The 113537-nt window shown below is 60.5% G+C and carries 107 protein-coding genes and 1 tRNA gene (1 of these 108 only partly in view); 70 read left to right on the forward strand and 38 right to left on the reverse strand.

What is annotated here, in order from left to right:
• Positions 1 to 252, reverse strand: the start of a protein-coding gene (locus tag AB4P94_RS13775) for an AraC family transcriptional regulator (protein ID WP_395610973.1). It extends 747 nt beyond the left edge of the window; only the first 252 of its 999 coding nucleotides appear in the window; its start codon is at positions 250 to 252; its stop codon lies beyond the left edge, outside the window.
• Between the two features lie 339 nt (positions 253 to 591).
• Between AB4P94_RS13775 and AB4P94_RS13780 the strand changes: the two genes are divergently transcribed.
• From AB4P94_RS13780 to AB4P94_RS13790, 3 genes are all read left to right on the forward strand, one after another.
• Positions 592 to 1923: a dicarboxylate/amino acid:cation symporter gene (locus AB4P94_RS13780; protein ID WP_395610974.1), complete on the forward strand. Its 1332-nt coding sequence runs from the start codon at positions 592 to 594 to the stop codon at positions 1921 to 1923.
• Positions 1924 to 2052: 129 nt separating this feature from the next.
• Positions 2053 to 3039 carry an XdhC family protein gene (locus tag AB4P94_RS13785; protein WP_395610975.1) on the forward strand — a complete coding sequence of 329 codons (987 nt, stop codon included), beginning with the start codon at positions 2053 to 2055 and terminating at the stop codon, positions 3037 to 3039.
• Positions 3036 to 3626: an NTP transferase domain-containing protein gene (locus AB4P94_RS13790; RefSeq protein WP_395610976.1), complete on the forward strand. Its 591-nt coding sequence runs from the start codon at positions 3036 to 3038 to the stop codon at positions 3624 to 3626. Before AB4P94_RS13785 ends, AB4P94_RS13790 begins: the two co-directional genes overlap by 4 nt.
• 112 nt (positions 3627 to 3738) lie before the next feature.
• Here the strand turns inward: AB4P94_RS13790 and rne are convergent, their stop codons facing one another.
• Positions 3739 to 6894 (reverse strand): ribonuclease E, encoded by a 3156-nt coding sequence (rne, locus tag AB4P94_RS13795; protein ID WP_395610977.1) that lies wholly within the window; start codon positions 6892 to 6894, stop codon positions 3739 to 3741.
• 759 nt (positions 6895 to 7653) lie between these two features.
• Here rne and rluC point away from each other — a divergent pair.
• Genes rluC through AB4P94_RS13810 form a run of 3 tightly spaced genes read left to right on the forward strand, consistent with a single transcriptional unit; the run spans position 7654 to position 10267 of the window.
• Complete coding sequence (gene rluC / locus AB4P94_RS13800) at positions 7654 to 8613, forward strand: 23S rRNA pseudouridine(955/2504/2580) synthase RluC (RefSeq protein WP_395610978.1); 960 nt, start codon at positions 7654 to 7656, stop codon at positions 8611 to 8613.
• A complete protein-coding gene (locus tag AB4P94_RS13805) occupies positions 8600 to 9262 on the forward strand; it encodes an HAD-IA family hydrolase (protein ID WP_395610979.1) in 663 nt (220 codons plus the stop codon). The genes rluC and AB4P94_RS13805 overlap by 14 nt, the downstream gene beginning before the upstream one ends.
• Positions 9263 to 9283: 21 nt before the next feature.
• The gene (locus AB4P94_RS13810; RefSeq protein ID WP_395610980.1) at positions 9284 to 10267 is read left to right on the forward strand and encodes a S49 family peptidase; all 984 of its coding nucleotides are present in this window, start codon (positions 9284 to 9286) and stop codon (positions 10265 to 10267) included.
• Positions 10268 to 10399: 132 nt separating this feature from the next.
• On the opposite strand, the gene AB4P94_RS13815 is transcribed toward AB4P94_RS13810, so the two are convergent.
• Positions 10400 to 10978, reverse strand: coding sequence for a Maf family protein (locus AB4P94_RS13815; RefSeq protein WP_395610981.1), 579 nt, complete (start codon positions 10976 to 10978; stop codon positions 10400 to 10402).
• A 105-nt stretch (positions 10979 to 11083) separates the two neighbouring features.
• Between AB4P94_RS13815 and AB4P94_RS13820 the strand changes: the two genes are divergently transcribed.
• From AB4P94_RS13820 to AB4P94_RS13920, 21 genes are all read left to right on the forward strand, one after another.
• Positions 11084 to 11614 carry a YceD family protein gene (locus AB4P94_RS13820; RefSeq protein WP_017737760.1) on the forward strand — a complete coding sequence of 177 codons (531 nt, stop codon included), beginning with the start codon at positions 11084 to 11086 and terminating at the stop codon, positions 11612 to 11614.
• 13 nt (positions 11615 to 11627) lie between these two features.
• Positions 11628 to 11810 (forward strand): 50S ribosomal protein L32, encoded by a 183-nt coding sequence (rpmF, locus tag AB4P94_RS13825; RefSeq protein ID WP_008152339.1) that lies wholly within the window; start codon positions 11628 to 11630, stop codon positions 11808 to 11810.
• A gap of 4 nt (positions 11811 to 11814) precedes the next feature.
• Positions 11815 to 12825: a phosphate acyltransferase PlsX gene (gene plsX, locus AB4P94_RS13830; protein ID WP_395610982.1), complete on the forward strand. Its 1011-nt coding sequence runs from the start codon at positions 11815 to 11817 to the stop codon at positions 12823 to 12825.
• A gap of 126 nt (positions 12826 to 12951) precedes the next feature.
• The gene (gene fabD / locus AB4P94_RS13835; RefSeq protein ID WP_395610983.1) at positions 12952 to 13890 is read left to right on the forward strand and encodes an ACP S-malonyltransferase; all 939 of its coding nucleotides are present in this window, start codon (positions 12952 to 12954) and stop codon (positions 13888 to 13890) included.
• Positions 13891 to 13915: 25 nt separating this feature from the next.
• A complete protein-coding gene (gene fabG, locus AB4P94_RS13840; RefSeq protein ID WP_005790544.1) occupies positions 13916 to 14659 on the forward strand; it encodes a 3-oxoacyl-ACP reductase FabG in 744 nt (247 codons plus the stop codon).
• Between the two features lie 192 nt (positions 14660 to 14851).
• A complete protein-coding gene (gene acpP / locus AB4P94_RS13845; RefSeq protein WP_016973676.1) occupies positions 14852 to 15088 on the forward strand; it encodes an acyl carrier protein in 237 nt (78 codons plus the stop codon).
• A 126-nt stretch (positions 15089 to 15214) separates the two neighbouring features.
• A complete protein-coding gene (fabF, locus tag AB4P94_RS13850) occupies positions 15215 to 16459 on the forward strand; it encodes a beta-ketoacyl-ACP synthase II (RefSeq protein WP_078738660.1) in 1245 nt (414 codons plus the stop codon).
• Positions 16459 to 17274, forward strand: a complete 816-nt coding sequence (gene pabC, locus AB4P94_RS13855) for an aminodeoxychorismate lyase (RefSeq protein ID WP_395610984.1) — start codon at positions 16459 to 16461, stop codon at positions 17272 to 17274. Before fabF ends, pabC begins: the two co-directional genes overlap by 1 nt.
• A gap of 1 nt (position 17275) precedes the next feature.
• Entirely contained in the window at positions 17276 to 18412 is a 1137-nt protein-coding gene (mltG, locus tag AB4P94_RS13860; protein WP_395610985.1) for an endolytic transglycosylase MltG, read from the forward strand.
• A 19-nt stretch (positions 18413 to 18431) separates the two neighbouring features.
• Entirely contained in the window at positions 18432 to 19064 is a 633-nt protein-coding gene (tmk, locus tag AB4P94_RS13865; protein ID WP_395610986.1) for a dTMP kinase, read from the forward strand.
• Positions 19057 to 20046 carry a DNA polymerase III subunit delta' gene (locus AB4P94_RS13870; protein WP_395610987.1) on the forward strand — a complete coding sequence of 330 codons (990 nt, stop codon included), beginning with the start codon at positions 19057 to 19059 and terminating at the stop codon, positions 20044 to 20046. The genes tmk and AB4P94_RS13870 overlap by 8 nt, the downstream gene beginning before the upstream one ends.
• 62 nt (positions 20047 to 20108) lie before the next feature.
• Positions 20109 to 20894: a TatD family hydrolase gene (locus AB4P94_RS13875; RefSeq protein WP_395610988.1), complete on the forward strand. Its 786-nt coding sequence runs from the start codon at positions 20109 to 20111 to the stop codon at positions 20892 to 20894.
• A 445-nt stretch (positions 20895 to 21339) separates the two neighbouring features.
• Positions 21340 to 22008 carry a TetR/AcrR family transcriptional regulator gene (locus AB4P94_RS13880; protein WP_395610989.1) on the forward strand — a complete coding sequence of 223 codons (669 nt, stop codon included), beginning with the start codon at positions 21340 to 21342 and terminating at the stop codon, positions 22006 to 22008.
• Positions 22009 to 22147: 139 nt separating this feature from the next.
• Complete coding sequence (locus AB4P94_RS13885; protein ID WP_177037535.1) at positions 22148 to 23116, forward strand: GTP 3',8-cyclase MoaA; 969 nt, start codon at positions 22148 to 22150, stop codon at positions 23114 to 23116.
• Positions 23117 to 23326: 210 nt separating this feature from the next.
• Complete coding sequence (locus AB4P94_RS13890; protein WP_083357207.1) at positions 23327 to 23932, forward strand: DUF4823 domain-containing protein; 606 nt, start codon at positions 23327 to 23329, stop codon at positions 23930 to 23932.
• A 15-nt stretch (positions 23933 to 23947) separates the two neighbouring features.
• Positions 23948 to 24499, forward strand: a complete 552-nt coding sequence (locus AB4P94_RS13895; protein ID WP_395610990.1) for a DUF1285 domain-containing protein — start codon at positions 23948 to 23950, stop codon at positions 24497 to 24499.
• A gap of 70 nt (positions 24500 to 24569) precedes the next feature.
• Entirely contained in the window at positions 24570 to 25283 is a 714-nt protein-coding gene (locus AB4P94_RS13900; protein ID WP_395610991.1) for a GntR family transcriptional regulator, read from the forward strand.
• Positions 25280 to 26281, forward strand: coding sequence for an ADP-ribosylglycohydrolase family protein (locus AB4P94_RS13905; protein WP_395610992.1), 1002 nt, complete (start codon positions 25280 to 25282; stop codon positions 26279 to 26281). The genes AB4P94_RS13900 and AB4P94_RS13905 overlap by 4 nt, the downstream gene beginning before the upstream one ends.
• A gap of 190 nt (positions 26282 to 26471) precedes the next feature.
• Complete coding sequence (locus AB4P94_RS13910) at positions 26472 to 27938, forward strand: purine-cytosine permease family protein (protein ID WP_395610993.1); 1467 nt, start codon at positions 26472 to 26474, stop codon at positions 27936 to 27938.
• Positions 27931 to 28848 (forward strand): PfkB family carbohydrate kinase, encoded by a 918-nt coding sequence (locus AB4P94_RS13915; protein ID WP_395610994.1) that lies wholly within the window; start codon positions 27931 to 27933, stop codon positions 28846 to 28848. Before AB4P94_RS13910 ends, AB4P94_RS13915 begins: the two co-directional genes overlap by 8 nt.
• A 26-nt stretch (positions 28849 to 28874) precedes the next feature.
• Positions 28875 to 29603 (forward strand): class I SAM-dependent methyltransferase, encoded by a 729-nt coding sequence (locus tag AB4P94_RS13920; RefSeq protein WP_395610995.1) that lies wholly within the window; start codon positions 28875 to 28877, stop codon positions 29601 to 29603.
• Between the two features lie 142 nt (positions 29604 to 29745).
• Here the strand turns inward: AB4P94_RS13920 and AB4P94_RS13925 are convergent, their stop codons facing one another.
• The 3 genes from AB4P94_RS13925 to AB4P94_RS13935 all read right to left on the reverse strand — a co-directional run bounded on the left by AB4P94_RS13925 (position 29746) and on the right by AB4P94_RS13935 (position 31678).
• A complete protein-coding gene (locus tag AB4P94_RS13925) occupies positions 29746 to 30009 on the reverse strand; it encodes a hypothetical protein (protein WP_395610996.1) in 264 nt (87 codons plus the stop codon).
• A gap of 51 nt (positions 30010 to 30060) precedes the next feature.
• Positions 30061 to 30396 (reverse strand): hypothetical protein, encoded by a 336-nt coding sequence (locus AB4P94_RS13930; RefSeq protein WP_395610997.1) that lies wholly within the window; start codon positions 30394 to 30396, stop codon positions 30061 to 30063.
• 85 nt (positions 30397 to 30481) lie between these two features.
• Positions 30482 to 31678 carry an MFS transporter gene (locus AB4P94_RS13935; protein WP_395610998.1) on the reverse strand — a complete coding sequence of 399 codons (1197 nt, stop codon included), beginning with the start codon at positions 31676 to 31678 and terminating at the stop codon, positions 30482 to 30484.
• Positions 31679 to 32026: 348 nt separating this feature from the next.
• Between AB4P94_RS13935 and AB4P94_RS13940 the strand changes: the two genes are divergently transcribed.
• The 8 genes from AB4P94_RS13940 to AB4P94_RS13975 all read left to right on the forward strand — a co-directional run bounded on the left by AB4P94_RS13940 (position 32027) and on the right by AB4P94_RS13975 (position 42750).
• Positions 32027 to 36064, forward strand: coding sequence for a Pls/PosA family non-ribosomal peptide synthetase (locus AB4P94_RS13940; protein ID WP_395610999.1), 4038 nt, complete (start codon positions 32027 to 32029; stop codon positions 36062 to 36064).
• Positions 36065 to 36069: 5 nt separating this feature from the next.
• Complete coding sequence (locus AB4P94_RS13945) at positions 36070 to 36630, forward strand: 4'-phosphopantetheinyl transferase family protein (RefSeq protein ID WP_395611000.1); 561 nt, start codon at positions 36070 to 36072, stop codon at positions 36628 to 36630.
• A gap of 66 nt (positions 36631 to 36696) precedes the next feature.
• Complete coding sequence (locus AB4P94_RS13950) at positions 36697 to 37176, forward strand: GNAT family N-acetyltransferase (protein ID WP_395611001.1); 480 nt, start codon at positions 36697 to 36699, stop codon at positions 37174 to 37176.
• A gap of 268 nt (positions 37177 to 37444) precedes the next feature.
• Entirely contained in the window at positions 37445 to 38266 is an 822-nt protein-coding gene (locus AB4P94_RS13955) for an SDR family oxidoreductase (protein ID WP_395611002.1), read from the forward strand.
• A gap of 20 nt (positions 38267 to 38286) precedes the next feature.
• Complete coding sequence (locus AB4P94_RS13960) at positions 38287 to 39282, forward strand: substrate-binding domain-containing protein (protein WP_395611003.1); 996 nt, start codon at positions 38287 to 38289, stop codon at positions 39280 to 39282.
• Positions 39279 to 40778: an L-arabinose ABC transporter ATP-binding protein AraG gene (araG, locus tag AB4P94_RS13965; RefSeq protein WP_395611004.1), complete on the forward strand. Its 1500-nt coding sequence runs from the start codon at positions 39279 to 39281 to the stop codon at positions 40776 to 40778. The genes AB4P94_RS13960 and araG overlap by 4 nt, the downstream gene beginning before the upstream one ends.
• A gap of 19 nt (positions 40779 to 40797) precedes the next feature.
• Positions 40798 to 41763, forward strand: coding sequence for an L-arabinose ABC transporter permease AraH (gene araH, locus AB4P94_RS13970; RefSeq protein ID WP_176997903.1), 966 nt, complete (start codon positions 40798 to 40800; stop codon positions 41761 to 41763).
• 183 nt (positions 41764 to 41946) lie between these two features.
• Positions 41947 to 42750 (forward strand): IclR family transcriptional regulator, encoded by an 804-nt coding sequence (locus AB4P94_RS13975; protein ID WP_395611005.1) that lies wholly within the window; start codon positions 41947 to 41949, stop codon positions 42748 to 42750.
• Here the strand turns inward: AB4P94_RS13975 and AB4P94_RS13980 are convergent, their stop codons facing one another.
• The gene (locus AB4P94_RS13980; RefSeq protein ID WP_395611006.1) at positions 42751 to 43803 is read right to left on the reverse strand and encodes an NAD(P)-dependent alcohol dehydrogenase; all 1053 of its coding nucleotides are present in this window, start codon (positions 43801 to 43803) and stop codon (positions 42751 to 42753) included.
• A 182-nt stretch (positions 43804 to 43985) separates the two neighbouring features.
• On the opposite strand from AB4P94_RS13980, the gene AB4P94_RS13985 reads away from it, so the two are divergent.
• On the forward strand, positions 43986 to 44879 hold the full coding sequence (locus tag AB4P94_RS13985; protein WP_395611007.1) for an AraC family transcriptional regulator N-terminal domain-containing protein: 894 nt from the start codon (positions 43986 to 43988) through the stop codon (positions 44877 to 44879).
• Positions 44880 to 45057: 178 nt separating this feature from the next.
• On the opposite strand, the gene AB4P94_RS13990 is transcribed toward AB4P94_RS13985, so the two are convergent.
• A complete protein-coding gene (locus AB4P94_RS13990) occupies positions 45058 to 46722 on the reverse strand; it encodes an electron transfer flavoprotein-ubiquinone oxidoreductase (RefSeq protein WP_395611008.1) in 1665 nt (554 codons plus the stop codon).
• Positions 46723 to 47229: 507 nt separating this feature from the next.
• Here AB4P94_RS13990 and AB4P94_RS13995 point away from each other — a divergent pair.
• The 14 genes from AB4P94_RS13995 (at position 47230) to AB4P94_RS14060 (ending at position 58770) form a co-directional block, all read left to right on the forward strand.
• Positions 47230 to 47979, forward strand: a complete 750-nt coding sequence (locus AB4P94_RS13995; RefSeq protein WP_016973648.1) for an electron transfer flavoprotein subunit beta/FixA family protein — start codon at positions 47230 to 47232, stop codon at positions 47977 to 47979.
• A 2-nt stretch (positions 47980 to 47981) separates the two neighbouring features.
• Positions 47982 to 48911 carry an electron transfer flavoprotein subunit alpha/FixB family protein gene (locus tag AB4P94_RS14000; protein ID WP_395611009.1) on the forward strand — a complete coding sequence of 310 codons (930 nt, stop codon included), beginning with the start codon at positions 47982 to 47984 and terminating at the stop codon, positions 48909 to 48911.
• 83 nt (positions 48912 to 48994) lie between these two features.
• On the forward strand, positions 48995 to 49810 hold the full coding sequence (locus AB4P94_RS14005; RefSeq protein ID WP_395611010.1) for a substrate-binding periplasmic protein: 816 nt from the start codon (positions 48995 to 48997) through the stop codon (positions 49808 to 49810).
• A 9-nt stretch (positions 49811 to 49819) separates the two neighbouring features.
• Entirely contained in the window at positions 49820 to 50182 is a 363-nt protein-coding gene (locus AB4P94_RS14010; RefSeq protein ID WP_395611011.1) for a DUF4398 domain-containing protein, read from the forward strand.
• On the forward strand, positions 50179 to 50994 hold the full coding sequence (locus AB4P94_RS14015; protein WP_395611012.1) for an OmpA family protein: 816 nt from the start codon (positions 50179 to 50181) through the stop codon (positions 50992 to 50994). The genes AB4P94_RS14010 and AB4P94_RS14015 overlap by 4 nt, the downstream gene beginning before the upstream one ends.
• 189 nt (positions 50995 to 51183) lie before the next feature.
• Positions 51184 to 52626 carry a PLP-dependent aminotransferase family protein gene (locus tag AB4P94_RS14020; RefSeq protein ID WP_395611013.1) on the forward strand — a complete coding sequence of 481 codons (1443 nt, stop codon included), beginning with the start codon at positions 51184 to 51186 and terminating at the stop codon, positions 52624 to 52626.
• A 115-nt stretch (positions 52627 to 52741) separates the two neighbouring features.
• Positions 52742 to 53233 carry a translation initiation factor 2 gene (locus AB4P94_RS14025; protein WP_395611014.1) on the forward strand — a complete coding sequence of 164 codons (492 nt, stop codon included), beginning with the start codon at positions 52742 to 52744 and terminating at the stop codon, positions 53231 to 53233.
• A 161-nt stretch (positions 53234 to 53394) separates the two neighbouring features.
• A complete protein-coding gene (locus AB4P94_RS14030; RefSeq protein WP_395611015.1) occupies positions 53395 to 53649 on the forward strand; it encodes a YkgJ family cysteine cluster protein in 255 nt (84 codons plus the stop codon).
• A gap of 41 nt (positions 53650 to 53690) precedes the next feature.
• Positions 53691 to 54296 carry an START domain-containing protein gene (locus AB4P94_RS14035; RefSeq protein WP_395611016.1) on the forward strand — a complete coding sequence of 202 codons (606 nt, stop codon included), beginning with the start codon at positions 53691 to 53693 and terminating at the stop codon, positions 54294 to 54296.
• Between the two features lie 103 nt (positions 54297 to 54399).
• Complete coding sequence (locus AB4P94_RS14040; protein WP_016973639.1) at positions 54400 to 54636, forward strand: hypothetical protein; 237 nt, start codon at positions 54400 to 54402, stop codon at positions 54634 to 54636.
• Positions 54637 to 54849: 213 nt separating this feature from the next.
• On the forward strand, positions 54850 to 55191 hold the full coding sequence (locus AB4P94_RS14045) for a ribonuclease E inhibitor RraB (RefSeq protein ID WP_016973638.1): 342 nt from the start codon (positions 54850 to 54852) through the stop codon (positions 55189 to 55191).
• 414 nt (positions 55192 to 55605) lie between these two features.
• Positions 55606 to 57015, forward strand: coding sequence for a circularly permuted type 2 ATP-grasp protein (locus tag AB4P94_RS14050; RefSeq protein ID WP_395611017.1), 1410 nt, complete (start codon positions 55606 to 55608; stop codon positions 57013 to 57015).
• A gap of 4 nt (positions 57016 to 57019) precedes the next feature.
• Complete coding sequence (locus AB4P94_RS14055; protein WP_395611018.1) at positions 57020 to 57970, forward strand: alpha-E domain-containing protein; 951 nt, start codon at positions 57020 to 57022, stop codon at positions 57968 to 57970.
• Positions 57967 to 58770 (forward strand): transglutaminase N-terminal domain-containing protein, encoded by an 804-nt coding sequence (locus AB4P94_RS14060; RefSeq protein ID WP_395611019.1) that lies wholly within the window; start codon positions 57967 to 57969, stop codon positions 58768 to 58770. The genes AB4P94_RS14055 and AB4P94_RS14060 overlap by 4 nt, the downstream gene beginning before the upstream one ends.
• 71 nt (positions 58771 to 58841) lie before the next feature.
• Here AB4P94_RS14060 and AB4P94_RS14065 read toward each other — a convergent pair whose 3' ends face one another.
• On the reverse strand, positions 58842 to 59648 hold the full coding sequence (locus AB4P94_RS14065; RefSeq protein WP_395611020.1) for a c-type cytochrome: 807 nt from the start codon (positions 59646 to 59648) through the stop codon (positions 58842 to 58844).
• Positions 59649 to 60294: 646 nt separating this feature from the next.
• On the opposite strand from AB4P94_RS14065, the gene AB4P94_RS14070 reads away from it, so the two are divergent.
• The 3 genes from AB4P94_RS14070 to AB4P94_RS14080 all read left to right on the forward strand — a co-directional run bounded on the left by AB4P94_RS14070 (position 60295) and on the right by AB4P94_RS14080 (position 64614).
• A complete protein-coding gene (locus tag AB4P94_RS14070) occupies positions 60295 to 61500 on the forward strand; it encodes an acetyl-CoA C-acetyltransferase (RefSeq protein WP_395611021.1) in 1206 nt (401 codons plus the stop codon).
• Between the two features lie 16 nt (positions 61501 to 61516).
• Positions 61517 to 63664 carry a 3-hydroxyacyl-CoA dehydrogenase NAD-binding domain-containing protein gene (locus tag AB4P94_RS14075; RefSeq protein WP_395611022.1) on the forward strand — a complete coding sequence of 716 codons (2148 nt, stop codon included), beginning with the start codon at positions 61517 to 61519 and terminating at the stop codon, positions 63662 to 63664.
• Between the two features lie 224 nt (positions 63665 to 63888).
• On the forward strand, positions 63889 to 64614 hold the full coding sequence (locus tag AB4P94_RS14080) for an amidotransferase (protein ID WP_395611023.1): 726 nt from the start codon (positions 63889 to 63891) through the stop codon (positions 64612 to 64614).
• Here the strand turns inward: AB4P94_RS14080 and AB4P94_RS14085 are convergent.
• From AB4P94_RS14085 to AB4P94_RS14095, 3 genes are all read right to left on the reverse strand, one after another.
• Positions 64611 to 65582, reverse strand: coding sequence for a magnesium and cobalt transport protein CorA (locus AB4P94_RS14085; RefSeq protein WP_395611024.1), 972 nt, complete (start codon positions 65580 to 65582; stop codon positions 64611 to 64613). The genes AB4P94_RS14080 and AB4P94_RS14085 overlap by 4 nt on opposite strands.
• A gap of 137 nt (positions 65583 to 65719) precedes the next feature.
• Positions 65720 to 66460, reverse strand: coding sequence for a lysophospholipid acyltransferase family protein (locus tag AB4P94_RS14090; RefSeq protein WP_395611025.1), 741 nt, complete (start codon positions 66458 to 66460; stop codon positions 65720 to 65722).
• 212 nt (positions 66461 to 66672) lie between these two features.
• Complete coding sequence (locus AB4P94_RS14095; RefSeq protein ID WP_395611026.1) at positions 66673 to 67365, reverse strand: crotonase/enoyl-CoA hydratase family protein; 693 nt, start codon at positions 67363 to 67365, stop codon at positions 66673 to 66675.
• A 336-nt stretch (positions 67366 to 67701) separates the two neighbouring features.
• Here AB4P94_RS14095 and AB4P94_RS14100 point away from each other — a divergent pair.
• The 3 genes from AB4P94_RS14100 (at position 67702) to AB4P94_RS14110 (ending at position 69050) form a co-directional block, all read left to right on the forward strand.
• A tRNA-Ser gene (locus AB4P94_RS14100) sits at positions 67702 to 67791 on the forward strand.
• Between the two features lie 126 nt (positions 67792 to 67917).
• The gene (locus AB4P94_RS14105) at positions 67918 to 68556 is read left to right on the forward strand and encodes a hypothetical protein (RefSeq protein ID WP_395611027.1); all 639 of its coding nucleotides are present in this window, start codon (positions 67918 to 67920) and stop codon (positions 68554 to 68556) included.
• A gap of 125 nt (positions 68557 to 68681) precedes the next feature.
• The gene (locus AB4P94_RS14110) at positions 68682 to 69050 is read left to right on the forward strand and encodes a DUF6232 family protein (RefSeq protein WP_395611028.1); all 369 of its coding nucleotides are present in this window, start codon (positions 68682 to 68684) and stop codon (positions 69048 to 69050) included.
• Between the two features lie 173 nt (positions 69051 to 69223).
• Here AB4P94_RS14110 and AB4P94_RS14115 read toward each other — a convergent pair whose 3' ends face one another.
• The 6 genes from AB4P94_RS14115 to AB4P94_RS14140 all read right to left on the reverse strand — a co-directional run bounded on the left by AB4P94_RS14115 (position 69224) and on the right by AB4P94_RS14140 (position 73533).
• Positions 69224 to 70264 (reverse strand): EamA family transporter, encoded by a 1041-nt coding sequence (locus AB4P94_RS14115; RefSeq protein ID WP_395611029.1) that lies wholly within the window; start codon positions 70262 to 70264, stop codon positions 69224 to 69226.
• 81 nt (positions 70265 to 70345) lie between these two features.
• A complete protein-coding gene (locus tag AB4P94_RS14120) occupies positions 70346 to 70681 on the reverse strand; it encodes a hypothetical protein (RefSeq protein ID WP_395611030.1) in 336 nt (111 codons plus the stop codon).
• Positions 70682 to 70782: 101 nt separating this feature from the next.
• Positions 70783 to 71136, reverse strand: a complete 354-nt coding sequence (locus tag AB4P94_RS14125) for a gamma-glutamylcyclotransferase family protein (RefSeq protein ID WP_094950323.1) — start codon at positions 71134 to 71136, stop codon at positions 70783 to 70785.
• A gap of 9 nt (positions 71137 to 71145) precedes the next feature.
• Positions 71146 to 71805, reverse strand: a complete 660-nt coding sequence (locus AB4P94_RS14130; protein ID WP_395611031.1) for a M24 family metallopeptidase — start codon at positions 71803 to 71805, stop codon at positions 71146 to 71148.
• Between the two features lie 210 nt (positions 71806 to 72015).
• The gene (locus AB4P94_RS14135; RefSeq protein ID WP_395611032.1) at positions 72016 to 72594 is read right to left on the reverse strand and encodes a DUF4337 domain-containing protein; all 579 of its coding nucleotides are present in this window, start codon (positions 72592 to 72594) and stop codon (positions 72016 to 72018) included.
• Positions 72595 to 72648: 54 nt separating this feature from the next.
• On the reverse strand, positions 72649 to 73533 hold the full coding sequence (locus AB4P94_RS14140) for a LysR family transcriptional regulator (RefSeq protein WP_395611033.1): 885 nt from the start codon (positions 73531 to 73533) through the stop codon (positions 72649 to 72651).
• A 99-nt stretch (positions 73534 to 73632) separates the two neighbouring features.
• On the opposite strand from AB4P94_RS14140, the gene AB4P94_RS14145 reads away from it, so the two are divergent.
• Positions 73633 to 74601, forward strand: coding sequence for an SDR family oxidoreductase (locus tag AB4P94_RS14145; protein WP_395611034.1), 969 nt, complete (start codon positions 73633 to 73635; stop codon positions 74599 to 74601).
• Here the strand turns inward: AB4P94_RS14145 and AB4P94_RS14150 are convergent.
• Entirely contained in the window at positions 74588 to 74944 is a 357-nt protein-coding gene (locus AB4P94_RS14150; protein ID WP_395611035.1) for a DUF2784 domain-containing protein, read from the reverse strand. The two genes, AB4P94_RS14145 and AB4P94_RS14150, sit on opposite strands and share 14 nt — an antisense overlap.
• A gap of 30 nt (positions 74945 to 74974) precedes the next feature.
• Entirely contained in the window at positions 74975 to 75871 is an 897-nt protein-coding gene (locus AB4P94_RS14155) for a LysR family transcriptional regulator (RefSeq protein WP_395611036.1), read from the reverse strand.
• A gap of 96 nt (positions 75872 to 75967) precedes the next feature.
• On the opposite strand from AB4P94_RS14155, the gene AB4P94_RS14160 reads away from it, so the two are divergent.
• Together AB4P94_RS14160 and AB4P94_RS14165 are read left to right on the forward strand one after the other, a co-directional pair.
• On the forward strand, positions 75968 to 76816 hold the full coding sequence (locus AB4P94_RS14160; protein ID WP_395611037.1) for an oxidoreductase: 849 nt from the start codon (positions 75968 to 75970) through the stop codon (positions 76814 to 76816).
• Positions 76817 to 76920: 104 nt separating this feature from the next.
• Positions 76921 to 77610, forward strand: coding sequence for an HAD-IA family hydrolase (locus AB4P94_RS14165; protein WP_395611038.1), 690 nt, complete (start codon positions 76921 to 76923; stop codon positions 77608 to 77610).
• Positions 77611 to 77737: 127 nt separating this feature from the next.
• On the opposite strand, the gene AB4P94_RS14170 is transcribed toward AB4P94_RS14165, so the two are convergent.
• Positions 77738 to 78484 carry a 3-oxoacyl-ACP reductase family protein gene (locus tag AB4P94_RS14170; protein ID WP_395611039.1) on the reverse strand — a complete coding sequence of 249 codons (747 nt, stop codon included), beginning with the start codon at positions 78482 to 78484 and terminating at the stop codon, positions 77738 to 77740.
• Positions 78485 to 78611: 127 nt separating this feature from the next.
• On the opposite strand from AB4P94_RS14170, the gene AB4P94_RS14175 reads away from it, so the two are divergent.
• Positions 78612 to 79535 (forward strand): LysR substrate-binding domain-containing protein, encoded by a 924-nt coding sequence (locus tag AB4P94_RS14175; protein WP_395611040.1) that lies wholly within the window; start codon positions 78612 to 78614, stop codon positions 79533 to 79535.
• Positions 79536 to 79658: 123 nt separating this feature from the next.
• On the opposite strand, the gene AB4P94_RS14180 is transcribed toward AB4P94_RS14175, so the two are convergent.
• From AB4P94_RS14180 to AB4P94_RS14190, 3 genes are all read right to left on the reverse strand, one after another.
• Positions 79659 to 80387 (reverse strand): aspartate/glutamate racemase family protein, encoded by a 729-nt coding sequence (locus AB4P94_RS14180; protein WP_395611041.1) that lies wholly within the window; start codon positions 80385 to 80387, stop codon positions 79659 to 79661.
• Positions 80388 to 80400: 13 nt separating this feature from the next.
• Entirely contained in the window at positions 80401 to 81930 is a 1530-nt protein-coding gene (locus AB4P94_RS14185; protein WP_395611042.1) for an NCS1 family nucleobase:cation symporter-1, read from the reverse strand.
• 482 nt (positions 81931 to 82412) lie between these two features.
• Complete coding sequence (locus AB4P94_RS14190) at positions 82413 to 83147, reverse strand: phosphoadenylyl-sulfate reductase (protein ID WP_395611043.1); 735 nt, start codon at positions 83145 to 83147, stop codon at positions 82413 to 82415.
• A gap of 153 nt (positions 83148 to 83300) precedes the next feature.
• Between AB4P94_RS14190 and thrH the strand changes: the two genes are divergently transcribed.
• Complete coding sequence (thrH, locus tag AB4P94_RS14195) at positions 83301 to 83918, forward strand: bifunctional phosphoserine phosphatase/homoserine phosphotransferase ThrH (protein WP_395611044.1); 618 nt, start codon at positions 83301 to 83303, stop codon at positions 83916 to 83918.
• A 127-nt stretch (positions 83919 to 84045) separates the two neighbouring features.
• On the opposite strand, the gene AB4P94_RS14200 is transcribed toward thrH, so the two are convergent.
• From AB4P94_RS14200 to AB4P94_RS14225, 6 genes are all read right to left on the reverse strand, one after another.
• Positions 84046 to 84402: a type II toxin-antitoxin system HigA family antitoxin gene (locus AB4P94_RS14200; RefSeq protein WP_395611045.1), complete on the reverse strand. Its 357-nt coding sequence runs from the start codon at positions 84400 to 84402 to the stop codon at positions 84046 to 84048.
• Positions 84402 to 84704 (reverse strand): type II toxin-antitoxin system HigB family toxin, encoded by a 303-nt coding sequence (locus AB4P94_RS14205; RefSeq protein WP_395611046.1) that lies wholly within the window; start codon positions 84702 to 84704, stop codon positions 84402 to 84404. Before AB4P94_RS14205 ends, AB4P94_RS14200 begins: the two co-directional genes overlap by 1 nt.
• A 229-nt stretch (positions 84705 to 84933) precedes the next feature.
• Positions 84934 to 86277: an aminodeoxychorismate synthase component I gene (gene pabB, locus AB4P94_RS14210; protein WP_395611047.1), complete on the reverse strand. Its 1344-nt coding sequence runs from the start codon at positions 86275 to 86277 to the stop codon at positions 84934 to 84936.
• A 200-nt stretch (positions 86278 to 86477) separates the two neighbouring features.
• Positions 86478 to 87464: an alpha-L-glutamate ligase-like protein gene (locus tag AB4P94_RS14215; RefSeq protein WP_395611048.1), complete on the reverse strand. Its 987-nt coding sequence runs from the start codon at positions 87462 to 87464 to the stop codon at positions 86478 to 86480.
• The gene (locus AB4P94_RS14220) at positions 87464 to 88996 is read right to left on the reverse strand and encodes an inactive transglutaminase family protein (protein WP_395611049.1); all 1533 of its coding nucleotides are present in this window, start codon (positions 88994 to 88996) and stop codon (positions 87464 to 87466) included. The genes AB4P94_RS14215 and AB4P94_RS14220 overlap by 1 nt, the downstream gene beginning before the upstream one ends.
• A gap of 5 nt (positions 88997 to 89001) precedes the next feature.
• Positions 89002 to 89538: an ATP-dependent zinc protease gene (locus AB4P94_RS14225; protein WP_395611050.1), complete on the reverse strand. Its 537-nt coding sequence runs from the start codon at positions 89536 to 89538 to the stop codon at positions 89002 to 89004.
• Between the two features lie 270 nt (positions 89539 to 89808).
• On the opposite strand from AB4P94_RS14225, the gene AB4P94_RS14230 reads away from it, so the two are divergent.
• From AB4P94_RS14230 to prpD, 6 genes are all read left to right on the forward strand, one after another.
• On the forward strand, positions 89809 to 90519 hold the full coding sequence (locus AB4P94_RS14230; protein WP_395611051.1) for a GntR family transcriptional regulator: 711 nt from the start codon (positions 89809 to 89811) through the stop codon (positions 90517 to 90519).
• Positions 90516 to 91409, forward strand: coding sequence for a methylisocitrate lyase (prpB, locus tag AB4P94_RS14235; protein ID WP_017256118.1), 894 nt, complete (start codon positions 90516 to 90518; stop codon positions 91407 to 91409). Before AB4P94_RS14230 ends, prpB begins: the two co-directional genes overlap by 4 nt.
• Positions 91410 to 91443: 34 nt before the next feature.
• Positions 91444 to 92571 carry a 2-methylcitrate synthase gene (gene prpC / locus AB4P94_RS14240; RefSeq protein ID WP_395611052.1) on the forward strand — a complete coding sequence of 376 codons (1128 nt, stop codon included), beginning with the start codon at positions 91444 to 91446 and terminating at the stop codon, positions 92569 to 92571.
• A gap of 200 nt (positions 92572 to 92771) precedes the next feature.
• Entirely contained in the window at positions 92772 to 95366 is a 2595-nt protein-coding gene (gene acnD, locus AB4P94_RS14245) for a Fe/S-dependent 2-methylisocitrate dehydratase AcnD (protein WP_395611053.1), read from the forward strand.
• A gap of 10 nt (positions 95367 to 95376) precedes the next feature.
• Positions 95377 to 96567, forward strand: a complete 1191-nt coding sequence (gene prpF, locus AB4P94_RS14250; protein WP_395611054.1) for a 2-methylaconitate cis-trans isomerase PrpF — start codon at positions 95377 to 95379, stop codon at positions 96565 to 96567.
• 218 nt (positions 96568 to 96785) lie between these two features.
• Positions 96786 to 98270, forward strand: coding sequence for a 2-methylcitrate dehydratase (gene prpD / locus AB4P94_RS14255; protein ID WP_395611055.1), 1485 nt, complete (start codon positions 96786 to 96788; stop codon positions 98268 to 98270).
• A gap of 146 nt (positions 98271 to 98416) precedes the next feature.
• Here prpD and AB4P94_RS14260 read toward each other — a convergent pair whose 3' ends face one another.
• Complete coding sequence (locus AB4P94_RS14260) at positions 98417 to 99739, reverse strand: AAA-associated domain-containing protein (protein WP_395611056.1); 1323 nt, start codon at positions 99737 to 99739, stop codon at positions 98417 to 98419.
• A gap of 14 nt (positions 99740 to 99753) precedes the next feature.
• Positions 99754 to 101499: an ABC transporter permease gene (locus AB4P94_RS14265; RefSeq protein WP_395611057.1), complete on the reverse strand. Its 1746-nt coding sequence runs from the start codon at positions 101497 to 101499 to the stop codon at positions 99754 to 99756.
• A gap of 418 nt (positions 101500 to 101917) precedes the next feature.
• Here AB4P94_RS14265 and AB4P94_RS14270 point away from each other — a divergent pair, with 418 nt between their 5' ends.
• Positions 101918 to 102835 (forward strand): hypothetical protein, encoded by a 918-nt coding sequence (locus AB4P94_RS14270; RefSeq protein WP_395611058.1) that lies wholly within the window; start codon positions 101918 to 101920, stop codon positions 102833 to 102835.
• A gap of 64 nt (positions 102836 to 102899) precedes the next feature.
• Here the strand turns inward: AB4P94_RS14270 and AB4P94_RS14275 are convergent, their stop codons facing one another.
• The 5 genes from AB4P94_RS14275 to AB4P94_RS14295 are packed head-to-tail and all read right to left on the reverse strand — an operon-like array spanning position 102900 to position 108385.
• Entirely contained in the window at positions 102900 to 103628 is a 729-nt protein-coding gene (locus AB4P94_RS14275) for an alanyl-tRNA editing protein (protein ID WP_395611059.1), read from the reverse strand.
• Between the two features lie 2 nt (positions 103629 to 103630).
• On the reverse strand, positions 103631 to 104623 hold the full coding sequence (locus tag AB4P94_RS14280; protein ID WP_395611060.1) for a serine O-acetyltransferase: 993 nt from the start codon (positions 104621 to 104623) through the stop codon (positions 103631 to 103633).
• Positions 104624 to 104660: 37 nt separating this feature from the next.
• A complete protein-coding gene (locus tag AB4P94_RS14285; RefSeq protein WP_395611061.1) occupies positions 104661 to 105575 on the reverse strand; it encodes a PLP-dependent cysteine synthase family protein in 915 nt (304 codons plus the stop codon).
• Between the two features lie 15 nt (positions 105576 to 105590).
• A complete protein-coding gene (gene moeB, locus AB4P94_RS14290; RefSeq protein WP_395611062.1) occupies positions 105591 to 107453 on the reverse strand; it encodes a molybdopterin-synthase adenylyltransferase MoeB in 1863 nt (620 codons plus the stop codon).
• Between the two features lie 38 nt (positions 107454 to 107491).
• Positions 107492 to 108385, reverse strand: a complete 894-nt coding sequence (locus tag AB4P94_RS14295; RefSeq protein ID WP_395611331.1) for a DMT family transporter — start codon at positions 108383 to 108385, stop codon at positions 107492 to 107494.
• A gap of 160 nt (positions 108386 to 108545) precedes the next feature.
• Between AB4P94_RS14295 and AB4P94_RS14300 the strand changes: the two genes are divergently transcribed.
• Entirely contained in the window at positions 108546 to 109970 is a 1425-nt protein-coding gene (locus AB4P94_RS14300) for a PLP-dependent aminotransferase family protein (RefSeq protein ID WP_395611063.1), read from the forward strand.
• Positions 109971 to 110088: 118 nt separating this feature from the next.
• Here AB4P94_RS14300 and AB4P94_RS14305 read toward each other — a convergent pair whose 3' ends face one another.
• Positions 110089 to 110907: a pyruvate, water dikinase regulatory protein gene (locus AB4P94_RS14305; RefSeq protein ID WP_078738561.1), complete on the reverse strand. Its 819-nt coding sequence runs from the start codon at positions 110905 to 110907 to the stop codon at positions 110089 to 110091.
• Between the two features lie 178 nt (positions 110908 to 111085).
• Here AB4P94_RS14305 and ppsA point away from each other — a divergent pair, with 178 nt between their 5' ends.
• Positions 111086 to 113461, forward strand: a complete 2376-nt coding sequence (gene ppsA, locus AB4P94_RS14310) for a phosphoenolpyruvate synthase (protein WP_395611064.1) — start codon at positions 111086 to 111088, stop codon at positions 113459 to 113461.
• Positions 113462 to 113537 lie beyond the last annotated feature (76 nt).

A 113537-nucleotide genomic window follows, 5' to 3' on the forward strand; every position in this document is an offset into this window, starting at 1 on the left:
GTGGCACATCATGGCGAAAGTGCCGCGTTTGCTCGGGCCTTGCGCAAAGCCCAGATACTCGTCGTCCAGCGCCAGCCAAAGCATTTGCAACAACCGGGTGAATTGCTCGGGGGCGATGCGGGCGCGGGGCTCGGTCAACAGATCGGGCGTGATGCCGACTTGATGCAACAGGGCCGAGTAGTCGTAACCCGACCGGCGTGCACCGCCGAGGGCGGCCCGGGCGTAGTGGCTGGCGATGGTACGTTCACGCATGTGAGGGCCTCGTCCATGGAAGGACGGATGGTAGTCATCACCCGATCGAGCGACAAGGCGGATATCCGCCAAATTGCAGGACGGGATTCGGTGAGTGGGCGGAAATCCGCCACCTTGTTCGATGCTTCGAAGGGTGATTGAAATCCCCCAAGGCTGATGTCTAAAGGCCTTCAGGGTTATTTCAGAGAAGTGGCACGGCGTTTGCGATAAGGATTACAGCGCAGGCCTGCTTCAAGGATCTCGCAAACAACAAATCCCTCCAGTGCAGGAGGGTTCGCAATTCAAGTGTCGTGGGCAATGGCGGATCTTTGCCACACGGGACGATTGAGGAACTTTGCAATGACGACTCGTCAGCCACTGTACAAATCCCTGTATTTCCAGGTGATCGTTGCAATCGTTATCGGTATTTTGCTCGGTCACTTCTACCCGCAGACCGGCGTGGCCCTCAAGCCACTGGGTGACGGCTTTATCAAGCTGATCAAAATGGTCATCGCCCCGATCATCTTCTGCACCGTTGTCAGCGGCATCGCTGGCATGCAAAGCATGAAATCGGTTGGCAAAACCGGCGGCTACGCGCTGCTGTACTTCGAAATCGTTTCCACCATCGCCCTGCTGATCGGCCTGGTCGTGGTCAACGTAGTGCAGCCGGGCGCCGGCATGCACATCGACGTCGCTACCCTGGATGCTTCTAAAGTCGCTGCCTACGTGACTGCCGGTGCAGACCAGAGCATCGTTGGCTTCCTGCTGAACGTGATCCCGAACACCATCGTTGGCGCGTTCGCCACCGGCGATATCCTGCAAGTGCTGATGTTCTCGGTGATCTTCGGTTTCGCCCTGCATCGCCTGGGTGCCTACGGCAAGCCGGTACTCGACTTCATCGATCGCTTCGCCCACGTGATGTTCAACATCATCAACATGATCATGAAGCTCGCGCCAATCGGTGCCCTGGGCGCCATGGCGTTCACCATCGGCGCCTACGGTGTAGGTTCCCTGGTGCAACTGGGCCAACTGATGATCTGCTTCTACATCACCTGCATCCTGTTTGTGCTGGTGGTGCTGGGCGCCATCTGCCGCGCACACGGTTTCAGCGTGTTGAAGCTGGTTCGTTACATTCGTGAAGAGCTGTTGATCGTACTGGGTACTTCCTCCTCCGAATCCGCACTGCCACGCATGCTGATCAAGATGGAGCGTCTGGGCGCGAAGAAATCCGTAGTAGGCCTGGTAATCCCGACCGGCTACTCCTTCAACCTCGACGGTACTTCGATCTACCTGACCATGGCGGCCGTGTTCATCGCTCAAGCGACTGACACTCACATGGACATCACCCACCAGATCACCCTGCTGCTGGTGCTGCTGCTGTCCTCCAAAGGCGCAGCGGGCGTGACCGGTTCGGGCTTCATCGTGCTGGCTGCAACCCTGTCGGCCGTTGGCCACCTGCCGGTTGCCGGCCTGGCGCTGATCCTGGGTATCGACCGCTTCATGTCCGAAGCCCGCGCACTGACCAACCTGGTCGGTAACGCCGTTGCCACCATCGTTGTGGCCAAGTGGGTCAACGAACTGGACACCGACAAGCTGCAAAGCGAGCTGGCGTCTGGCGGTACCGGTATCTCCGACACCCGCCAGGAAGATGACCTGGGCGTGGCTGAAGGCCCTGCTCCTGCCGTCAAGTAAAATGCCTGAGGTGTAGATAACACCGAAAGCCTTGCAAACGCCCCGACTTGTTCGGGGCGTTTGCGTTTCTGGAGGGGCACTTTTTGCATTACAGTAACGTTTTGCATTGAAACGCTTTCGGGAGGCCTGATGGACAGTGTGGATCTAAACGTCCTGCGCAGCGTGCTCGAATGGCGCCGCGCCGGGCAACGTGTGGTGTTGTACAGCGTGGTGCAGACCTGGGGCAGTGCGCCGCGTCCGCCGGGTGCAATGTTGGCACTGCGTGGCGATGGGGTGGTGATCGGTTCGGTATCCGGTGGCTGCATCGAGGATGACTTGATCGCTCGTCTGCAAGATGGTCGTCTCCCGGAGGATGGCCCTGCGGTGCAACTGGTGACCTACGGCGTCACGCGTGACGAAGCGGCGCGTTTTGGCCTGCCGTGCGGTGGCACCTTACGCCTGACCGAAGAGCGCGTGGGCGACTGGGAGTGGGTCGCGCAGTTGCTGGCCCGCTGTGAGGACCACCAGATTGTCGCGCGCGAACTGAACCTTGCCACGGGTGAGGTGACCCTCACCAGCGCGAGTAAAACGGACGTGGTGACGTTCGATGGCGAACGCCTGCGAGCCATCTATGGCCCACGCTGGCGCTTGCTGTTGATCGGCGCCGGGCAGCTGTCGCGCTATGTGGCGGAAATGGCGCGCCTGCTGGATTTCGAAGTGTTGATCTGCGACCCGCGCGAAGAGTTCGTCTACGGCTGGGAAGATCAGCACGGCCGCTTTGTGCCGGGAATGCCGGACGAGGCGGTGCTGAATATCCAGACCGATGAGCGCACGGCCATCGTGTGCCTGACCCATGATCCACGCCTGGATGATATGGCGCTGCTCACGGCCTTGAATTCCCCTGCGTTCTACATTGGTGCCCTCGGCTCGCGAGTCAACAGTCACAAACGTCGGGAAACCCTGGCGGCATTGGGCTTGTCGGCGCAGGCCATTGCGCGCCTGCACGGGCCAATCGGCTTGCATATCGGCAGCCATACGCCTGCGGAAATTGCCTTGTCGTTGTTGGCGGAAATTGTCGCAATCAAGAACGGCGTGGCACCTATGCAGAAGAAACCGTTGCCGGCGGTGGCTGAGTGACGGTCACCGCGATTGTGTTGGCGGCGGGGCAGGGCAGCCGTTTTCGGGCTGTGGCAGGGGCTGATCAGGATAAGTTGCTGGCTGAGTGCACAGGCCTGGATGGCGTGGTGCGGCCGGTGATCGAGCAGGTGCTGATAAACCTGCCTGAGCGCGTCGTGAAGCGTTGGGTGGTGACGTCACCTGATCGTGCGCAGGTCATTCGGTTGGCCGAAGCCTATGGTTGTGACGTCCTGCTGCTGCGTTCGGCTGGCATGGGCGACAGTATTGCTGCGGCGGTTGCGGCCAGTGGCCCGGCAGATGGCTGGTTGGTGGTGTTGGGGGATATGCCGTTTATTCGATCGTCGAGCATTGAGCGAGTGATCGATGGATTGGAAGAGGGTGGTATCCGTGTGCCGATGCAGGACGGGTGCTATGGGCATCCTGTGGCGTTTGGCCAGGCATTGGGGCCTGGGTTGATGGCCTTGACCGGTGATCGTGGCGCCAAGCCGTTGTTTGCTCAGGCGACAGTGCATGAAGTGTTGCTAAAGGATCCTGGTGTTCTCTGGGACGTCGACCTGCCGCACTCCCTCAACTTCACCCCGATCTAGGTGTGGGAGCAGGCAAGCCAGCTCCCATAGTCGAGTGCATTTCAAATAATCCAAATGGCATAAAAAAGCCCCGCCTGATCACTCAGGCGGGGCTTTTCAGTCACTGATGGAATCAGACCAGAGGTTTGCTCTCGTGCTCTGCTTCCAGTGCTGCTGCAGCGGCGGCTGCTTCAGCTTCCTTGCGACGACGACGCACTTCGCGTGGGTCATTCGGTGCACGGCCATTTTCAGTCAGGGCGCTGGCGGGGGCGGCTTCAACCACTGGAGCTGCCACTTCAGCAACTACCGGTGCTTCAACCACTGCTTCAGGCTCGGCGACCGGAGCTGGCTCGACCACTGGGGCTGGCTCGGCAACCACGACCTCGGCAACCGGCGCTGGCGCTTCTTCTACCACAGGGGCAGGCACTGGCGCTTCAACCGGGGCGGCGGGCTCGGCAGTCCACTGGAAGGCGGTTTGTTCTTCGCGAACTTCACGCACTTCCGGGGCGGCTTCTACGACCGGTGCTTCCACAACCGCCTCAACCACTGGCTGGGCTTCAACCACCGGAGCGGGTTCAGCAGCAACCACTTCAGCTTCCGGCTGGGCTTCGTGTACCGGAGCAAGTTCCACTTCAGGCACTACCGGCGCTTCGACCGGGGTAGTCGCTTCAACAACCGGAGCTTCAACCACTGGCGTTTCAACGACAGGCGCTTCAGTGGATGGAGTTTCAGCGACTGGCGCTTCAACAATGACTGCCTCAACAACGGCGGTCTCTTCGACAGCGGCGGTAGCGCGTTCAGCCTGCTCTTGAGCCTGGGCTTCAGCAGGTGCGCTGATAACCGAGCTGGCAACCGCGGCGGTAACGGCCAGGCCGGCAGCCAGTTCGGCGCCAGTCGGTTCACGGGTTTCGCCTTCTGCGTTCTCGCCGGCTTCTTCCGAGCCTTCGATCACGTTGCCGTTGGCATCACGTTGACGCTCACGACGGTTGCTGCGACGGCGCTGGCCACGGGAGCGGCGGCGTGGACGATCGCCTTCGGCGTTGTCCTGGCCATCTTCCTGTTGCTCTTCACCGGTCAGCACTTCTTCTTCGCTGGCGGCAGCGGCTTGCTCGGCGCGTGGTTGACGCTCTTCACGCGGTGGGCGCGGCTGGCGCTCTTCACGTGGGGCGCGCTCTTCACGCGGCTGGCGGGCCGGGCGTTCTTCGGTAGAGGCTTCGGCTGCTACGGCTGGTACCGCGTCCAGCGGCTCGCGCAGTTCGCGCACACGCTCTTCGCGTTCGCCACGTGGCTTGCGATCTTCGCGCGGAGCACGTGGGGTGCGTGGTGCGCGTTCTTCGCGCGGTGCACGTTCCTCGCGGGCTACGGCTGGGGTTTCTTCGCGGGCTTCGCGAGGCGCACGCTCTTCACGTGGAGCGCGCTCTTCACGCGGTGCGCGTTCTTCGCGAGGCTTGCGCTCTTCGTCACGACGACCGTTGCGGTTACGGCTCTGCTGGCGACCGTTGCGGCGCTCTTCGTTGCGTGCAGGGCGTTCGGTGGCAGGTTTTTCAACCACAACCGGAGCAACGGGCTCTTCCTTGGAAGCGAACAGGCTGACCAGCGACTTCACCAGGCCTTTGAACAGGCTTGGTTCAGGCAGGGCGGCCGGCGCGGCAACCGGAGCAGCGGCTTCGGTCGGAACCGGTGCGTTGGCACGGGCTGGCGCGGTTTTAACGGCGGCTTCCTGGCGAACCAGGGTGCGGGTCGCGGCGGCAGGCTGCACTTCTTCCACTTCAGCGGCGGCAGCGGCGATTTCGTAGCTGGATTGGCCGCTGTGGGCTTCCGGGCTGTCGTCACGCAGGCGCTGCACTTCAAAGTGCGGCGTTTCGAGGTGATCGTTCGGCAGAATGACGATACGGGCACGGGTGCGCAGTTCGATCTTGGTGATCGAGTTGCGTTTTTCGTTGAGCAAGAAGGCGGCAACCGGAATCGGCACTTGCGCGCGGACTTCGGCGGTGCGGTCTTTCAGGGCTTCTTCTTCGATCAGGCGCAGGATCGCCAGGGACAGCGATTCAACGTCACGGATGATGCCGGTGCCGTTGCAACGCGGGCAGACGATGCCGCTGCTCTCGCCCAGGGATGGGCGCAGGCGCTGACGGGACATTTCCAGCAGGCCGAAGCGCGAGATACGGCCGACTTGCACGCGGGCACGGTCAGCTTCCAGGCATTCGCGGACTTTCTCTTCCACGGCGCGCTGGTTCTTGGCGGGGGTCATGTCGATGAAGTCGATCACGATCAGGCCGCCGATGTCACGCAGGCGCAGCTGGCGGGCGATTTCTTCAGCCGCTTCCAGGTTGGTCTGCAGGGCGGTTTCTTCGATGTCGCTGCCTTTGGTCGCACGCGCCGAGTTGATGTCGATGGACACCAGGGCTTCGGTCGGGTCGATCACGATGGAGCCGCCGGAAGGCAGTTCTACAACGCGCTGGAAGGCGGTCTCGATCTGGCTTTCGATCTGGAAACGGTTGAACAGCGGAACGCTGTCTTCGTACAGCTTGATCTTGCTGGCGTACTGCGGCATCACCTGGCGGATGAAGGTCAGGGCTTCGTCCTGGGCTTCAACGCTGTCGATCAGCACTTCGCCGATGTCCTGGCGCAGGTAATCGCGGATGGCACGGATGATCACGTTGCTTTCCTGATAGATCAGGAATGGCGCGGAGCGATCCAGGGAGGCTTCCTTGATGGCGGTCCACAGTTGCAGCAGGTAGTCGAGGTCCCACTGCATTTCTTCGCTGCTGCGGCCCAGGCCGGCAGTACGAACGATCAGGCCCATGTCGGCCGGTGCGATCAAGCCGTTCAGCGCTTCACGCAGTTCGTTTCGCTCTTCGCCTTCGATGCGACGGGAAATGCCGCCGGCACGCGGGTTGTTCGGCATCAGGACCAGGTAACGGCCAGCCAGGCTGATGAAGGTGGTCAGGGCTGCGCCCTTGTTGCCACGTTCTTCTTTTTCCACCTGAACAATGACTTCCTGGCCTTCGCTCAGGACGTCCTTGATGTTCACGCGGCCTTCGGGGGCTTTCTTGAAGTATTCGCGGGAGATTTCTTTGAGGGGCAGGAAGCCGTGGCGCTCGGAGCCGAAATCGACAAAGGCAGCCTCAAGGCTTGGTTCGATGCGAGTGATCTTGCCTTTATAGATATTGGCTTTTTTCTGCTCGCGCGCACCGGATTCGATGTCCAGGTCATAGAGGCGTTGGCCATCTACCAGTGCAACACGCAACTCTTCGGGTTGAGTTGCGTTAATCAGCATTCTTTTCATGTTGTACCGTCGGTTTCCGGGCTGCCGGAAACGGCGTTCGGCACACACGACTTCTCACGGTCGGTGTCAGGTGCGTCAAGAGTGGTTGGCCACTCCAGTGTCCAGCAAACACCGGCCAATTGGGCCGGTATCGCGACGGACGCGTCCTGCTTGTTAGCGGTGGTGACAGAGGCACCACTTCAACAAAAGCTAAGGTCAGGAGGAGGAATCAACCGGCGACTGTGGACGAGATGAAGCGTCTAAATATAAGCCTAGTGCTACACGGTCCGACGGTTGTGCATCTCCACCCTACACGTATCCCTGATAATTCGGGTGCTGCCGCGCGCAGAATCCGCAGCGGGTTGGCATTTACCGTGTTCTCCAATGGGGAGTCCACGCTCATGGCTAAACAAGACTGGGTGGGGGCGACTGCGCTCTCACTCAGCTCTTAACAGGCGTTGTTTCCGAAGTATTCGCCGTGGTCCGGTTCAAGACTGACTGCACTTTGTGAACTGGCCGTAAATATCGGCGCAGAACGCGAGTATTCACTCTGCTTTCTGCACTCGCTTCAGGCCTCATGTCACCTGCGCTTGTTACAATCTTGAGCCTTCCAGGGTGGCGAAAGCCCCGTAGGACGGCCTCGCGTCCTGATGAATTGCGATGGTCAGGGCCGGCAGTTTGCCGCAAGTCCTCTGTCCAGGCCGCTTTTGGCGGCGTTCGCGACTATAGCAGCAATGATTAAGTGCTTCAATTCCATAAAAAATTGTTATCATCGCCGCCATGACGACTCCCGACCCCCAGACCCCCAGCGTCCAGCTGCTTGAGGTCTCGCCGGAATATGCCGGCCAACGCATCGACAATTTTCTCCTGGCCAGGCTCAAAGGCGTGCCCAAGACCTTGATTTACCGCATCTTGCGTAAAGGCGAAGTGCGCGTGAACAAGGGGCGGATCAAGCCCGAGTACAAGCTGCAGGCGGGCGATATCGTCCGTGTGCCGCCGGTTCGCGTGCCTGAGCGTGACGAGCCGGTTCCGCTGGCTCAGGGCCTGCTGCAGCGCCTTGAAGCCTCGATTGTCTTTGAAGACAACAAGCTGATTGTGATCAACAAGCCTTGTGGCATCGCGGTTCACGGCGGCAGCGGCCTGACGTTCGGCGTCATTGAAGCCTTTCGTCAGTTGCGCCCGGATGCCAAGGAGCTGGAGCTGGTTCACCGCCTGGACCGCGACACCTCAGGCCTGCTGATGATTGCCAAGAAACGCAGCATGTTGCGTCACCTGCACACCGCCCTGCGTGGCGATGGTGTGGACAAGCGCTACATGGCGCTGGTGCGTGGCAACTGGGCCAGTTCGATCAAGAGTGTTCGTGCGCCGTTGCAGAAGAGCAACCTGCGCTCCGGCGAGCGCATGGTCGAGGTGGACGAGGAGGGCAAAGAGGCGCTGACCCTGTTCAAGGTGCTGCGCCGTTTTGGCGACTTCGCCACCCTGGTCGAGGCCAAGCCGGTCACTGGGCGTACCCACCAGATTCGCGTGCACACCCTGCACGCAGGCCACTGCATTGCCGGCGATACCAAATACGGCGACGAGGATTTCTCCAAAGAGATTCGCGACCTGGGCGGCAAGCGCCTGTTCCTGCATGCCTACATGCTGACAGTACCGTTGCCCGATGGCGGTGAACTGAAGTTGCAGGCACCGGTCGATGAGATGTGGGCCAAGACCGTGGAGCGTTTGAGTGTCGCACCTTGATTACAAGCTGCTGATTTTTGATTGGGACGGGACGCTGTGCAATTCCATTGGTCGCATCGTGGAGTCCATGCACGCCGCCTCGACCCGCTCGGGCTATGAGTTGTGCACTGATCTGGCGGTAAAGGGGATTATCGGCCTGGGTTTGCCCGAGGCGATCCGTACCCTGTACCCACAGATCAGCGACGCTGAACTGGTCGCTTTTCGCGACCATTACGCAGACCACTATATTGCGCTGGAGGCTACACCTTCGCCGTTGTTTGACGGTGTGCTGCAGTCGCTGGAAGCCTTTCGCAGCGAGGGTTACCACCTGGCGGTAGCGACCGGCAAGGCGCGTCGCGGCCTGGATCGTGTGCTCAAGGCGCACGGTTTTGAAGATTTTTTCGATATCACCCGCGCAGCGGATGAAACCGCCAGCAAGCCGCACCCTCTGATGCTTGAGCAGATTCTGGCTCACTGCGGCGTAGCGCCGCGCCAGGCGTTGATGGTGGGCGATGCCTCCTTCGACCTGATGATGGCGCGCAACGCGGGCATGGACAGCGTTGCGGTCAGCTACGGGGCCCAGGCCGCCGAGGCTTTGCAGCAATACGAGCCGCGCCTGACGATTGATCATTTTTCCGAATTGCAGGCCTGGCTGAGCCGGGCCCAATAAGTCTTTGCTGGGGTTGATGGCATGAGTGACGAGTGGAAAGCGCCTGAAAAGGCCGATAGCAATGACGACAAAAGCTGGAAGTTGCTGGAGAAGACGTTGCTGGCCAGCGTGCAGGAGCAGCGTCGTTCACGGCGTTGGGGAATCTTCTTCAAGTTGCTGACCTTTGTTTACCTGCTCGGCATGCTCGCGCTGTTCAGCCCGCTGATGGACATGGAAAAAAGCGCCACGCGTGGCAATAACTACACCGCCTTGATCGAAGTGCGCGGGGTGATCGCCGACAAGGAGTCCGCCAGCGCCGACAACATCGTCAGCAGCCTGCGCACAGCGTTTGAAGATCCCAAGGTCAAAGGCATCATCCTGCGCATCAACAGCCCGGGTGGCAGCCCTGTGCAGTCGGGTTACGTGTATGACGAGATTCGGCGCCTGCGCGCGTTGCATCCGGACATCAAGCTGTATGCAGTGATTTCCGACTTGGGCGCTTCGGGCGCCTATTACATTGCCAGCGCCGCAGACCAGATCTATGCCGACAAGGCTAGCCTGGTGGGCTCCATTGGCGTGACAGCGGCCGGTTACGGGTTTGTCGGCACCATGGAGAAGCTGGGTGTGGAGCGCCGCACCTACACGTCGGGCGAGCACAAGTCGTTCCTCGACCCGTTCCAGCCGCAAAAGGCCGATGAAACCCAGTTCTGGCAAGGCGTGCTCGACACGACCCATCGCCAGTTCATTGCCAGCGTGAAGCAGGGGCGCGGGGATCGTCTGAAGGACAAAGACCATCCGGAGTTGTTCTCCGGGTTGGTGTGGTCGGGTGAGCAGGCATTGCCGCTGGGCTTGATCGACGGCCTGGGCAGTGCCAGTTCGGTGGCGCGGGATGTGATTGGCGAGAAAGAACTGGTGGATTTCACGGTTCAGGAATCGCCGTTTGATCGTTTCTCCAAGAAGCTCGGTGCCAGCGTGGCGGAGAAGCTGGCACTGTACATGGGCTTCCAGGGGCCGACCCTGCGCTGATATTTCAGCTCTGAAGACGATCAAAATGTGGGAGCGGGCTTGCTCGCGAATGCGGCGTATCAGTCAATATATTTGTAGCTGAGAGACCGCATTCGCGAGCAAGCCCGCTCCCACATTGGTTTTGTGGTGGGCTTAAGGGATTTGTACGCCTTCGGCCAGCAACATATCCACTAAACGAATCAGTGGAAGCCCTATCAAGCTGGTCGCATCCGGCCCCTCTGTACTCTGGAACAAGCTCACACCCAGCCCCTCTGCCTTGAAACTGCCCGCACAGTCATACGGCTGCTCGATCCGCAGGTAGCGTTCGATGCGTTCAGCGTCCAGTTCGCGCATATGCACGGTAAACGGCACGCAATCGACCTGACAGTGCCCTGTCTCAGTGTTCAACAGTGCCAGCCCGGTCAGAAAGCTGACCCGTTTACCGCTGGCGGCCATGAGTTGTTCGCGAGCGTTTTCAAAGGTGTGGGGTTTGCCGATAATGCGGTCTTCCAGTGCGGCCACTTGATCGGAACCGATGATCAGATGGCCTGGATGGCTGGCGGCAAGCGTGCGAGCTTTCTGTTCGGCCAGGCGCTTGACCAGTTCAATTGCGGGCTCATTTGCACGATGGCTTTCGTCGATATCCGGCGAGCTGCAGATGAACGGCAGGTGCAGGCGGCTCAGCAATTCCCGCCGATAAACCGAGCTGGATGCGAGTAATAAAGGCAGCATGGGCGTCTCCTCAAGGCAGCGGGGGATTCTAGCGAAGCGACCGGCTGACGCACAGGGCTGAATTTCCTTTGACATGGCTGGGTGCATCCCTATAATGCTGCGCCTATGTTGAATGACCCGATTCCACCTCACGTTGACCCGCGCAAATTGGCTGATCGTGGCACTTCCCTTCAAGGTGAACTGCTGCTGGCCGATTTGGAGAGACTCTGCGACCCGCTTTCCGACACTGTCGGTACGGTGCAGGCCAAATTCGTTTTTGAACGAGATGAACGTAAGTCTGTGGTAATCCACAGTTTTATCGACACCGAAGTCAAAATGGTTTGCCAGCGTTGTCTTGAGCTGGTCACCCTGCCGATTCACAGCGAATGCAGTTACGCTGTGGTGAAGGAGGGTGCGAATACCCAGTCGTTGCCGAAAGGTTATGACGTGCTGGAACTGGGCGAAGATCCTTTGGATCTGCATGCACTGATCGAGGAAGAGCTTCTGCTCGCCTTGCCCATTGTGCCTGCTCATCATCCGGAAGAATGCCAGCAGCCGGAGGGGCTTGATGACGAGCCCGAGCCGAGCGAGGACGAGGTAACGCGGTCCAACCCGTTCAGTGTATTGGCGCAGTTAAAGCGTGACCCAAACGTTTAGGAGTTAATCAATTATGGCTGTTCAGCAGAACAAAAAATCCCGCTCTGCCCGTGACATGCGTCGTTCGCACGATGCCCTGACGGCGAGCACTCTGTCTGTAGAAAAAACCACCGGTGAAATTCACCTGCGTCACCACGTATCGCCAGAAGGCGTATACCGTGGCCGTAAAGTGATCGACAAGGGCGCTGACGAGTAATCACTTGTCTGCTCTAGTCATCGCGATAGACGCAATGGGCGGGGACTTCGGTCCCCGCAGCATTGTTCAGGCCTGCATTGCCAGCCTGTCTGCAACACCCTCGCTGCACCTGACCCTTGTCGGTCAACCCTCACTCCTTGAAGAACTGATTGCCAGCCATCCGGCGGTGGATCGCGCGCGCCTGACGATTACGCCAGCCAGCGAAACCATTGGCATGGACGAAAAGCCGGCGGCGGCCCTGCGTGGCAAGCCTGACTCGTCAATGCGGGTGGCCCTTGAGTTGTTGCGCGACGCCAAGGTGCAAGCCTGCGTCAGTGCCGGCAATACAGGCGCTTTAATGGCGTTGTCGCGGCATGTGCTCAAGACCCTGCCGGGCATTGACCGGCCGGCGATGGTGGCGGCGATTCCGACGCAGAAAGGCTACTGCCAGCTGTTGGACCTGGGCGCGAACGTCGATTGCAGCGCCGAGCACCTGCTTCAGTTTGCGGTGATGGGGTCGGTGGCTGCCGAGGCACTGGGTGTGGTCCGGCCTCGTGTGGCCCTGCTGAATATCGGTACCGAGGACATCAAGGGCAACCAGCAGGTCAAGCTCGCCGCCACCTTGTTGCAAGGGGCGCGAGGCTTGAACTACATCGGTTTTGTCGAAGGTGACGGTTTGTATCGCGGCGAAGCGGATGTGGTGGTGTGCGACGGGTTTGTCGGCAATATCCTGCTCAAGTCCAGCGAAGGCCTGGCGACCATGATTGCCACGCGTATCGAAGCGCTGTTCAAGCAGAACCTGGCTTCGCGTATGGTCGGCGCCCTGGCGCTGCCTTTGATGAAGCGCCTGCAGGCTGACCTGGCGCCGGCGCGGCATAACGGCGCGAGCTTTCTGGGCTTGCAGGGCATCGTGATAAAAAGCCACGGCTCGGCAGGTGTGCAAGGCTTTCAGAGTGCGATTGCGCGGGCCTTGATCGAGATTCAGGAAAACCTGCCGCAGCGCTTGCATGGCCGTCTTGAGGATCTGTTGCCTTAGGCGAATCGGCCCGGAAATGCTTAAATGTGACCGGCCAGTTCAATTGACCATCCAATCTGTCAGTTTCGTGCGCTCCCACCGTAGGCGTGCACATTTTTGACGACCAGATCATTAGGGGCTTGTTACATGTCTACATCCCTCGCATTCGTCTTTCCAGGGCAGGGTTCGCAGTCCCTCGGCATGTTGGCCGAGCTGGGCGCGCAATACCCGCTGATCCTGGAAACCTTCAAGGAAGCTTCCGATGCACTGGGTTACGACCTGTGGGCACTGACCCAGCAAGGGCCGGAAGAGCAACTCAATCAAACCGATAAAACCCAACCGGCCATCCTGACCGCTTCGATCGCCCTGTGGCGTTTGTGGCTGGCCGAAGGGGGTGCGCGCCCGGCATTCGTTGCCGGTCACAGCCTGGGTGAATACAGCGCCCTGGTGGCGGCGGGCAGCCTGACCCTCGGTGAAGCGGCCAAGCTGGTCGAGCGTCGCGGTCAACTGATGCAAGAAGCCGTTCCGGCCGGGCAGGGCGGCATGGCCGCTATCCTGGGCTTGGACGATGCTGTGGTCATCGAAGCCTGTGCCGAAGCCGCGCAAGGTGAAGTGGTCAGTGCGGTGAACTTCAACTCCCCTGGCCAGGTGGTGATCGCCGGTGCCAAGGCGGCCGTTGAGCGCGCCATCGATATTTGCAAGGCGCGTGGTGCCAAGCGTGCGTTGCCGTTGCCGGTGAGCGTGCCGTCGCATTGCGAGCTGATGCGCCCGGCTGCCGAGCGTTTTGCCGAGTCCATCGCCGCCATCAACTGGCAGGCGCCGCAGATCCCGCTGGTGCAGAACGTCAGCGCGGCCGTTGCCGCCGACCTCGACACCCTCAAGCGCGACCTGCTGGAGCAACTCTACAAGCCTGTGCGCTGGGTTGAGTCGGTCCAGACCCTGGCCGCCAACGGTGCCACCGAGCTGGTCGAGTGCGGCCCGGGCAAAGTCCTGGCTGGCCTGAACAAACGCTGCGCCGACGGCGTATCGACTGCCAACCTGAATACCCCTGACGCCTTCGCTGCCGCTCGCGCGGCGCTGGCCTGAACCCCTGAACGAAGGAGAAGCCTGCATGAGTCTGCAAGGTAAAGTTGCACTGGTTACCGGCGCCAGCCGTGGCATTGGCCAGGCGATCGCCCTGGAGCTGGGCCGTCAGGGTGCCGTTGTGATCGGTACCGCCACCTCGGCTTCGGGCGCTGAGCGTATCGCCGCGACCCTGAAGGAAAACGGCGTGCAAGGCACCGGCCTTGAGCTGAACGTGACCAGCGACGAGTCGGTCGCCGCTGTGCTGGCCGAGATCACCGCGCAGTTCGGCGCGCCGGCGATTCTGGTGAACAACGCCGGTATCACCCGCGATAACCTGATGATGCGTATGAAAGACGACGAGTGGTACGACGTGGTCGATACCAACCTGAACAGTCTGTTTCGCCTGTCCAAGGGCGTTTTGCGCGGCATGACCAAGGCGCGTTGGGGCCGAATTATCAATATTGGCTCCGTAGTGGGTGCCATGGGCAACGCAGGCCAAGTAAACTATGCGTCCGCCAAGGCCGGTCTGGAAGGTTTCAGCCGTGCACTGGCACGTGAAGTCGGTTCGCGCTCGATTACGGTCAACTCGGTGGCCCCAGGGTTCATCGATACCGATATGACCCGCGAACTGCCCGAAGCACAGCGTGAAGCCTTGCTGACCCAGATTCCGCTGGGCCGTCTGGGCCAGGCTCAAGAGATCGCGAACGTGGTCACTTTCCTGGCATCTGACGGTGCGGCATACGTGACTGGGGCTACAATCCCGGTGAACGGCGGGATGTACATGAGTTAAATTGTGACGGATCGCTTCAAAAAAATGTCATACGAGCTGTCTAAAATCCGTTATAAAGCTGCAACTTAATTTATAGGCAGGTGGTCTGCCGGGTACAAGGGTGAAGCTTTCAGTTGAAAAGCTGAAAAGCCTTTCTATACACTTACCCACTGGCCAGCTGCCTGAATTTGTCCATTAGGAGTTAAACAAGGTATGAGCACCATCGAAGAGCGCGTCAAGAAAATCGTTGCCGAGCAACTGGGCGTTAAAGAAGAAGAAGTGACCAACTCCGCTTCCTTCGTAGAAGACCTGGGTGCCGATTCCCTTGACACCGTTGAGCTGGTGATGGCTCTGGAAGAGGAATTCGAGACCGAAATCCCGGACGAAGAAGCTGAAAAAATCACTACTGTTCAAGCTGCTATCGACTACGTTACTGCCCACCAGGCGTAATAGTTTGTAGTCGTCGCTTGCTGTTGGGAAAAACCGCACTGCTGTAACGGCGTGCGGTTTTTTCTTTAGCGGCGATCAAAAGTGAGCTCTGAAGCAAAGTGTCGTCATTAGAAAAAGGAGAGTGCTGTGTCGCGTAGACGCGTCGTAGTCACCGGTATGGGTATGTTGTCGCCACTGGGTACGGATGTGCCGAGCAGTTGGCAGGGCATTCTGGCTGGCCACAGTGGTATTGGTCTGATTGAACACACGGACCTTTCTGCCTATTCCACCCGTTTTGGCGGCTCGGTAAAGGGCTTCAATGTCGAGGAATATCTCTCGGTCAAAGAGTCCCGCAAACTCGACCTGTTCATTCAATACGGCCTGGCAGCCGGTTTTCAGGCAGTGCGTAACGCCGGCCTGGAAGTCACCGACGCCAACCGTGAGCGCATCGGCGTGGCCATGGGGTCGGGTATTGGCGGTTTGACCAATATCGAAGAAACCAGCCGCACGCTGCACGATTCCGGCCCCCGTCGAATTTCACCGTTCTTCGTGCCGGGCTCGATCATCAATATGATTTCCGGTTTCCTGTCCATCCACTTGGGTGCACAGGGGCCTAACTACGCCATTGCTACGGCGTGCACCACGGGCACTCACTGCATCGGCATGGCGGCGCGCAATATCGCCTATGACGAAGCGGACGTGATGATTGCCGGCGGTGCCGAAATGGCCGCCTGTGGCCTCGGTATGGGCGGCTTCGGCGCGTCCCGTGCACTGTCGACCCGCAACGACGAACCGACCCGTGCCAGCCGTCCGTGGGACAAAGGCCGTGACGGTTTCGTGCTGTCCGACGGTGCCGGTGCCCTGGTCCTCGAAGAACTGGAGCACGCCAAGGCGCGTGGTGCCACCATCTACGCCGAGCTGATCGGTTTTGGCATGAGCGGCGACGCTTACCACATGACCTCGCCACCGTCCGACGGTGCCGGTGCCGCGCGTTGCATCACCAACGCCTTGCGCGATGCAAAGGTCAACGCCAATCAGGTGCAGTACATCAACGCCCACGGCACGTCGACGCCGACTGGCGATTTGGCGGAAGCCGAAGCCATCAAGTCGGTGTTCGGCGAGCACGCCTACAAGCTGGCGGTCAGCTCAACCAAGTCCATGACCGGCCACCTGTTGGGTGCAGCGGGCGCGGTCGAGGCGATCTTCAGTGTCATGGCCATCAAGGATCAGGTCGCTCCGCCGACCATCAACCTCGATGAGCCGGACGAAGGCTGCGACCTGAACTTCGTGCCTCACGAAGCGCAGCCGATGCCGATCGACGTGGTGATTTCCAACTCGTTCGGTTTTGGCGGTACCAACGGTTCCCTGGTGTTCCGCCGGTTCGCCGAGTGATGGACAGCTGGGTCGACGGTCAGCCAGCGGGCAGCGTGCCCCTGAAAGACCGTGGCCTGGCGTATGGCGACGGGCTGTTTGAAACAGTCGCCGTCAAGGCCGGGCAGCCTGTACTGCTCGACCGCCACCTGCAACGCCTCGCCGAGGGTTGCAGGCGCCTGGCCTTTGTTGCGGATCACGCGCTGATCCGCAGCGAGGTGCTGGCCTATGCCGCTGCCCTGGGCGACGGTGTACTCAAGTTGATCCTCACCCGTGGCGACAGCCTGCGCGGTTACGGCATCAACGCTGGCGCACCTGTACGTCGTATCCTGCAGGGCAATCCGCCTACCTCTTATCCCGACGCTCATGGAACCCACGGCATCCGCCTGTTTCCGTGCGCGACTCGCTTGGCCGAGCAGCCGTTGCTCGCCGGTCTCAAGCACCTTAACCGTCTCGAACAAGTGATCGCACGCGCCGAGTGGCAAGACGCCGAGTATGCCGAAGGCCTGATGCTGGATGTGTCTGGCCGCGTGATCGAAGGCGTGTTCAGCAACCTGTTTCTGGTGCGCAATGGCGTATTGCTGACCGCTGATCTGAATCGCTGCGGCGTTGCCGGCGTCATGCGCGCCGAGATCCTGGCTCAGGCGCACACCCTGAGCCTGCCGGTGGCCGTGGCCGACATCAGCCTGGAGCAGTTGCGCCAGGCTGATGAAGTGTTTGTGTGCAACAGCGTGTATGGCATTTGGCCGGTGCGTAGCTGTGCTGCGATGAGCTGGCCGGTTGGGCCGCTCACCCGTAAACTGCAGGGCATTGTTCGCGCGCTATTGGATATTTGAGTTGATACGAAAACTGGTTTTACTGCTGCAGATCGGTCTGGTCTCGGCAGGCTTGCTGCTGGGCTTCTCGGCCTGGAAGCTCGACTCTGCCTTGAAGCAGCCCTTGAATCTGGCTCAGGAACAATTACTCGACGTGCCTGCCGGGGCCACACCGACGGGCACCTTCAACCGCCTTGAAAGTGAAGGCGTACTCGATGATGCCTTTTGGTTGCGCCTGTACTGGCGCTTCAACCTCGATGGCCAGCCGCTGCACAGCGGCGAATACCGCATGACCCCGGGCCTGACCGCTGAAGGCCTGATCGGCCTGTGGCAGCGCGGTGAAGTGGTGCAATACAGCCTGACCCTGGTGGAAGGCTGGAATTTCCGCCAGGTGCGTTCGGCCTTGGCCAAGCACGAGAAGATCGTGCAGACCCTGTCCGGCCTCAGCGACAGCGACGTGATGGATAAGCTGGGCCACCCCGGCGTGTTTCCCGAGGGGCGCTTCTTCCCCGACACGTACCGCTTCGTGCGAGGCATGACCGACGTCGATTTCCTGAAAAAAGCCTACAACCGCCTCGATGATGTACTCGCTCAGGAGTGGAGCAAACGCGCCGCCGATGCGCCGTACACCGACCCTTATCAAGCGCTGATCATGGCTTCGCTGGTCGAGAAGGAAACCGGTGTACCCGAAGAGCGTGGGCAGATTGCCGGCGTGTTCGTGCGCCGCATGAAAATCGGCATGCTGCTGCAAACGGACCCGACCGTCATCTATGGCCTGGGTGAGCGCTATAACGGCAAGTTGACCCGCGCGCACCTCAAGGAAGCCAACCCTTACAACACCTACATGGTCGCCGGCTTGCCGCCCACGCCCATTGCGATGGTTGGCCGCGAAGCCATCCATGCCGCGCTGAACCCGGTGCCGGGCAGCAGCCTGTATTTCGTCGCCCGTGGCGACGGCAGCCATATTTTCTCCGATGACCTGGATGCACATAATGCCGCCGTGCGTGAGTTCCAGCTCAAGCGCCGTGCCGATTACCGTTCCAGCCCGGCGCCGGTGGTAAAACCGCCGCAAGACGCTGCGCCACCGGCTGATGCACCTGTTGAAAAGCCTGCAATCGAGCCCGCGCCGGACACCGCCGCGCCGCAAAGCCCGCAATGACTCTGACTAAGGACTGCCTGTGACTGGCTTGTTTATCACCCTGGAAGGCCCGGAAGGTGCCGGCAAAAGCACCAACCGCGATTACCTGGCCGAGCGCCTGCGTGCCGAAGGTATCGAAGTGGTGTTGACCCGTGAACCTGGCGGCACGCCGCTGGCCGAGCGTATTCGTGAAGTGCTGTTGGCGCCGGGCGAAGAGCAGATGAACCCGGATACCGAACTCCTGCTGGTGTTCGCCGCCCGTGCCCAACACCTGGCCGAAGTCATCCGCCCGGCCCTGGCGCGCGGTGCCGTGGTGATTTGCGACCGTTTTACGGATTCAACCTACGCCTATCAGGGTGGGGGCCGTGGGTTGTCCGTGGAGCGCATTGCCACGCTGGAAACCTTCGTACAGGGTGACCTGCGCCCCGATTTGACCCTGTTGTTCGATCTGCCAGTGGAAGTCGGCATGGCCCGCGCCAGTGCCCGTGGCCGCCTGGATCGCTTCGAACTGGAAGGCGACGGCTTCTTCAACGCGGTACGCAGTGCATTCCTCGCACTCGCCCAGGCCGAGCCCGGGCGTTACTCCCTGCTGGATGCCGCCCAGCCGTTGGCCCAGGTGCAACAGGCCATCGATGCGCTGCTGCCCACACTTCTGGAGCGCGCCCGTGGCTGAAGCCTATCCGTGGCAGGACGGTCTCTGGCAGCAATTGGCCGGCCGTGCCCAGCACGCCCACGCCTATTTGCTGCACGGGCCGATCGGTATCGGCAAACGTGCGTTGGCCGAACGCCTCATGGCGAGCCTGCTGTGCCAGCGGCCGGTCAACCTGCAAGCCTGCGGCGAGTGCAAATCCTGCCTGCTGCTCAAGGCCGGCAGCCACCCGGATAACTACCTGCTGGAGCCCGAGGAAGCCGACAAGGCGATCAAGGTCGACCAGGTGCGTGACCTCGTCAGCTTCGTGGTGCAGACCGCGCAGATGGGCGGGCGCAAAGTGGTGTTGATCGAGCCGGTGGAGGCGATGAACATCAACGCCGCCAACGCCTTGCTCAAGAGTCTGGAAGAACCGTCGGGCGATACGGTGCTGTTGCTGGTCAGCCACCAGTCCAGCCGCTTGTTGCCGACCATTCGCAGCCGCTGCGTGCAGCAGGCCTGCCCATTGCCGAGTGAGGAAGCGAGCCTGCAATGGCTGGCGCAGGCGCTGCCCGAGTGCTCCGCCGATGAACGGGTCGAGTTGCTGACCCTGGCCGCAGGCTCTCCACTGGCGGCTGTGAAGCTGCAAGCCCAAGGCGTGCGTGAACAGCGTGCGCTGGTAGTCGATGGCGTGAAGAAGCTGCTCAAGCAGGAACAGTCCGCTACGCAGCTGGCTGAAAGCGCCTGGAAGGATATTCCCTTGCTGCTGCTGTTCGACTGGTTCTGTGACTGGTCGAGCCTGATCCTGCGCTACCAGTTGACCCAGGATGAAAACGGCTTGGGCCTGCCGGATATGCGCAAGGTCGTGCAGTACCTGGCGCAAAAAAGTGCCCAGGACAACGTGTTGAATATCCAGGACTGGATCCTCGCCCAGCGCCAGAAAGTACTCGGCAAAGCCAACCTCAACCGTGTGCTGTTGCTCGAAGCGCTGCTGGTGCAGTGGGTCGGTTTGCTCGGCCGTCGTTAATTTTCGTGGCCGACGGGTGTATCGTCGGCCAGACATTTCCCGTGACTCAAGTTGTAATCCCTATGCTCGTAGATTCCCATTGCCACCTCGATCGCCTTGACCTCGCCCAGCACGGCGGCTCCCTCGACGCTGCCCTTCAAGCGGCGCGCCAGCGTGGGGTAGGGCACTTTCTGTGCATTGGCGTCAGCGCCGAAAACGCCGCCGACGTCAAAGCCCTGGCTGATCGTTATGCCGATGTGGATTGCTCGGTGGGCATCCACCCGCTGGACTTGAAGCCCGGCGAGGCGCCTGCCCTGGACTGGTTGTTGGGCGAACTCAACCACCCGCGCGTGGTGGCGATTGGCGAAACCGGCCTGGACTACCACTACGAGCCCGAAGCCGCCGAACTGCAACAGGCCTCGTTCCGCCTGCACCTGCAAGCTGCGCAGCACACCGGCAAACCGGTGATCGTCCACACCCGTGGCGCCCGCGCGGACACCCTGACCTTACTGCGCGAAGCCGCGCTGCCTCAGGCGGGTGTGCTGCATTGCTTCACCGAAGACTGGGACATGGCCAAAGCCGCCCTGGACCTGGGCTTCTACATTTCCCTGTCGGGCATCGTCACCTTCCGCAACGCCGATGCGCTACGTGATGTGGCGCGCCAAGTGCCGGCCGACCGCCTGCTGGTCGAAACCGACTCGCCGTACCTGGCACCCATCCCCCACCGCGGTAAGCCGAACCTGCCGGAATACGTGCGTGATGTGGCGGATTACCTGGCGATGCTGCGCGGTGAGTCGTATGAGCGTTTTGCCGAACAGACCACCGAGAACTTCAAGCGCTTGTTTCCCCTGGCGCACGTTGCCGGCTGAGATTGCCAAATCGCAGGCAAAAAAAACCCGGGTTCTGGGGGGTGAATCCGGGCTAAGACCATTAGGAGTAAAACAAGGGCACACAGTCCGTCGGTACCCGGGTCAACGCGTCACTTGGGGGAGATGCCGCGTCGACTATTGAAGTATTGATCATGATCCCATTCAGTCCAGTCGCGATTGGTCGTTTTTTAAACAGATTTGGAATACGCGCGCTTCGCTTGAGTTCTCATTGAGCGGGTGCACGGGTGAAGTTATTGCGTATTGTTTCTGACTGGGAGGGCTTAAAACGTTGGCGTGCTGAAAGTTAAGTGCGTAACGGGTTCACATAGGCGTTGCCCAACGACTGTTCAGTCGGGATAATCCCTCGCACCTGGTAAATCGTATCGCCACGTATCAATGGCCCTGCGAATTCCCTCCCACATTGACCTCTGCAGACCTCTTCCTCATGCAAAAAGAACCCCGTAAGGTCCGTGAGTTTCGCCGCCGTGAGCAGGAAATTCTCGACACCGCACTCAAGCTGTTCCTCGAACAGGGTGAAGACAGCGTTACCGTCGAGATGATTGCGGATGCCGTGGGTATCGGCAAAGGCACGATCTACAAGCACTTCAAGTCCAAGGCCGAGATCTACCTGCGCCTGATGCTCGACTACGAGCGCGACCTGAATGAGCTGCTGCATTCGGCCGATGTCGATAAAGACAAGGAAGCCCTGTCCCGCGCCTACTTCGAGTTCCGCATGCGTGACCCGCAGCGCTACCGCCTGTTCGACCGCCTCGAAGAGAAGGTGGTCAAGGGCCATCAGGTGCCGGAGATGGTCGAGGAGCTGCACAAGATCCGCGCCTCCAACTTCGAACGCCTGACACTGCTGATCAAAGGCCGCATCAGCGAAGGCAAGCTGGAAGATGTGCCGCCGTATTTCCACTACTGCGCCGCTTGGGCGTTGGTGCACGGCGCGGTTGCGTTGTACCACTCGCCGTTCTGGAGCAATGTGCTGGAAGATCAGGAAGGTTTCTTCCAGTTCCTGATGGACATCGGTGTGCGCATGGGCAACAAGCGCAAGCACAGTTCCGAGCTGCCAAGCGCTGAGCCGAAGAGCAGTGATACCCCGGCAGCCTAAGTCATTCGCCGCAGTGATGGCCTAATGATTTACTGCCAGGGGCGATGCCCCAGGAATATACTCAGGCAAGGATCTTGCTAAAAGTTGATTTATAGGTCAGTTTTTAGCGCGCCCGAATCATCCTCTGCCGGAGTGATCCATGATCGTTGATCGTCAAGGCAGGCGTTTTCGCAATTTGCGGATCAGCCTGACCTCAGCCTGCAATTACGCATGTACCTACTGCGTGCCTAACGGCAAGCGGCTGGTGGCTGCACAGGACGAACTCTCGGCCGAAGCCATGGCCCGTGGCGTGGCTTACCTGATTGAGGCGGCCGGCATCGACCGCCTGCGCATCACCGGCGGCGAGCCGCTGGTCAGCCCCAAACTGGAAGCCTTCATGGGCGCCGTGGGGCAGATGGGCCTGAGTGACATCAGTTTGACCACTAACGGCCAACTGTTGGCGCGCAAACTGCCGCTGTTGGTGGACGCGGGCATCAAGCGCATCAACGTGTCCCTCGACACCCTGGACGCCGACGCCTTCCGCAGCATCGCCCGTGGCGGCGACCTTGCCACCGTGCTCGACGGCATGGACCAGGCCCGCGCTGCCGGCATCAAGATCAAGGTCAACATGGTGCCGTTGCGCGGGCAGAACCTGGACCAGGTGATGCCGCTGCTCGACTACTGCCTTGAGCGTGGCTACGAATTGCGCTTTATCGAACTGATGCGCATGGGCCATCTGGCCAAGGATTCGAATGCCTTCCTGCAGCAATTTGTCAGCCTGCAACAACTGCTGAGCTTGATCGGCGAACACCACGAATACCTCCAAGCCAATGCGCCCGTGGACGCTACGGCGGTGCGCTACGAAGTGCCGGGCAAGGGCTTCTTCGGCGTGATTGCCAACGAGAGCGTGCCGTTCTGCCGTACCTGTTCGCGCCTGCGCCTGTCGTCGACCGGTTGGTTGCATGGCTGCCTGTCCTCGAGCAACCGCCACTATGTCGGTGACCTGCTGGACAAGCCGCGCCATCAGGCACTGCCGGCTTTGCAAGGCCTGTTGATGAAGGCCCTGGGCGACAAGCAGGAAGTGGCCTTCTCCGGTGGCGCGACGATCATGAAGATCATCGGCGGCTAACTGGGCTGATGCATTTCCTTGTGGGAGCGGGCTTGTGTGGGAGCTGGCTTGCCTGCGATAGCATCAACCAGGTGTGACTGATACACCGAAGTGCCTGCATCGCAGGCAAGCCAGCTCCCACATTTGATTTGTGTTGCCGTTAAATGGCGCAGAACCTGCATCTCACGCCCCATTCGCCGGTTTTCCGTCACCGGCTTCTGGAGGATTAGGATGCGTAGTCTGGTTTTGTTGCTGGCGTCATTGACGCTGAGTGGTTGCATGACCGTCAGCGATATGGCCGAAGGCACCCGCTATCAGATGAGCGACGCCGGGTTGCTGGACCACAGTGATACCCGCCGCACCGCGTCGATCCGCATACAGCCGGATTCCTTTGTGTTCATCGCCCAGGGCGCCTTCGTGCCGCCGGGCAGTGCTTATCCGCGACCTAACGTCGTGGCTGAAGAAGCCTTCAACGGCTTCGTCGAGTACTTCCCGATGGTACGCCGTGCCCGTAAGCCGGAAGGCCTTGAACAAGCTATGTCCGAAGCCCGCGCGGCCGGTGCTCACTACCTGCTGTATTGCCGCTTTGCGGCAGCCGATGACCGTATCGGCAATGCCGATGAATGGACCGATCAGCAAGCCCTCGACCGGGTGGGCCTGGACAGCGGCGTGATCCAGATCATGTTGATCGAGACCAGCACCCAGTATTTGATTGATACTGCACGCATTCGCAGCCGTGGCGGTTTACTGACGTTCCACGACAACAAGCCAGAAGATCTGATTGCCCGCCCCTTGGCGCAGTACGCCCGCGGCCTGCTGGGCATGGGGGATCAGTAAACAAAGGAGAGCCCCATGACCGATTCCAACGACCTGTTGGCCCAACTGCCCAAAGGCAAGGGGCCGGCGCCGGTGCACCTGTGGAACCCGGATTTTTGCGGCAACATCGACATGCGCATCGCCCGTGACGGCACCTGGTTTTACCAGGGCACGCCGATCGGACGTAAGCCGATGGTCAAGCTGTTCTCCAACATCATCCGCCGCGATGGCGATGAGTACTTTCTGGTAACGCCTGTAGAAAAGGTCGGCATCACCGTCGAAGACGCGCCATTCGTGGCTGTCACTCTGAGCGTTGAAGGGCAGGGCGAAAGCCAGGTACTGCGCTTTACCACCAATGTGGACGATCAAATCGAGGCGGGTATCGAACACCCCCTGCGTGTTGTGATCGACCCCGTCACCCAGGAACCCGCGCCTTATCTGCGCGTGCGTACCAACCTCGAAGCCCTCGTACACCGCAACGCGTTCTACCAACTGGTGGAGCTGGCGGTGAGCCGTCCGATCAACGGTCAGAACTGGCTGGGCGTGTGGAGTGGCGGGGCGTTTTTCCCTATCGGCCTGGAACCCTGAGCGCGGTTTTTTCATCTCCCTGAAATAATTCGCTTGCTGTAAATGGCCGCTTTCGGTTATCAATTTGTACATGATTAGACATGTCCGGTTTGATAAGAAAAAACGCGTCGTCGACGAGCTCATCCGCCGTATCGAGGGTGGGGTGATGGCCGACGGTTTCCTGTTGCCGGGTGAGCACCAACTGGCCGAAGAGTTTGCGGTCAGCCGCGGCACACTGCGCGAAGCGTTGGCTGAGCTCAAGCGGCGCAACTACATCGCCACCCAAAGCGGTGTCGGCTCCATCGTCACCTTCGATGGCATGGTGCTTGACCAGCGCGGCGGCTGGGCTCAAGCCCTGGCCGACACGGGCGCACGGGTCACCACCGATATCCTGCGCCTGGAAGCGGTCACCCGCCCGGACCTGCTCAGCCGTTTCGGCAGCGACCAATTTATCGCCCTCGACCGCCGCCGGCGCACCCCCGACGGCATCGCCGTGTCCCTGGAACGCTCGCTGATGCCGGCCTCCGGCGGCCTGGAAAGCCTGCCCACAGTGGGCCTGATCGACAATTCCCTGACCATCACCCTGGCCGCCTACGGTTACGTCGGCGCCGAAGGCGATCAATGGATTGGCGCCGAACCCCTCAGCGATGAGGACGCCGAGCTGCTCGGGCGCCCCGCCGGTACGGTTTTTCTCAAAGCCTCGCGCACCACCTACGACCGCCGCGAGCGTTTCATGGAGCATGTTGAAAGCTTGCTCGACCCCCTGCACTTTCGCCTGCACCTGCAGTTTGGAGCTTCAAAATGACCCCGATAACCCGCGCACTCGGCGCGTTCTACGGCCTGGCGTTGGGCGATGCCCTGGGCATGCCCACCCAGTCGTTGAGCCGCGAGCAGGTCAGGGCGCGCTTCGGTGCCATCACCGGCCTGGAAGATGCCGACGCCGACCAGCCGATTGCGCCAAACATGCCCGCCGGATCAATCACCGATGACACCGAACAGGCGATTCTGGTGGGTGAGTTGCTGGTGGAAGGCCAAGGCAAGATCGAGCCCACCGTGCTCGCCCAGCGCCTGATCGACTGGGAAGCGGTGATGCGCGCCAAGGGCTCCCAGGATTTGCTCGGCCCATCGACCAAACGTGCCATCGACATGATCCTCGCCGGCCATACCCCGGAAGAATCCGGGCGTTATGGCACCACCAATGGCGCAGCGATGCGTATCACACCGGTGGGCATCTCGGCCGACGTCCGCGACCCGGCGCAGTTTATCCAGGCAGTGATTCAGGCCTGCCAGGTCACGCATAACACCAGCCTCGGCATTTCCAGTGCGGCTGCGGTTGCAGCGGTGGTTTCGGCCGGCATCAACGGGGTGGACTTGGGTGAAGCGCTGAACATCGGCACCCAGATCGCCCAGCAGGCTGAAGGCCATGGTCACTGGATCGCCGGCGGGCGCATTTCCACCCGAATCAGTTGGGCGCGCACCTTGAGCGTCGGCAGTGGCGACAAAGCCCTGTTTGCCGACCTGCTCTACGAGTTGATCGGCACCTCTGTTGCTTCCCAGGAATCGGTGGTGGTGTCGTTCGCCCTCGCGCAGCAAGTGGCGGTGGGCGAGATGAATGCTTTCGAAGCCCTGTGCCTGGCTGCCAGCCTGGGCGGCGACACCGACACCATCGCCGCGATCCTGGGCGCCATGCTCGGCGCATGTTTGGGCCTTCAGTGCTGGCCCCAAGGGCTGATTGAGCAGGTCAAGCAGGTCAATGGTTTGGACTTGCAGCCGCTGGTTCAGAGCCTGCTCGAATTGCGCTGAATGCCACAGATCAAAATGTGGGAGCTGGCTTGCCTGCGATAGCGGTTGGCCTGTTAGCCAATCAGTGACGGAAAAACCGCTATCGCAGGCAAGCCAGCTCCCACAGTAAATCGTGTTTGAGTCAGGACGACCGGTTAACGCTTTGATTCTCTGCCACAACCACAACAATACAGGCATCAGGAGCACCCCCATGAGTACCCCTTCTTCCGGCCAAAGTGCCGGGCAATTGGAAACACGCGGCATCGAACCGGTTCCTGAAAGCGAGTGCAACGGCCATCCGTTGCAACTGTTCTGGGTATGGTTCGCGGCGAATATCAGCATCCTCGGCTTGCCGCTCGGCGCGACGCTGGTTGCGTTTCGTGGCCTGGCCATCTGGCAGGCGATCATCGTCGCAATCCTCGGCGCCGCCGGTTCCTTCGCGGTGGTGGGCATCATCTCCATCGCCGGCCGCCGTGGCCGCGCGCCGAGCCTGACGCTGTCCCGTGCCATCTTCGGCGTGCGTGGCAATATCGGCCCGACCCTCGTGTCGCTGATGTCTCGCCTGGGTTGGGAAACCGTCAACACCACCACCGCTGCCTTCGTGTTGCTGTCGTTGTGTTCGATCCTGTTTCACTCGCCGGTCGAAGCGAAAAGCGCGCCGATCCTGACGCTGATCTTCATCGCCATTTTTGTGTTGCTGACCCTGTCGGTTTCCGGCCTCGGTCACGCGACCTTGCTGGTGATCCAGAAGTGGGCCACCTATGTATTCGGTGCCTTGAACATCCTGGTCGGCGGCTTTCTCTGCGCGACCATCGACTGGAGCGCCGTATTCAACGCCACACCCGCGCCGCTGAGCGCGATGATCATCGGCGTCGGCACCATGGCCGCCGGTACCGGTATTGGCTGGGCCAACGCCGGCGCGGACATGTCGCGCTACCAGCACCGCAGCGTCAAGGCCGTGCGCCTGGTGGCCTCCGCCGCGTTTGGTGCGGGCATTCCGCTGGTGCTGCTGATTACCCTCGGTGGCCTGCTGTCGGTGGGCAACAATGACCTCGCGTCGGCCACTGATCCGATCATCGCAATCCGCGACATGCTGCCGACCTGGATGGCGGTGCCGTACCTGATCACCGCGTTTGGCGGGCTGCTGCTGTCGAACAACCTCTCGGTGTACTCGGCGGGTCTCACCACCTTGACCCTCGGTTTGAAGGTCAAGCGCGTGCACGCGGTGATCGTCGACATCGTGGCGATCTTCGCCGGTTCGATCTACTTCATGCTGATCGCCGACAGTTTCTACGGCCCGTTCATCACCTTCATTTCCTTGCTGGCGGTGCCCATCACCGCCTGGGTCGGGATCTTTGTGGTCGACCTGATTCACCGTCATTACTACAGCCCCAAAGACCTGCTGGACGTGAGCCCAAGTAGCGCCTACTGGTATCGCGGGGGGGTGGAGTGGCGTGCGTTCGGCGCCTGGGCGGTGGCGATTGTGCTGGGGTTCAGCTTCACCACCATTGGCACCACCGCGCAAAACATCTGGTTCGCCGGGCCGTTGTCCGACTCCTGGCTGGGCCACAACGGCCTGGGCTGGATCGTCACCTTCCTGGTGGCCGGCGGGATTTATGGGGTACTGGGCGGCGCGGCTGACCGTCGCCCGGCTTTGGTAGAGCAACACAATGTCTAGATTGCTGCACACGGGCCAGGTCATCGTCGACCTGGTCATGGCCCTCGACACCTTGCCTGCAACCGGCGGCGACGTGCTGGCCAAATCCGCCAGTTTCGAAGCCGGTGGTGGCTTTAACGTCATGGCCGCCGCCCGGCGCAATGGCTTGCCGGTGGTGTACCTCGGGCGTCATGGCAACGGGCGTTTTGGCGACTTGGCCCGCGCGGCGATGCAGGCCGAAGGCGTAGAAATTGCCCAGGCGGCCAGTGCGGGAGAGGACACCGGTTTGTGCGTGTCGCTGACCGAGGCCAGCACCGAGCGCACGTTCATTTCCCATATCGGCGCTGAAGGCGACTTGAGCGCTGAAGACTTGGCGAGCGTGGTGCCGTGCGCCGACGACTACGTGTACGTCAGTGGCTACAGCCTGTTGTTGGAGGGCAAGGCGCAAGCGCTGCTCGACTGGCTGCTGGCGCTGCCACGGGAAATCAGCGTGGTATTCGACCCGGGGCCGCTGGTCAAAGCACCCGACTCCGCGCTGATGGTTGCGCTGCTGCCGCGCATCGATATCTGGACCAGCAATGGCCCGGAAGCCCTGGCGTTTACCGGCGCCAGCACGCTCGCCGAAGCACTGCTCGAGCTCAATCGCCATCTGCCTGCCGAGACCCTGCTGGTCGTGCGCGATGGCCCGAATGGCTGTTGGGTCAGTCGGCAGGGCCAAGTCGAACATGTACCGGGCTTCAAGGTGCAGGCAGTGGACAGCAATGGCGCAGGCGATGCCCATGCCGGTGTATTCCTCGCCGGTTTGGCTGACGGCCTGGAACCTGCGCAAGCCGCGCGCAGGGCCAATGCCGCTGCGGCATTGGCGGTCACCCGTTGGGGCCCGGCGACGTCGCCGGGCACTGACGAAGTGGACGCATTGTTGGCAGAATAGGCGGCTACTCAGCACGGAGCAGCCCCATGACCCAGAACATCTACGACACACCGGCCTTCTTCGAGGGCTACAGCAAAATGGGCCGCTCGGTCGAAGGGCTTGCCGGTGCGCCGGAGTGGCCTGCCTTGCAGGCTTTGCTGCCCTCCATGCGTGGTTTGAACGTGGTGGATCTGGGCTGCGGCTATGGCTGGTTCAGCCGTTGGGCGCAGGAGCAGGGCGCTGCCCGGGTGTTGGGGCTGGACGTGTCGCAGAAGATGCTGGCACGCGCCACCGAGATGACTTCCACACCTGCCATCCACTACGCCATGGCCGACCTGGAACACCTCGATCTGCCTGCTGCCACTTTCAATCTGGCCTACAGCTCGTTGGCTTTCCATTACATCGTCGATCTCAAAGGGCTGTTTGAACGCATCCATCAGGCCTTGGTGCCGGGCGGCCGTTTGGTGTTCTCCATCGAGCATCCGATCTTCATGGCGCCGCGCAATCCGGGTTGGTTGATTGATGAACAAGGGCGCAAAAGCTGGCCGGTGGATGGCTATCAACTGGAAGGGCCACGCGTGACCAACTGGCTGGCAGAGGGCGTGATCAAGCAGCACCGCACGCTGGGCACGTTGCTCAATCTGTTGATTCAGGCGGGGTTCACGTTGAGTCACGTGCAAGAGTGGGGGCCGAGTGAAGCGGACCTGATCGCCCGGCCGGCGCTGGCAGAAGAGCTGGAGCGGCCAATGATGTTGCTGGTATCAGCCCACCGCTGATTGCTGATCCAACACAGATCAAAAATGTGGGAGCCGGGCTTGCCCGCGATGGCGGTGTATCAGTCACCAAACATACAGACTGATCCACCGCCATCGCGGGCAAGCCCGGCTCCCACAGTGTTTTGCGGTGTATGTGAGGACTTTAGCTCGCCTCACCCTCCAGCTTGCGCGCCTCATCCACGCCCGACGCGGTGAGCTTGATCGGCAAATTCAACGAGTACTCACCGGCATCGTCGGTGGTCACATGCCCGTCCTTGATAAGTCCGCGATCCTGGAGAAATGCCAAGACACTGGCGACCACCTTTTCACCGCGGTAGTTATCCAGCACCTCCTTGCCCAAGCCGTTCGGGTGGGCATGCAGCAGGCGGGTGAGGACTTCTTTCTCAAGGTTTCTGTCGACGTTCATCGTTACCTCTTCACTGGGAAATGATCGGGTGTAATTCATGCAGGCGATGAATCAAGGCGCAGGCTGTTTAGGTGCGCCAGGGATATTGGAGTCATCACCCGTATTGATTTTCGGCCCCATTTTTCCATTGCCGACAGCAGCCGGTGCCTGGCGTTGGGTGTCGTTGCCTTGGGTGCGCGGGTCGGAGCCGGCTTTGTTGTCGATGACCGCGCCGCCGTTGGTGTCGAGGCCGGTACCCATCGAATCCTGGGATTCCTGGGTAGCAGGGCTGGGCGGGCTGCCGACAGGGTCAGTCTTGCCGGTCGACGAGGTCGCGGCAAAGGCGCTCAGGGACGCGGCAGACAGCAGGCCGGTGAGGGCGAGGGCGGCAAACTTGGAATTCTTCATGGGGGTGTCTCCATATGATTAATGTCCTTACCCTTTATTGGTCCGCCCCCTTTTGCGGTTCGTGCCTTGATGGCGACGAACGGTATCAGCCCACCTGTAAGATTTTGTGTGCCTTGCCCCGGCGATGGATCAGCCGCAGCAGCGTGATCAGCCAGTTGAGCAGCGCCACCCCCAGCACCACCGCCAGCAGCGTTGGCAGGCCGTGGTCAACGATGAGCTTGCCCGCCAACAGGGGAAACCCGAACACACCCACAAAGTACGCCAGGCTGAACAGCAGCAAGGCTTGAGACGTGGTGCCGGCGGGGGCTTCATTGGCCACCAGCCCGTTGATCACCGAATACGTCAGGCCATAACCCACGCCCAGGGTCACCGCCGCCAACACATAACTGAAGCCGCCCGACACCCCAAAGGCAAACAGCCCCACGGCTAGCAGCATCAACCCCGACAACACACACGCCGCGCCATACGCATCGCGCCTGACGACAAAGCCGGCAATCAACAGGCGGCTGGTGATCGCCGCGCTGAGAAAGCCCAGGAAGAACAACGAATAATCCAGCGAATGCGCCGCCGCGTAGCTGGTCTGGAACGATGACAACCCACCGAATACGCAACCGCCCAGGCCGACCATCAGGATCGCGAACGCCGCTTTGGAAGACAGCACCTGACGGGTCGCCGCCCAGGAAATTTTTGCCATCGGTGCATCGGCCTGTGCCTTGAGGTGCACGCCCAGGCGCCAGAACATCACCACGCCGACCAGGCTGGCCACCGCGGCGATGTAGAAGGCTGTGGTCAGTGGCAGCCCCAGCGCACTCGACGCCCGCCCAAGCAGAGGGCCCGAGCCGATACCGCTCAACATGCTGCCCGACAGCAGCGCGAAGTGGCGGGCCCTGTGCCGGGGTTCCACCAACATGGCCACGATGATCGGCCCCAAGGTATAGAACACACCCCAGCCGAGCCCGAGTGCCAGGCCGAACAGCATCAAGCCTTCGCCGAACCCCGGCACCCACGCAAAGCCCAGGCAGGCCACCGCGAGCAAAAGGCCGAGTAACGCAATCGAGCGCGCCGCCCCCAGCCAGTCCGCCAGGTGCCCAGACACCAGCACCGCCACAAAGGTGCTCAGCATGGCCATGGAAATCACGCTGCCGGCGTCGTGTTCATTGCCGCCGCGTGTGTGTATCAGCAGTGACAACAAAAACGTCGAGCCGTAAGACAAGGACAGCAGAAAGCTGGCCAGGCAAAACAGCACAAACAGCTTTCTGGAAAACCTCGGCGCGGTGGGCATGGTGTGGACCTGGCGGTAATTGGATTTATGGCGCCAATATTTAGCACGCTTGCGCCTGGGGTTTGTTGCCCGGTTACCTGCCCAAGCGTTAGCCCACAGCGGAGTAAAGCCCCTGTGTGCGTGGCCTCCAGACGAGCGGTCAAGCCGAGCGCGTTCGTTCAACCGCCGTACAGCTGACCTTTGCGATAGTCCTGATGCGTTGTCCGGGTCATGCGGTATCTGTCGCTTTCAAGTCAGAGCTGAAGGGCCCCGTTCGCCTGTAAATGTATCGAGTGCGATACGAAGTGGACACGCGGCATTACAAACGGCGCCTTAGCCGGACGACTCCACACAGCGAACACTGCCGCCATGACTACTGTGACCTTGCTGAAAGCCCCCGTGATCACCCGCCCCAGCGAGGTGTTGTACGGCCCCCTCCAGCCCGAATTGTTGCGTAATGAAGTGCTGGCCGACCTGCTGGAGGCCACCGTGCAACGCGCGCCCCAGCAGGTCGCGTTGATCGACGGCGAACGCCAGCTCACCTATGGCGAGCTGGACCGGCAAGCCAGCTGTGTGGCCTCGCGTTTGATCGAGGCGGGCGTGCGCCCCGGGCAGATCGTCGGGTTGTGGATGCCGCGCGGCCTGGAGCTGTTGGTGGCCCAGGCAGGCATCGCCAAAACCGGTGCCGCCTGGCTGCCGTTGGACCACGACACCCCGCTGGAGCGCCTGCAGATTTGCATGGACGACGCCCAGGCCGTTGGCGTGGTGTGCGGCGATGACAACGCCCAGGCGCTGCGTGATGCGGGGCTGACCGCGTGGTGCGCAAGCCAATTGCTCGCTGTATTGGACGGTCCGGTGCAGCGCCGTATGAATGCCAGCCCCGAAGACCCGGCCTACGTCATCTACACCTCCGGCTCCACCGGAAAACCCAAGGGCATCCTGATTTCCCAGGGCAGCATCTGCCATTTCCTGCGCAGTGAAAACGCAGTGCTCGGGGTCCAGGCCAGCGACCGGGTTTACCAAGGGTTTTCAGTCGCCTTCGACATGTCGTTCGAAGAAATCTGGATCGCCTATCTGGTGGGCGCCACCCTGTGGATCGGCCCCAAGGACATCACCGGCGACCCCGAAGCCCTGCCGCGCATGCTCACCCAACAGCGCATCAGCGTGCTGCACGCGGTGCCGACCTTGCTGGCGTTGTTCAGCGAAGACGTGCCCGGCCTGCGCCTGATCAACCTTGGCGGCGAGATGTGCCCCGAGTCGTTGGTCGAGCGCTGGAGCCGCCCCGGCCGGCAGATGTTCAACACGTATGGCCCCACCGAAGCCACCGTGTCGGCCAGCCTTGCGCGCCTGGTACCCGGCGCGCCAGTGACCATTGGCACGCCGTTGCCCAACTACGGCCTGCTGGTGATCGAGGCCGACCTGGCCCCCGGCGCCACGCCCACGTTGCTGGCGCGCGGGCAGACCGGTGAGCTGTGCATCATCGGCCCCGGCCTGGCCGAAGGCTATTTGGGACGGCCCGACCTGACCCGTGAAAAGTTCATCGAAAACCCCTGGTCCACCGGCTACTACGACGAGCGCCTGTACCGCACCGGCGACCTGGCGCGCATTGATGCCGATGGCCAGGTGGTGTGCCTGGGGCGTGCGGATGACCAGGTAAAGATCCGTGGGTTTCGGGTGGAGTTGGGTGAAATCGAAGCCTTGCTCGCCCAACAGCCGGGCGTCGGCACCGTCGCCGTGCTGCTGCGCAATGATGGCGGCATGGACCAATTGATTGCGTATCTGGTGCCCGAAGGCGGCCAGCCGATGGAGGGTTTGCCCGCGCAGTTGCGCAAGGCGTTGCAGGCGCGGTTGCCTTCTTACATGGTGCCCGGCCGTTTTGAATTGCTCGACAGCATGCCGCGTCTGACCTCCGGCAAGATCGACCGCAAAGCCCTCAAGGCGCGGCCACTGGGTGTGGACACCCGCGGCGCGAGCCTGGAGTCGGACACGCCGGAAAACCCCGCTGAAAGCGTACTGTTCAGCGCCCTGGAAAAACTCTTCCCCGGCCAGCCGATCCGGCGTGACGCGGACTTCTTCTGCGACCTGGGCGGCCATTCTTTCTTTGCTGCGCGCCTGGCCTCGGCCTTGCGTGCGGATGTGCGTTTCACCCACATCACCGTGCGCGATATCTACCAGCAGCGCCGCGTCGGCGCCATCGCCGAGGTGCTGCAAACCGCGCCGCAACCGGCGGTGCAAGAAGCCGCCTGGACACCGCCGTCAGCCTTGGCGCGCTGGCGTTGCGGGCTGGCCCAGGCGGCCGTGATGCCCGCCATGGTGTGCCTGCGCATGAGCCAGTGGCTGGCGCCGTTTTTTACTTACCACTACCTCACTGGCAGCCCCGGTGATTCGGTGGCCACGGCAACCTTGGCGTCGATTGGCGTGTTCCTGCTGGCGACCCTGTTGCAGTTCGTGTTGGCCATCGCTGGCAAGTGGCTGATCGCCGGGCGTTTGAAGCCGGGCGTCTATCCGCTGTGGGGCTTCACCTATTTTCGTTGGTGGGCGGCTTCGCGCATGGTCGAGTCGGCGCCGGTCTATCTGTTGAGCGGCTCCTCCTTGTACGGCCTGTGGCTGCGTGCACTGGGTGCCAGGGTCGGGCGCGAAGTGAACATCGGCTCGCTGGGCGTGCGCGTGCCGGACCTGCTGCACATCGGCAATGAAGTCAGTATCGGCAACGGCGTGAGCCTGGAAAACGCCCGGGTCGAGCGCGGCCACTTGCACTTGGGCCGGGTCTCGATTGATGACAACGCTTGCCTGGGTTCCTACACGATTCTGGAAGGCAATACCGCTGTCGGCCGCAGCGGCCACCTGCAAGGGCAATCGGCCTTGGCCGATGGGCGCAGTGTGCCGGCTGAACGTATCTGGAGTGGCTCGCCGGCGGTGGATGTCGGCCCGTTTGACCCGGCCAGCCTGCCACCTCGGCCGGTGGTCGGGCATGGGCAGCTGGCGCTGGAGAACGCATTTTATGTGGCGGGCATTCTGCTGATTGCCACGTTGTTTTTCATGCCGGTATTCCCGACGTTTTTCCTGATCGACTGGTTTGACGAGCAGCACATCCTGCCGTGGCTGCAGGAGCAACACGTGAGCCTGCAACTGCTGCGTTACTTCGCCCTGGCATTGCCCGCAGCGGCGATATTGATCGTGATGATGATGCTGGTGTCTGCCGGCCTGCGCTGGGCCGTGCTGCCACGCCTGAAACCGGGCAGCTACCCGGTGCACAGCCGCGTGTATTGCAGCAAATGGCTGGTCAGCCATATCCAGGAAGCCAGCCTCAATGTGCTGTCGGGCCTGTATGCCACGGTGTATGCGCCGCTCTGGTATCGCTTGCTGGGCGCGCGCGTGGGCCGTGATGCGGAAATTTCCACGGCCCAGGGTGTGATCCCCGACATGCTGACCCTGGGCGACGAAACCTTTATCGCCGATGCCGTGATGCTCGGCGATGAGCAGGTGGATGGCGGGTGGATGCGTATTCAGCCGACCGTGGTCTCGCACCGCAGCTTTGTCGGCAACGGCAGCTACATTCCCGACGGCACCACCTTGCCCGAAAACGTGCTGATCGGCGTGCATTCCCGTGCGCCGGCTAATGCTGAAATTGCCAGCGGCGACACCTGGCTGGGCTCGCCGCCGATCAACCTGCCGGCGCGCGAGCAGGTCAGCGGTTATCCCGACCACCTGACCTTCCGGCCATCGCTGTGGCGTCGCCTGGCCCGTGGCGCCATTGAGGGCCTGCGCATCGTGTTGCCCCACGCCACGGTGATCGCCGTGGGCTACACGGTGATGATGGATTTGATGCCGGTGGCCGAAGAGGAACGTTGGGGCGCGGTGCTGGGTTACCTGGCGCTGATCGGCCTGGCCTACAGCCTGGGTAACTATCTGTTGGTGGCGGCGTTGAAGTGGCTGGCGATGGGGCGTTATCGCAAGCGTTCCGAGGCGATGTGGACGCCGTTTGTATGGCTGTCCGAAGGCATTACCAGCCTCTACGAAGGCATGGCCGCGCCCAACTTCATGAGCTACCTGCGCGGCACGCCGTGGTTGCCGTTGGCCTTTCGCGGCCTGGGCTGCAAGATCGGACGCGGGGTGTACATGGACACTACCGACATCACTGAATTCGATTGCGTGACCATCGGCGACCACAGCGAATTGAACGCCGGTGCCTGCCCGCAGACGCATTTGTTTGAAGACCGCGTGATGAAAATCGACCAGGTGCTGATTGGCGAGCGGGTCTACATGGGGCCGCGCAGTTCGGTGCTGTACAGCGCCGAAGTCGGCGATGGCGCGCGGCTCGGCCCGCTGACTCTGGTGATGAAAGGCGAATGCATTCCGGCGTCGAGCAGTTGGGTCGGCTGCCCGGCGGCACCGGCGCGAGGCTGAGCAGCATGCAAGTATTGATGTGGCCTCAGGCGCGCCCGCGTTTACAGGAAGGCGTATTGCTGATCGGCGTGCAACACGCGCCGGGCAGCACGCGCGACATGGCCCGCGCGCAAGTGCGGCAGGCGCTGAGCCAGGCCTTGCAGCAGATGCTCGATGTACCGCCTGCGCGCATTGGCATCCACTCGGTGCCGGGCCAGCCCCCACAGATTCGTGTGCCGGGTCATGAGGACGCCGGGCTTTCGATCAGCCACGATGGCGATTTTTCGGTGGCCGCCGTGCACCTGCACGGCCCGGTCGGCATCGACGTGATGGGCGTGCAGGACACGCCTGATTGGCGCGGCGTCGCCAGTGATTACCTGGGCCCGCAGGTGCTGGCGCGGTTGTGCGCCGCGACCCAGGCGCAGCGTGCCCGCTTGTTCACCCGTGCGTGGTGCGAGCGCGAGGCACGGCTCAAGTGCGTGGGGCAGGCGCTGGGCGAATGGTCGCCGCGTGTGGCGCGGGGTTGCCGCACCGTTGAGGTGGGCCTGCCGGCGGGGCGGGTCGGCGCCTTGGCACTGCGCGCGTAAATTGCGCTGCAATCGGTCATGAAAGCGCCTTAGTATGTGGGCTTTGACATTGCCCAAGGCTCGCCCATGACCATCGAGATTCGCCCCGCAGTGCCCAGCGATGCTGCGCAGATCCTGACCTTCATCACCGAACTGGCCGAGTACGAAAAGGCCCGGCACGAAGTGATTGCCAGCGTGGTGGACATCGAGCGCAGCCTGTTCAGCGAGGGCGCCACCGCCCACGGCCTGATCTGCTCGCGGGACGGTTTGCCGATCGGTTTCGCAGTGTTCTTTTTCAGCTATTCAACCTGGCTCGGCAGCAACTGCCTGTACCTCGAAGACCTCTACATCAACCCCGAGCAACGCGGCGGCGGTGCGGGCAAGAAGTTGCTGCGCCACCTGGCCAAGATCGCTTGCGACAACGGCTGTGGGCGTTTCGAGTGGAGCGTGCTGGACTGGAACGAACCGGCGATTGCCTTCTACAAGTCCATCGGCGCCCAGCCGCAGGAGGAGTGGGTGCGCTATCGCATGGAAGGCGATGCGCTGCGCGATTTTGCTGAGGGCTGAAACCCCCAATACCCACTGTGGGAGCAGGCTTGTGTGGGAGCTGGCTTGTCGAATCGTCGCACCGCTGCGATAGCATCACCTCGGTGCAACTGAAATACCGAGGCGCTGCCATCGCAGGCAAGCCAGCTCCCACACAAGCCAGCCCTCACATTTTTTTTGTGATTTGTTCAATATATGGGATGCAAATTTATATATTGAGATATTTCAAATGATAGGTTTATAGTCGCCTGCATCAGCACTCACTACCAAAAATAAAACAGGTGAAGCGATGCAGGCCCAACCGTTGTCATTACCCGCCGTGCCCGAGCCGACTTACGGCGAGCGGCTGAAGAACAAAGTGGTCATCATCACCGGCGCCGCCCAAGGCATAGGCGAGGCAATTGTCGCGTGCTTCCAGGCCCAGCAGGCGCGCCTGGTGATCGCCGATATCCAGGGCGAAAAAGTCGAAAAAGTCGCCGCCCATTGGCGCGAGCGCGGTGCCGAGATTGTCGCGCAACCTGTCGATATCACCTCCAAAGAGCAATGGCAGGCGCTGGTCAATGTGGCCATTGAGCGCTTTGGTCGTGTGGACGTGTTGATCAACTGCGCCGGGGTCAATGTGTTCCGCGACCCGCTGGAAATGACCGACGAAGACTGGCGCCGCTGCTTCGCCATCGACCTCGACGGTGCCTGGTTCGGTTGCCGCTCGGTGCTGCCGCACATGATCGAGCAGGGCATCGGCAACATCATCAACATTGCGTCCACCCATTCCAGCCACATCATTCCCGGCTGTTTTCCGTATCCCGTGGCCAAGCATGGCTTGCTCGGGCTGACCCGCGCCCTGGGCATTGAATACGCGCCCAAGGGTATTCGGGTGAATGCCATCGCGCCGGGCTACATCGAAACCCAGCTCAACGTCGACTACTGGAACGGTTTCCCCGACCCCCACGCCGAGCGCCAGCGCGCCTTCGACCTGCACCCGCCCAAGCGCATCGGCCAGCCGATTGAAGTGGCGATGACGGCGTTGTTCCTCGCTACCGACGAAGCCCCTTTTATCAATGCAACCTGCCTGATGATCGATGGCGGGCGTTCTGTGATGTACCACGACTAATCCAACAAGAGAGGTGGTTCATGTTCGTCAAAAACAGGTTCAAGAAGACTCTAGGCGCTGTGGCACTGGCTGTTGCCTTTAGCGGCTTTGCATCTGCCGAAGAAGTGAAGATCGGTTTCCTGGTCAAGCAGGCCGAAGAACCCTGGTTCCAGACCGAATGGGCCTTCGCCGAAAAAGCCGGCAAGGACCAGGGTTTCACCGTGATCAAGATCGCCGTGCCTGACGGCGAGAAGACCCTTTCGGCCATCGACACCCTCGCCGCGAACGGCGCCAAGGGCTTTGTGATTTGCCCGCCAGACGTATCCCTCGGCCCGGCCATCATGGCCAAGGCCAAGCTCAACGGCTTGAAAGTACTGGCAGTGGATGACCGTTTCGTCGACGCCAAAGGCAAGCCCATGGAAGACGTGCCTTACGTCGGCCTGGACGCCTACAAGATCGGCCAGAAACAAGGCGAAGCCATGGCCGCCGAAGCCAAGCATCGCAACTGGGACTGGAAAGAAACCTACGCCGTCATCAACACTTTTGACGAGCTGGAGACCGGCAAGAAACGCACCGACGGTTCGGTAGAAGGCCTCAAGGCCGCTGGCCTGCCGGCTGACCACATCCTGTTCAGCGCACAGAAAACCCTCGACGTGCCGGGCAGCATGGACTCGACCAACTCGGCGCTGGTGAAACTGCCGGGTACTGCGAAAAACCTGATCATCGGCGGCATGAACGACAGCACCGTACTGGGCGGCGTGCGGGCCACCGAAAGTGCCGGCTTCAAGGCGGCCAATGTGATCGGCGTCGGCATCAACGGCACCGATGCGATTGAAGAACTGAAAAAATCCGACACCGGCTTCTACGGTTCGATGCTGCTGAGCCCGGATGCTTCCGGCTACAAAACCGCCAGCGCAATGTTCGAATGGGTCACCAAAGGCACTGAGCCTGCCAAGTTCACCGCCCTGGACAACGTGACCCTGATCACCCGCGCCAACTTCAAGGAAGAGTTGAGCAAAATCGGTCTGTGGAAATGACCGGCGCGGCCCTGCGTTTCAACGGCATCGGCAAGGAGTTTCCCGGGGTCAAGGCCTTGGCGCAGATCAGCTTTGAAGCGCGGCCGCACCAGGTTCACGCGCTGATGGGCGAGAACGGCGCGGGCAAATCCACGCTGTTGAAAATCCTCGGTGGTGCCTATCAGCCGAGCAGCGGCACGCTGCAGATCGGCGAGCAGACCATGGCCTTCAAGAACGCCGCCGACAGCATCGCCAGCGGCGTGGCGGTGATCCACCAGGAACTGCACCTGGTGCCGGAAATGACGGTGGCCGAGAACCTGTTTCTCGGGCATTTGCCGACGCGTTTTGGTGTGGTCAACCGCAGTCAATTGCGCCGGCAGGCGCTGGCGTGCCTGAAAGGGCTGGCGGATGAAATCGACCCGGGGGAAAAGCTTGGGCGCCTCTCGCTCGGCCAGCGCCAACTGGTGGAAATCGCCAAGGCGCTGTCCCGTGGCGCCCATGTGATTGCCTTCGACGAGCCGACCAGCAGCCTGTCGGCGCGGGAGATTGACCGGCTGATGGCGATCATCACGCGCCTGCGCGACGAGGGCAAAGTGGTGCTGTACGTGTCGCACCGCATGGAAGAGGTGTTCCGTATCTGCAACGCGGTCACGGTGTTCAAGGACGGCCGTTACGTACGCACCTTTGAGGACATGGCCGCGCTGACCCACGATCAGTTGGTGACGTGCATGGTCGGCCGCGATATTCAGGACATCTACGATTACCGCCCGCGTGAGCGGGGCGACGTGGCGTTGAAAGTCGAGGGGCTGCTCGGGCCGGGCCTGCGTGAAGCGGTCAGCCTTGAGGTGCACAAAGGCGAGATTCTCGGCCTGTTCGGGCTGGTGGGGGCAGGGCGCACCGAGCTGTTCCGGCTGCTCAGCGGGCTGACGCGTTCGACCGCCGGACAGCTGCAACTCGGCGGTGAACACCTGGCGCTGCGCTCGCCGCGCGATGCCATCGCCGCCGGTGTGTTGCTGTGCCCGGAGGACCGTAAAAAGGAAGGCATCATCCCGCTGTCCAGCGTCGCCGAGAACATCAATATCAGTGCGCGCGGCGCCCATGCCACCTTTGGCTGGCTGGTGCGTGACGGCTGGGAGAAGGACAACGCCGACCGGCAGATCAAGGCGATGAAAGTCAAAACGCCGAACGCCGAGCAGAAAATCATGTACCTGTCCGGTGGCAACCAGCAGAAGGCGATCCTGGGGCGCTGGCTGTCGATGCCGATGAAGGTGTTGTTGCTCGACGAGCCCACGCGCGGCATCGACATCGGCGCCAAGTCGGAGATCTACCAGATCATCCATAACCTGGCCGCCAGCGGCATTGCGGTGATCGTGGTGTCCAGCGACCTGATGGAAGTGATGGGTATTTCCGACCGCATTCTGGTGATGAGCGAAGGCGCCCTGACCGGCGAATTGAACCGCGACCAGGCGGATGAAGCACGGCTGTTGCAACTGGCTCTCCCGCGTTCGCGGGCTTGAAGAATTCGAGGGTATGGGTATGTCACAGGTAAAAACGGCAAAGGGCTTCTGGCCCGGTTTCAACCAGCGCAAATTCCTCGATGACTGGGTGATGCTGCTCGCTGCGTTGACTATTTTTGTGCTCAGCGCGCTGTTCATCGACAACTTCCTCTCGCCGCTGAACATGCGCGGCCTGGGCCTGGCGATTTCCACGGTGGGCATTGCCGCGTGCACCATGTTGTTCTGCCTGGCGTCGGGGCATTTCGACTTGTCGGTCGGCTCGGTGATCGCCTGCGCCGGCGTGGTGGCGGGCATTGTGATCCGCGACACCGACAGCGTGGTGCTGGGCGTGTCGGCGGCGCTGGCCATGGGGCTGGTGGTGGGTTTGATCAACGGCATCGTCATTGCGAAGTTGCGTATCAACGCGTTGATCGCGACGCTGGCGACCATGCAGATTGTGCGCGGGCTGGCCTATATCTTTTCCAATGGCAAGGCTGTCGGCGTGATGGACGAAGGCTTCTTTGTGTTCGGCAACGGCCAACTGATGGGCGTGCCGGTGCCGATCATCATCACCGTGCTGTGCTTTGTGTTCTTCGGTTGGCTGCTCAACTACACCACCTACGGGCGCAACACCATGGCCATTGGCGGTAACCAGGAAGCAGCGTTGCTGGCGGGTGTGAACGTTGATCGCACCAAGATCATCATCTTTGCCGTGCATGGCTTGATCGGTGCGTTGGCCGGGGTGATTCTTGCCTCGCGCATGACCTCGGGCCAGCCAATGATCGGGCAGGGGTTTGAGCTGACGGTGATTTCGGCCTGTGTGCTGGGTGGGGTTTCATTGAGCGGCGGGATCGGCATGATCCGCCATGTAATTGCGGGGGTGCTGATTCTGGCGATCATCGAGAACGCGATGAACCTGAAGAACATCGACACGTTTTACCAGTATGTGATTCGTGGCTCGATCCTGTTGCTGGCCGTCATCATCGACCGTATGAAACAGCGTTGAAGCCCGAACCTATGAAGATCTAAATGTGGGAGCTGGCTTGCCTGCGATAGCGGTGTATCAGCCAGCAAATTTATTGGCTGATCCTCCCTCATCGCAGGCAAGCCAGCTCCCACAGGGGATCTCCACTGTTTTGATGAGCGGTATTTGCCATAATGCTGCTGCTTTTACACTTATAGGCCCGATATGCAGGAAAACGCTCAGCTCCCCGCCAAAGACGCCGCCCCCACCGGCACCCAGACCCTGTTGCGTGGCCTGGGCGTGGTGCAAGCAGTGGCAAGCGGTGCGCGCGATTTGAAAGAGATCGCCAAGCGCATCGGCACCACTCGCAGCACTACTCACCGCCTGGCCAGTTGCCTGGTGGAAGAACGCTACCTGCGCGTGGTGCCACAAGTCGGTTACCTGCTGGGGCCGAAGCTGATTGAGCTGGGTTTCCAGGCGCGCGAAGAACTGCCGTTGGTGACCCTCGCCATTCCGTATCTGGATGAACTCTCGGCGTTGACCGGCGACACCATTCACCTGGCCATTCGCGAATACGACGACGTGCTGTACCTGCACAAGAACCCCGGCCGCAACGGCCCGGAAATGCGCTCGCGGGTCGGCCACCGCATGCCGCTGGCGCGCACGGGCATCGGCAAGGCCTTGCTGCTGGATGATACCGTGGAGGAGTGGCAGCGCCTGTACGACGTCAGCCTGCCGGCCGGCGGCAAAAGCCTGCAGTGGCCGCAGCACCCGGAGCAGTCCTGGGCGCAGTTCGAGCAGCGCATGCGCGAGTATGTGGCGGGGGGCTATGCGTTCGATCTGGAAGACAACGAACCGTCGATCCGTTGTGTGGCGGCACCGGTGCGCGATGCCGGCCGGCGCATTGTCGCCGGCATCAGCATCGCCAGTACCGTGCCCTACATGCCGCTGGAAAAAATGGCCGAGCTGATCCCTGTGATCAAACAGGTCGCAGCGCGGCTGTCAGCGGAGTTGGGCGCGAAGGCCTGATCAGGCCTTCAGGGTCGCCATGTCGATGACAAAGCGGTACTTCACATCACCGGCGATCATGCGGCTGTAGGCTTCGTTGATGTTGCGGATATCGAGCATTTCAATGTCGCAGCTGATGCCGTGCTCGGCGCAGAAATCCAGAACTTCCTGGGTTTCGGCAATACCGCCGATCAAGGAGCCAGCCAGCACTTTACGGCCCATGATCAGCTTGGCGGCGTTCACCGGCGGGTCGACCGGCTCGATCAGGCCGACCAGAATGTGCACACCGTCAAAGCGCAGCACGTCGAGGTAGGGGTTCAGGTCGTGCTGCACCGGAATGGTGTCGAGCAAGAAGTCGAAATGCCCGGCGGCGGCTTTCATTTGCTCGGCGTCGGTGGACACGATCACGTGATCCGCACCTTGGCGACGGCCTTCCTCGGCCTTGCTCGCGGAACGGGTGAACAGGGTGACCTCGGCGCCAATCGCCTTGGCCAGCTTGATGCCCATATGGCCCAGGCCGCCCATGCCCAATACACCGACCTTGTCGCCAGCCTTGATGCCGTAGTGCTTGATCGGCGAGTACATGGTGACGCCGGCACACAGGATCGGCGCGGCGCTGGCCAGGTCGAGTGTGGCCGGGATCTTCACCACAAAGTGCTCGCTGACCACGATGCTGTCGGAGTAGCCGCCCATGGTATTGCTGCCGTCAACCCGGTCCGGGGTGGCGTAAGTCATGGTCGGGCCTTCGAGGCAGTATTGCTCGAGGTCTGCATGGCAGGCATCGCAGTGGCGGCACGAATCCACCATGCAGCCCACGCCGACCAGGTCGCCGACTTTGTGCGAGGTGACGCTGGCGCCGACGGCGGTGACTTTGCCGACGATTTCGTGGCCCGGCATCAACGGGTACACGGCAATGCCCCATTCGTTGCGTGCCTGGTGGATGTCGGAATGGCACACGCCGCAGTAGAGAATCTCGATGGCCACGTCATCGGCGCGCGGGCTGCGGCGTTCAAACGACATGGGGGCGAGGGGAGTGGTGGCCGACTGGGCGGCATAACCGATGGCGGTATACATGGGAAAAACCTCGCAAAGCAATCACAGGGGAGGCGGCGCATTCTGCGCGCCGACCCTGGGGGCGAACATGGCGATTGCTCCGAACCTCATGCCTATTCGTCCGGGAGTGCCCTGTGTTTGGATCCATGTGGACCCAGACCTGCGATGATGCTCACATCCCCTTTTTCGCGAAGTTTTTTGCCATGTTGTTGACCCGCCATCTCGACGCCAACGCGACGCTGGTTTCCTTGATTGAAGGCCTGACGCCCTGCGACGGTTTCTCCCCGACAAACCTGCCGGGCGTGAAGGTATTGCGCGCCAGTTGCGACGTGGCGCGCGGCCCGCAGATCTATGAGCCGAGCCTGATGTTTGTCGCCCAGGGCAGCAAAGTGGCGTACCTCGGCCCGCGTACGCTGGAGTATGGGGCCGGGCATTACCTGATTCAGGCGATGCCGGTGCCGTTCGAATGCGAGACGTTTGCCATGGCGCCGGACGCGCCGTTGTATGGCGTGACGGTCGGCATTGACCGCGTGATGCTCGGTGAATTGGTGATGGCCATGGGCATTCAGGCCGGGCCGCCGCCGACCGCGCAGACCCTGGAGTCGATGAGCTCGGTGGTGCTCGATGATGCCATGCGCGGCTGTGTCGAACGGCTGCTGGAGTGCCTGCACGATCCGCTGGAAAGCCGGATCATGGGCCCGGCGCGGGTGCGCGAATTATTGTTCACGGCTTTACGCGGGCCGCAGGCGGATGTGCTGCGTGCACTGGTCGAGCAACAAGGGCAGTTCTCGCGAATCGCCACTTCGCTGAACCACCTGCATGCGCATTTTCACGAGCCGCTGAATATCGAAACCCTGGCCGGTTATGCGCACATGAGCGCGTCGACCTTTCATGAGCATTTCAAGCGTTGCACCTTGCTGTCGCCAGTGCAGTATTTGAAGCGGCTGCGCTTGCTCAAGGCCCAGCAGTTGCTGCTGGTGGACGGCATGGGCGTGGCGCAGGCCGCGCACAACGTGGGGTATCAGAGTACGTCGCAGTTCAGTCGCGAGTACAAACGCTACTTCTTGCGCAGCCCCGGTGAAGAGCGGGCTGCCTGATTTTCCCTGACACGGTGGGATCAAAACTGTGGGAGCGGGCTTGCTCGCGAATGCGGTGTGTCAGTCAAAGGTGCTCCAACTGAATTGCCGCTTTCGCGAGCAAGCCCGCTCCCACATTTGACCGAGTTGCCCAAGAAAAAAGGCTCTCGATCTGAGAGCCTTTTTTCAAGCAGCAAGCTTACATATTCGGGTAAGTCGGCCCGCCTGCGCCTTCCGGCGTGACCCACGTAATGTTCTGCGAAGGGTCCTTGATGTCACAGGTCTTGCAGTGCACGCAGTTCTGGGCGTTGATCTGGAAGCGCTTCTCGCCGTCTTCCTTGGTGATCACTTCATACACGCCGGCCGGGCAGTAGCGCTGCGCCGGTTCATCGTAGAGCGGCAGGTTGGTGCCGATCGGGATGCTCGGGTCTTTGAGCTTCAGGTGGCACGGCTGTTCTTCTTCATGGTTGGTACCGGAGATGAACACCGAGCTCAGTTTGTCGAAGCTCAGCTTGCCGTCGGGTTTCGGGTAGTCGATCTTCTTGCTGTCCTTGGCCAGCTTGAGGCAGGCGTAGTCCGGCTTGGTGTCGTGCAGGGTGAACGGCATCTTGCCGCCCAGGATGTTCTGGTCGAACCAGTTGAAGCCGGCGCCAATGATCGGGCCGAACTTGTGCATCGCCGGGCCGAAGTTGCGGCTGGCGAACAGTTCTTCGTAGAGCCAGCTGTTCTTGAAGCTGTCGACGTAGGCGGTCAGTTCATCACCGCCTTCGGATTCGGCGAACAGGCGGTCGGCCACGGCGTCGGCGGCGAGCATGCCGGATTTCATCGCAGTGTGGCTGCCCTTGATCTTGGCGAAGTTCAGGGTGCCGAGGTCGCAACCGATCAGCGCGCCGCCCTTGAACACCATCTTCGGCAGCGAGTTCAGGCCGCCTTTGCAGATGGCTCGGGCGCCGTAGCTGATGCGCTTGCCGCCTTCCAGGTACTGGGCCAGCACCGGGTGGTGCTTGAGGCGCTGGAACTCATCGAACGGCGAGAGGAAGGTGTTGCTGTAGGACAGGTCGACGATCAGGCCAACGACCACCTGGTTGTTTTCCAGGTGATAAAGGAACGAGCCGCCGGTGTTCTCGGCGCTCATGATGTCCAGCGGCCAACCGGCGGTGTGGACGACCAGGCCAGGTTGGTGCTTGGCGGGGTCGATTTCCCAGATCTCTTTCAGGCCGATGCCGTAGTGCTGGGCGTCGGCGTCGCTGTCCAGGTTGAAGCGCTGGATCAGTTGTTTGCCGATGTGGCCACGGCAACCTTCGGCGAACAGCGTGTACTTGCCACGCAGTTCCATGCCCGGGGTGTACACGCCTTCTTTCGGGTTGCCTTCGCGGTCGACGCCGAGGTCGCCAGTGATGATCCCGCGCACCACACCGTTCTCGTCGAACAGCGCTTCCTGGGCGGCGAAGCCCGGGTAGACTTCAACGCCCAGGTTCTCGGCCTGCTGGGCCAGCCAGCGGCACAGGTTGCCCAGGGAAATGATGTAGTTGCCTTCGTTGTGCATGGTCTTGGGCACAAAGAAGTCAGGCACCTTGGTGGAGGCTTCGGGGCTGCGCAATACATAGATGTCGTCACGCACTACGGGGGTGTTGAGCGGGGCGCCGAGGGCTTTCCAGTCCGGGAACAGTTCGTTCAGGGCGCGTGGTTCAAACACGGCACCGGAGAGGATGTGTGCGCCGACTTCGGAGCCTTTCTCGACCACGCAGACGCTGATTTCCTTACCGGCTTCGGCGGCCTTCTGCTTCAGTCGGCAGGCGGCAGACAGGCCCGCCGGGCCAGCGCCGACGATGACCACGTCGAATTCCATGTATTCGCGTTCCACAGGCTATCTCCTACTCAAGGCTCAACAGGCTTTTTTTTCTAATGGGTGGAGGTTCGGTGCTGTCTCGCAACAACGGCAAGACCCACCTTTCTCTCTAGGTGGCGCATTATATCTACACCACTGCCAGCGTCCAATACAAACGTTTGTTTGAATTGCCCGCAGCCTAGGTAAATCAAAGAGACGCGGCTTATGACTGGCTATTTTGGCGTATTGACCAGAATAGGCGTTCCGGTCAATATACGGTCGGTTTTGCGCTAACCGTAGGCAGACTGCAGGTTTCAAGAGCACGTCCAAAAGCAAGACAGGTGACGCGCGCCCAAACGATGGCGCGCAGTTTACACGCTGCGATAAAGAATGACCTCTCAGTCACCCCTGACGAACGGTCATCATTTCCCGTGAGCAAGGTCACTCGCCGAGGTTTTTGGAGGTGCCCTTGTGTGCCGATGAGCATCAACCGCCAGGTTCGCCTAGGCGACTTTCTTTTCACCGGAGAGTAACGAGGAATCCATGAAGGTTCTTGTAGCTGTCAAACGCGTTGTCGATTACAACGTGAAAGTTCGCGTCAAGGCGGACAATTCCGGCGTCGACCTTGCTAACGTCAAAATGTCGATGAACCCTTTCTGCGAAATCGCTGTGGAAGAAGCCGTCCGCCTGAAAGAGAAAGGCGTGGCGACTGAAATCGTCGTGGTTTCCATCGGCCCGACCACTGCTCAAGAGCAGCTGCGTACCGCCCTGGCACTGGGCGCTGACCGCGCCATCCTGGTTGAATCCGCTGAAGAGCTGACCTCCTTGGCCGTGGCCAAGCTGCTCAAAGCCGTTGTCGACAAGGAACAGCCTCAACTGGTGATCCTCGGCAAACAGGCCATCGACAGCGACAACAACCAGACTGGCCAAATGCTGGCTGCGCTGACCGGTTACGGCCAGGGCACATTCGCTTCCAAAGTTGAAGTGAGCGGCGACAGTGTTGCCGTCACCCGCGAAATCGACGGCGGCGCACAGACCGTTTCCCTGAAACTGCCGGCCATCGTCACCACCGATCTGCGTTTGAACGAGCCGCGCTACGCGTCCCTGCCAAACATCATGAAAGCCAAGAAGAAGCCGCTTGAGTCGGTGACTCCAGACGCTTTGGGCGTTTCCACTGCCTCTACCAACAAGACTGTAAAAGTTGAAGCACCGGCTGCACGCAGCGCGGGCATCAAGGTCAAGTCGGTGGCTGAACTGGTCGAGAAACTGAAAAACGAAGCGAAGGTAATCTAACCATGACTATCTTGGTAATCGCAGAACACGATAACAAGGCGCTGGCTCCGGCCACCCTGAACACCGTGGCCGCTGCCGCTAAAATCGGTGGCGACATTCACGTATTGGTAGCCGGTCAGGGCGCTGGCGCCGTGGCTGAAGCCGCTGCAAAAATCGCGGGCGTCAGCAAAGTCCTGAACGCTGATAATGCGGCCTACGCGCACCAGCTGCCGGAAAACGTTGCTCCGCTGGTAGCTGAGCTGGGCAAGGGCTACAGCCACATCCTGGCTGCCGCCACGTCCAACGGCAAAAACATCCTGCCGCGCGTTGCCGCGCAGCTGGACGTTGACCAGATCTCCGAGATCATCTCGGTAGAAAGCGCCGACACGTTCAAACGCCCGATCTACGCCGGTAACGCCATCGCTACCGTGCAATCGACCGCTGCGATCAAAGTGATCACCGTGCGTGCCACCGGTTTCGACCCGGTAGCTGCCGAAGGTGGTTCGGCTGCCGTTGAAGCCGTCTCCGCTGCCCACGACGCAGGCACTTCCAGCTTTGTTGGCGAAGAGCTGGCCAAGTCGGACCGCCCTGAGCTGACCGCTGCCAAGATCGTCGTTTCCGGCGGCCGTGGCATGCAGAACGGTGACAACTTCAAGCACCTGTACGCCCTGGCTGACAAGCTGGGCGCTGCGGTCGGCGCTTCCCGCGCGGCCGTTGACGCAGGCTTCGTACCCAACGACATGCAGGTCGGCCAGACCGGCAAGATCGTTGCGCCACAGCTGTACATCGCCGTCGGTATCTCCGGCGCGATCCAGCACTTGGCCGGTATGAAAGACTCCAAAGTGATCGTCGCGATCAACAAGGACGAAGAAGCACCGATCTTCCAGGTCGCCGATTACGGTCTGGTGGCGGACTTGTTCGAAGCCGTACCTGAGTTGGAGAAGCTGGTCTAATCCAGCCGCTTCACTTATAAAGAGCCCGGTCCCTGTGACCGGGCTTTTTTTTGCTGCTTTTTTGGACACCGGAGAATTTCGCCATGGAACTGCGCCCCTGGGCCGTACTGTTGGGCCTCACATTGCTGCCAGGCCTGACGCTGGCCGCCGGCAAATGTGATCGCCTAGTGATCACCGGCAGCCCGGACGCACCGCCCTTGCTGTGGCGTGACCCGCAAGACCCGACGCACCTGATCGGCGCCACGGCTGATGTGCTGCAACAAGTGGGTAAAGACCTCGGCTTGAAAATCGACGTGCTCTATGGCGGCAAACGCTCCCTGGCCCTGGAAGAAGTACGCAGCGGGCGTATGGACATCCTCGCTGATGCGCCGCTGAACCTGGGCGAACTTGAAACCCTCGACTACATCCACCCGGCGCTGACGCAGATCGATTATCTGGTCTGGACCCGCAAGGATTCGCCGCTGACCTATACCGTGGCCGCCGACCTGCACGGCCACAAAGGTGCGGTCTCGGAACGCGCGCGTCTGAGTGCCGATTTCGAAACCTTTGCCGGCCAGCAGCTCAGCCTGCAACGCCTGCCCACCTTGACGCCGGCCTTTCAAAAGCTGTTGCTGGGGGAAGTGGACTACGTGCTCGCCGGGCGCTATTCGGGTATGGCCATGGCGCAGACGCTGGGCATGAGCAATGACTTGATCGCCCGTGAAATACCCATCGATCAGCCGGGTTTGTACTTGGCAATTTCCCATAACTCGGCCTGCAACGATCCGTGGCTGCGCGGACAGCTGGCGAAAAAGATGACAGAATTACCCGCGTCCGGCGTGGTGCAAGCCGCCATGCAGCGCAACCTGGAGCGTTGGAAAGCGCAACTGCAGCAACCCGTCGGTACCCCAGCAAAGTAAGGATTTACTGTGATTTTTCGACCTCTTTTTGCGGCCCTCGCCGTTGTCGCTTTGGCGGGATGTGCAGCCGATCCTGCGCCGAATGAACAAATGCGTCTCACCCGGCAGGCCCTGGAGCAAGCCAGCGCGGTGGGTGCCAGTACCGATGAATCCCCTGAACTGAAATTGGCCCAAGAGAAGTTCTCTCGGGCCGAGGCCAACATGGCCGATCAATCCTACAAACGTGCGCGCATGCGGGCCGAAGAGGCCGAGCTGGATGCGCGTCTCGCCGAAGCCAAGGTGCTGACCGGCAAAAGCCAGGAACAACTTAACGTGCTCAACACCCGCATCGCGAGGCTGCGCAAGCAATTGCAGCTGGGAGAAGCCCAATGAGCCCGATGATCCGTGGGTTGAGCTGTGCATTGTTGCTGGGCAGCGCTGCGCTCGGCGGCTGCGCCAGCCAGCCCAACAGCGAGCAGGCGTTGCAGCTGGCTGGCAGTGACTTCCAGAAGGTCAAGGAAGACGCCAATGTGCTGCGTTTTGCGCCCAAAGATGTCATTCGTGCGGGCGAGTCACTGGCGCGTGCCGACCGCTTGTCCAGCTACTGGGGCAGCGGCGCCGACGTGGTGCATTACGCCTACCTGAGCCAGCGCTACAGCGCGATTGCGCGCGAACATACCGAGCAAGGGCTCAATGCCGAGCGAGGCGCCAAGCTCGAACTCGAACGCCAGCGCCTGCAACTGGCTCTGCGCGAAAACAAGCTGGCCAGCGTACAGCAGCAAGGCAAGTGGCTTGAAGAACAGATCGCCAGCCTCACCACCACCCAGACCGATCGCGGCCTGGTTCTCACCTTGGGCGATATGCTGTTCGACACAGGCGAAGCGGAGCTGGAAAACTCGGCCAACCGCACTGTGCTGAAAATCGTGCAATTCCTGCAACTGAACCCCAAGCGCGTCGTGCGCATCGAGGGTTACACCGACAATACCGGTGGCGAGCCCGAAAACCTCAAGCTGTCCCGTGACCGTGCGCAATCGGTGGCCGATGTGCTGATGGACCTGGGTATTGATGAAAAGCGTATCCAGGTTGAAGGTTACGGCGACCAGTATCCCGTGGAGGCCAATGCCTCCGAGCGGGGCAGGGCGCAGAACCGTCGGGTGGAAATCGTTTTCTCCGACGAAAAAGGCCAATTGGGCGCTGCCCGGTAGGCACCCCACACAGCTCCCACCCAAAGCAAACCCGATCACTGATCGGGTTTTTCATGTCCACACCCTTACAGTTTTTACTGTCACTCCCGTCCGCGCTCGACTATTCTCGCAACTGTCCCCGTACACTTCTAAACTGTGCCGGTATGTTTCACACAAAAATAAAATACCCGTGAAATCGAGTGCTGCGTCATGACCAATCTGTTGCTTTACCAACGTATCGCCCAGCAACTGGCTGAGGATATCCGGCGCGGTGTCTATCAGCCCGGCGAGCGTGTGCCTTCGGTGCGCAAAATGAGCTCCCAGCTCAACGTCAGCCACGCGACGGTGTTGCAAGCCTATGCCAACCTGGAAGACCAGGGGCTGATCCGGGCGCGGCCGCAGTCGGGCTACTACGTGCACCAGACGCCGGCACTCACCGCACCGACGCCGGACATCGCACGGGTCGAACGCCCGGGGTTGGTCACCCGCAGCAGCATCATCCAGCAAGTATTGGTCGAGTCGCGCCGCGAAGGTGTGTTTCCGTTGGGCGCCGCTGTGCCCAGCGTTGACTACTTGCCCGTGCGCGCGTTGCACCAGCAACTGGCCAAGGTCACACGTTTCCAGAGCCCACGGGCATTCAGTTACATGTTCAGCCCCGGGTTTGAACCGCTGCGCCGCCAGGTGGCGATCCGCATGCGCGATGCCGGCGTGGTGGTCGACCCCTCCGAAGTGGTGATCACCCACGGCTGTGTGGATGCGTTGCAGATGTCGTTGCGCGTGCTCACCCGCCCTGGTGACCTGATCGCTGCCGAGTCTCCGACTTACTACGGTTTGCTGCAACTGGCCGACCTGCTCGGCCTTAAAGTCATTGAGATCCCCAGCGACCCGGCCACCGGCATGAGCCTTGAGGCCCTGCAATTGGCGGCAAACCAGTGGTCGATCAAAGCCCTGGTGCTGACTACGCGCCTGAGCAACCCCCTTGGCGCGACCATGCCCGAAGAGCGACAGAAACAGTTGCTGCGCCTGGCCTCGGATTTTGATATCCAGATCGTCGAGGACGATATTTACGGCGAGTTGATGTTCGAGCTTGGCCGCACCAAAGCCTTGAAAGCCTACGACCGCCTGGACCGGGTGATCTACTGTTCAAGTTTCTCCAAAACCTTGTCCCCCGGTGTGCGCATTGGCTGGATGATTGCCGGCAAGTACCAGCAGGATATCCAGCGTTTGCAGATGTTCAGCACCCACTCTGCGTGCAGCGTGACCCAGATGGGTGTCTCGGCCTATCTGGAGAACGGTGGTTACGACCGGCACCTTCGCTACATCCGCCAGGAATATCGCAAGAACCTCAGCGCCTTTCAGTTGGCGGTGCAGCAGTATTTCCCCGAGGGCACGCAGATGACCCGCCCGACCGGCGGCTTCATCCTGTGGGTCAGTTTGCCCGGGCGGGTCAATACCCAGGAACTGCACGTGCGTGCCCTGCAACAGGGCATCAGCATTGCGCCGGGCGTCATCTTCAGCAATACGGAACAGTTCAACCACTGTATTCGCCTCAACTGCGGTACGCCGTGGAACCGTGAGGCAGAGCGCGCGCTGATGACGCTGGGGATGCTGGCCAGCCAACTATGCCTGGAGACCGCAGCCGGGGGCTTCTGAGGTGCAGCTGAGGCAAGTATCGGGGACAGCATCGATAGCCTGCTGATCATCAGGCTTGTCATGCAGCGCTCAACAAGCGAGCATATGGCCTTCTGCCGTTAATGCTGTAGGCAAAATGACCTCTATTGTTCGCGCTGCTGTGGTGATTGGCTTGTTAAGCCTGTGTAACGTCGGCACTGTGCTGGCGGCGCCCCCTGTGGCGGACAGCCAACCTTCAGCCAGCACCCAGCAAAAGCCCCCCGCAAAGAAACCGGCTCCTGCCAAAAAAGCCCCGGCAGCCAAGAAAAAAGCCGCCACGGTGAAGAAGCGCGCACCGACCGCGAGCAAGTCCAAATCGGCTCATGAAGTGGCCCAGACCCAACTGTCGCCGGCACAGTTGGATTTGTCTCTGCCTTCGGACATGGTCAGGCACTTGCAGCCTATCGGTACCATGCCAAAACCCAAGAACGTGCCGTTGTTGCCGCCGATGTTTGCCGAAAAGCCTGCCGATAACAGTGCCTTCCAGATCAACGGGCGCTTGCTCAGCAATGAGATGAAGCTGCAATTGCGTAACGATGAGCGCCGAGAAGTGGAAGGTGCGGCGCTGGATTTCGAGTTCAAGCAATAAAACCTCAAGTGTTGGTGACGTGAACCGCCGACCATCTGTCGCAGACTGGTCAGTCACTTTTGTTTTGTGCGAAAAACCCCTGTTAGACCATTTTAAAACGAATGTTTTAGGGCGTACTCTAGCCCGGCCATCCACATTGAGCCGTCGAGGATCTGTTGTTCATGAAATGCCGTGAAGGCTGTGGCGCTTGCTGCATTGCCCCCTCCATCAGTTCACCGTTGCCGGGTATGCCTGACGGCAAACCGGCGGGCGAACGCTGCCTGCACCTGTCGGTCGAACAGCTATGCCTGCTGTTCGGCCAACCGGAACGCCCAGCGGTGTGCAGTGACTTCAAGGCAGATCTGGATGTTTGCGGCACCGACCAGGCCGATGCAATCCGGTTGATCGGTTGGTGGGAGCAAATGACGGCGGCTTGATGGGCTTTACTATCGGAACTTCAACAATAAGGAATACAACAATGGGTTCGCTGAAACGAATGGCTGTGTTGTGCGGTTTTACAGTGTTGTTTGCTGCCACTGCCCAGGCTGAGGATTGGCAAGTTGCCAAGGACGAAGACGGTATCAAAGTGTCCTTGAGCGAAATTGCCGGCTCCAAGTACAAGGCTTATCGCGGTGTGACGGTGATCAAGGCCCCGGTCGCCAAGATCCAGGCCCTGCAGGAAGACGTGGCCGGTGCCTGTTCCTGGATCCACGAATGCAAATCGCAGAAGCTGCTCAAGACCGAAGGTGACAAGAGCTGGACCTATACCCAGTTCAAGGCACCGTTCCCGGTGACCGACCGCGACTCCATCCTCGAAATCACCACCACCAAGGCGGCTGACGGCACCGTGACCCGCAAACTGCTGGAAGTGCCGACCTACCAGCCTGAAGTCAAAGGCTACGTGCGCGTTGCCCAGGTTGATGGCTACTGGAAGCTGGTACCCAAGAGCCCGACGGAAACCGAAGTGACCTATCAAGTGCACACCGAGCCAGGCGGCAGCGTGCCATCGTGGCTGGCCAACAAGTTTGTGGTGGACGCGCCGTTCAACACCTTGAAAGCCCTGAAAGAACACGCTGAGAAATAAGCGCAGCCGGTCCGGTGCCTCCGGCCTTGAGTGGAACGTTTGGCGAACCCTCAAGGTCCAGATAGATGTGAGCCCACACATGGGCTTTATCGAGGAGGCACCGATGCAAACGTGGCAAATTACCTTCGTTGATGATCACGGCGTCAAGTCCGTGGAGCAGTTCACCTGCGAACAAAAGCCCAGCCTCGAAGACGCTGCGCACATGATTCGCAACAAGCTGGTGCCGGTTGCGGCCGAGCTTGACCTCAATGACCTGGAGGGCCGCAAACCCGAGCCTACGGTCAAGATCCTCAAAGACCAGAACAGCATTCAAATCCTCGACATTTCTCCCGCCGCCTGAACATTCCCTGACTGCCATCCAAACCCCTCTGGTGGAGGTGATAGCTTCGCGCTACTCTGCAATCGAGATCAGCGAATGAATCGCTAAGGTCTGGTCTTGTCAGCTACATGCTTGTTTTCCCTCGGTGTTGTTATTGCCGTAGTACCTGCGCCAGTAGGGCGCGGGCTTCGGGAAGCACGGAAAGTCTATCCATCGGTTTGAGGAGGACGTTTCATGAGCACAGCCTATCAAGAAGACATCAGCACCAACGTACTGCGCCGCATGAAAGAAGGCGGCTTCGACTTCTCGCGTTTCCACCCCATCGAGTTTTACGCCATTTTCCCGGATGAGGAACGTGCGCGCAGGGCTGCGGGCCGGTTTCGTGGGGAATCCCTGAATGCCCAGGTCAGTGCGCGCGATGACGGCGCCTGGTATCTGGAATTGAGCAAAATCATGTCTGCCACCTACGACGGCATAGGAGACTTCGAGCAAGACTTTGGGGCGGTGGTCGAGCCGCTGGGCGGGATCATCGAAGGATGGGGCGTCAAGCAGGAGGTGCGTGGGTTACCCATGTAGCGGGATTGTATGTGTAATGCAGCGTATCGGCTGACCTCAGGGTCGGCCGTTTTTGTTTGTGCTGCGGGAAAAGTAGCCGGAACGTGCGGCACTTTTTCCTGCACCAAAAAAAAGCCACCCAAAGAGGGTGGCCTAAAGGGAAGAGCGGAGCGCTGAAGTTGTAGGACGCATCCTGTTCAGCAGTTGGTTGCGATTATCCGCAGGCGCGGCCGGGCAGTGAAATCAACTCTGACTATGCTGTTGATAGTCAAAACCCGCATTGCGATGAAGCGCGGGCCAGGACGACGTGCATTCTGCGCACCAGGACGGTGCAAGCAAATGTTCGTGGTTATTCAACCGATTGATTTTTAAGTGTTTATGCCGATGGCACGGGCCTTGCGATAGCGCTTGAGCCTGGGTGACAAGGAGTACGGCATGACCCGCACTTATTACGATGAAATGTACGACGGGGCAGGGCAGGTTCGCCCCCATTATCGCGAGTTCGCCCGCTGGTTGGCCGAAACCCCCGCCGAACTGCTGGCGCAGCGCCGCCGCGAGGCCGATTTACTGTTCCACCGCGCCGGGATCACGTTCACCCTGTATGGGGACGAGCAGGGCACCGAGCGCCTGATACCGTTTGACACCATCCCGCGCAGCATTCCGGCGAGCGAGTGGCAGACGGTGGAGCGCGGCTGCATTCAGCGGGTCAAGGCGCTGAACATGTTTCTCGCCGACCTGTATCACGAGCAGCGCATCATCAAGGCTGGCGTGATTCCTGCCGAGCAGGTGCTGGCCAACGAGCAGTATCAGTTGGCGATGCAGGGGTTGGACCTGCACCGCAATCTGTATTCGCACATCACCGGCGTTGACCTCGTACGCGATGGCGACGGCACTTACTACGTGCTCGAAGACAACCTGCGTACCCCCAGCGGCGTGAGCTACATGCTTGAAGACCGCAAGATGATGATGCGCCTGTTCCCCGAACTGTTTGCCGCCCAGCGCATCGCCCCCATCGATCACTACCCCAACCTCTTGCTCGATACCCTGAAAAGCTCGAGCCCCCTGGATAACCCCAGCGTGGTGGTGCTCACCCCCGGGCGCTTCAACAGTGCCTTCTTTGAACATGCCTTCCTGGCCCGCGAAATGGGTGTGGAGCTGGTGGAAGGCGCCGACCTGTTCGTGCGCGACGACCATGTGTTCATGCGCACCACCGACGGCCCCAAGGCTGTAGACGTGATCTACCGCCGCCTCGACGACGCGTTCCTCGACCCGCTGGCGTTCAACCCGGACTCCATGCTCGGCGTGCCCGGGCTGCTCGCGGCCTATCGTTCCGGCAATGTGGTGCTGGCCAATGCCATCGGTACCGGGGTGGCGGATGACAAGTCGGTCTACCCATTCGTCACTGAGATGATCCGTTTTTACCTGGATGAAGAGCCGATTCTGAAGAACGTTCCTACGTTTCAATGCCGTAAGCCCGATGAACTGTCCCATGTGCTGGCCAACCTGCCGGACCTGGTCGTCAAGGAAACCCAAGGCTCCGGTGGCTACGGCATGCTGGTAGGGCCGGCGGCCACCAAGGCGGAAATCGAAGCCTTCCGTGAGCGCATCAAAGCCAAGCCACACGCCTATATCGCCCAGCCGACCCTGTGTTTATCCACGTGCCCGACGTTCGTCGAGAACGGCATCGCGCCGCGCCACATCGACCTGCGCCCGTTCGTGTTGTCCGGCAAGGAAACCCGCGTGGTCCCCGGCGGCTTGACCCGCGTGGCGCTGCGTGAAGGCTCGCTGGTGGTCAACTCGTCCCAGGGCGGCGGCACCAAAGACACTTGGGTGGTCGAGGACTGATGCCATGTTGAGTAGAACTGCCTCGGATCTGTACTGGATGTCGCGCTACCTTGAGCGCGCGGAAAACCTCGCGCGCATGCTCGATGTCAGCTATTCGCTGTCGCTGATGCCCCAGGACGGGCGCGGCGACGGCCTGCACGAACTGGCCATGCCGCTGCTGATCACCGGGACCCTGGAGGATTATCACGAGCGCCATGGCGAGCTGGACGCTGAACGCTTGCTGCACTTCTTCGCACTGGACGCTGCCAACCCGGCGAGCATCTACAGCTGCCTCGGCGCTGCGCGGGCCAGTGCCCATGCCGTGCGTGGGCGAATTACCGCAGACATGTGGGAAAACATCAACGCCACCTGGCTGGACATTCGCGATATCGCTCAGCAGGGGCTCAGCCGCTACGGCATGAGCCGCTTTTGTGAGTGGGTCAAGGAGCGTTCGCACCTGTTCCGGGGGGCCACTTACGGCACCATTATGCGTAACGATGCGTTTCGTTTTATTCGCCTGGGCACCTTCATCGAACGCGCCGACAACACGTTGCGCCTGCTCGATGCACGCTACGAAATGGCCGGCGAGCGGGCGGCGGCGGTCACCGACGGCACGGCCCACGCCTACTACCAATGGAGCGCCTTGCTGCGCGCGCTGTCATCGTTCGAGGCTTACACCGAAATCTACCGCGACGCCCCCGGCGCCCGGCAAGTGGCGGAATTGTTGCTGTTACGCGCCGACGTTCCGCGTTCCTTGAGGGCTTGCAGCGAAGAGATCGACCAGATCCTCGCCAGCCTGCCGGGCCTCAACGGCCGACCGGCCCAGCGCCTGGCCGCCGAGATGGACGCGCGCCTGCGCTTCACCGCGATTGATGAAATCCTCGAGGAAGGCCTGCACGCCTGGCTGACCGACTTTATTCCTTTGGTGCGCCAGCTGGGCGACGCCATCTACAGCTCCTACCTGGAGGCCGCATGAGACTCTCCATCAGCCACGAAACCACCTACCACTACGAAGACCAGGTGCGCGCAAGCATTCAGTACCTGCGCCTGACACCCCACGACAGCGAGCGCCAGCACGTACTCAGTTGGCAGCTTGATTTGCCGCGCCCGGTGCGTGCGCAAGTCGACCCGTTCGGCAACATCCTGCACGTATTGACCCTGGACGAGCCCCATGACGCCATCATCATCGGCGCCCGTGGCCAGGTGGATATCGACGAATCGCGTGAGGCTGAACACGAGAGCCAATCCGCCTTTCCGTTCCTGCGCAGCACCCGTTTGACCGAGCCCGATGAAGCCTTGCGCGGCTTTGCCGGGCAGCACTGCCACCAGCGCCGCGACCGCACCGCGTTGATCGATTTGATGCACGCGCTCAACCAGGCGATGGTTTACACACCTGGCGCCACCGAGGTCGACACCTGCGCAGCCCAGGCCTTCGCCGGGCGCGCGGGCGTGTGCCAGGACCACACTCACGCGTTCGTGGCGTGCGCGCGCAGCCTGGGGATTCCGGCGCGGTATGTGTCGGGGTATTTGTACTCGGAGGACAGCACGCACCTGGCCAGCCATGCCTGGGCCGAAGCCTGGCTGGATGACGCGTGGTACAGCTTTGACGTGACCAATACGCTGTCGCGTCCGGAACGGCATTTGAAACTGGCTGTGGGCCTGGATTACCTCGACGCCTGCCCGGTACGCGGCATGCGCCGGGGCGGCGGGCATGAGCAGATGCATGCCAAAGTGTTTGTGGCGCCGACGCCGGTGATTTCAGTGCAGCAGCAATAATCTCTAGAACGAAGCAGGCCAAATGTGGGAGCAGGCAAGCCAGCTCCCACAATTGGTTTTGGAGTTTGCTCCTAGGGTTGCTGCTTACGCCCCGCCATATGCTTCAAATACCCCACCAGCAAATCCAGTTCGCCATCCGGCAGCACACTGGCGGCAAACGCCGGCATTTTTGCCTGCGGCCAATGCCTCAAGCTCTGCGGGTCGCGGATGTAACGCTTGAGGAAATCCCCGCTGAAATATTCGGTCGGGTTGTAGGGCACATTCAGGTCCGGCCCCACCTGTGCATCACCGGCACCATTAAGGCGATGGCAGGCCAGGCAGTTTTTCTGGAACACCTCAAAGCCTTGATTGATAGGGTCATTGGCGGCCAGTTTCGGATCGGGCAGCAAGGCCGGAAACCGCTCGGCCACGGTCTTCAATTGCTTGATCCCCGCCACCTGGAACGGCCATTGTTCAGGGCTGATATTGCTGGCTTGCGGGTCGGTCCACACCAGATAAAACGGCCCCGCGCCCGGCTTGCCCTCCGCCAGCGGCGGCCATGGATGTGCCGGGTCTTCCACCGCCAACCACGCGCGGGCGCCGTGGGTTTGCAGTAAAGGCGCGGCGCTCAGTTCTGCGGCAAAACCATCCAGGGCGACGGCTTGCAGGTGGTTTTCCGGCTTCAGGCCGGGTAGGAGAGCCGCTAGCGGCACCGCCCGATACGTCATGGCGCGTTTGTAGGAAACGTCATCAATGACCTGCACCGTCTGCACATCCGGGCGTGCGAGCAGCTCGGCGGTCTGCCAGGTTTTATGGGTGTGGTCGAGTTCAATGGTCAATTGCGCGGCGCCGGCGGGGAGGGCCAGCAGCAAGGCAAGAAAGGCGACGGTGGATTTCAAGAGAGAGCCCGATTCGAAGTGGCGGTGATGCCCACGATACCGGAAATCTGCAGGCAAAAAGACAGCCCCTGCAACAGGACAGCTATGCGCAATGTCCCGGCAGGTGCTGCCAAAAGCTGCAGTCCTGAAGCTGTGTGTGCACAGAATCGGGGGGGCGACTTGTCACCCGATGACCTTGGTTAAATTGGGCAAGATCAGAATCAGTGTGGTGGCGAAAAGAATGAGTCCCGCCTGACGAACTTTCGAATGTTTAAACATGGCTGACTGCCTTTTGTTGTTATTCCTGAGCGTCAAATGCGTGCCGTGAATTTCAGTATCGCGATGTGACGTTGCACTTTTCTTACAGCTGCTCCGGCAAAACCCGGCAGCAACTCCTTACTGATTCAACCTTAGAGCCCTCGTTCTTCGCGGCTTAGATCCATTTCATATCAGCTAATCAGGAATTCTGATTAAAAGGGCATGAGGCCTATCGCCATCTTCGCGCCAACGCCTCTGCTAGACAGCTAAAACGATTAACCCGGTGTTTCCCGTAGCTGCCTACCGTTCGTCCGAGCGTGGGGGTCAAAAGAGATGAGCGCATCCGTCATTGAAACCGTGTCAATCGGGCCTAAGGTAGGGGCACACACGACTGCGGTTCGAGGACGTCATGACCCAAGCTTTGATCTTTGATGCGATACGCACGCCCCGGGGTAAAGGCAAGGCTGACGGCGCCTTGCACAGCGTCAAACCGGTGAACCTGGTGGCCAGCCTGCTGACCGCACTGGCAAAGCGCAGCGACCTCGATACGCACCAGGTGGATGACATCGTGCTCGGCTGCGTCACCCCCGTGGGCGACCAGGGCGCTGACATTGCCAAGACCGCTGCGTTGGTGGCGGACTGGGGCATCAGCGTCGCCGGCGTACAGATCAACCGCTTCTGTGCCTCGGGCCTTGAAGCGGTGAACCTCGGCGCGATGAAAGTGCGTTCCGGCTTTGAAGACCTGGTGGTGGTCGGCGGCGTCGAGTCCATGTCGCGTGTGCCCATGGGCAGCGACGGCGGCGCCTGGGTGCTTGACCCGCACACCAACCTGCACACTCATTTCACGCCGCAGGGTATTGGCGCCGACCTGATCGCGACGCTGGAAGGTTTCACTCGCGAGGACGTCGACACCTTCGCCCTGCAGTCCCAGCAGAAAGCGGCTCGGGCGCGCGCAGACGGTTCCTTCAGCAAATCACTGATCGCGGTGCAGGACCAGAACGGCATTGTGCTGCTCGACCATGATGAATTTATCCGCGGCGACTCCACCCTTGAAGGCCTGGGCAAGCTCAAGCCGAGTTTCGAGATGATGGGGCAGATGGGCTTCGATGCCACCGCGTTGCGGGTCTACAGCCATGTGGAGCGGATCAACCACGTGCACACACCGGGCAACAGTTCCGGCATCGTCGATGGCGCCGCACTGATGTTGATCGGTTCCGAGGCCAAAGGGCGCGAACTGGGCCTGCAACCGCGGGCGCGTATCGTCGCCACCGCGGTTACCAGTACCGACCCGACCATCATGCTCACCGGCCCCGCGCCGGCCACCCGTAAAGCCTTGGCCAAGGCCGGCTTGCGCGTGGAAGACATCGACCTGTTTGAGGTCAACGAAGCGTTTGCTTCTGTAGTTCTCAAGTTCATCAAAGACATGGGTATCGACGCCACGCGGGTCAACGTCAACGGTGGCTCCATCGCCATGGGGCACCCGCTGGGCGCGACCGGCTGCGCCATTCTCGGCACCCTGCTCGACGAGCTGGAAGTGCGCCAGCAACGTTACGGCCTGGCCACCCTGTGTGTCGGCGGTGGCATGGGCATCGCCACCATTATCGAACGCCTCTGAGCCCAAGGAATCAGTCATGACCGAAGCCATTCGTTACGAAAAAGGCCAGGACCAGATCGTGGTGCTGACCCTCGACATGCCGGGCCAGAGTGCCAACACTATGAACGCGGTCTACCGCGACGCCATGGCGGCCACGGTCACCCGGCTTGAAGCAGAGAAAGACAGCATTGCCGGCGTAGTCATCACCTCGGCGAAAAAGACCTTTTTTGCTGGCGGCGACCTCAATGAATTGATCAAGGTCGACAAAGCCCACGCCAAAGATTTTTACGACGGCGTGGTGGTGTTGAAGGCGCAACTGCGCCGCCTGGAAACCCTTGGCAAACCGGTGGTCGCGGCTATCAATGGCGCCGCGTTGGGCGGTGGCTGGGAAATTTGCCTGGCGTGCCATTACCGCGTCGCGCTGGACGATAAAACCGTGCAGCTTGGCTTGCCGGAAGTCACCCTGGGCCTGTTGCCGGGCGGCGGCGGGGTGGTGCGCATGGTGCGCATGCTCGGGCTGGAAAAGGCTTTGCCGTATTTGCTGGAGGGCAAAAAAGTCCGTCCGCAACAGGCGTTGCAGGCGGGGTTGGTCAATGAGTTGGTGTTGAATCGTGATGAGCTTTTGGCCAAATCCCGCGCCTGGATTCTGGCTAATCCCGAGGCCAAACAACCGTGGGACACCAAGGGCTTTCAGATCCCCGGCGGCACGCCGTCGAACCCGAAAGTTGCGCAGATGCTGGCCATCGCGCCGTCGATTTTGCGCAGCAAAACCAATGGCTGCTTTCCCGCACCGGAGAAAATTCTCTGTGCTGCGGTGGAAGGCGCCCAAGTGGATTTTGACACCGCGCACCTGATCGAAACCCGCTACTTCACCGAGCTGGTCACCGGGCAAGTCGCAAAAAACATGATCGGCACCTTCTGGTTTCAGCTCAATGAAATCAATGCGGGCAGCTCGCGGCCCAAAGGGTTTGCCCCTTATGTCACACGCAAAGTCGGCGTGCTCGGCGCCGGCATGATGGGCGCGGGCATCGCCTACGTCAGCGCGAGTGCGGGCATTGAGGTGATGCTCAAGGACATCAATCAGGCCGCCGCCGAGAAAGGCAAGGCGCACTCCGCGGCGCTACTGGACAAGAAGGTCAGCCGTGGGCAATTGACCGCCGAGCAGCGCGAAACCATCCTCGCGCGGATCCATCCTGTGGCCTCTGATGGTGGCTTGGCGGGCTGCGACCTGATCATCGAAGCCGTGTTTGAGGACCGTGAACTGAAAGCCAAAGTCACGGCTGCTGCGCAGAGCGTGGTGGGCGACGATGCGGTGATCGCCTCCAACACTTCCACATTACCGATCAGCGGCTTGGCGACGGCAGTGCCTGATCAAGGCAAATTCATCGGCCTGCACTTCTTCAGCCCGGTCGACAAAATGCCGCTGGTGGAAATCATCAAGGGCGCGAACACAAGCGACGAAACCCTGGCCCGGGGTTTCGATTTCGTCCTGCAAATCAAGAAAACTCCGATCGTGGTCAACGACAGCCGTGGTTTTTTCACCTCGCGGGTATTCGGCACCTTCACCAACGAAGGCATCGCCATGCTTGGCGAAGGCGTGGCGGCGCCGATGATCGAGACCGAAGCACGCAAGGCCGGCATGCCGGTGGGGCCGCTGGCGGTGTCGGATGAGGTGTCGCTCAGCTTGATGAGCCATATCCGACAGCAAACGGCGAAGGATCTTCAGGCCGAGGGTAAGGCGGTTCCCACGCATCCGGCGACGCAGGTGATCAATCTGCTGGTCAATGAATACAAGCGCCTGGGCAAGGCGGCGGGCGGGGGTTTTTATGATTATCCCGCAGGCGGTCAGAAACACCTGTGGCCGGAACTGAAAGCCCGTTTCGAACGGCCCGGTCAACAGATTTCGCCACAGGACGTACGTGACCGGTTGCTGTTTATCCAGGCCATCGAAACCGTGCGGTGTGTTGAGGAGGGCGTGTTGATGTCCACGGCTGACGCCAACGTCGGTTCGATCTTCGGCATCGGTTTTGCGGCGTGGAGCGGCGGCGCATTGCAGTTTATCAACCAGTACGGGTTGAACGACTTTGTCGCTCGGGCGCGGTACCTGGCCGAGCAATATGGCGAGCGTTTCACACCGCCCGCGTTGCTGCTGGAGAAAGCCGCACGAAAAGAAGCCTTTCGGTGATCAAACTGCGGGAGCGGGCTTGTTGTGGCGAGCAAGCTTGCTTGCGCTGGGGGGCGCAGCGCCCCCAAAAAGCCGGAGACTGCTGCGCAGTCAGCGGGAGCAAGCACCCTCGCCACAACAAGCCCGCTCCCACAGTGGGTCACTTGCTGGGCTTGCTTTACAGGTACCTTTCAAGGCAGGCTCTGGGGTGTGCATTATTCCCATCACCGTGTCAGGTATTTTTTATGTCGCTACGCGTCTGTATCCTGGAAACCGATATCCTGCGTCCAGGTTTGATCGATCAGTACCAAGGGTACGGGCAGATGTTCAAGCGTCTGTTTTCCAAGCAGCCGATTGCCGCTGACTTCGTGGTTTACAACGTGGTGCAGGGCGAATATCCGTCGGATGATGAAGTGTTCGACGCTTACCTCGTCACCGGCAGCAAGGCCGATTCCTTCGGTACCGATCCCTGGATTCAAACCCTCAAAACCTACCTGCTTGAGCGCTACGCTCGCGGCGACAAACTGCTCGGTATTTGCTTCGGGCACCAGCTTTTAGCGCTGCTGCTGGGCGGCAAAACCGAACGCGCGAGCAAAGGCTGGGGCATGGGCATCCATGACTACAAGCTCAACGCCAAGGCGCCGTGGATGAGCCCGGTGATGGAAGAGCTGACGTTGCTGATCAGCCATCAGGACCAGGTCACCACGCTGCCGGACAACGCCACGGTCATCGCCTCCAGCGATTTCTGCCCGTATGCCGCGTACCACATCGAAGACCAGGTGCTGTGCTTCCAGGGCCACCCGGAATTCATCCACGACTATTCCCGCGAGTTGCTGGAGATTCTTCAGACGACCCTGGGTGAAAAGGTCTACACCCACGGCGTGGAAAGCCTCAAGCGCGACCACCACGGCGCCACCGTGGCGGAGTGGATGATGCGTTTTGTTGCGCACAAGCCAGAAGCGACGGTTTAAAGCCAGCCTGACCGTTTAAAGCTGGCCCACAAACTGGTGCAGCCCACCGCAATAAACCCGAGCACCGCAAAATAGCCGTAGTGCCATTGCAGCTCGGGCATGTTCTGGAAGTTCATCCCGTAAATCCCCGCCACTGCCGTGGGGAACGCCAGGATCGCGGCCCACGCGGCGAACTTGCGTTGCACCACGCTCTGGCGCGACGCCTCCAGCAGCACACCGATCTCGATGGTCTGGCTGGCGATATCGCGCAGGGTGGTGAGGTCTTCCATCTGCCGCGTCACGTGGATCTGTACGTCGCGAAAGTACGGGCGCATGTTCTTGTCGATAAACGGAAAGCTCAGCTTCTGCAACTCCTGGCTGATCTCCACCATCGGCGCCACATAGCGCTTGAGCCGCAGCACGTCACGGCGCAGGCCGTGAAGGTTCTGGATGTCGCGTTCGCTCAGCGAACTGCACAGCACGTTGCGCTCCAGCTCATCAATCTCGGCGTGGATGGCCTCGCTGACCGGCTGGTAATTTTCGGTGACGAAATCCAGCAGCGCATAGAGTACGAAATCTTCCCCATGCTCCAGCAACAGCGGCCGCGCCTCACAGCGTTGGCGCACAAAGCCGTAGGACGCCGAGTGGCCGTTGCGCGCGGTGATGATGTAGCCGTTGCCGGCAAAGATATGGGTCTCGATAAACTCCAGCTTGCCGTTCTCGCGCACTGGTGAATAGGTCACGATAAACAGCGCGTCGCCGAAGGTTTCCAGCTTGGGGCGGCTGTGTTTTTCCAGGGCATCTTCGATGGCCAGCTCATGCAGGTTGAACTGGCGTTGCAGGTTGGCGAGTTCCTGTGCGTTGGGCTCTTCCAGGCCAATCCACACAAAGTGATCGGGCTTGGCGGCCCAGGCTGCGCCTTCGTCGAGGGTAATATCGGTGACTTTCTTACCGGCGCTGTAGACAGCTGCCGCAACAACTCTACCCATGGTGCTGATCGCTTCTTGTTGGGAGGACAGGTGTTGGGCAGCTTAGCCTGAATGGCGTTCCGTTGTTGCGGTCATGGATACGCGCTTTTTGTGGTGAGCAAGCTTGCTTGCGCCGGGATGCGAAGCGCCCCCAAAAATCACAAAGGCGCAGGCGCCCAGTCGGTTCGCAACTCAAGGTCCATCGCCTCGATGCAAGCCTCCATCTGCGCCTGACACGCCTGCATCAACGCCGGGATGTCATCCGAAGTCAGGCCAGTGGTAGGAATCGGCGGCAACGAGCGTATGAGCACATCCCCACTGTTCCAGCGATTAAGCTGCATATGGCTGACGTAATTGCTCACACACACCTGCACGATGGGCACACCGGCCGCAATCGCCATATGAAATGCGCCTTTCTTGAACGGCAGCAAACCTTTGCCCAGATTGCGCGTGCCCTCCGGGAATACCCAGATCGATGTGTCCTCATGCTGCAAGGTGTGCGTGGTGGTCAGCATCGCGCGGCGCGCCTTGTGGGCATTGCCACGGTCGATCAACACATTGCCCGCCAGCCAGAACAATTGGCCAAACAACGGCACCCATTTCAGGCTCTTTTTGGCGATACACACGGTGCGATAGGGCACCACGGTGCCGAACACAAACAGGTCGTAGTTGGACTGGTGGTTGGCAAGGATGACGCACGGCCCCGGCTTGTTTCGCAGTGAGTCGACGTCAGCCTTCACATTCAGGCGCAAAATTCGCATCGCGGGCAACGCATAAAGGCGCGCGCACAGGCGGCTGTTGTCCGGGTTGAAGGGGCGGCAGACACCCAAAAGCACGCCCAATACTCCAGCGACCATAAAGTGCAGGCCCATCAACAACATACGTAACAGATAAAGCATCGACACGGCCCATCGGGACAAAAGGTGGCGCAGTGTACGGATGTGCACTGTATTCGGCAATTGCCCCTACAGACGTGGGAGATAGGCGATGTTTAAGCACATGTTTCAACAACTGCCGCCATGGCCCGGCTAGAGCGGCTAAAGACGTTTCGGATTTATTTGTAAGAAAAAGCCCGACTCAAGGTCGGGCTCTGGCGCTGCGAGGGTGGGACTTAACCCAGGTTGTGGCCCTGATCCTGAATGATCGCATCGTCCAGGGCGTCCAGCAGCGCCTTGCGCACTTTCAACTTGGTGTGTTTATGCGCGTTCATATTGATCTTCTTCAACTGACGCGCCGCTTCCAATGCTGCTGCGTGCAGTTCCTCAGGAGCAACCACCTTATCGAGGAAGCCGGCACCGAGCGCACCTTGCGGATCAAACATTTCCGCATTGATGACCGAGCGATGAAACGCCGATTTGCGCAAGCGATCCCGCGCCAGCTCGATGCCGGCGTGGTGCATGGTCATGCCGATTGCCACCTCATTCAGGCCAATGCTGAACGGACCTTCCACACCAATCCGGTAATCCGCCGACAGCAACAGAAACGCACCCTTGGCCACCGCATGCCCGGGGCACGCCACAATCACCGGGAACGGGTGCGACAGCAGGCGACGCGCCAACGTCGAACCGGACGTCACAAGGCCAATCGCTTCTTTAGGGCCGGCGGTCATCACTTTCAAATCATAACCACCTGACAAAATTCCCGGCGTGCCCGTGATGATCACCACCGCCCGATCCTTCTCGGCCTGATCCAGCGCCGCATTAAACTCAGCGACCACCGCCGGGGAAATGGCATTCACCTTGCCGTTGCTCAAGGTCAGTGTCGCGATACCGTCTTCGAGGTGGTAGGAGATCAACTCACTCATGACGCGGTTCCTTGTAAGACTTGTTATAGAGAGGCTGTTTATAGACATGCATGCGCAGACGTTACCCACCATGCCCGCCCCGGTAAAGCGCCGTGACTGACTACTCAGTCAGACTTTTCCCGCATCCCCAAGGGTAGACGGCCCGGAGCAGGGCGCAGCAACCGCCCCAGACGCCTGCCGCGAATGCCAGAGAATGGCAGAAACAACGCCCCTCGCCGGGCGTGCCACGGCATAACCGTCTAAGCGCATGAAAATTCTGAAAAAAACCTTTGCCATCAGAAAGGCTTTCGACTACATTAGCGCGCCTCGACAGACTGAACTGGTTTGACGAGATACGGTGAAGTGTCCGAGTGGCTTAAGGAGCACGCCTGGAAAGTGTGTATACAAGAAATTGTATCGAGAGTTCGAATCTCTCCTTCACCGCCACATTAAGTAAACACAAACCCCCGGTTTTCCTAGAGAAGGCCGGGGGTTTGTGGTTTTTGGCGTCTTAAAAAAGCTCTTCATTGTATGTTTGCGGCCACTAACCATCACAGGATATGAAGGTTACCCATGCGTTTGCTCTTTCTGCTAGCCGCCGGCCTGACGCTTTCCGGCTGCGCCACCACTAAAACCGATGTTCGCAACGAAGCACAAATAAGCCTATATGATCCGGCCAATACGGCTCGTGTCCGCCTGATCACGGGTGACACTTCAAACGCGGGCTTTATCAGTGGTCAGACTTGCGAGACCTTTTACAACAGGTCCCTATTGACCAAAACGCCTGAAGAAGCTGGATGGCAAACAGCGCATGTGGACTCAGCAGGCCTTTACCCTTTTCGGTCGACAGACCGTCAGAACAGCGTGATTGGTATGCCTTCCAGCAAGGCGAGCAAAAGCATCAACCAATCGCCCAAAGTGTTTGACGAGCATGTCATCCCGGCTGGTAAACCCTTTATCGCAGGGTTCGCCATGGGAGGGTCACAGGTGTCCTGCTTTCCTGCGCCCGTCACGCTCACACCCGAGCCCGGCAAAAATTATGAGTTAGAACTTCAAGTTATAAAGCTCAGTACGTTCAAGGCTGGCTGTGTGATTGCCGTTCGCCAACTCTCCACACAAGGCAGCGTCACCGTTGAAACGCCGCTAAGGCCACAGGTGTGTGCCAAAACTCCGGCGGGCTGGTACACCGTCAACGCAGTGCCTTTGCCTTAAGAGAGGAAAAGGGCAGGCGTTATTAATGATGTGAATTGTGTTGATTTCATAAACCTTCTCTTCTTCGCTAGCCGGTATTTATTTATAGTGAGGCCCTCAATCAACCTGCACGCAGAGAAAACAACATGGACGAAAAAGTCTTCTTCAATCAAGGGGATGTAAGCGTAAGCAACAGCAGATTTATTGTGGACGGTCAGACTTATGCGATGAGCAATGTGACCTCTGTGAAATCGCGTGTTACGCCACCGGATAGAGGTGCTGCAATAATTATCGCCATTGTGGGCCTGGCGTGTTTGCTGGGGCGCGGGTCGGTTTTTGTAGCGGGGTTGATAGCGCTGGCTATCGCTGTTCTGGTTTGGAGGAGTAGTAAAGCAAAATACGCTGTCGTTTTGAACACCTCCTCGGGTGAGAAACAAGCATTGGTAAGTAATGACAAAACCTATATAACCAATGTGATTACCTCGTTAAATGAGGCGATTGTTAGCCGGGGCTGATACTCGTCGAACGAGTCCAGTAATCGGTTCCGCAAAGAAACGTGGCGATGAAGGAGGGGGAGGGTTTATTCAGGTTTTGCGTTTGCACGCTTTAAATAAATCAGTTCCCTATTTTCAATGCAAGAAGGGCGGCTATTGAGCCGCCCTGATACATTTTCGGAAACTATCGTTTCTCAATGCCTATGCCGATGATGCACATCCGGAAAGTGCGCATGACTATGCCGCAACGGGCTGTGCACATGCACATGGCTATGCGGCTCCCCCGGTTCCCACTCAAACCCATGCTCATGCTGATGATGTTCGTCATGCACATGCCGATGCCCGTGCTCCGTCGCCTCATGCAGATGTTCATGGGCATGCCGTTCCGTCAGGTGCAGCCAAACGCCCACGGCCATCAGCGCCAGTGCAATCCAGAATGCCACTGACACCGATTCCCCAAACATCAGCAGCGCTACCGCAGCACCGAGGAACGGCGCGGTCGAGAAGTAAGCCCCGGTGCGCGCACTGCCCAACCCGCGCAACGCCAGCACAAACATCACCAGGCTGATGCCATACCCCAAAAAGCCAACCAGCAGGATAGGCCCCAACTGCGCGAGCCCCGGCAGCTGCACTCCGAGATAAAGTGCCAAACCACCGTTCACCACGCCTGCAATCAACCCCTTCGCCCCGGCTATAAACAGGGCGTCCGATGCCGACACCTTGCGCGTCAAATTGTTATCAACCCCCCAGCACAGGCACGCAAGTGCCACCGCAAACGGCCCGGTCCAGTCATGGCTCGCGCCGCCGCCGTCAGACCAGGACAGCACCACGCCACCCAGCACAATCGCGATCATCCCCAGCACAATGCGCCGGTCGGTGTTTTCCCTGAAGACCAGCCAGGCGATCACGGCGGTCAGTACCGATTCAAGGTTCAGCATCAGCGAGGCGGTCGCGCCGGCGGTGCGGGTCAGGCCGAACATCAGGGCGACGGGCCCGAGGATGCCGCCGAAGGCGATGGCGCCGATCAGCCAGGGCCATTCGGAAGGGGTGAGCCCGGTGGGTTGCCAGCCGCGATCACGGATCAGGCGCACGCCGGCGAGGCCAAGACCGCTGCCGAGATACAGCAGGCCTGCGAGCAGCACGGGCGAGAGGCCCAGGCCGAGGCTTTTGGCGAGCGGGGTGCTGGCGCCGAACAAGGCGGCGGCGGCGAGTGCGTAGAGAATGCTGAGGTTCATGGGCCGTCCTCGAAGGTCTGGCCCATGATACGTCTCACACCGGGGTTAAAGCCCTGGCGTTTTTGCCAACTTCACGATCATTTATTGCGCAGTTTTCAGCTTGATCACGTCACCGGAAATCTTGGTGGTGTAGCCGCTGAGTACCCAGGCCCAGAACCAGTTTTCCTGCACTTGGGTGTTGATCAGCGCGTCGCCGCCCTTGGCCTTGATGGCCGCGTCCTGGGCGCGCACGAAACGGCTGTTCTGGCCAATCGGGATGATGCCGAACAGCATGATGCCGGTGGCGCTGGCTTCACTGTGGCCCAGCACGGTGTATTGGCTGCTGTCGTACTGCGGGGATTTGATGGCGGTGCCGGTGCAGCCGGCGAGTGCGAAACCAAGAACAGCGGCTGCAGCGACTTTACTGATGTACTTCACGGGGTAACTCCATGGGCAAAAATCGAGATCCACTTCTCGAAGGCGCGCCACTGTAATCCCGGTGATGGCAGATTGAAATCAACTGTCCGAAAGTTTCATCTTCACGCTTGCACGTACACCCAGGCCGTCAGGCCGGAGGCCAAGGCCACCGACACCCGCTTGTAGTCCGACACTTCATAGGCATCTGCGGCTGCCAGTTCCTGCTCGTTGATCTGAAAGACCATGCCTTCGACGCTGGCAGCTTTTTCTTCAGTCGGCGCGACGATTGGGTGGTGGGTCTTGCCGCTGGTGGCCAGCACTTCGGGATCGGTGATTTCGACCCAGCTTTGCGAATAGCCGAGCATCGCATCGTGCTGGCCGACCAGTTCACGGCCGAAGTTGGCGAGTTGCACGGCTTTGTCCTGCAAGGTTCCGTAGGAAAACAGCAGCACGGGGAATTGGGTGGAGTGTTCCATGGGTGTTCCTTAAGCGAGTAGGTCTTCGTAAAAAGCGCCGTAGGGCTTGCTCGGGTGGGCGATCTGGATTTCCAGAATCCACAGCCCGGCATTCGGGGTGTGCTCGAAGTCGCCGAGGTCGCCGCCACGGTGGATGGCGTGGGGGAAGTCGCTGACGCGGTGGCCTTTGATGTCGAGGTTCAGCTGCCAGCCCATGGCGCGGGCCTGTTCTTCGGCGTAGCGATAGAGGTCGAGGCCGACGACGCGCTCGTTTTTCCAGCGCGATTGTACGCGGTCGAACAGTTCCTTGGCGGCGCTGGCGCAGGCGATCATGTCCGGGTCGGTGCCGGTGCTGAAGGTGGCGCCCGCGTCGCCTTCGTGGCCGTGCCACACGGCGCCCATGTCGATGAAGAAAATGTCGTTCTCGCCCAGCACAGGGTCGCCGTCCGAGCGTTGCTTGAAGGTCTTGAGGGTGTTGGCGCCGAAACGTACCAGCAGCGGGTGCCAGATGCGTTGTGTGTCCAGTTCGGCGAGTAGCTGTTTGCCCAGCTCGCGGGCTTCGGATTCGAGCATGCCGGGGCGGATGCGCTGGGCGAGGTTGTCGATGGCTTGCCAGGTCATGGCTTGGGCGTGGCGCATGGCGTCGATGCTGTAGGCGGCGCCCACGGCTTCTTTGGGGTGTGCAGTCACCGGTTTTTCCTCGGGTTCAGGCTGTGCTGGTCGTTATGCGTTTCACTATATAGCGATGCGATGCCATGCCCCAACTTTGAATACACCGCAGAGCAAATAATGTGGGAGCTGGCTTGCCTGCGATAGCGGTGGGTCAGCTTGGACATCAGTCACTGACAGGCCCCGATCGCAGGCAAGCCAGCTCCCACCTGTTTAACCGCGTTCAGTCAGTCACAGATGCAGCCAAGCCAAACCACCCAACACCATGGCCACACCGCCAGCCGTGTACGACAGGCGTTTTAGCCATTCCTTGCGGGTGAGCAACGTAATTGCCGCCAACGAAATCGCGATCTGAATCGCCGTCATCGCCTGCGCCCAGCGGTGGTGCTGATGCAGCGCCTCTTCGGACTTCTGGTCCCATTCCCTGGACGTGGCCTCAAGCTTTTCAGCCTGCTTACGCACTTCTTCCTTCTGGCTTTTATAGCGCTCGATCTCATCCTTGTAATGCGCCGCATCTACGCCGGGAATATGCGTGGCCAGTTCCGCCAAATTCTGCCGGCTGGATTTGGCCTGGTAGTAATTCCACTGGTTGGCGGCTTCGGTCTTGATGATGGCGGCGTTGTTCTTGTCCATCGCCGCTTCACTTTCGGTGGAGCCGGCCTGGTAGCTGAGCATGGCACCGAGGGTGGCCATTAGCGCGGTCATCACGGCGATGCGGCTGGCAAAATTGTCGCCACGGCTGTGGGCGTGTTCGGTGGTGTGTTCGATGTGTTTTTCGTGGGGGCTGGGGACTTCGAAGGCTTCGGACATGGGGGCGTCTGCGAACGGAATGAGGGAGCCTGATTCTTCACCAGCGCAGCTGTCTCAATCCTGTACGTAACGCTGCAAACCTTCCACCAACGCATCAAAAGCCACCCGGCAGCGCGGGCTGTTGCGTAAGTCTTCGTGCATGGTCACCCAAGTGTCCAGTTTCAACGAGAAGCCCTCCGGAAGCACCCGCCGCAAACGCGGGTCGCGCTTGGCCAGTTGCACCTGGCAGCCGCCGATCCCGGCGCCAGCGCGGATCAACGCCAATTGTGCGATATCGCTGTCGCAGCTCAAGGCGAAGGCACTGCGTTCAAAGCCTTTGATCGCGAGGCTGCGGATAAAGGCGTTTTCCTGGTCGAAGCCAATCACTGAATGCTCGGCCAACGCCTGCATTTGAAGGGGAACACCGTGTTGTTGCAGGTAATCGTCGCGGGCATGCAGGCCGACTTCAATCAAACCAATACGGCGCGCCAGCAGTTGCTCCTGGCTGGGGCGGACCATGCGTACGGCAATGTCCGCTTCCAGTTGCAGCAGGTCGCTGAGGCGGTTGGTGAGGATCAGCTCGACTTTCAACTGCGGGTGCTGCCGGCGCAGCTGGGTGATGATTGGCGGCAGCACTTCCACGCCAACGACTTCGCTGGCGGAGATGCGCACCACGCCGCGCACTTCGTCGCCCTGTGAGGACGCCGCGCGCTCCAGCGCCGCAGCGGTACGCTCCATGGTTTCGGCATGGGCGCGCAACGTATGGGCGACGGCGGTTGGCAACAAACCTTGCGGCGAGCGCGTGAACAGCACCACACCCAACGCCGTTTCCAGCGCGGCAATATGCCGGCCGACCGTAGGCTGCGTGATACCGAGCAGCCGTGCGGCCCCCGACAACGATCCCTCCTTGAGTACCCCCAGGAATGACCGGTAAAGCTCCCATCCAATATTAGATGCCATGCATAAATGTATAGCTGATCGGCGATCTTCGGCAATTTATCTATAGCAACGCCGCGCACACACTGGCTTCAACAACCAACAGAGGCGGGAGACGCGGTGATGAGCAAAGTGCTGGTATTGGGTGCAACGGGCGGGATTGGCGGCGAAGTGGCGCGGCAGCTGAAAGCGGCAGGCTGGGAGGTGTGTGCCTTGACCCGTGACGTGGACAAGGCACGCCGCCAGAACGCCGCTTTTACCTGGCTGAAAGGCGATGCGCTGAACCGCGAGCAAGTGCTTGCCGCCGCGCGTGGCTGTGCAGTGATCGTGCACGCGGTGAACCCACCGGGTTATCGCAACTGGGCAGAGTTGGTGCTGCCGATGATCGACAACACCATCGCGGCGGCCATTGCCGAGGGCGCGACCATCGTGCTGCCCGGCACCGTCTATAACTACGGCCCGGATGTGTTTCCCGTGTTGCGCGAGGAGTCGCCGCAGCACCCGCAAACGCGCAAGGGGGCGATTCGGGTACAGCTGGAACAGCGTCTGGAAGAGGCCTCCCACCATGGCGCGCGCGTTTTGATCGTGCGCGCCGGGGACTTTTTTGGTGGCAAGGCCGCCAACAGTTGGTTTTCCCAAGGCCTGGTCAAACCCGGCAAGCCGGTGCACACCATCAGTTATCCGGGTGCGCCAGGCCTGACGCATCAATGGGCGTACCTGCCGGACGTGGCGCGCACAATGGTCGAGTTGCTGGCGCGGCGGGCCAGCCTTGATGCCTTCGCGTGCTTTCATATGGCCGGGCACACGGACAGCGACGGCACGCAGATGAGTCGGGCGATCCAGCGGGTGGTGTTGCGCCGGACGGGCCAGCAACCCCGCGTAGGCACTTTCCCGTGGTGGCTGTTGAAGCTGGCCGCGCCTTTTGTAGCGACCTTCCGTGAGTTGCAGGAAATGCGTTACCTCTGGAGCACGCCGTTGCGCATGGAAAACGCGCGTCTGGTCGAAGTGCTGGGAGAGGAGCCGCACACGCCGCTGGAGCAGGCGGTAGAGGCCACGCTCAGTGGTTTGGGCTGCCTGCCTAAGGCCGTCTGATCAGGCGCACATACACCGCGACGTTGATCAGCAACACCACGGCCCCGAGCACCAGTTGAATGTTCGGGGTCAGCCCGGCCGGGTAGATCAGCGTGAGCACGTAATGCTCGATAAACCCGCCGCCATAACCGTCCTGCCCGGCGAGGTGGCGCAGCAGGTTTTCCCAACGGGTCAGCGGGCAGGGCAGGTGGAAGACTTCCACGGCCACGCCCCAGGCGGCGGCGGGCAAGTGCAACCACACAACGCACCGCCATTTGAGGGCCAGCAAGCCGCCGAACAGCACGAACAGGATGAAGCACAAATGAAACAGCACCAGGCCGTCGGCCGCTACGCGATAGAGCATGTCGAGCTTCACTTTTAAGGTTGGCCGGCGTCAGGCGCCGAGGTGTTCTTGCAGGTAGTCGATAAACACGCGCAGTTTCTTCGGCGTGTTGCTGCGGTTGAAGTAATACAGATACAACGCGCTATGGGTGATCCAGTCGCCCAATACTTCCACCAGTTCGCCGGTTTGCACGTGCGGCTCCACGCTGGAGCGCGCCACGTAGGCGAAGCCGAAACCGTCCAGTGCACCGCGGATCATCAGCTCAATGTCATTGGTCGCTAGCCGCCCTTTGACCGTGACCCGCAGCGGCTTGCCGTCTTTTTCAAAGTCCCAGCGGTGCAACAAACCTGTTTGTGCGCTGCGGTAATTGACGCACTCATGCTCAAGCAAGTCATGGGGATGCGTGGGCACTTTACGCCCTTGCAAATAGGCCGGGCTGGCGACGATGACAAAGCGCAACTGGCGCGCCACGGGAATCACCACCATGTCTTCGGCCAGCACGTGGTCGTAGCGGATGCCCGCGTCAAAGCCCTGGGCGACGATGTCCACCAAGGCATTGTCCACCGCCACTTCCAGGTTGATGCCCGGGTGTGTACGCAAGAAGCCCTGAAGCAACGGTTGCAACACCATGCGGCTGGCGGTGGACGGCACATTCAGGCGCAAGGTGCCGCTGGCTTCGACTGTGGCGGCAGCTACGCTATTCAGGCTGGTTTGCAGTTCTTCGAGCAGCGGGGTGATTTTTTCCAGCAATTGCGTGCCGGCTTCGGTGAGGCTGACGCTGCGGGTGGTGCGGTTGAACAGGCGCACGCCGAGCTGTTTTTCCAGGGCGCCGACCCGCTGGCTGACGGTGGAGACCGACAGGCTTACCGCGTCAGCCGCCTGGGTAAAGCTCCTGGCGCGCGCGACCTGCAGGAACAGGCGTAGTTGCTGGAAATCAGGCGAGTCCATTGTGTGGTTTTTCCGAAAGGGTCTTGTGGATTATGCATCTTTTTCACAAGAACGCCCGCGCGCATACTTTTTTCACACCCACGAGGAAGGCTTCTCATGACTGATTCAGCGGCAAAACCTGTCTGGTTTATCACCGGTTGCTCCACCGGTTTCGGGCGCCAGTTGGCGTTGCACACCCTGAGCCTCGGCTACCCGACAGTGGTGACCGCACGCAACCCGCAACAGGTGCAGGACATCGTGGCCGGGCATGAACACAATGCCTTGGTACTGGCGCTGGATGTGACCGACCAAGCCCAGATTGACGCGGCGGTACAGGCCGCTCAAGCGCACTTCGGGCGCATTGACGTGCTGGTCAACAACGCCGGTATCGGCTACTTCGGCGCGTTTGAAGAAAGTGACCTGGACGAAGTGCGCCGCATGTTCGACATCAACTTCTGGGGCCTTGGCGCCATGACCCGTGCCGTGTTACCCGGCATGCGTGCGCGGCGCTCAGGCACCGTGGTGAACATTTCTTCGGTGGGCGGTATTGCTGCGTTCCCGTCCTTGAGTTTCTACAACGCCACCAAGTTCGCGGTGGAAGGGTTGTCTGAAGCCCTGGCAGGGGAAGTCGCGCCGCTGGGGATCAAGGTACTGCTGGTCGAACCCGGCCCTTTCCGTACCGACTGGGCCGGGCGTTCGGCCAATGAGGCCCCGCACGCCATCGATGACTACCGCGAGACGGCGGCGGCACGTGCCGGCCGGGTGCGCAGCTACAGCGGCAAGCAACCGGGTGACCCGGTGCGCGCGGCCCTCGCCATCGTCCAGGCGGTGGAAGCCGAACAACCACCCCTGCGTCTGCTGCTGGGCAAGGCTGCGTTGGGGTTTGCACGCACCAAAGTTGATGCGTTGAATGCGGATTTTGATGCATGGGCCGAGGTGACTGAGGGGGCTGACTTTCCCGAGTAAGTCTTGAGGGTGAAGGCACAGGGGTGGTCGTAACGGTTGCTTGCAGGCGAGCCGGGCCGCTATTGTGCTGAATCCTTTTAGTCTTTCCCCAGGGTTTTGTTGAGATGAATGCACCGCGTACTGCTGCCGGTCCGATCAAGGCCGTGATTTTCGATATGGACGGGTTGTTGCTGGATACGGAAGGCATCTACACCGAAGTCACGCAGATCATCGCCGAACGCTACGGCCGGACCTACGATTGGGGCATCAAGCAGCACATCATCGGGCGTGGTGCCCAGGACTTGGCCGATTACGTGGTCAAGGCGCTGGATCTGCCGATCACCCCGGCCGAGTTTCTTCAGATTCGTGAGCCACTGATGAGCGAGCGTTTCCCCAAGGCCCTGGGCATGCCCGGCGCCGAGGCGCTGGTGCGGCACTTGAAGGCGCACAACATTCCGATTGCCGTGGGCACCAGCTCGTCGCGTAATTCGTTTGGCCACAAGACGACATTGCACCGCGAGTGGTTCAGCCTGTTCGGTACCATCGTGACGGCGGATGACCCGGAAGTCGGCGCCGCCAAACCTGCGCCGGACATCTTCCTCACGGCGGCTCGCCGTTTGGGTGTCGCGCCCGAGGATTGCCTGGTGTTTGAAGATTCGCCGTTTGGTGTGACTGCTGCCAAAGCCGCCAACATGACGGCCATCGCCGTGCCGGATGAGGCCATGGCTGACAGCAAGTACGACCACGCTGACCAGATCATCCGCAAACTTGCGGACTTTGATCTTGCGGCCTACGGTTTGCCACCGTTTCCCTGACTCAAATGCGCTAAAAAATGTGGGAGCTGGCTTGCCTGCGATAGCGGTGGGTCAGCCCGGCATCGGGCACTGATACACCGCTATCGCAGGCAAGCCAGCTCCCACAGGAGCCAGTTGCCGCACTGGCTCAGGCGCTGAAACCACCATCGATCGTCAAACTGGCACCGGTGATATACCCCGCTTCCGGCCCCGCAAGGTACGCCACAAAGCTGGCAATCTCTTCCACATGCCCGTACCGCCCAACCGCCATCAACCCAATCAAACTCTCCGCAAAATCACTGCTCGCCGGGTTCATGTCGGTGTCCACTGGCCCAGGCTGCACGTTATTGATCGTGATGCCGCGTGGCCCCAGGTCCCTTGCCAAGCCCTTGGTCAGGCCGACCAGCGCCGCCTTGCTCATCGCATAAGGGCCACCGCCGCCAAACGGCATGCGCTCGGCGTTGGTGCTGCCGATGTTGATCACCCGTCCGCCGTCGCCCATATGCTTGGCCGCCTCTTGGGTGGCGATAAACACGCTGCGCACGTTGATCGCCAGAGTCTGGTCAAAGTCTTCCAGTTTGAAGTCTTCCAGCGGTGCGATGGCCAGCACACCGGCATTGTTCACCAGGATATCCAGGCGGCCAAAGGCTTCGACGGTGGCGTTGACGGCGTTGCGGATGGCGTCGGCGTCGGCGCTGTCGGCGTGAATCGCCAGGGCTTTGCCGCCTGCGCTGATCACGCTGTCTTGCAGTGCTTCAGCCTTGGCGGCCGAACTCACGTAGGTAAAGGCAACGGCTGCACCTTGTGCCGCGAGGCGCTTGACGATGGCGGCGCCGATGCCGCGGGAACCGCCTTGAATCAAGGCGACTTTGCCGCTGAGGTCTTGTGTGGTCATGTCGATCTCCAGAGAGTTCAAGGCGGGAGTGCCTTGTTGTTGGAACCGAGTATCGACCTCGTCAGCCCCTCCCGGTAGACCGTGATTGCTATAGTCTGTGTAAACCAAAAGTTTAGAGTGGGTCGATATGGAAAGCTTTGGCAGTATCGAATGCTTCGTACGCAGTGCCGAAGGTGGCAGCTTTGCCGAAGCGGCGCGGCACCTGAGCCTGACGCCGGCAGCCGTAGGCAAAAGTGTTGCCAAGCTGGAGGCGCGCCTGGGTGTTCGGCTGTTCCAGCGTAGTACACGGCGCCTGACCCTGACGGAAGCCGGCAAGTTGTTCCTCGACGAAGTCAGCGCCAGCCTCACCACCATCCAGAATGCGGTGGCCAACCTGGCCAGTTCCGAGGGGAGGCCGGCTGGCACATTGAAGGTGAGTATGGGGACGGTCGTCGGGTGTATGTACGTGGTACCGCTGCTGGGCGAGTTTTTAAAACGGTACCCCGATATCAGCCCCGACTGGCATTTCGACAATCGTCAGGTAGACCTGATCGGCCAGGGTTTCGACGCCGCACTCGGTGGCGGTTTCGAACTGCCTCAAGGGGTGGTGGCGCGCAAGCTGGCGCCGGCTCACAGGGTATTGGTGGCATCCCCCGAATACTTGGCGGCAAGGGCAGCGGTTTTACAACCAGCGGACCTTGAACGGTGTGATGGCATCCTGATTCGGTCTCCGCAAACGGGGCGCGTGCGCTCCTGGCAATTGACCGGTCGTCGCGGCGAGCAAGCCCCGTTGAACCTCAAGGCGCGGATGACCATGAGTGATTCGCAGGCGGCGTGTGTCGCAGCAGACCAGGCGTTGGGCATCGCGTTGGTGAGCATGCCGTTTGCTGTGCCCTGGCTTGCCAGTGGGCAGTTGGTGCGGGTGTTGCCGGATTGGTTCGTCGATGACGGCAACATTTCCATCTATTACGCCGAACACAAACTGCTGCCCGGCAAGACCCGGGCGTTTGTGGATTTCATCATCGAGCAGTTTGCCGGGCAGCAGTTGAGCCAGCGGTTCAGTGCGGTTTGAGCATGGCTTTCGACCGAGGCGCGGCCATCGCAGGCAAGCCAGCTCCCACAGGGGAATGCATTTCAAGCTGCAAACCCGGTCAACTGTGGGAGCCGGGCTTGCCCGCGATGCAGGCGGCTCGGTCTACCGGCCAAACTTGCCGGGCCAGCCAATGACTTTCTTCGGCCTTGGCGTCGCATAGGTGCGGATTTTCGACGTCGACAAGCCCAGGCGAACCAGCGATTCGGCGATGGTCACCGCCGCCGTCACGCCATCCACCACCGGCACGCCAGTGCGGTAGCGAATCTGCTCATCCAGCCCGGCCATGCCGCCGCAGCCCAGGCAGATCACTTCAGCCTTGTCCTCGCTGATGGCCAACTCGGCCTGGCGCACGATGGCTTCCATGGCCGCCAGCGGGTCTTCTTCCAGTTCCAGCACCGCCATGCCACTGGCGCGCACTGAGGCACAACGCTGGTAAAGGCCCGCGAGTTTCAAACGATCTTCGATCAACGGCACGGTGCGGTCGAGTGTGGTGACCACTGAATAGGCATGCCCCAAAAACATCGCCGTGCTGGCGGCGGCTTCGGTGATGTCCACCACCGGCACATTCAACAATTCCTGCAGGCCTTCACGGCCATGCTCGCCATAACCGGCCTGGATCACCGCATCAAACGGCTGATCGTAGGCCATCACCCGGTCCATCACGGCGATGGCGGCCAGGTAACTTTCAAAATTGCCTTCCACCGATTCGGCGCCAAAGTAGGGCGTGAGCCCGACGATCTCGGTGCCCGGCGCGGCGACGGCCCGTGCTTGCTGGGCGATGGTTTCAGTGATGGATTCGGTGGTGTTGACGTTGACCACGAGGATACGCATGGAATGTCCTTGATTAGTGACTGACGTTATCGACTGCAATACTTTCGCCGCTGACATCGGCGTAGAACGGCTGGCGCTTGGCGATCAGCAAGTACAGCAACCCTGCAATACCGGCGCCAAACATCCAGGAAAACGGTGCGACGCCGGCAAAGCCGGGCAGCAGTGCCAAGAGAATGGCGATCAGTGCCGCAGGAATAAACGCCGCGACTGCGCGCAAGTTGACCCCACGGCTGTAGTAATAAACGCCATGCGGGTCTTCGCTATACAGTTGCAGCACGTCCACCCGGCTTTTACGGATCAGCCAGTAATCGACCATGATCACGCCGTACAACGGGCCGAGCAGCGCGCCGAGGCCGGAGAGGAAATACACAATCACCAGCGGGCTGTTGTAGAGGTTCCATGGCAGGATCAGCACCGCCAGGGTGGCACTGATCAACCCGGCGCGGCGGAAGTTGAGGTACTTGGGCGCCAGGTTGCTCAGCACAAAGGCCGGGGCCACAAAGTTGGCCATGATATTCACCGCCACGGTGACGATCAGGAAGGCCAGGCACCCCAGCACGAGAAAGAAGGTATTGGGGATGGCCGCGATGATTTCGGTCGGGCTTTCGATCACCCGACCATTGAGCTGGAACTGCCCGCCGCACAGCAGCACAGTGATCGCGGCAAACACCAGGATATTGACCGGCAGGCCCCAGAAGTTGCCGACCTGGATGGTCTTGCGGCACGGCGAGGAACGGGCGAAGTCGCAGAAATTCAGGATCAGCGTGCCGTAGATGGTCAGCCACAGCGCGCCGCCGGCAAAGATATTGCGCCACATCTCGCCACCGCTCAGCGGCTCGCGGATCGACCACGCGATGTTGCCGCCGACTTGAAAGTACATCCAGCCGGCCAGCGAGGCCACCGTGACCAGAATCACCGGCCCGGCGAAGGCCTCATAGCGACGGACCATCTCCATGCCGTATGCCAGGATCGCCAGTTGCACAAACCAGATCGCCACGAAACACGCCCAGCCCAAGGTCGATAGGCCGAGAATCGAGTTGTGGTCATAGTCGGCGAAGCCTGGATGAATCGCCGACAGCAGCACGCGGAAAACTACCGAGGCCAGGTAGGTCTGGATACCAAACCAGGCAATCGCAATGACCGCGCGAATCAGCGCCGGAATCTGCGCGCCATGAATACCAAAACTGATACGGCTGATCACCGGGAACGGCACGCCAGTCTTCTGGCCCATGTAGCCCGACAGGTTCATGAAGAAGTACACCAGCGCCGCGCCGATCCCCAGAGATAACAGGATCTGCCAGCCGCCAAGGCCCAGCGCATACAAGCCGATGGCGAACGAATAGTTGGCGATGTTGTGCACGTCGTTGGTCCACAACGCAAAGATGCTGTAGCGCCCCCAGCGCCGGCCTTCGACTTTGGTGGGCGCCAGGTCCTTGTTGTGCAGGCGCGGGCTGAGTACCAACGGGCCGGGGCTTGTAGCCTCGGGTGTCAGTGAGGAGGAGGGCAGATCCAGTGCGATGTTGTTCGAGAGGCTTGTACGCATTCCGGCAGGCTCCGGCGCATCTGCCGCAAAGCGGAGGATGGCAAAGTGTATGTATGTTTTGTATTAATTGTATACAAAGCGCATTTCACCTTAAGCCACATGCGTGCCAGTTTTTGGTCTATGAAAATCCTGCTTAATTTCTTTTTATTAGATCGGATAATTAACGTGCTGAATTTTAAGAAATATAAATTGACCGTTTGAACAGGTATTTATTTCTATCGGGAAGGAGGGTGATTCAAGAACGGGGTGTATAGGCGGGAAGAGGTGTTACGTAATGGTGCGGGCAACGGTAAATTGCACACATAAATGGCACCGATGGTTACATGTGTGTGTACATTTTTATTGCCCGGCACACGACCAAATGTGGGAGCGGGCTTGCTCGCGAAAGCGGTGTGTCAGTTGATGAATTCATCACTGGTACACCGCTTTCGCGAGCAAGCCCGCTCCCACAAAAGCTCGCAACACATGTTTACCGCATCGACTCACGCCTTGCTGATGATATTCCCCGCATGCAGCCCGCATTCCTTCTGCGTGGCTTCTTCCCACCACCAGCGGCCTTCGCGCTCGTGCTGGTTTGGCAGCACCGGGCGGGTGCAGGGCTCGCAGCCGATGCTGATAAAGCCACGCTCATGCAGGCTGTTGTACGGCAGCTCCAGCATGCGGATGTAGCCCCAGACTTCCTCGCTGGTCATCTGCGCCAGCGGGTTGAATTTGTACAGGGTGCGTTCCGGGGTGGAGAACGCTGTGTCGATTTCCAGCGCGGCCACTTGGCTGCGTGTCCCCGGGCTTTGATCACGGCGTTGGCCGGTGGCCCAGGCGCTGACGCCGGAAAGCTTGCGGCGCAGCGGCTCGATCTTGCGCACGCCGCAGCATTCACCGTGGCCGTCCTTGTAGAAGCTGAACAGGCCCTTTTCCTTGACGAAAGGTTCCAGCTTGGTCTGGTCCGGCGAGATCAGTTCGATGTCGATCTTGTAGAAGTCGCGTACCTGCTCGATAAACCGGTAGGTCTCCGGGTGCAGGCGGCCGGTGTCGAGGCTGAACACCTTGACGTTCTTGTTGAGCTTCCAGGCCATGTCTACCAGCACCACGTCCTCGGCACCGCTGAAGGAAATCCACAGGTCATCACCGAACTGGCTGAACGCCAGCTTGAGAATGTCCTGGGCGGATTTGTTGGCATAAGTCGCGGCGAGTTCTGCGACATCGAAGGCTTGGTTCATCAGGACGGTTCCTACAGGTCAGTGGCGCTGAGCGCTCTATAGGGGAGCGATGGTATCAAAATCCGCCCTGCGTTGCGGTGGCGAGCTTGAATCGCTAGAGTTCGGCAGTCCTTTTGCTCGCTCAACCGACAACATCAAAAATGGGAGTGTCTTGTGGAAATTGCCTGTCTCGACCTGGAAGGGGTGCTGGTTCCGGAAATCTGGATCGCCTTCGCCGAAAAAACCGGTATTGAGTCCCTGAGGGCCACTACCCGGGACATTCCTGATTACGATGTGCTGATGAAGCAACGCCTGCGCATCCTTGACGAACACGGGCTCAAGCTCTCCGATATCCAGGAAGTGATTGCCACGCTCAAGCCGCTGGAGGGTGCCATCGAGTTCGTCAACTGGCTGCGCGAGCGCTTCCAGGTGGTGATTCTGTCAGACACGTTCTATGAGTTTTCCCAGCCTTTGATGCGCCAGCTGGGGTTCCCGACCTTGCTGTGTCATCGCCTTATCACCGACGAAAACGACCGGGTGGTGAGCTACCAACTGCGTCAGAAAGACCCGAAGCGTCAGTCGGTGCTGGCTTTCAAGACCCTTTACTACCGTGTGATCGCCGCCGGCGATTCCTATAACGACACCACCATGTTGGGCGAAGCCGACCGCGGGATTCTGTTCCACGCGCCGGAGAATGTAATTCGCGAATTCCCGCAGTTTCCGGCGGTGCATACGTTTGAGGATTTGAAGAAAGAGTTCATCAAAGCCTCTAATCGGCCGTTGAGTCTGTAAGTTTTAGTGGAGCTGATGGCCTCTTCGCAGGCAAGCCAGCTCCCACATTTGATCGGGTTCACACCGTTAAAAATGTGGGAGCTGGCTTGCCTGCGATGAGGCCGGCCTGGTGACTGCACATCCAGCGTCAACCCTCCACCAGCAAGCGCTCATAGGGAATGCTCAAGCCCTCATGCAGGCGCTTGATCATCGACAGGCTCAGCTTGCGCTTGTGGTTCAAGACTTCTGACACCCGCCCGCTGGTGCCGATAAAGGGCTCCAGGTCGCGGGCCGTCATGCCCAGTTGTTCCATGCGAAACCGGATGGCCTCAACCGGGTCAGATGGCGGCATGGGATAATGTTGCGCCTCGTACTTCTCGATGAGAATGGCGAGAATTTCCAGCTCGTCTCCCTCAGGCGAGCCGACCTCTGCTCCCCATAGTTGCTCCACCCGCGCCAGCGCGGCGGTCAGGTCTTCCCGGGAATGTATAGGTTTGATGTTCATTACAGGTTCTCCGCATGGATCTGGTCGTACTGAGCGTGGGTTCCCACGAAACGTATGAACCCAAGCTGTCGCTGAAAATCAATCGCCATGATGACTCGGTACTTGTTGCCACCTACGTTGAAGACGACCTTGCCGCCTTTGAGAATGCTCGCCGTCCTGAGCTCGGCCTTGAGTGCCTGCGGCGTCGGGTAATTGGCTTTCTCCATATGGCGGTACAACTCAATCAGCGGTGTTTTCGCATCGTTGTAGGCCGGATGGCTTTCCCAAAATATTCGCAAGGTCGAGAGGGCGATTATCCGCATCGCTTGATCCTCCCGATTTGGGAGATATTAGGTGGGGTTGGGGGGAGATGCAATCTCGGAAATATTATCTGACGAGTTGGTAATCGCTTCATGTGATCCTTCACAGGCGGCAGGTGGACGGTCGAGGCCGGACGCTATCCCTTGGCGTCAAACGGCGTCCATAAACGATCTGATTCAGATTTTTTCCAGCAGAGAAGTTCTGCCCGTGCAGGCAGAGCGGACCGGGCTGCTACAGGCATTCCAAAGTGTGTAACAACACCTGCACCTTGGTCAGCGACTCCTGATACTCCGCCTCCCATTCCGAGTCCGCGACGATCCCGCCGCCGCCCCAGCAGCACACCTGCCCGTCCTTGACCAGCAAGCTGCGGATCGCGATGGAACTGTCCATCTCGCCGCGCACGTCCAGATACACCAGCGAACCGCAGTACAGCCCGCGCCGTGTTGGTTCCAACTCATCGATGATCTGCATGGCGCGGATCTTCGGGGCGCCGGTGATGGAGCCGCCGGGGAAGCTGCCGGCGATCAGGTCCAGAGCGTCTTTGTCGGCGGCCAGCTCACCGGTCACGCTGCTCACCAGATGGTGCACGTTCGGGTAGCTTTCCAGGCTGAACAGCTCCGGCACTTTCACCGAGCCGGTGCGGCAGGTGCGGCCGAGGTCGTTGCGCAGCAGGTCGACGATCATCAGGTTTTCGGCACGGTCCTTGGGGCTGGCCAGCAGTTCGGCGGCGTTGGCCGCGTCTTCCTCGGGCGTCAAGCCTCGCGGGCGTGTGCCTTTGATGGGGCGGGTTTCGACGCGGCGCTCGCTGATGTGCACAAAGCGCTCCGGCGACAGGCTCAGCACCGCGCCGTCGTCCGGCAGGCTCTGGAACCCGGAAAACGGAGTAGGGCAGGCCTCACGCAGGGCGCAATAGGCCGCCCACGGGTCGCCCATGCAGGGCGCGCGAAAGCGCTGGGCGAAATTGACCTGATAGCAGTCGCCCGCCTGGATGTAATCCTGAATGCGTACGATGGCCTGCCGGTAAGCCTCGGCGGTCAGGTCCGGGACCATGGGGCCGTGCAGTTTGAAGGTCGCGGCGGTGTCGACAGCGTCATGGCTGAACAGCTCGATCAGGCGCTGGCGTTCGCTGCCCGCGAACGAGGGGTGAAACACCAACTGGCTGGTCTGCGCCTGATGATCGCTGATCAGCGCCCAGGCATAGAGCCCAAAGCGCGCATCCGGCAGGTGTAAATCATCTACCGCAAGGTGCGGCAGCTGTTCGAGGTGCCGGCCAAAGTCGTAACTCAGGTAACCGATCAAGCCACCGGCGAACGGCAATTCATAACCCGAGGGCAAAGCAGCTTCGCCCAGCTGTGTGAGGTTTTGCCGTAGCCGTTGCAGGAAATCACTGCCGCTTTCGTCCGGCGCTACCGTCAACGTCACATCCGGCCACGCGCTCAGCAGGTCATAGCGCCCGCGTTCGGCCGCCGGGCGGCCGCTGTCGAGCAGCACCGCGCCGGGGGCATGGCGAATCGCCGTGAAATACTCGGCGGGGTTGGCCCGGTAGGGCAGCGGGTGTACGGAACAGGTCGACATGCGAAGCGAATCAGCGGTTGGCTTGGGGGAGGCGATTGTAGTCCCCTGTCGGTTCTGGTCCTAGAGGGGATGTCGGGGATAAGCAGATTGATGGCCGTTCTTGAAGGGGAGTTGCTTGTCAGATCGTCATCGCAGGCACGCCAGCTCCCACATGGGAATGCGGTCAACCTGTGGGAGCTGGCTTGCCTGCGATGAGGCCCTCAGCCCTCTACCGCAGGCACATGGCCGAACATTTCCTGCACAAACCTCACCCGTTCTTCCGGCGTTTCGGTGATACCGGCAGCCTTCAATTCTTCCAGTCGTGCTTCCACGGCGTGAGTGCGCAGGGTCAGCCCGCAATCGTTGGCGATCTGGATATTCAGCCCGGGCCGTGCATTCAATTCGAGGATCAGCGGGCCTTTTTCTTGGTCCAAAACCATGTCTACACCGATATAACCCAGCCCGCACAACTCGTAGCAACCGGCCGCGAGCCTCATGAAACCGTCCCAGTTGGGCAACTGCACGCCATCCACCGCATTGGTGGTGTCGGGGTGTTTGGTGATGATGTTGTTCAGCCAGGTGCCACGCAGTGTCAGGCCGGTGGCCAGGTCCACGCCCACGCCGATCGCGCCCTGGTGCAGGTTGGCTTTGCCACCGGACTGCCGGGTCGGCAAACGCAACATGGCCATTACCGGGTAACCCATCAACACAATGATGCGGATATCCGGCACGCCTTCGTAGCTGATGCTTTTGAAGATCTGGTCGGGCACCACGCGGTATTCGATCAGTGCGCGGTCGCGGTGGCCGCCCAGGGAGTACAGCCCGGTGAGGATGCTGGAGATCTGATGCTCGATTTCTTCATGGCTGATGAGCTTGCCGGACACCGTGCGGTAGCGCCCTTCAAAGCGGTCAGCCACAACGAGAATGCCGTCACCGCCGGCACCCTGCGCGGGTTTGATCACGAAGTCGCTGCGCCCGCCGATGATCTCGTCGAGCTTGTCGATGCCTTTCTCGGTGGAAATCACCCCATACATTTCGGGCACGTGCAGGCCGGCGGCCACGGCGCGTTCCTTGGTGATGATCTTGTCATCCACCAGCGGGTACAGGCTGCGTTTGTTGTACTTGAGCACGTAGTCGGCGTTACGCCGGTTGATGCCCATGATCCCCCGTGCTTCCAGGGCCTTCCAGGTTTTCCAGAAGCCGAACATTACTGGTCAGCCTTCAAAAAGGCCTTGAAACGCACCAGTTCGGTCAGGCGGTAGCCGCGATAACGCCCCATGGCCAGCATGAAACCCACCAGAATCAGCAGGATCGCCGGGAAGGTAAACACGAAGTACACCAACTCCGGCACGCTCATGATGATGTGTGCCAGGGCGGCAGCGAAGAGCGTGCCCACCGCGACTTTCAGCGCATGGTTGGCGCCGCGTTCTTCCCAGGTGATCGACAGGCGTTCGATGGTCATGGTCAGAATCACCATCGGGAACAGCGCCACCGACAGCCCGCGCTCCAGCCCCAGCTTGTGGCTGAACAGGCTGATGGCCGCGATCAACACCACCACAAAGGTCAGCACCACCGACAGCCTCGGCAACATCTGCAACTTCAGGTGTTCCAGGTACGACCGCAGGGACAGCCCCAGCGCCGTAATAATGGTAAACAGCACAATCCCGAAGCCCAGTTGCGTCTCGCGAAACGCCAGGGCAATCAGCACCGGGGTAAAGGTGCCGAGGGTTTGCAGGCCGATCAGGTTGCGCAGGATCAGAATCACCAGCACGCCAATCGGGATCATCACCATGATCATGAAGGTCTGCTGGGTTTGCAGCGGCAGGCCATACAGCGAGTATTCGAGGAAGTTGGCGTCGGTGTTCTCGTCGGTCAGCTTGGCCAGGCGAATCGCGTTCATCTCGCTGTTGTTCAGGCTGAAGGTCACCATGGCTTTCTTGCCGCCATCGACCGTGATCAGGTTTTCATCGCCGGTCCACCAGAGCAGGCGGTCGGCCGGCAAGCCTTGTTCGCCGGTTTCCGGGTTGAAGTACAGCCAGTCGTTGCCATTGAAGCTGCGCAGCCACAGTTCCGGGGTTTGCGGCTGGTCGGCAACGAGGCGGATGGTGTGGACTTTTTCCACCGGCACGTGGGCGATGGACAACAACAGCTCGACGATCTTGGCCTTGTGCGGTATCGACGGGTCGCCCGCCAGCAACAGCTTCACGTTGTCGTCGTTGAGGTTATTGGTGCGCTTGATCGCTTCAGTGATAAAGGTTTCCACATCCGCCGAGTGCTGGCGGATCGGTGCCAGCAGGGCTTCGGCGGCGATTTTCTCCGGGCCTTCCACGGCAATGCTGTCGCGGAAGGTCGGGCCTTTGACCTTGACCTTCTCGCCGCTGTAACGCTTGGTCAGCACCAGGCGGTAATACAGGGTCTGGTTGCCCTTGGCGCGGCGGGCCGACCAGGTGACCTTGCGGTTGCCGTCGGTGCGGTTGACGCTCACGCCGTAGTTGTTCGAGATAAAGCTTTCATTGAGGCTGACGAAGTCGCGGCTCAGGGGCGGCACGAACATCGAGATTTTCACCGGGTCCTTGGGGTTGGCGACGAACTCGACCTTGGCGTCGATGTTCCACAAGTCGTCGGTGGCGTCCTCAGTGACGGGGATTCCCAGCACGAAAATCTGATAGGCGGTGACCGAAATACCCAGCACCACCAAAATGGTGATGAGGATTCTCAGGTGCAGGGTCAAAGAGCGCATTCGGTTTACTCGGCGGTATGAGCGTCGGTGGCGCAGGCAGGTTTGCCTGCTGCGTATTTAAGACTGGGGTCGACCAGCGCATCAAAGCGTTTCAACGCTTCGGAGCCGATCAGCAGCGGAAATTGGAAAGCGCTGCGGTCAGTCAAGTTCACTTCGATGCTGCGTAAAGCGGTGCCCATGCAGATATCCAGCGCGATGACCGGGCGGGCGGTGTAGTTCTTGTCCTCATCGGGGTCGTAGTCGCCGGCGCGGCGCTTGATTTTGCTCACGCGTGCCAGAGGGCGTTCGATGGGGTGGGAATGGGCGGTGTCGATGGCCAGATAAAAACGCACCCAGGATTCGCCGTTGCGCTTGAAACGCTTGATATCACGGGCGCTGAGGGAGGCCGTCTTGGCGCCGGTGTCGAGCTTGGCGGCGACTTCCAGGTCGATGCCGGCCAGCTTGGCGTATTCGTTCAGGCCATACACGGTCTTCTCGGCGGCAACGCCAAGGCCCGGTAAAGCCAGCAGGCAGAACACTAGAAGGAAGGGCTTGAGAGTCATAAATCCTGAGGCAGTGCAGTGCAATGTTCAATTCATGGCGACTGGCATTGCTGCGCAATCTCTTGTGCGCCGTTTCATCCAATGATGTCAGGCAAAAGCGGCGGGCATTCTAACATGATGCTTTTTTGGCGCCAGCGCTGGCAGGCGGCCATGCCTCTATTAAGTGCACGGGGGGTTATTAGACGATTGTCGACAATGTGTATTTATTCTTTGACTATGAGGGGGCGATTCGCTAGTTTTTGCGGCATTGCTTTTAAAGGTGTCGACAATATGCTGGAGCAACTGGAAACCCCAGTGGTGGCGCAAGACGATTCCCAGACCATGTCCGAGAATGTCTTCCGGCGTATCCAGGCCGCCATCGTCAAGGGTGAGATCGCCCCCGGCAGCAAGATCTCCGAGCCGGAACTGGCGCGCACTTACGGCATCAGCCGTGGCCCGTTGCGCGAAGCGATTCACCGCCTCGAAGGCCAGCGCCTGCTGGTGCGCGTGCCCCACGTCGGCGCGCGGGTGGTTTCCCTGAGCCACGCCGAGCTGGTCGAACTCTATGAAATTCGCGAATCCCTCGAAGGCATGGCCTGCCGCCTGGCCGCCGAGCGCATGACCGACGCCGAAATCGAAGAGCTGCGCCAGGTGCTGCACACCCACGAACGCGACGAAGCCTTCCAGGCCGGCCTCGGCTACTACCAGCAGGAAGGCGACTTCGACTTTCATTACCGCATCATTCAAGGCGCCGGTAACCGCACCCTGACCCAAATGCTCTGCGGCGAGCTGTACCAGTTGGTGCGCATGTACCGCATCCAGTTTTCCGCCACGCCCAATCGCCCACACCAAGCCTTTGCCGAGCATCACCGCATCCTGGATGCGATTGCCGACCGCGACGGCGAACTGGCCGAACTGTTGATGCGCCGCCACATCGGCGCGTCCAAACGCAACATTGCCCGCCATTTCCCCGGCGGCGCCCCTGAAAGAGGTGAGTCATGAGTTCGAACAATAAAAGCACACCCGGCCAGCGTTTCCGTGACGCGGTCGCCAGCGAGCACCCGCTGCAAGTGGTCGGCGCGATCAACGCCAACCACGCGCTGCTCGCCAAGCGTGCCGGGTTCAAGGCGATCTACCTGTCGGGTGGCGGCGTTGCAGCCGGCTCCCTCGGTGTGCCGGACCTGGGGATTACCGGCCTGGATGACGTGCTGACCGACGTGCGCCGCATCACCGACGTGTGCGATCTGCCGCTGCTGGTGGACGTGGACACCGGCTTCGGTTCCTCGGCCTTCAACGTGGCGCGCACCGTCAAGTCGATGATCAAGTTCGGCGCGGCCGCCATTCATATCGAAGACCAGGTGGGCGCCAAGCGCTGCGGTCATCGCCCGAATAAAGAAATCGTGTCCCAGCAGGAAATGGTCGACCGCATCAAGGCCGCCGTGGACGCGCGTACCGATGACAGCTTCGTGATCATGGCGCGCACCGATGCGCTGGCGGTCGAAGGCCTGGAGTCTGCGCTGGAACGCGCCGCCGCGTGCATCGAGGCCGGTGCCGACATGGTGTTCCCGGAAGCCATCACCGAGCTGGACATGTACAAACTGTTCGCTTCCCGCGTGAAGGCGCCGATCCTGGCCAACATCACCGAGTTCGGCGCTACGCCGCTCTACACCACTGAACAACTGAAATCTGCCGATGTTTCCATCGTGCTGTACCCGCTTTCGGCCTTCCGTGCCATGAACAAGGCCGCCGAAAACGTCTACACCGCGATCCGTCGCGACGGCACCCAACAAAACGTGATCGACACCATGCAAACCCGCATGGAGCTTTACGATCGTATCGACTACCACACCTTCGAGCAGAAGCTTGACGCGTTGTTTGCCGCGAAAAAATAAAGCCTGCGTATAACTACAAAATTGGAGAAGCACCATGGCTGAAGCAAAAGTACTGAGTGGCGCCGGCCTGCGTGGCCAGGTGGCCGGGCAGACCGCACTGTCCACCGTGGGCCAGGCTGGCGCCGGGCTGACCTACCGCGGCTACGACGTGCGCGAACTGGCCGCCGACGCGCAATTTGAAGAAGTCGCCTACCTGCTGCTGTACGGCGAGTTGCCGAGCAAAACCGAGCTGGCCGCCTACAGCGCCAAGCTGAGCAAACTGCGCGACCTGCCGCAAGCGCTGAAGGAAGTGCTGGAGCGCATCCCCGCCGACGCCCACCCGATGGACGTGATGCGCACCGGTTGCTCGTTCCTCGGCAATATCGAGCCCGAGAAGGATTTCAGCGCGCAGCATGACGTCACCGACCGCCTGCTCGCCGCCTTCCCGGCGATCATGTGCTACTGGTACCGCTTCAGCCACGACGGCAAAAAGATTGACTGCGTGACCGACGAGCCAAGCATCGGCGGCCACTTCCTGCACCTGTTGCACGGCAAGAAGCCGAGCGAGCTGCACGTCAAGGTCATGAATGTTTCGTTGATCCTTTACGCGGAGCACGAATTCAACGCTTCGACCTTTACCGCAAGGGTGTGTGCGTCGACCCTGTCCGATCTGTATTCCTGCGTTACCGCCGCCATCGGTTCCCTGCGCGGCCCGCTGCACGGTGGTGCCAACGAAGCGGCAATGGAGATGATTGAGCGTTTCGGTTCGGCTGAAGAAGCGGTGGAAGGCACCCTTGGCATGCTGGCGCGCAAGGACAAGATCATGGGCTTTGGCCACGCGATCTACAAAGACAGCGACCCGCGCAATGAAGTGATCAAGGGTTGGGCGAAAAAGCTGGCTGACGAAGTGGGCGACACGGTGTTGTTCCCGGTGTCCGAAGCCATCGACAAGACCATGTGGGAACAGAAAAAGCTGTTCCCCAATGCCGACTTCTACCATGCCTCGGCGTACCACTTCATGGGCATTCCCACCAAGCTGTTCACTCCGATCTTCGTGTGCTCGCGCCTGACCGGCTGGGCTGCGCATGTGTTCGAGCAGCGCGCGAATAACCGCATCATCCGTCCAAGCGCCGAGTACACCGGCGTTGAGCAGCGCAAGTTCGTGCCAATCGAACGTCGCTGAATGGAAACACCGACGACCATGACGTGGTAACCGGATCTAATGTGGGAGCGGGCTTGCTCGCGAAAGCGGTGTAACAGTCGCTGCATGGGTTGAATGACACACCGCTTTCGCGAGCAAGCCCGCTCCCACATTTTGATCTCATTCCACATCAAGCCAGCGTCGGTTCTTCCTTTTGTAACTACCGTGACCGAGTCCTGACGATGAACACTGAATTTCGCAAACCGCTCCCCGGCAGCCGCCTGGATTTTTTCGATGCCCGCGCGGCCGTCGAGGCCATCACCCCCGGCGCCTACGCCACACTGCCTTATACCTCCCGCGTACTCGCCGAAAACCTCGTGCGCCGCTGCGACCCGGCCACCCTCAATGCGTCCCTGAGCCAGTTGATCGAGCGCAAACGCGACCTCGACTTCCCCTGGTTCCCCGCGCGCGTGGTGTGCCACGACATCCTTGGCCAAACCGCGCTGGTGGACCTCGCCGGCCTGCGTGATGCCATCGCCTTGCAAGGCGGCGACCCGGCCCAGGTCAACCCGGTGGTGCCGACCCAATTGATCGTCGACCATTCCCTGGCCGTCGAAGCCGGTGGGGCTGACCCGCAGGCGTTTGAGAAAAACCGCGCCATTGAAGACCGCCGCAACGAAGACCGTTTCCACTTTATCGAGTGGACCAAAAAGGCCTTCAAGAACGTCGACGTGATCCCGCCGGGCAACGGCATCATGCACCAGATCAACCTGGAGAAAATGTCGCCGGTGATCCAGGTGCGTGACGGCGTGGCCTTCCCCGACACCTGCGTCGGCACCGACAGCCACACCCCCCACGTGGACGCGCTGGGCGTGATCGCCATCGGCGTCGGCGGCCTCGAAGCCGAAAGCGTCATGCTCGGCCGCGCCTCGTGGATGCGCCTGCCGGAAAGCGTCGGCGTGGAGCTGACGGGCAAGCTGCAACCGGGTATTACCGCGACCGATATGGTGCTGGCGCTGACTGAATTCCTGCGCAAGCAAAAAGTCGTCGGTGCGTGGCTGGAGTTCTTCGGTGAAGGTGCCTCAAACCTGACCCTCGGCGACCGCGCGACCATCTCCAACATGGCCCCGGAATATGGCGCCACGGCGGCGATGTTCTACATCGACCAGCAGACCATCGCCTACCTGAAACTTACCGGCCGCGAAGACGAGCAAGTCACCCTGGTGGAGCAGTACGCACGCCACACCGGCCTGTGGGCAGATGACTTGAAAGGTGCACAGTACGAGCGCGGCCTGACCTTCGACCTGTCCAGCGTCGTGCGCAATATGGCTGGCCCAAGCAACCCGCACGCCCGCGTCGCCACCAGCGACCTGGCGGCCAAAGGCATCAGCGGCCAATGGGAAGAAGTGCCCGGCCAGATGCCCGACGGCGCGGTGATCATCGCTGCCATCACCAGTTGCACCAACACCAGCAACCCGCGCAACGTGATTGCCGCAGGCCTCTTGGCACGCAATGCCAACAAGCTCGGGCTGGCGCGCAAGCCGTGGGTCAAATCCTCTTTGGCACCCGGTTCGAAAACCGTGGCGATGTACCTCGATGAAGCCGGCTTGACCACTGAGCTTGAGACATTGGGTTTTGGGGTGGTGGCGTTTGCCTGCACCACCTGCAACGGCATGTCCGGCGCACTCGACCCGGTGATCCAGCAGGAAATCATCGACCGCGATCTGTACGCCACCGCCGTGCTGTCGGGCAACCGCAACTTTGACGGGCGCATTCACCCTTACGCCAAGCAGGCGTTCCTCGCTTCGCCGCCATTGGTGGTGGCTTATGCGATCGCCGGCACCATTCGTTTTGATATCGAAAAAGACGTGCTGGGCCTGGACGCCAACGGCAAGGAAATCCGCCTGAAAGACATCTGGCCGAGCGACGAAGAGATCGATGCTGTGGTCAAGGCCTCGGTCAAGCCGGAGCAGTTTCGCAAGGTCTACATTCCGATGTTCGCGATCCATGAGGACACCGGCCCGAAAGTCACGCCGCTGTACGACTGGCGCCCGCAAAGCACCTACATCCGCCGCCCGCCTTACTGGGAAGGCGCGCTGGCCGGGGCGCGGCCGCTCAAGGGCATGCGCCCGCTGGCGGTGCTGCCGGACAACATCACCACGGACCATTTGTCGCCGTCCAACGCGATCATGCTCGACAGCGCCGCCGGCGAATACCTGGCGAAAATGGGCCTGCCGGAAGTCGACTTCAACTCCTACGCCACTCACCGTGGCGACCACCTGACCGCGCAACGCGCGACCTTCGCCAACCCGAAACTGTTCAACGAAATGGTGGTTGAAAACGGCAAGGTCAAGCAGGGTTCACTGGCGCGCATCGAGCCGGAAGGCCAGGTCACGCGGATGTGGGAAGCCATCGAAACCTACATGGAGCGCAAGCAGCCGCTGATCATCATCGCAGGCGCTGACTACGGCCAGGGCTCATCTCGCGACTGGGCGGCCAAGGGCGTGCGCCTGGCCGGTGTGGAGGCGATTGCCGCCGAAGGTTTCGAGCGCATCCACCGCACCAACCTGGTCGGCATGGGCGTGTTGCCGCTGGAGTTTTTGCCGGGCACCGACCGGCATACGCTGAAAATCGACGGCAGCGAAACCTATGACGTGCTCGGCGAGCGCACCCCGCGTGCCACGCTGACACTGGTGATCAACCGCGAGAATGGCGAACGTGTCGAAGTGCCGGTGACCTGCCGCCTGGACACCGCTGAAGAAGTGTCGATCTACGAGGCGGGCGGCGTGTTGCAACGTTTTGCCCAAGACTTCCTGGAATCGGCGGCGACCGCTTAAGGGGTTAACCATGACACAGGTTGCGCAAATCAAGATCCCCGCCACCTACATGCGTGGCGGCACCAGCAAAGGGGTGTTTTTCAGCCTCAAGGACCTGCCCGCATCGGCGCAGGTGCCGGGCGCGGCGCGCGATGCCCTGCTGTTGCGGGTGATCGGCAGCCCCGACCCTTACGACAAGCAAATCGACGGCATGGGCGGTGCGACGTCCAGTACCAGCAAAACCGTGATCCTGGCCAAGAGTACCCGCGCCGAGCACGACGTGGACTACCTGTTCGGCCAGGTGTCCATCGACAAGCCGTTTGTGGACTGGAGCGGCAACTGCGGCAACCTGTCGGCGGCGGTGGGTTCGTTCGCCATCAGCGCGGGCCTGATCGACCCGGCCCGCGTGCCGCACAACGGTGTGGCCGTGGTGCGGGTGTGGCAGGCCAATATCGGCAAGACCATCATCGCCCACGTGCCGATCACCGACGGCGCGGTGCAGGAAACCGGTGATTTCGAACTCGACGGCGTGACCTTTCCAGCCGCCGAAGTGCAGCTGGAATTCATGGACCCGGCGGCGGAAGAAGAAGGCGGCGGTGGTTCGATGTTCCCCACCGGCAACCTGATCGACGACCTGGAGGTGCCGGGTGTCGGCACTTTCAAGGCCACGCTGATCAACGCGGGCATCCCGACGATTTTCATCAACGCCGAAGACCTCGGCTACACCGGCACCGAGCTGCAAGGCGCGATCAACGGCGACCCGAAAGCCCTGGCGATGTTCGAAACCGTGCGCGCCCATGGCGCCTTGCGCATGGGCTTGATCAAGCATCTGGACGAAGCCGCCCAACGCCAGCACACGCCGAAGGTGGCGTTTGTGGCCAAGCCTGCGGATTACGTGGCCTCGAGCGGTAAGGCGATAAAGGCCAGTGACGTGGATTTGCTGGTGCGTGCGCTGTCCATGGGCAAGCTGCACCACGCCATGATGGGCACGGCGGCGGTGGCGATTGGCACGGCGGCAGCGATTTCCGGGACGTTGGTCAACCTGGCGGCAGGGGGCGTTGAGCGTAATGCGGTGCGGTTCGGGCATCCGTCCGGGACCTTGCGTGTGGGCGCTGAGGCTACCCAAGTCAACGGCGAGTGGATCGTCAAAAAAGCCATCATGAGCCGCAGCGCGCGGGTTTTGATGGAGGGCTTCGTGCGCGTGCCCGGCGACGCTTTCTAAGCCCCAACACCCAACTCATGTTGGAGCGGGCTTGTGTGGGAGCGGGCTTGCTCGCGAATGCGGTGGGTCAGATAAGAATCTGGTGACTGACACACTGCATTCGCGAGCAAGCCCGCTCCCACAGGGGTTCTTTATTTCAAGGCTGGCAACCAGACCAGCCAAAACCAGATCAACCGTGAGCCCGAGGACTAACCCCAACCCATTTTTGGAGTACTGCCATGAGCGCCAACGTCGACCAGAACAACCGCCCCGACTACGACCAGGTTTTGCAGGACATTGCCGATTACGTCCTCAACTACCGGATCGACTCCCGGGATGCGCTGGACACCGCCCGCAACTGCATGATGGATACCCTGGGTTGCGGCCTGCTGGCCCTGCGTTTCCCCGAGTGCACCAAGCACCTGGGGCCTATCGTGGAAGGCACGGTTGTACCCTTCGGCGCGCGTGTTCCCGGCACTTCGTTCCGTCTGGACCCGGTCAAGGCTGCGTGGGACATCGGCTGCATCGTGCGCTGGCTCGACTACAACGACACCTGGCTCGCCGCCGAGTGGGGCCACCCTTCGGACAACCTTGGCGGCATCCTTGCCGTGGCCGACCACCTCTCGCAAAAACGCGTGGCCAATGGCGACGCACCGCTGACCGTGCGCGCGGTGCTGGAAGCGATGATCATGGCCCACGAAATCCAGGGTGTGATTGCCCTGGAAAACTCCTTCAACCGTGTAGGCCTGGACCACGTGTTGTTGGTGAAAGTCGCCTCCACGGCCGTTACGGCCAAGCTGATGGGCGCCAACCGTGAGCAGTTGCTCGCGGCCTTGTCCCATGCGTTTGTCGATGGGCAGGCGTTGCGCACTTACCGCCACGCGCCCAATGCCGGTTCGCGCAAGTCATGGGCGGCGGGGGATGCCTCGAGCCGGGGCGTGCGCCTGGCGGATATCGCGCTGCGCGGCGAGATGGGCATTCCCGGTGTGTTGAGTGCGCCGCAGTGGGGCTTCTATGACGTGCTGTTCAGCCACTCCAACAAGGATTTGGCGCTCAAGCCCGAGGACAAGCGCGCGTTCAGCTTGCCCCAGCCTTACGGCACTTACGTGATGGAAAACGTGCTGTTCAAGATCAGCTTTCCTGCCGAGTTCCATGCGCAAACGGCGTGTGAGGCGGCGGTGACGTTGCACCCGCAGGTCAAGCATCGTCTGCACGAAATCGAGCGCATCGTGATCACTACCCACGAGTCGGCGATCCGCATCATTTCCAAGGTCGGCCAACTGGCCAACGCCGCCGACCGTGACCACTGCCTGCAATACATGACCGCTGTGCCGCTGGCGTTCGGCAACCTGGTGGCCGAGCAGTACGAAGATGATTTCCACGCCTCGCACCCGATCATCGACGAGCTGCGCGGCAAGATGGAAATCGTTGAAGACCTGCGCTACAGCCGCGAATACCTGGAGGCCGACAAACGCTCCATCGCCAACGCCGTGCAGGTGTTTTTCAAGGACGGCTCCAGTACCGAACAAGTGGCGGTGGAATACCCGATCGGCCATCGCCGCCGCCGGGTGGATGGCATTCCATTGCTGGAAGACAAGTTCAAGGCCAACCTGGCCACGCGGTTTACCGCGCAGCGCAGTGGGGAGATTTTTGCGCTGTGCAAGGATCAAGAGCGGCTTGAGGGCACCCCGGTAAACCGGTTTGTGGACTTGTTCGTGGTCTAGAAAGTAACGGAGAACCCATGTGGGAGCGGGCTTGCTCGCGAAAGCGGCGGGTCAGTGAAATGAATATCGACTGACACACCGCTTTCGCGAGCAAGCCCGCTCCCACACAAGCCCGTTCCCACATTTGAATCTTCGTTTGCCCGGTTTTACATACTGCCTTCCACATCATCCAGGCTGAACGTCTCGGTGTGGTCGTCATACGAAAAGATCTCCGCATACCGCCCCCACGCCACCACGCTTTCCAGGGTTTTCTCGACAAAGGCCTCGGTCATCGAGTCTTCCAGCTCCTGTTCGAAACGCACCCGTGGGGCACGGTGGCCGCTGCGCTCCAGCAGCACCTGATGAATGCGCGCGGCCAGCGGCACGTGGCGGATCAAGTGCTCGGCGAACAGGGTTTTGCGTTCCTGGGTGCCGTAGTCGGCGAACAGCTTGCCGGCGTCGGTGAGGGTGATGTCGGCGCCTTTGAGTTCAGCGAAGCCCAAGTGCTCCAGCATCTCGGCCACCGGGAACAGGTCATCGACTTCCAGCAAACGTCGCTCGGCCACCGTCGGCAGACCGGCGTGCCCGTTGTAGGGCTCGGCAGCGAGGGTTTCGATCAGGCCGGCCATCAGGTTGGTGGACACTTCCGGCAACAGGCTGCCCATTTTCAGCTCGGGCAGGCCACGGCTGGCGTCGGCGCTGCGCCGGTCGGTCATCAGCGCGTAAATGTCGTCAACCATCTGCCGGAAGGTCGGGTCCAGGCGGTTACGCGGGTGGGCAAATGGCACCTTGATCTCGGCGACCACACGGCCCGGGTTGGACGACAGCACCAGAATGCGGTCGCACATCAGCACTGCTTCTTCGATGTTGTGGGTCACGATCAGGATCGACTTGATCGGCAACTGCTTGCCGCTCCACAAATCCAGCAGGTCGGTGCGCAGGGTTTCGGCGGTGAGTACGTCCAGCGCCGAGAAGGGTTCGTCCATCAACAACAGCGTCGGGTTGACCACCAGGCCGCGGGCAAACCCCACGCGCTGGCGCATGCCGCCGGACAATTCACGGGGGTAGGCGTTTTCAAACCCGTCGAGACCGATCAAGTCGATGGCGGCGAGGGCACGTCGGCGGGTTTCCTTGCGCTCGACCTGCAAGGCTTGCAGGCCGGCTTCCACGTTTTCCAGCACGGTCAGCCACGGGAAAAGGGCAAAAGTCTGGAACACCATGGCCACGCCTTCGGCCGGGCCGTTGAGTGGCTTGCCCTGGTAGCGCACATCGCCCGAGGAGGGCTGGATCAGCCCGGCGATGATGCGCAACAGTGTGGACTTGCCGGAGCCGGAGCGGCCGAGCATGCCGACGATCTCGCCTTCGTGCAGGCTCAGGTCCACGCCGCTGAGCACTTGCAGCTCGTCTTTGCCCTTGCCGAACACCCGGTTCACGTTTTTCAGCGAGTAAATTTCCGGGGTGTCGACAGTGTGTTCAGTAGGGGTAGTCATCACGGCGAATCCCGTCAATTCAAACGAAGTTTGTTTTCAGCGATGGCGTACATCGGTCGCCAGACCGCACGGTTGAACGCCACCACAAAGATCGACATCACCACCACGCCCAGGGCGATCTTGGGGAAGTCGCCGGCGGCGGTGGTTTGGGCGATGTAGGCGCCCAGCCCGTGGGCGACCACGTTGTCCTGGCCCCACGAGACGTATTCGGACACGATGCTGGCGTTCCACGCGCCGCCCGAGGCGGTAATCGCGCCGGTGACGTAGTAAGGGAGAATCCCCGGCAACATCACCTTGCGCCACCACAGCCAGCCGCGAATGCGGAAGTTGGCGGCGGCTTCCTTGAAGTCATTCGGAAACGCGCTGGCCCCGGCGATCACGTTGAACAGGATGTACCACTGGGTGCCGAGTACGATCAGCGGGCTCAGCCAGATGTCCGGGTTGAGGTTGTAGTGCAGGATCACGATTACAAACACCGGGAACAGCAGGTTCGCCGGGAAGGCAGCGAGGAACTGCGCCAGTGGCTGGATCTTTTCCGCCAGGCGTGGGCGCAAACCGATCATCACGCCCAGCGGCACCCAGATCAGCGAGGCGATCAGGATCAACCCGGCCACCCGCAGCAGCGTGATCAAACCCAGCACAAACACATGGCCGACTTCGGCGAAGGTCACTTCGGTGCCGACGTACAACACGATGTGATACAGCGCATAGGCGGCCATCAGTGCAATCACCGTGCCCCAGACTACATCGATCACTTTCGAGGCTGCCGGGGTTTGCGCAGGCAATGCCTTGAGCGCACCGCCCCCCAGGCTGAAACGCTTGTTGCCGATACGGCTGATGGCGCGGGTGATCGGGCGCAGGATGCGCTGCACGACGCGTGTGCGCTGGATCAGGTTCAGCAGCCAGGATTGCGGCGCGGCGCCTTGTGAGGCGGTGGTTTCCATGCGGAACTTGTCGGCCCAGGCCACCAGCGGGCGGAACAGGAACTGGTCGTAGATCAGGATCACCGCAACCATGGCGAGGATCACATAGCCCACGGCGTGCAGGTCTTTCTGCGCAATCGCCAGGGCGAGATACGAGCCGACGCCGGGCAGGGTGATGGTCTTGTCGCCGACGGTGATGGCCTCGGAGGCCACCACAAAAAACCAGCCGCCGGACATGCTCATCATCATGTTCCACACCAACCCTGGCATGGCGAATGGTACGTCGAGCTTCCAGAATTTCTGCCAGCCGGAAAGACGCAGGTTGGTCGATACCTCCACCAAGTCATGGGGCAGCATGCGCAGCGACTGGTAGAAGCTGAACGTCATGTTCCAGGCCTGGCTGGTGAAGATCGCGAAGATCGCCGCGAACTCGGCGCCCAGCACGCGGCCGGGAAACAGCAACAGGAAGAACGTCACGGTGAACGAGATGTAACCGAGTACCGGCACCGACTGCAGGATGTCGAGCACTGGCACCAGCAGTTTTTCGGCGCGCCGGCTTTTGGCGGCCAGCGTGCCATACAAAAAGGTAAACACCAGTGCCGCCACCATCGCCGCGAGCATGCGCAAGGTCGTGCGCATCGCGTATTCCGGCAGATTGGCCGGGTCGAGGGAGATGACTTCACTTTGCAAGGTGGCGATAGGCGCCCAGGTTTCGCGGGCGGTAATAGAGAAAAACAGCAGAAAACCGATCACCAGCGGCAGGGCGACCAGGTCCCAGCGGTTAGGCAGCAAGCGCAGGGTCGACGCCGGCAGGTAGTCACGAAAGACTCGATTCATAGGCAATTGCTCATAGGCAGTCAGTCCTGCGGCGTTCAGGTTCGCAAAAGCGTAGTGGGTGTGAGCTTAGCTTCTCTTCAAGCACTCACCGAGAAGGGGCGGGCGCGCTTCTCCATGAGCCAGGGGCAGCGCATCTGGGGGAGATGTGCTGTTGGCGGAATTGTACGTTTCTAAATGTTACAAGCGCATAAATTTGCTGTCAGTTTCCTGTACGAACTGCGACCTGGTGGCTCGGTATTGGGTCGGGATTCATTCAAATAGCAGATCGGAGGAATTCGGCGCTGAAATACGCAGTGATTCAAGTTTTCTGATGCCTTGGAACCTCCTTTGGGTAAATGCCAATCAGGTAGGCAGATGGCTGGCTGGAACATGTCATCCGACATTGCGATTTTGATACCTGAATTTGAGAAGGTGCCCTATGACTTCAGTAAACACGCGTCCACAAACTCCTTATATGACGGGCTATGAACAACCCCGAAATTCGGTTCCTGCCGGTCAGGAAAACAACCCTGAGGCGTCAGGAAGCGCCGGCCCACAGACCTACTCCGAGCCTCCCCGAGGCCCGATGACGCCCGAGCAACGCGGGCAGTTTTCGAGCCACAGCGGGATGATCAATCCGCAGCCCCCTCAGGGGGCTGATATGTCGGCCGAGCTAGCCGAAGTGGCCCAAAAAAACCAGAATCTTCTCGGCAAGTACGCAACTCTGGCCACAAAAATACAGACAAAGCTCCCTGAGCTCGCCACGAAAATAGGGACACTGGAGCAACAGATCCATTCTTCACGTCAACAGACTGAAGGCACGTCCGGTGCTCAAGGCTCTAAGCTACAGAACCGTTTTGCCGATGCTCAGACCGTAGCGACTGAACCACCCGAAACATCTGACACGCCGGACACGCAAACAACTGAGCAAGTCCACGCTGCCGGCTTTGCCCAGTTGACCGAAGATATCTCCCAGCTTAAAAACGCACTCGGCGTGTTAATGCAGAACTTGAAGAATGCAATGACAGTACTGACTGACAAGCTTGATGAACTGACTCAATTGCTCAGCCAGAGCGCACCGCAAAACCAGAATCATCCTCTGTCGGCAGGCACCACTGAAGCTGCGCTACCGAACGACATGGCGCCTGAAATGATGACTCCATCGCAAGCTAAAAAGCCCGCTTTGACCAATGAATCAACAGAGTCTGCTCCTGGCACGATTGAGTACTTCAAGCAGGAAAACCAAAAGCTTGAGATTCAAATTGATGAGATGACGGCTTACTTTGAGCAAATGATGTCAACTCTTGAGGAACAGATCAAAACCTTAACCCGGCAAATCGAAGCCCAGGCGAAATAGGGCGATACCGGACCAACCAGTGTGGTGGGCGTCCTTCACACTGGCGTTTTTCAGTTTGAATCCGTTACTCAAACCGCAGGATCACCCGGCGGTTGTGCTTGCTCTTCTTCTCGATCTTTTCGCAAAACACCCGGCCAATTTCCTCTGTGTTGACCACGTGGGTGCCACCGCACGGCTGGATGTCGATTCCGCTGATTTCTATCACCCGCACCGAGCCCTGGATCACCGGTGGCGCGACGGCCTGGGTGCGGGTGATCTGCAGCAGCGTGGAATACTCCGAAGCGGGCATCGACAAGGTTGTCACCGCGTGGGCCTGTTCGATCAAAGCGTTGAGGTCACGGGTGATGCTGTCTTTGTCGAGCGTCATTTCCGGCAGGTCGAAATCCAGACGGCCTTTATCGGCGCTGATGCTGCACCCGGTCACAGGCGCATCGATGATCGAGCACAACAAGTGCAGGCAGGTGTGCATCTTCATGTGCTGGTAGCGGCGCTCCCAATCCAGGCCCGCATCCACCTGCACGCCGGCCGTCAATTGTTCGGGGCAGTGTTCAACCTGATGCCAGATGATCGAGCGCAACACCGGGTCGCGCACGGTGCCCGTCACCGCCACCCGCGTACCGTCGGGCAAGGTCAGGTGGCCGGTGTCGCCGGGCTGCCCGCCGCCGGTGGGATAGAACAAGGTGTGCTCCAGGGCAATGCCGTGTTCGCTGACGGCAATCACCCGGGCACTGAAGGCGTTCTGGTAAGGCGCGCTGTCAAACAGCGCCAGGGTTTCCATGGTGTGCACAGACATGTTCAACCTCCGACAATCAATGGGCTGGCTTGCAACAGGTGACGCACCATTGCGCTCAAGCCAGGGGGGGAGAGCAGGGTGATTTCAAATTCCGGGCCACTGACTTTCAGGTTCAGCGGCAGGCGCGGCAGTTGCTCACCTATATCCAGGCGCCGCAGACGAAATTGCAGGTGATGACGTTCTTTGACGGTGGGCTCCAGCATCAACCCCTGCAAGGGGTGAAAGTCGGCGTCCAGCACCGTGACCTTGTGGCTGCCGCTGACCTCGCCAACCACGTGCAAACGCTCATCCAGGGCGAAGGCACCCAGGTAGCTGCCCTGGTCTGACTCGGTATTTTTTTGCAGTTGAACCTGGTTGACCACCTTGACCTTGGTGCCTGCCGGCACATCCTGGGTAATGACGCAGGACGGGCTGATAAACACGTTGTCGCCGATCAGTACATAGCCCAGCACGCGTGCACCGGAGCCCACCTCCACATTGTTGCCCAAGCGCGGGTGGCGCTTGCCGTCCGGGTTGTTGGCGATCCCCCGTGCACCCAGGGTGACACCGCAGAGGATGTAGCAGTCGTTGCCGATTTCGCAGGTCTCGCCGATCACCGTGCCGTAGCCGTGGTCCAGTACAAAACGCCGGCCGATGCGCGCCGCCGGGTGAATCTCGGCGCCGGAAAGGATCTTGCCCTGGTTACTGAGCTTGAGGGCGATGCGCGAAAACACGCCGTTGGCCTTGTCGGGGAAATTCCACACCAGGTGCGCAAGGCGGTAGAACAACACCGCCTTGAAGGAGGCGTAGGACTCCAGTATCAGCTCGCCGCGCCCGCGGGATGCCGGATCACGATAGGCATAGGCGATCAAGTCTTCGGCCACGGCCTGCGCGGCGTTCTGGATCAGCGGTGCCAGATGTGGCTCCAGCTGCTTCATCTGCGCAGGCGTCAAGGTCTTGATGAGGTGAGTGATCAACTCATCGTGCAGCTGTTGCATGTCGATAAAGCCCCCCATGGAGGCACCCCCGCATTCTGGTCTGTTGGGAAACCGCTTATTCGAAACTGGGCAGGTAGCCGTCGGCATTGTCGTAGACCACTGTCAGCACCACCGTTTCGGGCGGCAGTTCGGGGGCAAGTTGGGCAATGGCGACCATATTGGCGGCGGACGACAACCCCAGGCTGATGGCGTCGGTGCGCATGATGCGTTTCATCATGTCGATGCACGCCTGGCGCGACACCTTGAGCATGCCATCCAGCACGTTCACGTTGAGAATGCTGGGGATCAAGCCGATCGACAGGCCCTGGATATGGTGCGGCGCATGCTGGTCTTTCAGCAGGTCGCATTCCTCCGGCTCCACGCCCATCACACGCAGGGCTGGCCAGGCTGTTTTCAGGGTTTCGCCGATACCGGTGATATGCCCGCCTGTGCCGATGCCGCTGACGAAATAGTCCACGCGCAGATCACCGAAGGCTCGCAGGATTTCCGGCGCGGTGGTGTCGCGGTGGGTTTGCGGATTGGCGCCATTGCGCTGCTGGTTGAGCATGACGTAGTTGGGGTTTTCCAGCTGCAGCTCCATGCACTTTTCGCCATGGGAGTTGTTGCCCAGACGGCTGTCCGAGAGCACTACCCTGGCGCCATACAGGCGCAGCAGCTTCTGCTTTTCGGGGCTGTAGTTGTCGGGAATCACCAGCACCACTTTGTAGCCCAGCACATTGCCGGCCATCACCAGGCCGATGCCGGTGTTGCCGCCGCTGGGCTCGATGATGGTTTGCCCTGAATCGCGAATCAGCACGCCCCGTCGCTCGGCGTCGAGGATCATCCCCAGGGCAATGCGCGCCTTGTGGCTGCCGCCGGGGTTGAGGGATTCAAGCTTGGCGTAGACCTCTATGCCGAGGTCTTCGGAAAACTGCGCCAGGCGCACGATCGGCGTTTGGCCGATTACGTCGAGAATGGAGTTATGCAGCATCGGTCAGCCCCCGGCTCAGTACAACGGCATGTCGGGTTCGACGTCGCGGACCCAATGCTTCATGCCGCCCTGCAGCACCTTGGTATTGGCAAAACCTGCGGCCAGCAGTGTGCTGGCGGCTTGCTCGGCGCGGGTGCCGGCGTAGCAGATCAGGTAGTGAGTGTTGTCGCGGCTGAGGCTGTCGAGTTGCCCGTCCAGTTCGGCCAGCGGGATATGCACCACGCCTGGCAACTTGCACACCTCCAGCTCACTGGCGTCGCGCACGTCCAGCAGCACGTCGGCGCTGCGGTGGTGGTCGAGCACTTGTTTGAGTACGCGTGGTTTGATGTAGCGCTCTTCGGCGAGTGCCGGCCGGCTCGGTACGGCATCGGCGCAGAGGGCCGGGGCCAGGGTTTCGCTGTGGCGCAGCTCCGAGCAGCAGGGGCAGTCGGGGCGACGCTTGAAACGGATTTCGCTGAACTTCATCGCCAGGGCGTCGAAGCGCATCAAGCGGCCGGACAAGGGCTCGCCAATGCCGATCAGCAACTTGATGGCTTCGGTGGCCTGAATCATCCCGACCACACCCGGCAGCACGCCAATCACCCCGCCGGCGCTGCAGTTGGGTGCAAGCTCTGCAGGTGGCGCGGAAGGGAACAGGCAGCGGTAGCAAGGCCCGCCTTTGTAGTTGAGTACGCTGATCTGCCCGTCAAACCGGTAAATGGCACCGTAGACCAAGGGTTTGCCAAGCTGCACGCAGGCGTCGTTGACCAGGTAGCGCGTGTCGAAATTATCGGTGCCGTCGATCACCAGGTCGTAGGCGCCCACCAGCTCCAAAGCGTTGTCGGCGTTCAGGGCGGTGTTGTGCGCATTGATCTGAATATGGCTGTTCAAGTCCTGCAGGCGCTGTTTGGCGGAATCGACCTTGGGCATGCCCAGCGTGCTGTTGCCGTGAACGATCTGGCGTTGCAGGTTGCTGCTTTCCACCACGTCAAAATCCACCAACCCGAGGGTGCCGATGCCCGCTGCTGCGAGGTACAGGCTGATGGGCGAGCCCAGGCCGCCGGTGCCGATGATCAGCACCTTGGCCTTTTTCAGGTTCAATTGACCTTCGCGGCCGACGCCCGGCAGGGTGATGTGGCGTACGTAGCGCTGTACTTCTTCATTGCTCAGGGCGTCCACATCCATACCGCCGGAGGTGGCGAGCAGCACTTCGATTCTGGCTTTTTCCGGCAGCGGCTCGTCGGCGCCGATCAATTCTTCTTCAGCGGTGAACAGGAAGTGCTCCTTGAGCTGGTTGTTCTTTTCATGAAACAGGTGCTGGCGCAGCTGCGGGTGGCTGCTGCAGAGGTTTTCAATGACTTCGCGCAATGTCGATCCGGTGCCCTCGAGGGTCGCTTCCGGCAGCTTGGCCACGCGAACCAGAATGTCGGGGAAAGAGACAGCGTTCATGGACAACTCCGTGTGCAGGTCGTTGAAAGGGTTGAGGGCGAAATGCTTGCCATCCCAGGCAAACAGCTTGGAGCCCAGGGCCTGGCCTTGACGAACATCCACCACCAGATAGCTCACGGGGTAGATCGGTTCGCCCAGGAACAGTGCCTTGTCCTGGTCTTCTTCACTGAAATAGGCGCCGACATCCGGGTGGGAGTGGTAGATCACCACCACCGGGTTTTCGCTGCGAAACGCCTTGTTCATCAGCAACGTGTCGGCTACCGAAAAGGTATAGCCGTTGGCCGCGCTGCGTGGGTACATCTGCGGGTCCTTGCGGTGCAGTTCGTTCTGGATATTGCTGCCCAGGTACACGCTGCCGTCGGCGAAGACAAAACCACAGCATTCCTCGGGATAGCTGCGGCTGGCGTGGGCGTAGATCTGTTCCAGGGTTTTTGGGCGGAGGACGTCCATGTTTCTCTCGCGTTGTTCATGTTGACGGGGCTGGAGGGTCAATTTTTCTTGGCCAGGAGTTTTTCAATCGGCAACTTGGTGATCGCAAAGCCGGCCAGGAGGATGGCCGAATAGAGCATCAGGTCGCGGGAAATCGCCACGCCTTCATACCAGGCGCCGATGATCACCGCGAACACCGGAAAGATGATGAACACGAACGACAGGATGATCGGGCTCAGGCGCTTGAGCAGCATGAAGTACACGATGAAACCGCCCACCGACGCTACCAGCCCCAGGTAAAACAGCGCGCTCCAGGAGCGCAGGGTGATGTTTTCGAAGGTTGGTGTTTCAAACCACAGGCCGGCCACGAACAGCATCAGCCCGGCGATGCCGATGGGCAGTGTGTTGTAGGTGATCACGCTGATGGCACTGCCTTTTTGCTTGGTAATGACATAGCACAAGGCATGCATGATCGCGGCGGTCAGGATTGCCAGCACGCCGAAGAACTCGGCGTGGTCCAGGTGCAGGCCCTGGCTCTTGATGATCATGTACAGGCTGCCGAAACCGATGCCGATGCCGACCACCTGGGAAAAGTAGATGCGCTCACGCAGAAACAGCGCGGAGAAGATCAGGATGAACACCGGCATGCAGCTGAAGAGCAGGGCGGTGAGGCCGGACGAGACATGCATCTCGCCATAGTTGAGCAGGTAATAGGGAACGCTGAAGTAGGAAAGGGTCACGAACACGAAGAACCAGCGGCTTTCCCGTGGAAACAGAATGGGCTCCCGGCGCACCAGGGCAAAACACAGAAACAGCGGGAAGGCGATCAGAAAGCGCAGGCCGGCGGACGTCAGCGGCGGCACGCTCTCGACGGCGATCTTGATGCCCAGCCAGGTGGTACCCCAACTCAGGCACACGATAAGAAACATCACGCTGGTGATCAGCCCGGCCAGCCACTGTTTCTGGGTTTTTGTTTTTGTTGTGTTTTCGAGAACGGCGGACATTGGCATCGTTTATTGCTTCCCTGAGCCGGAATTGAACTCTATATTGACTGTGTATTAAGTTGTTTCATCCGGTGATTGAACCCGTAAAAGCACACTATTAGGGCCAAAGATGACTGTCAAAACAAATATTGACATGGTGTCAATTATGCGTGAGGGGTTGTCCAGCGGGCAGGGCGTGAAGTACAAGCGCCTGTCTGATGTCATGGAACGGGGCATCCTTGAGGGCTTGATTGAACCGGGACGAAAATTGCCACCCCACCGCGTGCTGTCCGACAACCTGGGTGTGACCATCGGCACCATCAGCCGGGCCTACGGCGAGTTGGAGCGCCTGGGGTTGGTGGTGGCACGGGTAGGTGACGGAACATTCGTGCGCAAGCGTGGGATGGAGCGTCAGCGCGATGAAGGCTTTCGCAACTTCAGCGAGGAGCCGCGCCAGTATTTCGACATGAGCCGCAACATGCACATTCCCGGGCAGGAGACGGTGTTTCTGGCCCAAAGCTTCCAAACCCTGTCGACCAATGCCAAGTTCCTCCAGGACATCAGCGCCTACACCCCGGACGCCGGCCTGCCGCGCTACCGTGAAGCGGGCGCGCAGTGGCTGGTGCAGCGTGATTTTCACCCGATTCCGGAGCAAGTCATCTGCGTCAATGGCGGCCAGCATGGCTTGCTCTGCTCGATGATGGCGCTGCTGCGTGCGGGCGATACGGTGGTCACCGAACAGCTGACCTACCCGGGATTGATCACCGCTGCGCGCATGCTCGGCGTGCGGCTGATCGGGCTGGAGATGGATGAAGAAGGCGTGCTGCCGGGCGCGCTGGATGAAGTCTGTCGAAATCACCGGGTTTCAGCGTTGTACTGCACACCGACCATCCAGAACCCGACCACGGCGGTCTTATCGATCCCGCGTCGGGAGGCCTTGGCCAAAGTGTGCCGCGAACACAACCTGTTGATTCTTGAGGACGAAGCCCACGGTGTATTGGTGGAAGACCGGCCGCCGCCCCTGAGCTTTTTCGCACCCGAACGTACGATTTTGATCAGCAGTTTGAGCAAGGCGGTGTCTGCCGGGTTGCGGGTGGGCTATGTGCATGCGCCGCCTGCGCTGGTCAGCCGTATTTCAGCCGCGCTGCGGTCGACCTGCTGGATGGCCACGCCGGTGACCCTGGAGTTGGCGACCCAGTGGATTGAAAACGGCACGGCGGAGTACCTGCTGCGCCAGCAGATCAACGAGATCAGCCGGCGCAAGGCGTTGGTGCGCGACTTGCTGAGTGGCTTGCAATACCGAACCCACCTCAACAGCCCGCACTTCTGGATTGAAGTGCCGGAGCCTTGGCGTGCGTCGGAAATCGAGGCGGAGCTCAAGCAGAACAATTACCTGATCGCCACCGCCGAGGCGTTTGCTGTGGGGCAGACGGCGGTGCCGCAGTTTATTCGGGCGAGTATTTGTAATACGTCGGGCGATGATCAGTTGTTGCGGGCGGGGTTTGATGCGTTGGCGACGGCGTTGGGGCAAGGTGGCGGGCGGTTTCAGCTGTAGGCAGGTTTACCGCGTTATCGTTCATCGCAGGCAAGCCAGCTCCCACATTTTGATTTGTGAACACATTCAAAAGGTGGGAGCTGGCTTGCCTGCGATGAGGCCGGCCCTGGCAAAAAAATTACTTGAAGCGCCGCTCCACACCTTTCTCCACCAGAATCTTCGCCGATATCTCTTCCACCGAAAAATGCGTGGAATTGATGTGCGCAATGTTCTCGCGACGAAACAGATTTTCCACTTCACGCACTTCGAACTCGCACTGGGCATAGCTGGAGTAACGGCTGTTGGGCTTGCGCTCATTGCGGATAGCCGTCAGCCGGTCCGGGTCAATGGTCAGGCCAAACAGTTTGTGGGAGTGCGCGCGCAAGGCGGCGGGCAGCGTCAGGTGCTCCATGTCATCTTCGGTCAACGGGTAGTTGGCCGCGCGGATACCGAACTGCATCGCCATATACAGGCAGGTCGGCGTCTTGCCGCAGCGGGACACGCCCACCAGGATCAAATCCGCCTTGTCGTAGTAGTGCGTGCGGGCGCCATCGTCGTTGTCGAGGGCGAAGTTCACCGCTTCGATACGCTCCATATAGTTGGAGTTGTGCCCAATGGAATGGGACTTTCCTACGGAATAAGACGAGTGTTCACTCAGCTCCTGTTCCAGTGGCGCCAGGAACGTGGAGAAAATGTCGATCATGAAACCATTGGAGGTTGCGAGGATCTCACGAATGTCTTGATTGACGATGGTGTCGAAAATGATCGGGCGCATGCCGTCTTTTTCGGCCGCCAGATTGATTTGTTGTACCATGGCCCGCGCTTTGTCCACGCTGTCGATATAAGGCCGCGTGAATTTGGCGAAGGTAATGTTTTCGAACTGCGCGAGCAGGCTTTGACCCAGTGTTTCGGCTGTGATGCCGGTGCCGTCGGAGATAAAGAAAGCAGATCGTTTCATTTGAGCCCTGGGCCTTAAGCTGATGGCGAATCTTGGATATGATAGGCGCGATTTTGCCGTCCCGCAGTGGGCCGCATTCTCACTTATTTTCCAGGTCCAGGCCACAAACGCCGCAGAAAGCTCCTGTTGAGCAGCCGGCGCCCTGAGCTTTTCCAACACAGTTAGTGGAGAGATCACCTTGGTAGAGTACGTAGTTTCCCTCGATAAGCTCGGCGTCCATGATGTAGAGCATGTGGGGGGCAAGAACGCATCCCTCGGCGAGATGATCAGTAATCTTGCAGGCGCTGGTGTCTCGGTGCCCGGTGGTTTCGCCACCACGGCCCAGGCTTACCGCGATTTCCTCGAACTGAGCGGCCTCAACGCTCAGATCCACGCCGCGCTGGACGCCCTGGACGTCGATGACGTCAATGCCCTGGCCAAGACCGGTGCCCAGATCCGCCAATGGATCATGGAAGCCGAGTTCCCCGAGAAGCTCAACGAAGAAATCCGCACCGCCTTCGCCACACTGTCGGCCGGTAACCCGGACGTCGCCGTTGCCGTGCGTTCCTCGGCCACCGCTGAAGACTTGCCCGACGCCTCTTTCGCCGGCCAGCAAGAAACCTTCCTGAACATCCGTGGCGTGGAAAACGTGATCCGCGCCGCCAAGGAAGTGTTCGCCTCGCTCTTCAACGATCGCGCCATCTCCTACCGCGTACACCAGGGTTTCGATCACAAGCTGGTGGCCCTGTCTGCCGGTGTGCAGCGCATGGTGCGTTCGGAAACCGGCACCGCCGGCGTGATGTTCACGCTGGATACCGAATCGGGCTTCCGTGACGTGGTGTTTATCACCGGCGCCTACGGCCTGGGCGAAACGGTCGTACAAGGCGCGGTCAACCCGGACGAATTCTACGTTCACAAGCAGACTCTTGAGGCCGGTCGCCCGGCGATCCTGCGCCGCAACCTGGGCAGCAAGGCGATCAAGATGATCTACGGCGACGAGGCCAAGGCCGGTCGCTCGGTGAAAACCGTGGATGTGGACAAGGCCGAACGCGCGCGTTTCTGCCTGACCGACGCTGAAGTCAGCGAGCTGGCCAAACAAGCGATGATCATCGAAAAGCACTACCAGTGCCCGATGGACATCGAGTGGGCCAAAGACGGTGACGACGGCAAGCTGTACATCGTGCAGGCTCGCCCGGAAACCGTGAAGAGCCGCACTTCGGCCAATGTCATGGAACGCTACCTGCTGAAAGAAACCGGCACCGTGCTGGTAGAAGGCCGTGCCATCGGCCAGCGCATTGGCGCGGGTAAGGTGCGGATCATCAAGGACGTGTCTGAAATGGACAAAGTCCAGCCAGGTGACGTCCTGGTTTCCGACATGACCGACCCGGACTGGGAACCGGTGATGAAGCGCGCCAGCGCCATCGTCACCAACCGTGGCGGGCGTACCTGCCACGCGGCGATCATCGCCCGTGAGCTGGGCATTCCGGCAGTTGTCGGTTGCGGCAACGCCACCCAACTGCTGAAAGACGGCCAGGGTGTGACCGTTTCCTGTGCCGAAGGCGACACCGGTTTCATCTTTGAAGGCGAACTGGGCTTCGACATCAAGCAAAACTCCGTCGACGCCATGCCGGACCTGCCGTTCAAGATCATGATGAACGTCGGTAACCCGGACCGCGCCTTTGACTTCGCGCAGTTGCCGAATGCCGGTGTGGGCCTGGCCCGCCTGGAATTCATCATTAACCGCATGATCGGCGTGCACCCCAAGGCGTTGCTGAACTACGACGGCCTGCCGCTGGACATCAAGGAAAGCGTCGACAAGCGCATCGCCGGCTACAACGACCCAGTGGGCTTCTACGTTGAGAAACTGGTGGAAGGCATCAGCACCCTGGCGGCGGCGTTCTACCCGAAAAAGGTCATCGTGCGCCTGTCGGACTTCAAGTCCAACGAATACGCCAACCTGATCGGCGGCAAGCTCTACGAGCCGGAAGAAGAAAACCCGATGCTGGGCTTCCGTGGTGCCTCGCGTTACATCAGCGAATCGTTCCGTGACTGCTTTGAGCTTGAGTGCCGCGCCCTCAAGCGCGTGCGCAACGAGATGGGCCTGGACAACGTCGAGATCATGGTGCCATTCGTGCGCACCCTGGGCGAAGCGAGCCAGGTTATCGATCTGTTGGCGGAAAACGGCCTGTCCCGTGGCGAAAACGGCCTGCGCGTGATCATGATGTGCGAGTTGCCGTCCAACGCGATTCTGGCCGAAGAGTTCCTGGAGTTCTTCGACGGTTTCTCCATCGGCTCCAACGACCTGACCCAGCTGACCCTGGGCCTGGACCGTGACTCCGGGATCATCGCTCACCTGTTCGACGAGCGTAACCCTGCGGTCAAGAAGCTGCTGGCCAACGCCATCCAGGCCTGTAACAAGGCCGGCAAGTACATCGGCATCTGCGGCCAGGGCCCTTCCGACCACCCGGACCTGGCCAAATGGCTGATGGAACAGGGTATCGAAAGCGTCTCGCTGAACCCCGACTCCGTGTTGGAAACCTGGTTCTTCCTCGCGGAAGGCCAAGCGTCCGCCTAAGGTCGACACGTCAAAAGTGCCGGTCACTCGCCAAGGGTGACCGGCATTCTTATCTGTACAGGGCGGGAATCCTCGC

It is taken from the genome of Pseudomonas sp. B22129, assembly GCF_044218875.1.
GTDB lineage: Bacteria > Pseudomonadota > Gammaproteobacteria > Pseudomonadales > Pseudomonadaceae > Aquipseudomonas.

Bases quoted from the DNA above. Each gene is read 5' to 3' on its own strand.
- AB4P94_RS13780 (WP_395610974.1), top strand. From the start codon at position 592: ATGACGACTCGTCAGCCACTGTACAAATCCCTGTATTTCCAGGTGATC.
- AB4P94_RS13785 (WP_395610975.1), top strand. From the start codon at position 2,053: ATGGACAGTGTGGATCTAAACGTCCTGCGCAGCGTGCTCGAATGGCGC.
- rne (WP_395610977.1), bottom strand. From the start codon at position 6,894: ATGAAAAGAATGCTGATTAACGCAACTCAACCCGAAGAGTTGCGTGTT.
- rluC (WP_395610978.1), top strand. From the start codon at position 7,654: ATGACGACTCCCGACCCCCAGACCCCCAGCGTCCAGCTGCTTGAGGTC.
- AB4P94_RS13810 (WP_395610980.1), top strand. From the start codon at position 9,284: ATGAGTGACGAGTGGAAAGCGCCTGAAAAGGCCGATAGCAATGACGAC.
- AB4P94_RS13815 (WP_395610981.1), bottom strand. From the start codon at position 10,978: ATGCTGCCTTTATTACTCGCATCCAGCTCGGTTTATCGGCGGGAATTG.
- AB4P94_RS13820 (WP_017737760.1), top strand. From the start codon at position 11,084: ATGTTGAATGACCCGATTCCACCTCACGTTGACCCGCGCAAATTGGCT.
- rpmF (WP_008152339.1), top strand. From the start codon at position 11,628: ATGGCTGTTCAGCAGAACAAAAAATCCCGCTCTGCCCGTGACATGCGT.
- fabD (WP_395610983.1), top strand. From the start codon at position 12,952: ATGTCTACATCCCTCGCATTCGTCTTTCCAGGGCAGGGTTCGCAGTCC.
- fabG (WP_005790544.1), top strand. From the start codon at position 13,916: ATGAGTCTGCAAGGTAAAGTTGCACTGGTTACCGGCGCCAGCCGTGGC.
- acpP (WP_016973676.1), top strand. From the start codon at position 14,852: ATGAGCACCATCGAAGAGCGCGTCAAGAAAATCGTTGCCGAGCAACTG.
- pabC (WP_395610984.1), top strand. From the start codon at position 16,459: ATGGACAGCTGGGTCGACGGTCAGCCAGCGGGCAGCGTGCCCCTGAAA.
- AB4P94_RS13875 (WP_395610988.1), top strand. From the start codon at position 20,109: ATGCTCGTAGATTCCCATTGCCACCTCGATCGCCTTGACCTCGCCCAG.
- AB4P94_RS13880 (WP_395610989.1), top strand. From the start codon at position 21,340: ATGCAAAAAGAACCCCGTAAGGTCCGTGAGTTTCGCCGCCGTGAGCAG.
- AB4P94_RS13885 (WP_177037535.1), top strand. From the start codon at position 22,148: ATGATCGTTGATCGTCAAGGCAGGCGTTTTCGCAATTTGCGGATCAGC.
- AB4P94_RS13890 (WP_083357207.1), top strand. From the start codon at position 23,327: ATGCGTAGTCTGGTTTTGTTGCTGGCGTCATTGACGCTGAGTGGTTGC.
- AB4P94_RS13895 (WP_395610990.1), top strand. From the start codon at position 23,948: ATGACCGATTCCAACGACCTGTTGGCCCAACTGCCCAAAGGCAAGGGG.
- AB4P94_RS13900 (WP_395610991.1), top strand. From the start codon at position 24,570: ATGATTAGACATGTCCGGTTTGATAAGAAAAAACGCGTCGTCGACGAG.
- AB4P94_RS13905 (WP_395610992.1), top strand. From the start codon at position 25,280: ATGACCCCGATAACCCGCGCACTCGGCGCGTTCTACGGCCTGGCGTTG.
- AB4P94_RS13910 (WP_395610993.1), top strand. From the start codon at position 26,472: ATGAGTACCCCTTCTTCCGGCCAAAGTGCCGGGCAATTGGAAACACGC.
- AB4P94_RS13915 (WP_395610994.1), top strand. From the start codon at position 27,931: ATGTCTAGATTGCTGCACACGGGCCAGGTCATCGTCGACCTGGTCATG.
- AB4P94_RS13920 (WP_395610995.1), top strand. From the start codon at position 28,875: ATGACCCAGAACATCTACGACACACCGGCCTTCTTCGAGGGCTACAGC.
- AB4P94_RS13925 (WP_395610996.1), bottom strand. From the start codon at position 30,009: ATGAACGTCGACAGAAACCTTGAGAAAGAAGTCCTCACCCGCCTGCTG.
- AB4P94_RS13930 (WP_395610997.1), bottom strand. From the start codon at position 30,396: ATGAAGAATTCCAAGTTTGCCGCCCTCGCCCTCACCGGCCTGCTGTCT.
- AB4P94_RS13935 (WP_395610998.1), bottom strand. From the start codon at position 31,678: ATGCCCACCGCGCCGAGGTTTTCCAGAAAGCTGTTTGTGCTGTTTTGC.
- AB4P94_RS13940 (WP_395610999.1), top strand. From the start codon at position 32,027: ATGACTACTGTGACCTTGCTGAAAGCCCCCGTGATCACCCGCCCCAGC.
- AB4P94_RS13945 (WP_395611000.1), top strand. From the start codon at position 36,070: ATGCAAGTATTGATGTGGCCTCAGGCGCGCCCGCGTTTACAGGAAGGC.
- AB4P94_RS13950 (WP_395611001.1), top strand. From the start codon at position 36,697: ATGACCATCGAGATTCGCCCCGCAGTGCCCAGCGATGCTGCGCAGATC.
- AB4P94_RS13955 (WP_395611002.1), top strand. From the start codon at position 37,445: ATGCAGGCCCAACCGTTGTCATTACCCGCCGTGCCCGAGCCGACTTAC.
- AB4P94_RS13960 (WP_395611003.1), top strand. From the start codon at position 38,287: ATGTTCGTCAAAAACAGGTTCAAGAAGACTCTAGGCGCTGTGGCACTG.
- araG (WP_395611004.1), top strand. From the start codon at position 39,279: ATGACCGGCGCGGCCCTGCGTTTCAACGGCATCGGCAAGGAGTTTCCC.
- araH (WP_176997903.1), top strand. From the start codon at position 40,798: ATGTCACAGGTAAAAACGGCAAAGGGCTTCTGGCCCGGTTTCAACCAG.
- AB4P94_RS13975 (WP_395611005.1), top strand. From the start codon at position 41,947: ATGCAGGAAAACGCTCAGCTCCCCGCCAAAGACGCCGCCCCCACCGGC.
- AB4P94_RS13980 (WP_395611006.1), bottom strand. From the start codon at position 43,803: ATGTATACCGCCATCGGTTATGCCGCCCAGTCGGCCACCACTCCCCTC.
- AB4P94_RS13985 (WP_395611007.1), top strand. From the start codon at position 43,986: ATGTTGTTGACCCGCCATCTCGACGCCAACGCGACGCTGGTTTCCTTG.
- AB4P94_RS13995 (WP_016973648.1), top strand. From the start codon at position 47,230: ATGAAGGTTCTTGTAGCTGTCAAACGCGTTGTCGATTACAACGTGAAA.
- AB4P94_RS14000 (WP_395611009.1), top strand. From the start codon at position 47,982: ATGACTATCTTGGTAATCGCAGAACACGATAACAAGGCGCTGGCTCCG.
- AB4P94_RS14005 (WP_395611010.1), top strand. From the start codon at position 48,995: ATGGAACTGCGCCCCTGGGCCGTACTGTTGGGCCTCACATTGCTGCCA.
- AB4P94_RS14015 (WP_395611012.1), top strand. From the start codon at position 50,179: ATGAGCCCGATGATCCGTGGGTTGAGCTGTGCATTGTTGCTGGGCAGC.
- AB4P94_RS14020 (WP_395611013.1), top strand. From the start codon at position 51,184: ATGACCAATCTGTTGCTTTACCAACGTATCGCCCAGCAACTGGCTGAG.
- AB4P94_RS14025 (WP_395611014.1), top strand. From the start codon at position 52,742: ATGACCTCTATTGTTCGCGCTGCTGTGGTGATTGGCTTGTTAAGCCTG.
- AB4P94_RS14030 (WP_395611015.1), top strand. From the start codon at position 53,395: ATGAAATGCCGTGAAGGCTGTGGCGCTTGCTGCATTGCCCCCTCCATC.
- AB4P94_RS14035 (WP_395611016.1), top strand. From the start codon at position 53,691: ATGGGTTCGCTGAAACGAATGGCTGTGTTGTGCGGTTTTACAGTGTTG.
- AB4P94_RS14040 (WP_016973639.1), top strand. From the start codon at position 54,400: ATGCAAACGTGGCAAATTACCTTCGTTGATGATCACGGCGTCAAGTCC.
- AB4P94_RS14045 (WP_016973638.1), top strand. From the start codon at position 54,850: ATGAGCACAGCCTATCAAGAAGACATCAGCACCAACGTACTGCGCCGC.
- AB4P94_RS14050 (WP_395611017.1), top strand. From the start codon at position 55,606: ATGACCCGCACTTATTACGATGAAATGTACGACGGGGCAGGGCAGGTT.
- AB4P94_RS14055 (WP_395611018.1), top strand. From the start codon at position 57,020: ATGTTGAGTAGAACTGCCTCGGATCTGTACTGGATGTCGCGCTACCTT.
- AB4P94_RS14060 (WP_395611019.1), top strand. From the start codon at position 57,967: ATGAGACTCTCCATCAGCCACGAAACCACCTACCACTACGAAGACCAG.
- AB4P94_RS14070 (WP_395611021.1), top strand. From the start codon at position 60,295: ATGACCCAAGCTTTGATCTTTGATGCGATACGCACGCCCCGGGGTAAA.
- AB4P94_RS14075 (WP_395611022.1), top strand. From the start codon at position 61,517: ATGACCGAAGCCATTCGTTACGAAAAAGGCCAGGACCAGATCGTGGTG.
- AB4P94_RS14080 (WP_395611023.1), top strand. From the start codon at position 63,889: ATGTCGCTACGCGTCTGTATCCTGGAAACCGATATCCTGCGTCCAGGT.
- AB4P94_RS14085 (WP_395611024.1), bottom strand. From the start codon at position 65,582: ATGGGTAGAGTTGTTGCGGCAGCTGTCTACAGCGCCGGTAAGAAAGTC.
- AB4P94_RS14090 (WP_395611025.1), bottom strand. From the start codon at position 66,460: ATGCTTTATCTGTTACGTATGTTGTTGATGGGCCTGCACTTTATGGTC.
- AB4P94_RS14095 (WP_395611026.1), bottom strand. From the start codon at position 67,365: ATGAGTGAGTTGATCTCCTACCACCTCGAAGACGGTATCGCGACACTG.
- AB4P94_RS14105 (WP_395611027.1), top strand. From the start codon at position 67,918: ATGCGTTTGCTCTTTCTGCTAGCCGCCGGCCTGACGCTTTCCGGCTGC.
- AB4P94_RS14110 (WP_395611028.1), top strand. From the start codon at position 68,682: ATGGACGAAAAAGTCTTCTTCAATCAAGGGGATGTAAGCGTAAGCAAC.
- AB4P94_RS14115 (WP_395611029.1), bottom strand. From the start codon at position 70,264: ATGAACCTCAGCATTCTCTACGCACTCGCCGCCGCCGCCTTGTTCGGC.
- AB4P94_RS14125 (WP_094950323.1), bottom strand. From the start codon at position 71,136: ATGGAACACTCCACCCAATTCCCCGTGCTGCTGTTTTCCTACGGAACC.
- AB4P94_RS14135 (WP_395611032.1), bottom strand. From the start codon at position 72,594: ATGTCCGAAGCCTTCGAAGTCCCCAGCCCCCACGAAAAACACATCGAA.
- AB4P94_RS14140 (WP_395611033.1), bottom strand. From the start codon at position 73,533: ATGGCATCTAATATTGGATGGGAGCTTTACCGGTCATTCCTGGGGGTA.
- AB4P94_RS14145 (WP_395611034.1), top strand. From the start codon at position 73,633: ATGAGCAAAGTGCTGGTATTGGGTGCAACGGGCGGGATTGGCGGCGAA.
- AB4P94_RS14150 (WP_395611035.1), bottom strand. From the start codon at position 74,944: ATGCTCTATCGCGTAGCGGCCGACGGCCTGGTGCTGTTTCATTTGTGC.
- AB4P94_RS14155 (WP_395611036.1), bottom strand. From the start codon at position 75,871: ATGGACTCGCCTGATTTCCAGCAACTACGCCTGTTCCTGCAGGTCGCG.
- AB4P94_RS14160 (WP_395611037.1), top strand. From the start codon at position 75,968: ATGACTGATTCAGCGGCAAAACCTGTCTGGTTTATCACCGGTTGCTCC.
- AB4P94_RS14165 (WP_395611038.1), top strand. From the start codon at position 76,921: ATGAATGCACCGCGTACTGCTGCCGGTCCGATCAAGGCCGTGATTTTC.
- AB4P94_RS14170 (WP_395611039.1), bottom strand. From the start codon at position 78,484: ATGACCACACAAGACCTCAGCGGCAAAGTCGCCTTGATTCAAGGCGGT.
- AB4P94_RS14175 (WP_395611040.1), top strand. From the start codon at position 78,612: ATGGAAAGCTTTGGCAGTATCGAATGCTTCGTACGCAGTGCCGAAGGT.
- AB4P94_RS14180 (WP_395611041.1), bottom strand. From the start codon at position 80,387: ATGCGTATCCTCGTGGTCAACGTCAACACCACCGAATCCATCACTGAA.
- AB4P94_RS14185 (WP_395611042.1), bottom strand. From the start codon at position 81,930: ATGCGTACAAGCCTCTCGAACAACATCGCACTGGATCTGCCCTCCTCC.
- AB4P94_RS14190 (WP_395611043.1), bottom strand. From the start codon at position 83,147: ATGAACCAAGCCTTCGATGTCGCAGAACTCGCCGCGACTTATGCCAAC.
- AB4P94_RS14200 (WP_395611045.1), bottom strand. From the start codon at position 84,402: ATGAACATCAAACCTATACATTCCCGGGAAGACCTGACCGCCGCGCTG.
- AB4P94_RS14205 (WP_395611046.1), bottom strand. From the start codon at position 84,704: ATGCGGATAATCGCCCTCTCGACCTTGCGAATATTTTGGGAAAGCCAT.
- pabB (WP_395611047.1), bottom strand. From the start codon at position 86,277: ATGTCGACCTGTTCCGTACACCCGCTGCCCTACCGGGCCAACCCCGCC.
- AB4P94_RS14215 (WP_395611048.1), bottom strand. From the start codon at position 87,464: ATGTTCGGCTTCTGGAAAACCTGGAAGGCCCTGGAAGCACGGGGGATC.
- AB4P94_RS14220 (WP_395611049.1), bottom strand. From the start codon at position 88,996: ATGCGCTCTTTGACCCTGCACCTGAGAATCCTCATCACCATTTTGGTG.
- AB4P94_RS14225 (WP_395611050.1), bottom strand. From the start codon at position 89,538: ATGACTCTCAAGCCCTTCCTTCTAGTGTTCTGCCTGCTGGCTTTACCG.
- AB4P94_RS14230 (WP_395611051.1), top strand. From the start codon at position 89,809: ATGCTGGAGCAACTGGAAACCCCAGTGGTGGCGCAAGACGATTCCCAG.
- prpB (WP_017256118.1), top strand. From the start codon at position 90,516: ATGAGTTCGAACAATAAAAGCACACCCGGCCAGCGTTTCCGTGACGCG.
- prpC (WP_395611052.1), top strand. From the start codon at position 91,444: ATGGCTGAAGCAAAAGTACTGAGTGGCGCCGGCCTGCGTGGCCAGGTG.
- acnD (WP_395611053.1), top strand. From the start codon at position 92,772: ATGAACACTGAATTTCGCAAACCGCTCCCCGGCAGCCGCCTGGATTTT.
- prpF (WP_395611054.1), top strand. From the start codon at position 95,377: ATGACACAGGTTGCGCAAATCAAGATCCCCGCCACCTACATGCGTGGC.
- prpD (WP_395611055.1), top strand. From the start codon at position 96,786: ATGAGCGCCAACGTCGACCAGAACAACCGCCCCGACTACGACCAGGTT.
- AB4P94_RS14260 (WP_395611056.1), bottom strand. From the start codon at position 99,739: ATGACTACCCCTACTGAACACACTGTCGACACCCCGGAAATTTACTCG.
- AB4P94_RS14265 (WP_395611057.1), bottom strand. From the start codon at position 101,499: ATGAATCGAGTCTTTCGTGACTACCTGCCGGCGTCGACCCTGCGCTTG.
- AB4P94_RS14270 (WP_395611058.1), top strand. From the start codon at position 101,918: ATGACTTCAGTAAACACGCGTCCACAAACTCCTTATATGACGGGCTAT.
- AB4P94_RS14275 (WP_395611059.1), bottom strand. From the start codon at position 103,628: ATGTCTGTGCACACCATGGAAACCCTGGCGCTGTTTGACAGCGCGCCT.
- AB4P94_RS14280 (WP_395611060.1), bottom strand. From the start codon at position 104,623: ATGGGGGGCTTTATCGACATGCAACAGCTGCACGATGAGTTGATCACT.
- AB4P94_RS14285 (WP_395611061.1), bottom strand. From the start codon at position 105,575: ATGCTGCATAACTCCATTCTCGACGTAATCGGCCAAACGCCGATCGTG.
- moeB (WP_395611062.1), bottom strand. From the start codon at position 107,453: ATGGACGTCCTCCGCCCAAAAACCCTGGAACAGATCTACGCCCACGCC.
- AB4P94_RS14300 (WP_395611063.1), top strand. From the start codon at position 108,546: ATGACTGTCAAAACAAATATTGACATGGTGTCAATTATGCGTGAGGGG.
- AB4P94_RS14305 (WP_078738561.1), bottom strand. From the start codon at position 110,907: ATGAAACGATCTGCTTTCTTTATCTCCGACGGCACCGGCATCACAGCC.